This is a genomic window from Nonomuraea sp. NPDC049378 (assembly GCF_055586745.1).
Genome location: NZ_JBVJHP010000010.1, coordinates 288,524 through 371,528 on the forward strand (window position 1 = coordinate 288,524; position 83,005 = coordinate 371,528).

At 71.5% G+C, this 83,005-nt stretch carries 63 protein-coding genes, 1 other RNA gene and 1 pseudogene (1 of these 65 only partly in view); 23 read left to right on the plus strand and 42 right to left on the minus strand.

Features of this window, described 5'->3' with window-relative positions:
* Window positions 1–332: the end of a class I SAM-dependent methyltransferase gene (locus ACZ6SA_RS23335; protein ID WP_347643354.1), read on the plus strand. Its footprint begins 409 nt before the window's first position; 332 of the gene's 741 nt are visible here — the last part of the coding sequence; its start codon lies off the left edge, out of view; the stop codon is at window positions 330–332.
* Here the strand turns inward: ACZ6SA_RS23335 and pgfA are convergent.
* The 9 genes from pgfA to ACZ6SA_RS23380 form a co-directional block, all read right to left on the minus strand.
* Complete coding sequence (gene pgfA, locus ACZ6SA_RS23340; RefSeq protein ID WP_465830297.1) at window positions 273–1,241, minus strand: cell envelope lipid trafficking protein PgfA; 969 nt, start codon at window positions 1,239–1,241, stop codon at window positions 273–275. The genes ACZ6SA_RS23335 and pgfA overlap by 60 nt on opposite strands.
* A 5-nt stretch (window positions 1,242–1,246) precedes the next feature.
* On the minus strand, window positions 1,247–3,097 hold the full coding sequence (locus tag ACZ6SA_RS23345) for a hypothetical protein (protein WP_465830299.1): 1,851 nt from the start codon (window positions 3,095–3,097) through the stop codon (window positions 1,247–1,249).
* The gene (locus ACZ6SA_RS23350) at window positions 3,094–7,269 is read right to left on the minus strand and encodes an alpha-(1->3)-arabinofuranosyltransferase domain-containing protein (RefSeq protein ID WP_465830301.1); all 4,176 of its coding nucleotides are present in this window, start codon (window positions 7,267–7,269) and stop codon (window positions 3,094–3,096) included. The genes ACZ6SA_RS23345 and ACZ6SA_RS23350 overlap by 4 nt, the downstream gene beginning before the upstream one ends.
* Window positions 7,266–8,477, minus strand: coding sequence for a glycosyltransferase family 4 protein (locus ACZ6SA_RS23355; RefSeq protein WP_347643350.1), 1,212 nt, complete (start codon window positions 8,475–8,477; stop codon window positions 7,266–7,268). Before ACZ6SA_RS23355 ends, ACZ6SA_RS23350 begins: the two co-directional genes overlap by 4 nt.
* Window positions 8,478–8,580: 103 nt before the next feature.
* On the minus strand, window positions 8,581–8,712 hold the full coding sequence (locus ACZ6SA_RS23360) for a hypothetical protein (protein ID WP_281284010.1): 132 nt from the start codon (window positions 8,710–8,712) through the stop codon (window positions 8,581–8,583).
* Between the two features lie 124 nt (window positions 8,713–8,836).
* A complete protein-coding gene (locus ACZ6SA_RS23365; RefSeq protein WP_465830304.1) occupies window positions 8,837–10,366 on the minus strand; it encodes an MmpA family trehalose lipid delivery protein in 1,530 nt (509 codons plus the stop codon).
* 160 nt (window positions 10,367–10,526) lie between these two features.
* A complete protein-coding gene (locus tag ACZ6SA_RS23370; RefSeq protein WP_465830306.1) occupies window positions 10,527–11,699 on the minus strand; it encodes an acyl-CoA dehydrogenase family protein in 1,173 nt (390 codons plus the stop codon).
* A complete protein-coding gene (locus ACZ6SA_RS23375) occupies window positions 11,696–13,360 on the minus strand; it encodes a class I adenylate-forming enzyme family protein (protein WP_465830372.1) in 1,665 nt (554 codons plus the stop codon). The genes ACZ6SA_RS23370 and ACZ6SA_RS23375 overlap by 4 nt, the downstream gene beginning before the upstream one ends.
* Before the next feature lie 47 nt (window positions 13,361–13,407).
* Entirely contained in the window at window positions 13,408–14,727 is a 1,320-nt protein-coding gene (locus tag ACZ6SA_RS23380; protein ID WP_465830308.1) for an MFS transporter, read from the minus strand.
* 204 nt (window positions 14,728–14,931) lie between these two features.
* Between ACZ6SA_RS23380 and ACZ6SA_RS23385 the strand changes: the two genes are divergently transcribed.
* Together ACZ6SA_RS23385 and ACZ6SA_RS23390 are read left to right on the plus strand one after the other, a co-directional pair.
* Window positions 14,932–15,936 carry a hypothetical protein gene (locus tag ACZ6SA_RS23385; protein ID WP_465830310.1) on the plus strand — a complete coding sequence of 335 codons (1,005 nt, stop codon included), beginning with the start codon at window positions 14,932–14,934 and terminating at the stop codon, window positions 15,934–15,936.
* Window positions 15,933–17,033, plus strand: coding sequence for an alcohol dehydrogenase catalytic domain-containing protein (locus ACZ6SA_RS23390; protein ID WP_347643345.1), 1,101 nt, complete (start codon window positions 15,933–15,935; stop codon window positions 17,031–17,033). The genes ACZ6SA_RS23385 and ACZ6SA_RS23390 overlap by 4 nt, the downstream gene beginning before the upstream one ends.
* Before the next feature lie 2 nt (window positions 17,034–17,035).
* On the opposite strand, the gene ACZ6SA_RS23395 is transcribed toward ACZ6SA_RS23390, so the two are convergent.
* The gene (locus ACZ6SA_RS23395; protein WP_465830313.1) at window positions 17,036–17,869 is read right to left on the minus strand and encodes an IclR family transcriptional regulator; all 834 of its coding nucleotides are present in this window, start codon (window positions 17,867–17,869) and stop codon (window positions 17,036–17,038) included.
* A gap of 74 nt (window positions 17,870–17,943) precedes the next feature.
* On the opposite strand from ACZ6SA_RS23395, the gene ACZ6SA_RS23400 reads away from it, so the two are divergent.
* From ACZ6SA_RS23400 to ACZ6SA_RS23410, 3 genes are read left to right on the plus strand one after another with little or no spacing between them, the layout of a single operon-like run.
* Window positions 17,944–19,089 carry a hypothetical protein gene (locus tag ACZ6SA_RS23400; protein WP_347643343.1) on the plus strand — a complete coding sequence of 382 codons (1,146 nt, stop codon included), beginning with the start codon at window positions 17,944–17,946 and terminating at the stop codon, window positions 19,087–19,089.
* A gap of 34 nt (window positions 19,090–19,123) precedes the next feature.
* Window positions 19,124–20,335, plus strand: coding sequence for a CaiB/BaiF CoA transferase family protein (locus tag ACZ6SA_RS23405; protein ID WP_465830315.1), 1,212 nt, complete (start codon window positions 19,124–19,126; stop codon window positions 20,333–20,335).
* On the plus strand, window positions 20,332–21,096 hold the full coding sequence (locus ACZ6SA_RS23410; protein WP_347643341.1) for an enoyl-CoA hydratase/isomerase family protein: 765 nt from the start codon (window positions 20,332–20,334) through the stop codon (window positions 21,094–21,096). The genes ACZ6SA_RS23405 and ACZ6SA_RS23410 overlap by 4 nt, the downstream gene beginning before the upstream one ends.
* Window positions 21,097–21,142: 46 nt before the next feature.
* Here ACZ6SA_RS23410 and ACZ6SA_RS23415 read toward each other — a convergent pair whose 3' ends face one another.
* Window positions 21,143–23,392 carry an acyl-CoA dehydrogenase gene (locus ACZ6SA_RS23415; protein WP_465830318.1) on the minus strand — a complete coding sequence of 750 codons (2,250 nt, stop codon included), beginning with the start codon at window positions 23,390–23,392 and terminating at the stop codon, window positions 21,143–21,145.
* 62 nt (window positions 23,393–23,454) lie between these two features.
* On the minus strand, window positions 23,455–24,258 hold the full coding sequence (locus ACZ6SA_RS23420; protein WP_443155418.1) for a hypothetical protein: 804 nt from the start codon (window positions 24,256–24,258) through the stop codon (window positions 23,455–23,457).
* Window positions 24,259–24,920: 662 nt separating this feature from the next.
* Between ACZ6SA_RS23420 and ACZ6SA_RS23425 the strand changes: the two genes are divergently transcribed.
* Together ACZ6SA_RS23425 and ACZ6SA_RS23430 are read left to right on the plus strand one after the other, a co-directional pair.
* Window positions 24,921–26,351: an AMP-binding protein gene (locus ACZ6SA_RS23425; RefSeq protein WP_347643338.1), complete on the plus strand. Its 1,431-nt coding sequence runs from the start codon at window positions 24,921–24,923 to the stop codon at window positions 26,349–26,351.
* 19 nt (window positions 26,352–26,370) lie between these two features.
* Window positions 26,371–27,456: a S1C family serine protease gene (locus ACZ6SA_RS23430; protein WP_443155420.1), complete on the plus strand. Its 1,086-nt coding sequence runs from the start codon at window positions 26,371–26,373 to the stop codon at window positions 27,454–27,456.
* An 8-nt stretch (window positions 27,457–27,464) separates the two neighbouring features.
* Here ACZ6SA_RS23430 and ACZ6SA_RS23435 read toward each other — a convergent pair whose 3' ends face one another.
* From ACZ6SA_RS23435 to ACZ6SA_RS23470, 8 genes are all read right to left on the minus strand, one after another.
* A complete protein-coding gene (locus ACZ6SA_RS23435) occupies window positions 27,465–27,977 on the minus strand; it encodes an OmpA family protein (protein WP_465830321.1) in 513 nt (170 codons plus the stop codon).
* 7 nt (window positions 27,978–27,984) lie between these two features.
* On the minus strand, window positions 27,985–28,587 hold the full coding sequence (locus ACZ6SA_RS23440; RefSeq protein ID WP_465830323.1) for a hypothetical protein: 603 nt from the start codon (window positions 28,585–28,587) through the stop codon (window positions 27,985–27,987).
* A gap of 54 nt (window positions 28,588–28,641) precedes the next feature.
* Complete coding sequence (locus tag ACZ6SA_RS23445) at window positions 28,642–31,437, minus strand: AfsR/SARP family transcriptional regulator (protein ID WP_465830325.1); 2,796 nt, start codon at window positions 31,435–31,437, stop codon at window positions 28,642–28,644.
* A gap of 13 nt (window positions 31,438–31,450) precedes the next feature.
* Complete coding sequence (locus tag ACZ6SA_RS23450; RefSeq protein ID WP_465830327.1) at window positions 31,451–33,247, minus strand: serine/threonine-protein kinase; 1,797 nt, start codon at window positions 33,245–33,247, stop codon at window positions 31,451–31,453.
* A gap of 107 nt (window positions 33,248–33,354) precedes the next feature.
* Window positions 33,355–34,191 (minus strand): phosphatidylinositol-specific phospholipase C/glycerophosphodiester phosphodiesterase family protein, encoded by an 837-nt coding sequence (locus tag ACZ6SA_RS23455; protein WP_347643332.1) that lies wholly within the window; start codon window positions 34,189–34,191, stop codon window positions 33,355–33,357.
* A 134-nt stretch (window positions 34,192–34,325) separates the two neighbouring features.
* Window positions 34,326–35,501 carry a GEVED domain-containing protein gene (locus ACZ6SA_RS23460; protein WP_347643331.1) on the minus strand — a complete coding sequence of 392 codons (1,176 nt, stop codon included), beginning with the start codon at window positions 35,499–35,501 and terminating at the stop codon, window positions 34,326–34,328.
* 67 nt (window positions 35,502–35,568) lie between these two features.
* Window positions 35,569–36,801 (minus strand): FAD-dependent oxidoreductase, encoded by a 1,233-nt coding sequence (locus ACZ6SA_RS23465; protein WP_443155427.1) that lies wholly within the window; start codon window positions 36,799–36,801, stop codon window positions 35,569–35,571.
* A complete protein-coding gene (locus ACZ6SA_RS23470) occupies window positions 36,798–37,958 on the minus strand; it encodes a carboxylate--amine ligase (protein WP_465830330.1) in 1,161 nt (386 codons plus the stop codon). The genes ACZ6SA_RS23465 and ACZ6SA_RS23470 overlap by 4 nt, the downstream gene beginning before the upstream one ends.
* Window positions 37,959–38,561: 603 nt before the next feature.
* On the opposite strand from ACZ6SA_RS23470, the pseudogene ACZ6SA_RS23475 reads away from it, so the two are divergent.
* Window positions 38,562–38,762, plus strand: a pseudogene (locus ACZ6SA_RS23475) (glycosyl hydrolase); the annotation flags it as partial.
* Between the two features lie 218 nt (window positions 38,763–38,980).
* Here ACZ6SA_RS23475 and ACZ6SA_RS23480 read toward each other — a convergent pair.
* The 10 genes from ACZ6SA_RS23480 to ACZ6SA_RS23525 all read right to left on the minus strand — a co-directional run bounded on the left by ACZ6SA_RS23480 (window position 38,981) and on the right by ACZ6SA_RS23525 (window position 52,622).
* Window positions 38,981–40,180 carry a glycosyltransferase gene (locus ACZ6SA_RS23480; RefSeq protein WP_465830332.1) on the minus strand — a complete coding sequence of 400 codons (1,200 nt, stop codon included), beginning with the start codon at window positions 40,178–40,180 and terminating at the stop codon, window positions 38,981–38,983.
* Complete coding sequence (locus tag ACZ6SA_RS23485) at window positions 40,171–41,358, minus strand: GNAT family N-acetyltransferase (RefSeq protein WP_465830334.1); 1,188 nt, start codon at window positions 41,356–41,358, stop codon at window positions 40,171–40,173. Before ACZ6SA_RS23485 ends, ACZ6SA_RS23480 begins: the two co-directional genes overlap by 10 nt.
* A complete protein-coding gene (locus ACZ6SA_RS23490) occupies window positions 41,355–41,930 on the minus strand; it encodes a hypothetical protein (RefSeq protein ID WP_443155431.1) in 576 nt (191 codons plus the stop codon). The genes ACZ6SA_RS23485 and ACZ6SA_RS23490 overlap by 4 nt, the downstream gene beginning before the upstream one ends.
* The gene (locus ACZ6SA_RS23495; RefSeq protein ID WP_347643325.1) at window positions 41,927–43,027 is read right to left on the minus strand and encodes a glycosyltransferase; all 1,101 of its coding nucleotides are present in this window, start codon (window positions 43,025–43,027) and stop codon (window positions 41,927–41,929) included. Before ACZ6SA_RS23495 ends, ACZ6SA_RS23490 begins: the two co-directional genes overlap by 4 nt.
* Window positions 43,024–43,725 (minus strand): polysaccharide deacetylase family protein, encoded by a 702-nt coding sequence (locus tag ACZ6SA_RS23500; protein WP_347643324.1) that lies wholly within the window; start codon window positions 43,723–43,725, stop codon window positions 43,024–43,026. The genes ACZ6SA_RS23495 and ACZ6SA_RS23500 overlap by 4 nt, the downstream gene beginning before the upstream one ends.
* Window positions 43,722–45,227 carry a lipid II flippase MurJ gene (locus ACZ6SA_RS23505; protein ID WP_347643323.1) on the minus strand — a complete coding sequence of 502 codons (1,506 nt, stop codon included), beginning with the start codon at window positions 45,225–45,227 and terminating at the stop codon, window positions 43,722–43,724. The genes ACZ6SA_RS23500 and ACZ6SA_RS23505 overlap by 4 nt, the downstream gene beginning before the upstream one ends.
* Window positions 45,224–46,513 (minus strand): O-antigen ligase family protein, encoded by a 1,290-nt coding sequence (locus tag ACZ6SA_RS23510; protein WP_465830337.1) that lies wholly within the window; start codon window positions 46,511–46,513, stop codon window positions 45,224–45,226. The genes ACZ6SA_RS23505 and ACZ6SA_RS23510 overlap by 4 nt, the downstream gene beginning before the upstream one ends.
* 3 nt (window positions 46,514–46,516) lie before the next feature.
* Window positions 46,517–47,752, minus strand: coding sequence for a sugar transferase (locus ACZ6SA_RS23515; protein ID WP_347643321.1), 1,236 nt, complete (start codon window positions 47,750–47,752; stop codon window positions 46,517–46,519).
* 455 nt (window positions 47,753–48,207) lie between these two features.
* Window positions 48,208–49,452, minus strand: coding sequence for an MFS transporter (locus ACZ6SA_RS23520; RefSeq protein ID WP_347643320.1), 1,245 nt, complete (start codon window positions 49,450–49,452; stop codon window positions 48,208–48,210).
* A gap of 308 nt (window positions 49,453–49,760) precedes the next feature.
* A complete protein-coding gene (locus tag ACZ6SA_RS23525; protein ID WP_465830340.1) occupies window positions 49,761–52,622 on the minus strand; it encodes an AfsR/SARP family transcriptional regulator in 2,862 nt (953 codons plus the stop codon).
* A gap of 104 nt (window positions 52,623–52,726) precedes the next feature.
* Here ACZ6SA_RS23525 and ACZ6SA_RS23530 point away from each other — a divergent pair, with 104 nt between their 5' ends.
* The 8 genes from ACZ6SA_RS23530 to ACZ6SA_RS23565 all read left to right on the plus strand — a co-directional run bounded on the left by ACZ6SA_RS23530 (window position 52,727) and on the right by ACZ6SA_RS23565 (window position 58,872).
* On the plus strand, window positions 52,727–53,188 hold the full coding sequence (locus ACZ6SA_RS23530; protein WP_465830342.1) for a carboxymuconolactone decarboxylase family protein: 462 nt from the start codon (window positions 52,727–52,729) through the stop codon (window positions 53,186–53,188).
* Between the two features lie 26 nt (window positions 53,189–53,214).
* Window positions 53,215–53,562, plus strand: coding sequence for a DoxX family protein (locus tag ACZ6SA_RS23535; RefSeq protein ID WP_347643317.1), 348 nt, complete (start codon window positions 53,215–53,217; stop codon window positions 53,560–53,562).
* 258 nt (window positions 53,563–53,820) lie between these two features.
* The gene (locus ACZ6SA_RS23540; protein WP_347643316.1) at window positions 53,821–54,423 is read left to right on the plus strand and encodes a CDP-alcohol phosphatidyltransferase family protein; all 603 of its coding nucleotides are present in this window, start codon (window positions 53,821–53,823) and stop codon (window positions 54,421–54,423) included.
* On the plus strand, window positions 54,420–55,214 hold the full coding sequence (locus ACZ6SA_RS23545; protein WP_347643315.1) for a phosphatidate cytidylyltransferase: 795 nt from the start codon (window positions 54,420–54,422) through the stop codon (window positions 55,212–55,214). The genes ACZ6SA_RS23540 and ACZ6SA_RS23545 overlap by 4 nt, the downstream gene beginning before the upstream one ends.
* A complete protein-coding gene (locus ACZ6SA_RS23550; protein WP_347643314.1) occupies window positions 55,211–55,771 on the plus strand; it encodes a lysophospholipid acyltransferase family protein in 561 nt (186 codons plus the stop codon). Before ACZ6SA_RS23545 ends, ACZ6SA_RS23550 begins: the two co-directional genes overlap by 4 nt.
* Complete coding sequence (locus ACZ6SA_RS23555) at window positions 55,768–56,553, plus strand: class I SAM-dependent methyltransferase family protein (protein WP_347643313.1); 786 nt, start codon at window positions 55,768–55,770, stop codon at window positions 56,551–56,553. The genes ACZ6SA_RS23550 and ACZ6SA_RS23555 overlap by 4 nt, the downstream gene beginning before the upstream one ends.
* A 114-nt stretch (window positions 56,554–56,667) precedes the next feature.
* Complete coding sequence (locus tag ACZ6SA_RS23560) at window positions 56,668–57,270, plus strand: NADPH-dependent FMN reductase (RefSeq protein WP_465830346.1); 603 nt, start codon at window positions 56,668–56,670, stop codon at window positions 57,268–57,270.
* Between the two features lie 129 nt (window positions 57,271–57,399).
* A complete protein-coding gene (locus tag ACZ6SA_RS23565; RefSeq protein ID WP_465830374.1) occupies window positions 57,400–58,872 on the plus strand; it encodes an MFS transporter in 1,473 nt (490 codons plus the stop codon).
* Here ACZ6SA_RS23565 and ACZ6SA_RS23570 read toward each other — a convergent pair.
* From ACZ6SA_RS23570 to prfB, 7 genes are all read right to left on the minus strand, one after another.
* On the minus strand, window positions 58,805–62,125 hold the full coding sequence (locus ACZ6SA_RS23570) for a BTAD domain-containing putative transcriptional regulator (RefSeq protein WP_465830348.1): 3,321 nt from the start codon (window positions 62,123–62,125) through the stop codon (window positions 58,805–58,807). The genes ACZ6SA_RS23565 and ACZ6SA_RS23570 overlap by 68 nt on opposite strands.
* Window positions 62,126–62,277: 152 nt before the next feature.
* Window positions 62,278–62,661: a transfer-messenger RNA gene (gene ssrA / locus ACZ6SA_RS23575) on the minus strand.
* Window positions 62,662–63,023: 362 nt separating this feature from the next.
* Window positions 63,024–64,877, minus strand: coding sequence for a penicillin-binding transpeptidase domain-containing protein (locus ACZ6SA_RS23580; protein ID WP_347643309.1), 1,854 nt, complete (start codon window positions 64,875–64,877; stop codon window positions 63,024–63,026).
* Window positions 64,878–64,962: 85 nt separating this feature from the next.
* Window positions 64,963–65,430, minus strand: a complete 468-nt coding sequence (smpB, locus tag ACZ6SA_RS23585) for an SsrA-binding protein SmpB (RefSeq protein WP_132593604.1) — start codon at window positions 65,428–65,430, stop codon at window positions 64,963–64,965.
* Window positions 65,431–65,483: 53 nt separating this feature from the next.
* Window positions 65,484–66,392, minus strand: coding sequence for a permease-like cell division protein FtsX (ftsX, locus tag ACZ6SA_RS23590; protein WP_347643308.1), 909 nt, complete (start codon window positions 66,390–66,392; stop codon window positions 65,484–65,486).
* 20 nt (window positions 66,393–66,412) lie between these two features.
* A complete protein-coding gene (ftsE, locus tag ACZ6SA_RS23595; RefSeq protein ID WP_132333661.1) occupies window positions 66,413–67,102 on the minus strand; it encodes a cell division ATP-binding protein FtsE in 690 nt (229 codons plus the stop codon).
* 379 nt (window positions 67,103–67,481) lie between these two features.
* Complete coding sequence (gene prfB / locus ACZ6SA_RS23600; RefSeq protein WP_347643307.1) at window positions 67,482–68,597, minus strand: peptide chain release factor 2; 1,116 nt, start codon at window positions 68,595–68,597, stop codon at window positions 67,482–67,484.
* Between the two features lie 121 nt (window positions 68,598–68,718).
* Here prfB and ACZ6SA_RS23605 point away from each other — a divergent pair, with 121 nt between their 5' ends.
* A complete protein-coding gene (locus ACZ6SA_RS23605; protein WP_347643306.1) occupies window positions 68,719–69,741 on the plus strand; it encodes a DUF8094 domain-containing protein in 1,023 nt (340 codons plus the stop codon).
* A 211-nt stretch (window positions 69,742–69,952) separates the two neighbouring features.
* Here ACZ6SA_RS23605 and ACZ6SA_RS23610 read toward each other — a convergent pair whose 3' ends face one another.
* The 4 genes from ACZ6SA_RS23610 to ACZ6SA_RS23625 all read right to left on the minus strand — a co-directional run bounded on the left by ACZ6SA_RS23610 (window position 69,953) and on the right by ACZ6SA_RS23625 (window position 76,505).
* Window positions 69,953–74,827, minus strand: coding sequence for an NAD-glutamate dehydrogenase (locus ACZ6SA_RS23610; protein ID WP_465830353.1), 4,875 nt, complete (start codon window positions 74,825–74,827; stop codon window positions 69,953–69,955).
* A gap of 38 nt (window positions 74,828–74,865) precedes the next feature.
* Window positions 74,866–75,669 carry a tryptophan 2,3-dioxygenase gene (locus tag ACZ6SA_RS23615; RefSeq protein ID WP_347643304.1) on the minus strand — a complete coding sequence of 268 codons (804 nt, stop codon included), beginning with the start codon at window positions 75,667–75,669 and terminating at the stop codon, window positions 74,866–74,868.
* A gap of 84 nt (window positions 75,670–75,753) precedes the next feature.
* The gene (locus tag ACZ6SA_RS23620) at window positions 75,754–75,951 is read right to left on the minus strand and encodes a zf-HC2 domain-containing protein (RefSeq protein WP_347643303.1); all 198 of its coding nucleotides are present in this window, start codon (window positions 75,949–75,951) and stop codon (window positions 75,754–75,756) included.
* Window positions 75,951–76,505, minus strand: a complete 555-nt coding sequence (locus ACZ6SA_RS23625) for a sigma-70 family RNA polymerase sigma factor (RefSeq protein WP_201761090.1) — start codon at window positions 76,503–76,505, stop codon at window positions 75,951–75,953. Before ACZ6SA_RS23625 ends, ACZ6SA_RS23620 begins: the two co-directional genes overlap by 1 nt.
* 108 nt (window positions 76,506–76,613) lie before the next feature.
* On the opposite strand from ACZ6SA_RS23625, the gene ACZ6SA_RS23630 reads away from it, so the two are divergent.
* The 4 genes from ACZ6SA_RS23630 to ACZ6SA_RS23645 all read left to right on the plus strand — a co-directional run bounded on the left by ACZ6SA_RS23630 (window position 76,614) and on the right by ACZ6SA_RS23645 (window position 81,356).
* A complete protein-coding gene (locus ACZ6SA_RS23630) occupies window positions 76,614–77,258 on the plus strand; it encodes a DUF4142 domain-containing protein (protein ID WP_347643302.1) in 645 nt (214 codons plus the stop codon).
* Entirely contained in the window at window positions 77,255–78,769 is a 1,515-nt protein-coding gene (locus ACZ6SA_RS23635) for a DUF1996 domain-containing protein (RefSeq protein ID WP_465830356.1), read from the plus strand. Before ACZ6SA_RS23630 ends, ACZ6SA_RS23635 begins: the two co-directional genes overlap by 4 nt.
* A 66-nt stretch (window positions 78,770–78,835) precedes the next feature.
* Window positions 78,836–79,705, plus strand: a complete 870-nt coding sequence (locus ACZ6SA_RS23640; protein ID WP_465830358.1) for a ferric reductase-like transmembrane domain-containing protein — start codon at window positions 78,836–78,838, stop codon at window positions 79,703–79,705.
* Window positions 79,706–79,769: 64 nt separating this feature from the next.
* Window positions 79,770–81,356 (plus strand): NADH-ubiquinone oxidoreductase-F iron-sulfur binding region domain-containing protein, encoded by a 1,587-nt coding sequence (locus ACZ6SA_RS23645; RefSeq protein ID WP_347643299.1) that lies wholly within the window; start codon window positions 79,770–79,772, stop codon window positions 81,354–81,356.
* A 26-nt stretch (window positions 81,357–81,382) separates the two neighbouring features.
* Here the strand turns inward: ACZ6SA_RS23645 and ACZ6SA_RS23650 are convergent, their stop codons facing one another.
* A complete protein-coding gene (locus tag ACZ6SA_RS23650; protein ID WP_347643298.1) occupies window positions 81,383–82,036 on the minus strand; it encodes a L,D-transpeptidase family protein in 654 nt (217 codons plus the stop codon).
* 247 nt (window positions 82,037–82,283) lie between these two features.
* Here ACZ6SA_RS23650 and ACZ6SA_RS23655 point away from each other — a divergent pair, with 247 nt between their 5' ends.
* Window positions 82,284–82,919: a GNAT family N-acetyltransferase gene (locus ACZ6SA_RS23655; protein WP_347643297.1), complete on the plus strand. Its 636-nt coding sequence runs from the start codon at window positions 82,284–82,286 to the stop codon at window positions 82,917–82,919.
* Window positions 82,920–83,005: the final 86 nt, after the last annotated feature.

The following is an 83,005-nucleotide window of genomic DNA, read 5'->3' on the forward strand; positions in this document are numbered from 1 at the left end:
CCCGGCCCGGCGGGATCGTCTACCTGTCGTACACGGTGTGGCTCTCGCTGTGGGGCGGCCACGAGACCTCCCCCTGGCACTACCTGGGCGGCCACTACGCCGCCCGGCGGTACACGCGCAGGCACGGCAGGCGGCCGAAAAACGTCTACGGCGAGAGCATGTTCGCCGTCGGGGTGACCCGCCCGCTGGCCTGGGCCAGGCGCTGCCCCGACGCCGAGCTGCTGGACGCGGTCCCCCGCTACCATCCCCGCTGGGCCCGGCATGTCGTCCACCTACCTGGCGTCCGCGAGCTGGTCACCTGGAACCTGCTCCTCGTCCTGCGCCGCAGGTGAGCGCCGCCGCATGAGCAGGAGCGCGGCCACGAGGCAGCCCGCGCCCGCCACGCCGCCGCCCACCGGCGCGACCGTGCCCAGCAGCAGGATCCAGCGGCGGTAGGCCGCCGCCGTGTCCAGCGCCGCCACGACGTCGGCCTCGCTGGTGCGGAACGTCGCGTCCAGCGCGGTCAGCCGGCCCCGCTCGTCGGCCGTGACCAGCGTCTCCTTCACCTCTTCCACCGTCCTGACCGGCTGCCCGCTGACCGGCTCGACCCAGTACGTACGCCGGATCTCGGCGTAGCGGCCCAGCCCGACGTCGCCCTTGCCGGGCAGCCCGACCAGGCGGCGCGGCAGCGGCGCCGTCTCGCCCGGCACCAGCCGGCGCGGCGTGCGCTGGACGTAGCGGTAGGTCTCGACGCCGCCTATCCGCTCGACCCCGTCGAAGGCGGCCGTGACCGGCACGCGCAGCCGCAGGTCGAACAGCGTGTAGTCGCGGCGCTCGGCGTTGAAGGGCCAGCGGAACGCCTGGCCGGTTTGCCGGATCGTGGTGTCCTCGTCCAGGTACTCGCCGCAGCAGTTGACGATCGCGCCCGTGCGGCGGTCGAAGGCCAGGCGCCGCTCGTGGTAGTCGAGCCGCTCCTCCTCCCGCGTGGCCAGGGAGACCGACTCGCCCCACACCGCGCGGTCCTCGTCGCCGGCCAGCACGTCGCCGATCAGCCAGCGGGTCCGGACCAGCTCGCCCACCACCGGCCGCATCGTGGCCGGGTCGAGGTAGGTCGCCGACTCCGCCACCGACCGGGTCATGCTCTGCTGCTCCAGCGGCGCTTTGAGCACCTGGGCGGCCACGTACAGGCGGGTCAGGGGGATGAGGGTCAGCAGGAAGGCGCCCACGCCGGCCAGCACCAGCGCGAGGTTCCTGCGGCTCATGACGATCATGGTCGCGGCACCGCCTGTCCCGGTGTCACGTCGCCGATGCACACGCCCGGCGGCAGGTCGTCGATGACGATGCGGTCGGCGCCCGGCTCCGCGAGCACGAACACCCGGCCGAGGCCGGCCCGCAGCGCCACGTCCGTGGCGCGGTCGGCCATCCACAGGGTGACCCTCGTGTCCGCGCGGGCGGCGTACCCGAGCCTGACCAGGGTGCCCTCCGGGTGGCTGGCGCGGTTGTCCAGCGGCACCTGGACGGTTCCGCCGGTGACCGGCCAGCACCGGTCCCGGGTGCGCGGAGCGAGCGGGACGCCCCGCACGTCCACGGGCCGCAGGCGGCCCTGGTCGTCGAAGACCATGCCGTCGAGCGCCGCGGGCGGCGCCTGCATCGTGGCCCTGAGCCGCGGCGGGGCCAGCGCGCCCAGCACCTTCGACGTCAGGCTGTAGGCGCCGTAGCTGCTCGGCAGCACGTCGGGCGGCACGAGCCGGTCGTAGATCACCGTGCCGGGCGCGGCTCCGGCCAGCTCGGCGCGTGCCGTCTCGATGTAGCGGTGGCGCCGCTCCGCGCCCAGGTGCCCCGCGAAGGCCGAGACCGACACCAGCGACGCGCCCACGAACAGCCCGAGCGCCGCCCCGCAGACCCCGCTCACCCGTTCCCTGGCGGGCAGCGCCCGCCGGTACGGCTCCGCCTCGCCGGGGAGCGGCAGCAGCACGAGCCCGGCGACGAGAGCGACCAGCGGGACGGCGTCGGCGACGTAGCGCGTGTCCGTGCCGGCGAACGAGCCGAGCAGGTGGACCCGGCCCCAGAGCACCGGAAGGGCGTCGGCGACGAGCACGTAGCCGAGCAGCAGCGCCCACGCCAGGCCGGCGCGCCTGCGATAGTACGTGGTGACCGCCACCATGGCCGCGAGGGTCACAAGGGAGGCGATCACGACGGGGAGCGGCGGCGAGGCGACCCCCCAGTCGTTGCCGGCGAACCACCGCCACGGGCCGCCCAGCACGGTCGTGGCGAAGGTCCTGCCCAGCAGCTCCCACAGGAAGCCCGCCGCCTGATCGAAGATCGGCAGTGCCCCGGTGCCGGGCGCCGACGACGACCGGTGGACGTAGAGCGCGCCGAAGCCCGCCAGCACGACGAGCTGCATCGACCAGGCCGCCAGGTGCCCGCGCAGCGCGCGGCGGAGACCGCCGTGATAGATCGCCGTGAGGGCGAACAACACCAGCGGCAGCGCGAAACCCTTGACGAAGCCCAGCAGCCCGAACAACACCCACAGCGCGCCGGCAACGGCGTGCCGCAGCCGGCCGGTCCGCAGGTGGTGCCAGTGCGAGGCGACCGCCATGGGCAGGGCGATCTGCAGGAAGACGGTGTTGAGCCCCGCCGCCCACCACACGAGCACGGGCACGGTGACGGGTGCGGCGAGGAAGACGAGGAGCGGCGCGAGGATCGCGGGCCGCGCCCCGAACACGACGCGGAGCATGCGCAGCACGGCCAGGGCGGCGCAGGCGTGCAGCGCCAGGACCATGCCCGCCGCGTACCCCCAGCCGAAGGGCTCCAGCCTGGCCGACAGCCAGGCGAGCAGGAAACCGCCCGGCATGAACTGCCCGAAGTGCACCCGGGTCAGGTAGTCGAAGGAGAGATCGTTCTCCACCGCCCTGGCCACGAACTCGAAGTCGTCCTCCTTGAAGTAGGCGTGCTGGGCGATGGCCGCCTTCCACGCCATGGCCGCGCCGACGAGCACCAGCGCGGCCAGCAGCACCCCGTGCCGCCCGGCCCACCGGAACGCCGCCGCGGCGGCGCGCGCGATCGGTGTCGGGACGGTGATGACCATCCCGGTGCGCGGCTCGGCCGTCCGGCTCACGGAACGCTCGTCATGGCCGGGCCGCCCGCGGCGACGGGTACGGCACGTTCGGACGTCCGCGCGGCCCGCCTGGCGGGGATCTCGGCGAGCAACTGCGCGAGGAGGGGCAGGCAGAGGAGCTGCGGCCAGAACCCGCCGGCGCCGGCGGCCACCAGGACCGCGGCGGCCATGAAGAGGGCGACGCCGCCCGGCGGCCCGGTCAGCAGGCGCCGCCACCGCGGCACGCGCGCGTGTTCGGCCGTGCGCAGCGACCGCGACCACGCCCCCAGCGCGTAGGCGGCGCCCGCGACGCCCGCGCCCACCGGTCCGCCGGTCCAGAAGCCCAATGCGACGGCGAACGGCGCGAGGTGCGCGGCGCGCAGGCGTGCGGGTCGGACCAGAGCCCGGTGGCGCGCGGGCGGTGCCGTCCTGACCAGGGCCAGCAGCACGACCAGCAGCGCCAGAGCGCCGCCCGCGGCCAGCCCCGCGCGGTAGCGGGAGTCGGGCTCGTACGTGAGCGTGACCGCGCCCGCGACGTGCGACGGGAGGAACCACGCCTGCCGCCAGCCGTCGAGCCGGACCGGCTTGAGCTCGACGGCGCCCAGCCTGGCCCGCCAGCCGGGGTTGAAGTTCTCGTTGACGACCAGGTAGGAGTCCTTCGTGACACCGACCTGGACCACCCGCTCCCCGTCCGCCCACGACGTCACGGCCACCTCGCTCGTCTCCACGGGCGCGACCTCCTGGCCGCGGTCCTCGTGGCGGACGATCGCCGACTCGACGCGGTAGGCGTCGCCCGGCCGCAGGGACAACCGCGCCCGGCCGGCCTCCAGCCGCAGCGGCTCGCAACTCTCGAACGCGACGGGCCTGCCGGTGACCACGTCGTTCAGCGAGCCGTCGACGATCTTGGTGTGCACGGTCTCGCCACCGGCGGTGAACGTCGGCCCGAACCCGCAGGGCACGCGGAGCGGGAAGCCGGTCAGGGCGCCGAGCGGGCGAACCCCGGGGAAGGAGACGTCGGTGATCTCGACGGGACGGCCGCCCGACGCCCCGAACTCCAGCTCGACCTTCTTCGCCTCCATGGCGGGGAAGCGGATGATGCCGCCCTGGCCCACCCAGCTCTGCCTGACGCCGCCCTCGGCGCGGATCGTCACGCGTACAGGAGGCGCCCCGAGGTAGGAGTCGGGCGTGACGACGCGGATGCGCGACAACCGCGTCTTACGGGCCAGCTCGACGCTCAGCGTGGGCTTCGGGTCGAGCGGGTCGGCGAACCACGCGGTCTTCGGGTCTCCGTCGAACGCCCACCGGCCGGCCGCCGCGCCGTGCTCGACCGCCGTCGAGGACGCCCGCACCTTCACCGCGTCACCGGGCAGCGTGGTCAGCCGCTCGATGGCCGTGCGCTCGGTGAGCACCGTACGGCCGGAGAGCTCGTACGAGCCGTCCTTCCTGACGGTGAAGGAGCGGTCGAATCCGTGCCCGTCGTCGCCCAGGACCTCGTGGCCCTCGGCGCAACTCCAGGCGAGCGAGCCCCTGACGCAGCCGGGAACGTCACCCGTCCTGCTGAACGCGACCGCCGCGGGCTCCCCGGCACCCGTGCCCGTGCCCGTGCCCGGGTCCGGCACGGGCTGTTCCGTGCCCGGGTCCGGCACGATGATCGAGCGGGTGGGGTGCACCCCTGGAATGGTCAGCTCAGTGATCCCGACCCGGCCGCCGAGCCCGCGCTCCGGCTCGCCGGCGGTGGCCACCACCTTCAGGCGCAACCGGTCGGCCGGGCCCGCCGGCATTACCAGCTCCTGGGCGTCCGAGGTGGCCCGGACCTTCTGGCGCAGGGCGCCGGTGCCGGTCTCCACCACCACCTCGGCGGGCGCGGGGCTGATGGCCGAGTGCTCGAAGGAGACCTGGAACGTGGCGACGTCCAGCGGCTCGGTGAAGGCGACCTCGATCCACTCGCCGGCAGCGCCGTTCCAGCCGGTGGAGCGCCAGCTGGTGCGCCGGTCGCCGTCGAGCGCGGCGAACGGCTGGTGGCCGGGCTCCCTGCTGCGCGGCGCCGCCGTGACGTCCGCCTCGGAGCTGGACGCCGTGACGCCCGCGATCCCGGTGAACGTGGCCGTGGCGAGATACCGCTCCCATCCCGGGTCCAGGATGTCGTTCGACGGCGAGGCGCCGCGGAACGGCTCGGCCGCGGTGAGCGTGGCGCTGGCGTTGCCGCGCAGGTCGGGGTAGGCGAGCTCGCGCCGGCGCAGCGTGTCGGTCAGCACGGTGTCGCGCCCTGGCACCTCGACATGCCCGTCGTCGTCGTTGAGCAGCACGGGCCTGTCGTCGTCCAGGAGTCCCTGCTCGGCCAGGTCGAGCACGGCCTCGGGGGCTCCTCCGACGCGCAAGGGGCGGGTGGCGTCGACGGTGCCGACGAGCGGCGCGGCCCCTGGCACCCTGTAGATCTCGACCGCGGGGTAGGGCTGGTCCAGCCAGGCGGCGGCCTTGCCGTACTGGCCGATGCCCACGCCCGGGCCCATCCGGGCGGCGAGCTCGATGCCGGGCGAGTCCTCCAGCGCCTGGTGCACGCGGGCCGGCCAGGCCGTGCCGATGGTGGCGCGGTCCAGGTCGTTACGGACCACCAGGTACGTCACCCCCATGCGGCGCAGCGTGGCCGTGAGCCCCGCGGACCCCACGCCGGCGGACAGGCGCTCGTCGACGGCCGCCATCAGCCGGGAGATGCCGGCCGACCCCCACGGCACGATGGTGTGCGTGGCCCAGCGGACCTGCGAGAGCGCCTGCATCGGCTCGTCGAGCGGGCGCCCCCAGAGGTACTCGCCGCGTTTGGCCCCCGGCACGGCCAGCACCATCCCGTCGCCGGCGTTGCGGCCGACCCAGGAGATGGCCTGCTTCCAGTAGTCGGGGATCGTGGTGAAGCCGCCGGTCGGCGCGAGGCCGGCGTACAGGACGGGCAGGCCCGACAGCCCCACGAGCCCGGCCGTGACGGCGGTGAGGGGCACGCGCAGGCGCGGGCGCGCCGTGGCGAGGAGGCCGGCGACCCCGAGCGCGACGGGCAGCCTGATCAGCGCGTCGAACTTGTGCAGGTTGCGGAAGGCGGCGAGCGGGCCGTCCAGCAGCTGCACCATGAGCTCGTGGTGGGGGGTGCCGGGATGGCCGGTGGTGATGACGGCCACCCCGCACAGCAGGCTGATGAGGAGGAAGGGCCGCTCCGGCATCCTGCGGGAGGCGAGACCCGCCATGCCCGCCGCCGCCACGGCGGCGGTGACCACGATCAGCCACGGAACCGTGGACTGCTGGTGGGCGTCCGGCAGCCAGGTCTGCCCGTCCACGTTGAGGAAGCTGAGCCAGCTCGACGTCCCGCGCAACGTGTTGACCAGCGAGGTGACGCCTGTGGTCGCGCTGGCGGTCTCGATGTAGGGCAGGAAGGAGAAGATGTAGCCGCCGAGCGTCAGCAGCGGGGCGAGCCACCACATCGAGGCGAACACGATGAGCGGCAACCACCAGGCGACGAGCCGCCGTTTGTCCGGCCCGCCGCGCCGCGTCAGCAGGTAGAGCAGCGGCACGGCGAGCACGGCGTACTCGGCGACGGCGTTGACGCCTCCGCAGAAGAGGAAGGCGAGCGCCGACAACGCGGCCGCCCGGCGCGCCGGCAGCTCGCCTCTGGCGCCCTTGACCAGGGGGAGAACGATCCACGGCAGGACCGCGCTGGGCAGGAACTCCGAGGAGTTGATGCCGATGAGCGCCTGCGCGTGCGGCGCGAGCGCGTACACGAAGCCGGCGATCACGCGGGTGTACGGGCCGCCGATGCGCAGGGCGCGGGCGAGCTGCACCACTCCGAGGAAGGCGGTGCAGAGGACCAGGGACATCCACAACCGCTGGACCACCCAGGCGTCCATGCCCAGCTTGAGGCAGAGCGCGTAGAACGGTCCCATGGGAAAGAGGTAGCCGTAGGCCTGGTTCTGCAGGTGGCCGAAGTACGCGCCGTCCCACAGGTGCAGGGCCCGGCCGAGGAATCCCAGCGGATTGACCGCCATGTCGAGCTTGGTCTCGGGGATGATCTTCTCGGTCGCGGTGTTGAACGCGATGGCGCCGAGCAGGAGGCAGGAGGCGAGGAGCCGCAGCCTGTGCCTGACCCGGATCTCGTAGCTCTCGGCGGCGGCCTCCGCGAGCTCTTCGTGGAGGCCAGGCGAGGCTTGGGTCACTGATGGGCTCCGCCGCGATCTTGGAGTTTCGCCAGGATAAGTCCGGTTATGCTAGCCCCAGTTCGGGCCCACGTAAATTCGCGCGCCCACTCCCGGCAGGCGCCGGCCACCTCGGCCCTGCGACACGGGTCCGACAGTTCCTTCAGCGCCCGTTCGACCACGTCGGCCAGGCACTCGTCCTCGCTCACGAGCCATCCGGTGACGCCGTGTCGCACGGAGTCGCGCAGGCCCGCCACGTCATAGGCAACCGTCGGGACCCCGAGGGCGGCGGCCTCGATCACGGTCAGCCCCCAGCCTTCGAACTCCGAGGCCGTCACGTTGAGGCGCGCGGCGCCGAGCAGCGCGTTCTTGCGCGCCGCCGGCAGGTATCCGTGCAGCACGGCCCGCCCGTGGAGCCCGTGGTCCGCGATCCGCCGGGCCAGCGGGCCCTGTTCCGGGCCGCGCCCGATGACGTGCACGGTCAGCCCCGGCCACGACGCGTCGAGGTGGGCGGCCAGGTCGACGACCCGCTCGATGCGCTTGTGCCCGACGAGCCGCCCCGCGTAAACGATCGTGGGCTCGCCCTGTCCCGGCTCCGGCGCGCCCGTCTCGGGCTCGGCGCAGCCGTTGGGCACGACGGTGATCGGGGCGAGCCAGCGCAGCTTCCCGGCCAGCTCCCGCTTGGACGACTCCGAGACGGTGACGGTCAGGCAGCGGCGGTAGAGCAGCCGGGCGACCGGCCCTTCGACGAAGCAGCCGATCCTGGCCAGCCAGCGCGGGAGGAAGGCGTGGAACTGCCGGTCGTGGACGTGGTGGACGAGGCACAGCACGGGTGTGCGGCGGCGTACGACGAGGGGGGAGAAGAAGGGGATGCCGTTCATCGTGTCGATGACGGCGTCGACCCGGCGCCGGTGGAACAACAACCAGAGCGGCACCAGCACGTAGACCAGGTAGGGGTTGCCCATCCTGCGCAGCCGGACGCCGTCCAGGACCTCGGCGCGCCGCTGTCCCCGCTGCCGGCCGGTCACGAAGGTCACCACGGCGCCCTGGGCCAGCAGGAACCGGCTGACCTGCCAGGCGTACTCCTCGGCGCCGCCGGCGGTCGACTGCCGGGGCTCGCGGAAGTTGAGCATGGCCACGCGGATTCCCGCGAGCGGCCGCTCTCCCCCTTCGCCGCCGGCCCGCGGCGCGGGCGGGGCCGCCGCCTCCGGGTCACCGGTAAAGACCACCGTCACTCCTCACAGCGGGCGTGCGGGCATGGCGAAGCCAACCCTTGTGCTGTTGAGCTGGTACGACGCCATCAAGCAGGGACGACCCGTCGAGGGGCCAGGATCACCTGGTGCCGTAGTTGTAGAGCGGCTGGTTCGGCGGGGTCAGGGCGGGTGACGCCACGTTGACCACGGCGACGGAGGCTCCGACCGCCAGCAGAGCTCCGATGGCCAGGGCCACGAGAAGTCGCAACAACAGAGCACTCCTTCCTGTCAGTGGCGCAGTGTGCCGAGACTAGAACCTGTTCCGCCTTGAAGCCATAACATTGGTCAAACCGTGATAAAGCAAGTTACCCTCCGGTATATCACAAAACAGCCGGTCAACGCCGCAACAGGTGCAGCTCTTCGCCGCGGAAAACGGTCTTCCAGCCGGCCGGCTCAAGGGAGAACTCGTTCTGGCTCCCCGCCACCAGGACGTACCTGGCGGGCAGGCCCGCGTAGTCACCGGCGGCCAGCAGCCCGGCGACGCGCCGGTTGAGCGGGTCCTCCCCGCGCACCCGCAACCGGCCACCGCCCGGCAGGCCGACGACGAGGGTGTCGTCCGCGATCACCCGGCGCTCGAAGAGCTTGGTCGCCGGATCGAGCACGACCCGGCCGCCGTTCCAGGCGAAGGCCCGGTGCGCGCCCCAGGGCAACGACAGCAGCGCGCCGGGGGCCGGGTCGTCGTTGACGATCCGCTGCACGGCCCGCCACTCGGGCGGGTACGCGGCCACCGCCAGCCGCCCGAAGGCCCCGTACGCCAGCGTGGGCAGCACCAGCACCGGCGCCATGACCCCCACGAGCGCCGGCGCGCCCGACCGCAGGGCCGCGGCCAGGCCGACCGCCGCCACCAGGACGAGCGGCGCCAGGTAGACCTGGCCGTCGCGCAGCGGCCCGAACCCCGGCCACAGCGCGATGAGCCCTTTGAGCGCCTCCCGCCCCGCCGGGAACGCCCCCAGCGCGGCGACGCAGAACCCGGCCCCGGCCGCCACGGCGAGCCCGCCCCACCACGCGGGCCGCTCGGGGCGGGAGCGGAGCCGGGCGTACCCGAGGACGCCGGCCGCGACCAGGAGCAGGCGCGTGGTGGCGGACCACCACGACTCCTGGCCGGGCAGCCCCGCGTCGGCGCTCCAGATGCCGCCCAGCGAGAAGAGGCTGGCCAGCACGCCGAAGGGACCGTCGGCGCGGGCCGCGAACGCGTCCACCCCGGCGGGGTCCGTCACCGCGCCCGAGCCGAGCGCGGGCAGCGCCCACGGCAGGCTGTACACGGCCAGGATCCCGGCCACCACGGGCACTCTGCCGCGCGCGACGGCGATCGGCAGCAGCGTCAGCGCCGAGACCAGCATCGCCTGGAACCCGCCGATCGCGGCGGGGAGCAGCGCCGCCGCCAGGCGGGTCCAGCGCAGGCCCGTGGCCCGCACCGCCCACGGCAGCCCGGCCACGCCGAGCAGCAGCGCCCACTGGCCGAGCATGAGCCGCTGCGCCAGATAGATGTTCCAGGCGAAGCAGGCCGCGGCGACCAGCCGGGCCAGCCGGCGCTCCGGCGCCACCAGCGCCGCCGCGCCGGTCGCGGCCAGCACGAAGATCCCGGCCAGCAGCCCTTTCTGCACGATCTCCACGGGCAACACCCGGGACAGGAGCGCCACGACCAGGTCGCTGGGCACGGCGCGGGGGAAGCCGCCGCGGTCCGGCAGCAGCGGCGCGTCGGGCACGAAGAGCAGGTCGTACCGGAGCACCAGGCCCCAGCCCAGCGCGGGCCCCAGGGCCAGCGCCGCCAGGGCCGCGCCGAGCAGCGCGGGCGCCATCCGGGCGGGCGTCAGGCGCGCGCGGGCGGGCGCCGGGGGCACGGGCGACGACCGCTCGACGTCCACCGCGGCACCGCCTCTCCCCCGTCCTCGGACATTCCAGGCACAGGGGAGAGTAGCCGCCACAGACTCACATGCGTTACTTACCGGGCTCCGGGTCCCTCGGCAAGGCCCCTTCCCGCCTGCTCCACCGCCTTGCGTCGTCGCTCAGGCGTCAATGGGGCACTCACCAGCCGGCCATGAAGTCGCTGCCGTTGGCGTTGTAGGCGCGTACGAGCCGGCGGCCGACCATCGTCTCGTGGATCTCGCTGGTGCCGTCGAAGATCTGGGTCGCCTTGGCATCACGGTGGAGGCGCTCGACCCGGCTGCCGATCACCATTCCGGAGGCGCCGAAGAGTTGCATGGCCTGGTCGGTGTGTTGGCGGGCAAGGTCGCTCGCGGTCATTTTGGCCACCGAAATCAGATCTTGGTCGCCGCCCGGCCTCGCCATGTAGCTCTCGGTCGCTCGGAGCGTGAGCTCGCGCGCGGCCTGGTAGGCGGCCCGCATCCTGCCCAACTTGATCTGGATGCTGGGGAGGTCGCCGATCTTGCCCCCGAACGCCTCGCGATGCGCGGCCCGCGCGACGCTCTCCTCGAGGGCGGCGCGGAGCAGGCCGCAGGCGTAGGCGGCCGCGTCGATCCGCGCCATGTTGAGGCCGTCCATCATCCCGGCGAAGCCCTCGACCTCAAGGGCGTGGTCGGCGGGCACGCGTACGCCATCGAAAGTGAGGGTCCCGTTCGGCAGCCCGCGGTAGCCCGACAACCGTGGGCCCCACTCGCCGGACGCGCCCTCGGAGGCCATGTCGACGACCAGCGCCAGGGTCTTGGCGTCCCGGGCGTCGGTCTCGGCCTTGCACAACACGATCGCGTAGTCCGCCACCGGAGCGAAGCCGACCCAGCACTTACCCCCGTCAAGGACGTAGCGGTCACCGTCGCGGCGGGCCACGGTCGTCATACCTCGCAGGTCGGTGCCGGCCTCGGGCTCGGAGAGGGCAAAGGACCCGTAGGCCTTGCCGGCCACGGTCAGCGGCAGCCAGCGGTCCCGGACCGGAGCGGGTGCGAAGCGCGCCAGCAGGTAGGAGACCAGCCGCAGCACGCCGACCTCCATCGCGAGCGGCGCGCACGCCGCCGTGAGCCGTTCGCTCGTCTCGTGGGCCAGCGGCATCCGGGAAAGGTCGAGACGGAGGTCGTCATCGAAGATCAGCCGGACCAGCCCGAGGCCGGCCGCCTGGTCGAGCAGGTCCTTGTCGAACTCCCCCGTCGCATCCATCCGGGCGCCACGGTCGCGGACCGTGGTTTCGACGAACTCCTCGACCGCCTCGCGTGTCGCCGGGGCCGGCGCGATGGTCTGGTTGGTCATGCCTCTCCCTCTGGTTCCTTCTGGTCGTGGAGATCGCGGTCGGGCTTCGCCCGATCGCGGGGGCGGAACTGGTGGTCCCAGTACGGGGCGAGCTCCGGCGCCATCCGGTCCGCGAGCCGGGACCGCTGGATCTTGCCGACCGACGTGGTCGGCAGGTCCTCACCGAAGAACACGACCTTCGGGCTGGCGTCAAAACCGAGTCGCTCGATGCACCAGGCCCGGAGCTCCTCCTCGGTCACCGGCGCGTGGGGAATCACCGACGCCGCCACCTCCTCGCCGTACCAGCGGTTGGCGAAGCCGAACGCCGCCGCCCTGGTCACGGAGGGATGGGCGGCGAGCACCTCGTCGACGGCCTGCGGGAGAACGGTCGAGCCGCCTCGGGAGATCGAGTCGCTGAGCCGCCCCTCGAGGAAGAACCAGGGCAGCCCGTCCGGTCCGGTGGTGCGGTAGCCGCGGTCGCCGGTGTGGAACCAGCCCCGGGCAAACGCCGCCGCGGTCGCCTCCGGGTTGTGGGCGTAGCCGAGCATGAGCATGCTGCCGCGCGCCACGATCTCGCCGCGCTCCTCGTCCGCGCACTCCCGCCCCTCGGGGTCGACGACGCGGACGTCGGCATGCCGCACGGGCGTACCGATCGAGCCACGCATCCGGCCGGCCAGCGCACCGACGGGCAGTGAAGTCGTCGTCGTCAGCACCGACGTGGTCTCGGACAGTCCGTAGAGCTGCCGCACGGGAATGCCGAAGCGCTGCTCGAACTGTTCCGCAGCCTCCGGGCGCAGGGGGCCGCTGCCCGACACCACGTGGCGCAGCCCGTGCCCGGGCTCGGGCGTCGACGGGTCAGCGAGCAGGTACTCCAGCACTGTCGGTACGAGGCTGCAGGCGTTGGCGCCCGATCTGGCGACAGTCGACCAGAAGCGGTCGCTGCGGAAGCGGTCCATCAGTACCGTCGAGCCGCCCGCGAACCAGGGCAGGAACGAGCAGATGACCAGCCCGTTGGCATGGCTGATCGGCAGAACGTTGATCAGCCTGGTGTCCGGTGTCCAGTCGAGCGCGGCGCGCATCGCGTCGCAGTTGACGAACAGCCCGCGCATCGACAGCAGAATCGGCTTCGGCGTACCACTGGTGCCGCTGGTGTGGAGGCGAAGCGCCGGCGCGTCCAGGTCGGGCTCCGGCCCCTCGTCCTCGAGTACCACGGCCGGGGACGGCACCTCGGCCGAAGGCAGCACCTCGGCGGTCGGGAGCAGCCGACCGGGGCCGTCCGGGTCGTCGGTGACCAGCCACGGCTCCTCGCAGGCGGCGAGCAGGGCCGCGTGACGCTCCCGCCCGTCGCGCGGGTCGAGCGGGACGAAGCAGGCGCCGATCCACCAGGCGGCGAACGCGACCAGCAACGTCGCGGGGCGGTTGGTCGCGACCAGGGCGAGATCGTCGCCGGGGCGCACTCCCGAGGCGCGGAGCCGGGCGGCGACGGACCGCACGTCCGCGGTCCAAGCGGCACCGGTCCAGGTTCGTGACCCGGCACGGGAGGGGTCCTCGACCAGGTAGGTGGTGTGGTCGGCGCGGCGCTCGAGAAGGAGCCCGCGATACGACGTCCAAGGCGCGACGTGGTCGTCGACCGGCGCACGAGCCGCGTCCACGTCGCTCTCTCTGGCCGGCCGGGCTTTCATGGTGATCACCACTCCTCCGACGTGCTCATGCGACCTCCTCGGTCCGGTCAGCGCCCGACGTGCACGTGCCCGCGGGAGCGGGCTAGGTAGTAGAAGACGACGCTGACGAGCGCGACGACCCCGCCGTACACCGCGAACAGCCAGAAGTTGCCGTTGGAGCGCAACCAGACCAGCAAGTAGGACGAGGTGCCGCCGAAGATCGAGACTCCGAGGGCGTAGCCGAGCGCGACGCCGGTGGTGCGGATCTCGCGCGGCATCAGCGTGACCGCGACGTAGTTGTAGAGGCTCATGTTGAAGCCGACCACCACACCGCCGAGCACCATGACAAGCGCGAACATCGCAAGGTTCCGCTCGCTGTAGAGCAGCATGAAGAAGAACGTCGGCACCAGCGCCAGTCGCATCGCGGTGAACGCACGCGCGGTGCCGATCCGGTCTGCCAGGCCACCGATGATCGGCCCGGACACGATCCAGATGACTCCCATGATCGTGGTGAGCGCGAAGACCCACGTGCTGTTCTCGGAGTACGTCGAGTTCGCCAGGTTGGGGAGACCGGTGATCCAGGCGTAGTTCGCGATCTGGATGGACCCGATGACGAGCACGACCCCCACCAGCGCGAGACGGGCCCGCCACAGCGTCTTCCACAGCGAGGCCACGCCGCGCCGCTCGGGGGCGTCGTGACTGCGGCTGACCGCACGGGTGACCAGCGTCTCGGGCAGGGTCTTGCGCAGGTAGAGGACCGCGATGCCGGCCAGCCCGGCAATCGCGAACGGTACTCGCCAGGCCCAGTCCGCCATCGCGGCAGGCGAGACGATCGCGCTGACGACGAACGCCACCGCGCTGGCGCTGAAGATCCCGATCTGGATGAACGTCCCGCTGATCAGACCGAGATAGCGACCCTCCTCACCGCGAGGGGCGAGCTCCGCGCCGATGGCGTTGGCCACGCCGGCCTCGGCCCCGGTGACCAGTCCCTGGACCAGGCGCAGCACCAGGAGCATCACGCCGGCCCCGGCGCCCAGCGTCTGATAGGTGGGCATCACGGCCACGGCCAGCGAGGTAGCCGACATCGCCGCGACCGAGATCAGCATCACCCGCTTGTGGCTGATCAGGTCCGCGACCGGCCCGAGCAGCGCCGCTCCGATCGGCCGCGCGAAGAAGCCGGCCCCGAAGACGGCCAGCGCGCTCAGCAGGGCGGTGGCCGGATCCTCCGACGGGAAGAAGTGTGGCGCGAGGAAGGCGGCCATCAGGCCGTACATGTTCCAGTCGAACCACTCCAGCGCGACCCCGCCACCGAGACCCGCCGTCATCCGCCGGTCGGGCCGGGCCACGTTCGCGGGGGCCTCGGCGGGCGCCTGCTGCTCCGGGTGCATCGGTTCTCCGTTCGTGCGAGCCGTCTCAACATCATCTGAAATATTGGACGGTCTCCGATATTTGGAGCACGTTGACATACGACCTCGAGGTCGGTCAAGCCCTCGACCTCCAACCTGGCCGCGCCTTGACGCCACGAACACGGATGGGGTAGGCGTTTAACAGGACAGACGTTGTCCGAAATTTCAAACAGAAGGGTTGGGTTCATGGCCGATGGGACGGTCACCGGCTCGTCCGCGGTCCGGACGCTCGTGGAGGACGGCCTCCTCGGCGCCCCGCCGCCCGAGGTGCCCGCGTCGTCTGTCGCGTTCCCCGACGGCGGTTCGTGGCGGGTCGAGCTGCCCAGCGTGGAGGGGCCCGCCGCGGCACAAACCGCGCTGGAGGAGGCGGAGTCGCTCGGCGTACCCGTTCATCGGATCTCGCAGGGCTCAGGCGTGACGATGCTCAGCGACCGCGAGATCACTGACATGGTGCAGCTGTGCCGGGAGCGATCGGTGGAGCTGTGCCTGTTCGCCCGGCCCGGGGCGAACTGGGACGTCGGAGCCTCGCACCTCAGCCCTGCCGGCTCCCCCGGGACACGCGCGCGCGGCGTCAACCAGCTCCGAGCCGCCGTCGAGGAGATCATGCGGGCCGGCGACCTCGGCGTCACCTCGTTCCTCGTCGCGGACGAGGGAGTGCTGTGGGCGGCCCACCGGCTGCGCGCGACCGGCAAACTACCGGCCGGCACGCAGCTCAAGGTGTCGGTGATGGCCGCGCCCGCCAACCCGGTCGCCTTCGCCGTGCAGGCGGGCCTCGGCGCCGACACGATCAACCTTGCTTCGGACCTCTCACTGACCCAACTGGCCGAGATGCGCGGCGCCAGCGACGCCACGATCGACTTCTACGTCGAAGCCCCCGACAACATCGGCGGCTTCGTCCGGTACGGCGAGATCGGGGACATCGTGCGGGTCGCGGCCCCTGTCTACCTGAAGTTCGGGCTGCGCAACGCTCCGGACGTCTACCCGGCCGGCGCCCAGCTGGACAAGGTCACTCTCGCGTCGACCCGGGAGCGGGTACGCCGGGCGCGGCTCGGGCTCGACCAGCTCGCGCGCACCCCCGGCATACCCCCGATGTCACCGCTCGGCGAGCGCGACCAACCCGTACTGCCGCGTTTCGCAGCACCAGACATCTCCACGACCCAGACCGCCCATCGCGCAGGGAGCAACCTATGAGAGCAGCCGTCCTTCGCAAGCCGGGCTCACCACTGACGATCGAGGACGTTGACCTGGCCGCGCCGCAGCGCGGCGAGGTGCACGTCCGCGTGGAGGCCGCGGGCGTGTGCCACAGCGACCTGCACTACATGACCGGCGACCTCCAGGGGAGGCTGCCCGCCGTCCTCGGCCACGAAGGGGTCGGCGTCGTCGAGGGCGTCGGATCGGGAGTCACCCGCGTCGCCCCGGGCGACCGGGTGGTGATGACCTGGCGACCGCGCTGCGGCGAGTGCGAGTTCTGCACCAGCGGCCGTCCCGCCCTGTGCGTGCTCGGCCGCGTCCAGGGCACCACCGGAGGCCTGCCCGACGGCACCACCCGCCTGCGCGCCGGTGACGAAACCGTCCACCACCTCATGGGCGTCTCGTGCTTCGCCGAGCGCTGCGTGGTCTCCGACCGGTCCGTGGTCGCCATCCCCAAGGACGTTCCCGCCGAGGTCGCGGCGATCGTCGGCTGCGCGGTCGTGACCGGCGTCGGCGCCGTTCTCAACGTGATGTCCACGGCCACGGCCGACCCGGTCGTGGTGATCGGCGCCGGCGGTGTCGGGCTGAGCACGGTCATAGGCCTTGCCCTGGTCGGCGCCGGCCCGATCGTCGCGGTCGATACTGTGGACGCCCGGCTCCGGCTCGCTCGCGATCTCGGCGCCACGCACACGGTCAACGCGACGACCGACGACCTCGCCGCCGTCCTCGACGAGGTCGCTCCAGGCGGTGCGCGCTGGGCCGTGGACGCCGTCGGTGCGCCCGGCACGATGGAGCAGGCGTTCGCCAGCCTGAGCACGGCCGGCACGCTGGTGGCCCTCGGCTTGGGCCGGGCCGGAGCGGGGTTCACTGTGCCGGTGAACACGCTGGTGCAGCAGGAGCGGCGCGTGGTCGGCAGCCTCTACGGCTCATCGAACCCCGTCGTGCAGATCCCCCAGATCCTGGACCTTCACCAGCGTGGCCTGCTGCCGCTGGACAGGCTCGTCGGACGCCGGTTCGCCCTCGACGAGGTCAACGAGGCCTACTCGGCGCTGACGGCAGGCGCGACCGGGCGCTCCGTCATCGTGCCCGGCGCGTGAGTTCAGCCGTGCTCGCCGCTCGCACCCAGCTCTCGCGAAAGCGCCCTGGCGCCCTCGCGGACCAGGTCGAGGTCCCGCTCGCGCGCGCCCTCGTTCCAGCGAATGGTCGGCACAGTGATGCTCATGGCGGCGACACAGGTGCCGTGCGCGTCGAAGACCGGAGCCGCGACGCACGCCGCGTCGTCGTTGGACTCGCAGAACTCCTCGGACCAACCGCGCCGACGGATCTCGCCCAGCTCGGCGAGGAGCCGGGCCTTGGAGTCGATGCTCCGCCTCGTCATCGGCTCCACCGACTCGTCGTCCGGGTAGAGGGCGTCGAGCTCGTCGTCGTCGAGAGCGGAGAGCAACATCTTGCCGCCCGCGGTGCAGTGCGCGGCCAGGCGGCTGCCCACGGTCGAGACCAGGCGGACGGCGTGCCGGCTGTCGATGCGGACGACGTAAACCGCGAGCCGGCCGTCGCGCACGGCCACCTGGACGGTCTCGCCGCTTTCCGCGGCGACCGACTTGGCGATCTTGCGACCGAGCGCGGCCATGTCGAGAGCCCTCTCGTACGCGCCGCCGAGCTGGAGCACCTTCACTCCAAGGGTGTAGGAGCCCGGCTGGTCTCCGGCCGCCGTCAGGTAGCCACGGTCGACCAGCGCGCCCACGAGCTCGTGGACGCTCGCCCGCGGAAGCCCGAGACGGGCGGTGATCTCAGGCACCCGGAGGCCGTTGGAGGAGTCGAGGAACAGCTCGAGGATGTCAAGCCCTCGACGCAGCGCGGGCGCCGTCATCCGCCCGCCGTTCGGGGAGGTCGCTCGCGCCTGTGTCGACCGGTCGTTTACCATGACAGACATCGTCTGATATTTCGGAAAATATCGCAACTAACCCACGCGTCGGGTCCGCGGCACCTGCGCCCGGGAGGACTTCTATGACCACATCTCTAGCACTCGCGCGCGACCGGATGGTGGAGCGCGCCGTCCAGAGCCGCTCGGTGCTCTCGCGTGGCCTACCCCATTGGGCGTCGGGCGAGACCGGCGACTGGACGGTCACCCCCGACGGCGACTGGACGGGCGGCGCCTACGTCGGTGAGCTCTGGCTCGCCCACGCGCTCGATCCCGCCCGGGTCAGCGCCGCGGACGCCCGGGCGGCACTGGCCCTGATGCTGCCGCGGACGGATCACCGCACCGCCTTCAAGGGCTTCGGGTTCTACTTCGGCGCCGCGGCGGCCACCCGACTGGCCGACGACGCCGGCACCGACAAGATCGCGCTGAGGGCCGCACGGGTGCTCGTTGACATGTACGACGAGCGGCTCGGACTGATCCCGCTCGGGGAGGACGCGGAAGAGGCCACCTCCGTCGGCGCGGCCGAGAGCAGCATCGACTCCCTGCAGGCCGTCGCCCTGCTCTTCTGGGCGGCGGACCACACCGGCGACGAGACGTTCGATCGGATCGCCACGCGGCACCTGGAGCGGGTCCTGGGGATCCACGTGCGGGCGGATGGCTCGGTTGTCCAGTCCTCCACCCTCGACCCGACGAACGGCCGGGTGCTGCGCACCCACACCCACAAGGGCTACGACGACGAGAGCACGTGGGGTCGCGCGCAGGGCTGGGCAATGCTGTACGCCGCGCACGCAGCCGTCGTACGCCCCGGAGACCCGCGCTGGCAAGGCCTCGCCCGTCGCACCGTCGACTGGTGGATCACGCACGTCCCGGACGACCTGATCGCGTTCTGGGACTTCGACGACCCCGCGATCCCCGACACCGATCGCGATACCGCAGCGACCACGATGGCCATCGCGGCCGCGCTACGGCTCGCCCACGCGCTCGGCGAGGGCGGCGCGCCGTACCGCGACTTCGCAGAGCGCACGGCTCACGCCGTGGTCGACCGCTACCTGACGCCGACCGGCGACACCGACGGGCGACCGGTCGGCATGCTCACCGGCGGGTGCTTCACGCGTCGCGGCACCGTGCGTCAGCAGGACGCGGCGACGAACGTCGAGCTCGTCTTCGGCAGCTACTTCCTGCTCGAGTCGCTGATGATCTTGACCGGCGTGATCCCCGCCGGCCGGATCTGAGCCAGCCAGAACCCACCACCACAGGAGGAGTACCGTGAGTGACTCACGACCCCTGCCCCTGGCCGGAGTACGCGTCCTGGACCTCAGCCAGGTCCAGTTCGGCCCGCAGGCGACCCAGATCCTCGCCGACTTCGGCGCCGACGTGATCAAGGTCGAGCGACCGCGCACCGGCGACATCAGCCGGTCGATCGACACCAGGTCCGACGGCATAGAGGACAGCGCGTCATTCATCTCGCTCAACCGCAACAAGCGCTCGATCGTGCTTGACCTGAAGCAACCGGAGGCAGTGGACGTCGTGATGCGGCTGCTGGCCGACACCGACGTGCTGGTCTCCAACTACCGCGCCGGCGTGGCCGAGCGGATGGGACTCGGGTGGGAGGCCCTGCACGAGCGATTCCCGCGCCTGGTCTACGCCTACGGCACCGGGTTCGGCGACACCGGCCCATTGCGCGACCTCGGCGGCCAGGACATGGCACTGCAGTCGTTCGGCGGAGCCGCCTGGCACCACCGCGGCGACGACGGCCGCCCAAGCATCTATCCTGTCCCGTTCATCGACTTCGGCGCCGGCATGGCACTCGTGCAGGGCATCTTGATGGCGCTGCTCGAGCGGTCGACCTCGGGTCGGGGCCAGCGGGTGGACGTCTCACTGATCGACACCGCGGTGTTCCAGCAGATGCAGGAGATGACCGCATGGATGATGCGCCGCCACGAGATCCACTGGGAACGCGACAACTTCGTTGGAGCCTTCAGAACAGCCGACGGCTGGGTGACGATCGTGGGTCTGTTCCGACCCGAACCCCTGCGCGACGTGTGCACAGCGCTCGGGATCGACGACCTGACCCTGCGCAGCGAGTTCGCGACGGCCGAGCTGCAGCAGCAGAATCGGTCAGCGCTATGGAAGATCATGGACGGCGAGCTGGAGCGGTTCGGCACCGACGAGGTCCTCGAGCGTCTGGGCGAAGCGGGCATCCTCTGCGGCCCCGTCCTCGACTACGACGAGGTGCTCGCGCATCCGCAGGTGGTGCACAACGATGTCGTACGCACACTCGAACAGCCGCGGCTCGGAAAGGTGAAGGTGATCGACAACCCGATCCGGTTGTCAGCCGCGACCGACCGTCGCTACGACCCGGCACCGCTGCTCGGCCAGCACACCGACGAGGTGCTGCGAGCGGCCGGCTGCACGGAGGACGAGGTCGAGGACCTCGTCGCCCGCGGGATCGCCAGCCGCACGGCGGAGGACGCGTGACCGCCCCGGACACGGCCGCGACCGCGGTGCGAACCCGCCGCGACGGCGCCGTGCTCGTCGTGAGCTTCGACCGGCCGCACAAGCGCAACGCGATCGACCTGGCCACGGTGCGAGGTGTCCGGGCGGCGCTGCGGTCGGCGTCGCGGGCAGAGGAGGTGCGCGCGGTCGTGCTGACCGGCACGCCGGTGTTCAGCGCGGGGGCCGACATCGGCACCTACGCTGAGGGAGACCCCGCCGCGATCGCCACGTTGATGGACGAGGCGAACGCGATGTGCGACGAGATCGCCGATTCCCCGGCGCCGGTGGTCGCGGCGGTCGAGGGCGTCGCGCTGGGTGGCGGCTTCGAGTGCGTGCTCGCCTGCGATCTGGTCGTCGCCGCCGAGGACGCCCGCTTCGGACTGCCGGAGGTGGGCCTCGGGCTGCTGCCGGGGTGGGGCGGCACCCAACGGCTCACCGCCCAGATAGGTCCCCGCCGGGCTAAGGCCATCATTCTCCTCGGTGACCGGCTCGACGCTGCCACCGCGGCGGACCTCGGTCTGGTCACCACCGTCTGCGCGTCCGGTGACGCCCTCGCGGTGGCGACCACCATCGCGGAGCGGCTCGCCGCACTCCCCGCGCGCGCGGTCGCCGAGGCGTGCAGGGCAATCGACCTGGCACCGCACGGACGTCGAGAGGAGCGTGCGGCGCTGGACCGGCTCTTCGCCACCACCGAGGCAGCTGACGCGATCCGCGCGTTCGTGGAGAAGCGCAGCAGCCGCTGACCGCGCGCGCACCCCGTAGCACCCCAGTGCCACGGGGCGTGCGCGGTCACTTACCGGGCTCCGGGTCTCTCGGCAGGCCCAGCATGCGCTCGCCGATGATGTTGAGCTGCACCTCGGTGGTGCCGCCGTAGATGGTCATCGCGCGGGTGGCGAGCACCGCCCTGTTCCAGTAGCCTGCGTCGCCGAGCTTCATGTCGGCGGCCGTCACCGCCGCCGGGCCGAGCAGTTCCACGGCGGTCTCGGAGACGTGCTGGGCATGGGAGGTCGACAGCAGCTTGCGTACGGAGGCGTCCGCGCCCGGCTCGGAGCCGGCCAGTTGCTTGAGCGTGACCCGCAGCGACAGCGCGTTGATGGAGTGGCCCTCGCACACCACCCCGGCCACCCGCTGCGCCTCCACGGGCGACAGCTCGCGGCCCAGCCGCCCGGCCAGGCCGAGCAGGTCGGGCACGGAGGAGCCGGTGCCGCCCGAGCCGGACGACAACGAGACCCGCTCGTTGGACAGCGTGTTGCGGGCGACCTTCCAGCCCTCGCCGACCTCGCCCACGACCAGGTCGTCGGGGACGAACACGTCGTCGAGGAAGACCTCGTTGAACAGGTTCTCGCCGGTCATCTCCGTCAGCGGCCGGACCGTGACGCCCGGGGCCTTCATGTCGACCAGGAAGTACGTGATGCCGTCGTGCTTGGAGCCCTCGCTGGAGTTGCGGGCGATGCAGATGCCCCACTCGGCCACGTGGGCGACCGAGGTCCAGATCTTCTGGCCGTTGAGCCTCCAGCCGCCCTCGACCCGCTCCGCCTTCATCTGCAGCGAGGCCAGGTCGGATCCGGCGCCGGGCTCGGAGAACAGCTGGCACCAGATCATCTCGCCGCTGAGCGTCTTGGGCAGGAACCGTTCCTGCTGCTCCCGGGTGCCGTACGTGGCGATGGACGGCACCACCCAGGCACCGATGATCATCTGGGGCAGCCGGACCTTCGCGGCCCTGAGCTCCTGCGCGATCAGCACCTGCTCCAGCGGCCTGGCGTCGCGCCCCCACGGCCTGGGCAGATGGGGCATGACGAAGCCGCGCGAGGCGAGCGCCCGCTTCTGCTCCTTGCCCTCCAGCCCGCCCATCTCCGCGATCTCGGCGCGGATCGACTCGCGCAGCTCGCCCGCGCCCTCCGGCAGGTCGATCTCCATCGAGCGGGAGACGCCCTGCAGGGCGAGCGCGGCGACCGTGGCGGCCCACTCGGACGACGGGCCGAGCAGGGCCCGCAGGGTGAGCGCGCGGCGGTAGTAGAGGTGCGCGTCGTGCTCGAAGGTGTAGCCGATGCCGCCGAACGTCTGGATGGCGTCCTTCGCGCACTGGACGGCCGCGTCGGGCGCCATCACCCCGGCGACGGCCGCGGCGAGCTCCAGCTCCTTCGCCGCGCCCGCGGTCGCGCTCTCCGGAGCCTCCACCGGCTCCTCGGGACCGGCTTCCCGCTCCGCCGCCCTGGTGGCGTCCCAGACGGTGGCGCGGGCCTGCTCCAGCGCGACCAGCATGCGGGAGAGCTTGTGCTTGATGCCCTGGAACTGGCCGATCGGGCGGCCGAACTGCACGCGTACCTTGGCGTATTCGGCGGCGGCCGTGACGCACCACGAGGCCAGTCCCGCCGCCTCCGCGCCGAGCACGATGGCCGCCAGGTTGCGGACGTCGGCGACCTCGACACCGTCGAGCACCCGCTCCGCGGGCACGGCCGCGCCCGCGAGCTCGACCCTGGCCACCGGCCTGGTCAGGTCGAGGGAGGGGAGCGCGGTGACCGTGGCGGCGGAGGCGTCGACCACGACCCACTCCTCGCCCTCCGGCGTGGTCACCGGCAGCACCAGCACGTCCGCCAGGGAGCCGCCGAGCACGGGCTCGGCCGTGCCGGAGACGACCAGGGAGCCGTCGTCGTCACGGATGCCGGTAAGCGAGCCGGTAAGTGAGCCGGCCAGAGCGACGGCGCCGGTGAGCGTGCCGTCGGCGAGGCCCTCCAGCAGGTCGTGCCGCTTGGAGGCGTGGATCACCGCGCTCGCCAGCACGGTCGGCACGTACGGGCCCGGCGCCATCCGCTCGGCCAGCGCCTCCACGGCCACGGCGGTCTCCAGCAGCCCGTAGCCGGACCCGCCCGACTCCTCGGGCAGGTGCAGGCCGAGCAGCCCCTGCTCGGCGAGGCCCGGCCAGAACGGCGGGCGGCCGTCCACCTCGGCGCGCAGCAGCTCCGCCGGGATGTTGCGCTCCGCCCAGCCGCTCACCGACTCGCGGAGCGCCCCGTGCTCCTCGCTCAAACCGATCGCCATGCTCATCCTCCAGCCAGGTCCGGCGCCATGCCCAGAACCATATTCTAGAGGATGCTTCTGGCCTAGAGCGGGCGAACCCGCTTCACGATGGTGCTCAGGTCACGCCAGCGCTCCTTGTTCGTCTCGGGGATGGAGGCCATGAGCAGCGTCGGCTTCGTCCTGCCCACCTCGACCACCGTCACCATGGCCTGGGCGACCTGCTCCTTGCCGTCGAAGGTGTAGGTGACCTTGTAGCCGAGCGTCCACCCCTTGCCGACCGGGATCTTCTGCGAGGCCGTCCACGCGAGCGTGGCGCCCTTCGGATATTGCGTACGGATGGTCCAGCGGGCCGCCTCCGTGGCGATCGCGCGGTAGTCGGCGTTGGACGACGGCTTCTTGTCCGGCCCGTCAGCCGGGTATTTCGCCGAGGCGACCAGCGTGTGCGGGATGGCCACCTCGCCGATCCGCTGCGCGACCGAGAACGGCGGGAAGTCCCTGGCCTTCCACGGCGAGCCCAGGCGCGGATACTTGATCCCGGTGTTCTTGTCGGTGATGGTGCCGGTGACCTTGGCCGCCTTGCCGGACAGCGCCGGGAACTTCTTGCTCTCCGGCACCGGCGGCAACACGATCGGGCTCTCGCTGACGGTCGGGCTGGGCGTCGCCGACGGGGTGGCCGAGCTCGGCACGGGAGCGACGGCGACCACCTCCTCCTGCTGCCCCTGGTTGGCGGGCACGTCGCCGGAGAAGACCACGAAGACGAGCAGCACGGCGAGGACGGTCGCGAGGCTGGCGCCGGCCAGGTAGACGACCTTGATCGGGATGTCGCCGAGACCGCGGGACGCCGGCTTGGCCGTGCGCTCCGGCACCGGATGCGCCTGCGGCTGCATGAACGGCTGCGCGGGTGGCGGCTGGTTCGCGGGCGGACGCGGCGGCTGGTGCAGGGGGCGCGGCGGCTGCCGGCCGCCCGGGCCCCCCGGGCCACCCGGGCCCCCCGGGCCACCTGGGCCACCCTGAGGCGGGTTCCCAGCGCTCGGCGGCCGGCCCCCGCCACCCGGCGGCTGGTTCCCGGCGCCCGGCGGCTGACTCGCGGCGCCCGGGGACTGGTTCCCGGCACCCGGCGGCTGGTTGCCCGCGTTCGGCGGCTGGTTACCGGCGTTCGGCGGCTGGTTTCCCTCCCGGCCCGGCGGCTTGTTTCCGGCGCCTGGTGCCTGATTTCCAGGCCGGCCGGACGGCTGGCCCTGAGGCGGGTTGCCGGGCGGCGGGCCGCCGGGGCGGCTCTGGGACTGCTTCGCGGGCTGGCCGGCGGGTTTCACCGGGGTGGACGACCCCTGCGCCGACGGCCGGGTGATCTGGACCGTCTCCTCGGCGAGACGGCCGATCTGGACCGTCTCCTCGGCGGGCAGGACGATCTTGCGGAACGGGGTGGTGGGTGGATCATGTTCAGGTCTCTGGTCGCCGTCGTCCGCCATGGCCTTGAGATTACGTCACCTCGGCGAGGCATAAATCCTCTATTCCCTTTGCAGAATCTTATTCTGTAAGGTCGGCGAACATGAGGGGTTTCTACGAGATCGCGGCCAACGACCCTGAACGCCCCGCCCTGCTCGGCGACCAGGAGGTCACCTACGGAGCGCTGCTCGACCGGGTGAACCGAGCGTCCAACGGACTGACCGCGCGCGGAACCGGCCCTGGCGACTGCGTGGTCACCGTGCTGAAGAACGGGCTCGACGCCCTCACCATGATGCTGGCGACCTACCAGATCGGCGCGTACCTGGTGCCGGTCAACTGGCACTTCACGGCCGAGGAGATCGACTACATCGTGACCGACTGCGGCGCCACCGTGGTGATCGGCCCGGACGCGCTCACGGTCGGCGAGCTCGTGGCCGGCTCGCCCGCCGTCGCCCCCGAGCGCCGCAGGGCCGGATCGATGATGCTCTACACCTCGGGCACCACGGGCCGGCCCAAGGGGGTACGGCGGCGGCTGCTGGACCTGACGCCCGAGGAGCTGTACCCGATCCTCATGCGCAAGAGCTGGCGGCACTTCGGGCTGCCGGCGGGCGGCGTGCACCTGGTGTGCTCGCAGCTCTACCACTCGGCGCCGTACGGGCAGGCGATGATGGCGCTGCAGTTCGGGCACGCGGTCGTGGCGCCGGAGCGGTTCGAGGCGGCCGGCGCGCTACGGCTGATCGAGCGGCACCGGGTGACGAACGCCTTCATGGTGCCCACGATGTTCCACCGGCTGCTGGGGGTGCCCGATCGGGAGTCGTACGACCTGTCGTCGCTCACCCACCTCTACCACGGCGCCGCGCCGTGCCCGCCGGCCGTCAAGAAGGCGATGATCGACTGGCTGGGGCCGGTGTTGTGGGAGTACTACGGCTCCACCGAGGCGGCCGTGGTGACCATGGTGTCCTCGCAGGAGTGGCTGGCCAGGCCGGGCACGGTCGGCAGGGCGCTGGACGGCATGGCGTTCACGATCGTCGGCGAGGACGGCGGGGAGGTGCCGCCGGGCTCGCCGGGCCAGGTGTACGTCGACGGGATCAACCGGTTCGAGTACCACCGCGACCCCGGCAAGACGGCGGCGGCCATGCGCGGGCGGGCGTACACGCCGGGGGACATCGGCTATCTCGACGGCGACGGCTACCTGTTCCTGCTCGACCGCCGGACCGACCTGATCATCTCCGGCGGGGTCAACATCTATCCGGCCGAGATCGAGGCGGCGCTGCTGGAGCACCCGTCCGTGGCGGACGTCGCGGTGATCGGCGTGCCCGACTCCGAGTGGGGGCAGAAGGTCGTGGCGCTCGTGCAGCCCGCGGCGGGCGTCTCGGGTGGCGCGGAGCTCACCGCCGATCTGCTGCGCCACTGCGAGCCCCGGCTGGCCCGGATGAAGCACCCGCGGATGATCGAATACCGCGAGTCGTTGCCACGCACGCCGACAGGCAAGCTGAGCAGGCGCGACGTCCGCGAAGCGTATCTTTCGAGGTGAGCTGGGCACAGAACCCTGTATGAGGGAGTTCGTCGCAGGACTGGCGGCTGCCGCGGTGCTGCTCGCAGGCTGCGGGTCGGCCCCGCCGTCGCCGGGTGCCGCCACGCCGACAGGTACGGGCACCGCCTCGCCGGCGGAGACCGCTTCCCCGACCGCCTCCCCCACGGTGTCGCGGCTCCCGCTCGAGGCGGCGTACGAGCAGGTCATCACGAACGTCCTGCCGTCCATCGTGCAGATCACCACGAAGGTGGGCCTCGGATCCGGCGTCGTGTTCGACACGGCCGGGCACATCGTCACCAACGCGCACGTGGTCGGCCAGGCCCAGGAGATGGAGGTCACGCTCGCCAGCGGCGGCCCGCCGCGCCCGGCCAGGCTCGTCGAGTCGTTCCCCGCGGGAGACCTGGCGGTGATCAAGGTGGACCGGCCCGACGGCCTGCGCCCGGCGAAGTTCGGCGACTCGTCGAAGCTGCGGGTCGGGCAGATCGTCCTCGCCATGGGCAACCCGCTGGGGTTCTCGGGCAGCGTGACGAACGGCATCGTCTCGGCGCTCGGCCGTACCGTCTCGGAACCGCAGTCCGCCGGCTCGCCCGGCGCCACGATCGCCGGCGCGATCCAGACCTCCGCCGCGATCAACCCCGGCAACAGCGGCGGCGCGCTCGTGGACCTGTCGGGTCAGGTGATCGGCATCCCGACCCTCGCCGCCACGGACCCCGACCTCGGCGGGGGCGCCGCTCCCGGCATCGGCTTCGCGATCCCCAGCAACACCGCCACCGACATCGCCGCGCAGATCGTCAAGGACGGCAAGGTCACCAACACCCACCGGGCGGCGCTGGGCATCAGGGGCAGCACGGTCGTCGGCGAGGACGGGCAGCCCTCCGGCGTGGGCGTCGCCAGGGTCGAGCGCGGCGGGGGCGCGGAGAAGGCCGGCATCCGGGCGGGCGACGTGATCGTCTCGATCAACGACGAGGAGACGGCGACCATGGCCGAGCTCTCCGAGGCCATCACGGCGCTCCAACCCGGCGACAAGGTGCGCGTGGGGGTCATCCGCTCGGGCGGGAAGAGGGAGACGATCACCGTGACGCTGGGGCAGCTGCCGGGCGAGTGACCCCGGGATCACTGCTTGGCGGTGAAGACGATCTCGACGCGGCGGTTCTTGGCCCGGTTCTTCTCCATGGGCTTGCCGTCCACCAGGTTGGGCAGCTTGGGACGGCTCTCACCGTACCCCTTCGCCTGGAGCGTCACCCCCGAGCCGGTCAGCAACCCGCGCATGGCCGTCTGTACGGCCTGCGCCCGGCGCTGCGAGAGCGTGACGTTGTAGGAGTCGCTCCCCTGGTCGTCCGTGTGCCCCTCGATCTTGACGACGCCGCCCGCGCCCTCCGCGTCGATCTTCCCGGCCACCTGCTTGAGCCGCTGCTCGGCCTTGCCGGTCAGCTTCCACTTGTCCAGCCCGAACAGCACGTCGCTGGTGAGCGCGACCGTCACCTCGCGGCCCTGCCTGGTCTCGCTCTGCGTGCCGTCCAGCGACTCGACCTCGCCGATGACGTCCTCCACGGGCAGCACCAGGTCCTCGACCGCCCCGGTCGCGTCCGGAGGCGTGCTGGGCGCCGGCGACAGGACGAGGGACACCGCGAGGCTAAGAGATCGGAACATCGGTGAACACGCCGAACATCGGCATCTCGACGTTGATCTTCGTGACGTCGGCGGGCGGGGCGGCGAAGACCGCGTACAACGTGGACGAGTCGCCCTTCTCCAGGAACTGGCCCTGGGTGCCCGAGCACACGCACTCCGCGTCCTCGCCCGTGCCGTTGCGGGCCACGCGGTAACGCTTGGCGTTGACCGGGTCGATCAGGGAGACGCCCTCCACCGTGTAGTCGAGCGGAGCCCCGCTCATGCCGTTGTGCAGGTTGACCTTGCCGTCGAGCGCGGTGACCGTCCAGTTGAGGGTGATCGTCCTGCCCTGGCGCTTGAGCGCGGTGACGTCGACCTTGGCCCTGCCGTGCATGTCGCCGGCGCCGACGTTCGTCTCCTTGGTGGAGATCGCCTCCGTCTCCTGCGCGGGCGCGTTCCGCTGTCCCGCGGACGGGCTCTGCTGCTCCGCGGCGGGGGAGGACGCCGGCGCCTCCGGGGCACTGCTCTGCGGCTGCCTCTCCTCGCCCCCGCCGCCCGGCTGGCCGGGAAGCACGCCGCAGCCCGCCAGTGCGACGGCCGCGAGGGTCAGCGCGATCGTCTTACGCATACCGTGATCACCTTCGTCTTCGGGGATGTGACCCTCACCGTAGGAAAGCGACCTTCAGGATGTGCATAGTCCGCGTCGCCTGCGCGTTTCCCGTGCGAGCCGCTGAGCCTCGGCCTTGCCCGGTTCATCACCGAGGCCGTCAAACTCTCCCATAGCACTCACAAGGGCCTCAAGTGCCCCATCGAGATCGGCCAGGTCGAGCATCGCCCGGGCCAGGGCCAGCAGGGCCTGCGCGGCCCCCCTGCGGTCCCCGTACGAGGTGAAGGTCTTCAGCGCCGCCCGCGCCGAGGCCGCCGCCTCGGCGGGAACCCCCTCCCTCCTGGAGAGCTCGGCCAGCACGAGCAGCACCCCCGCCTCACCCAGCGGGTCACCCAGCTCCCGGTACGCGGCCAGGCTCGCCTCCAGCGGGCCCGCGTCCATGCGCAGCGCGCCGAGAGCACGTAAGGCGTCGGCCCTGCCGCGCCGGTCGCCCGCCTCGTCGAAGACCTGGAGCGCACGGGTGAAGGCCCGCTCGGCCTCGTCCGCGCGCGTCTGGACCAGGCCGAGCCGCAACGTGATCCTGGCCAGCTCCAGCCCTTCGACCAGCGGCTGCGCCGCCCGCAACGCCGCCGCGGCCGCCTCGGTGCGTCCCTCGGCCCTGTGCAGATCGGCCAGGCCGCGCAGCAGCAGCGCCTCGCCCTGCCGGTGACCCGCCGCCCTGGCCGCGTCGAGGCCGGTCGCCGTCGTGGCGTGCCAGTCGTCGTGGTGCGCACCCAGCTCGAACAGCGGGGTCAGGTAGAACGCCAGCCGCCAGGCGGCCTCGTACAGGCCGGCCCGGGAGAAGTCGTCGACGGTGGCCACGAGGAACCGGCGCTCGGCGCCCAGCCACCGCGCCTCACGCCGTGCCCACCCGGTCTCCAGCCCGGCCCCAGCCGGACCCGTCGGTGCCGAGCCGGTAGCCGAACCCGACAGGGCCGAACCCGATAGGGGCCAGCGGCTGAAGCCGGTGTCCCAGTCGGCCGCCTCAGGCGGGGCTCCCGTCCGGCCGGGCGGGTGGATCTCCGTGCGGCCGGTACCGGGCTCCGCGGGCAGGAGGGCGGCCCTGGCCTGCCTCGTCCGCTCCAGGACGGTCGCCGCCCTGGCCTCCAGGACCGTACGGGGGCCGCCGTCCTCCTCGATCAGGCGCTCGGCGGCGTAGAGCCGGGTCAGGTCGTGCCAGCCGTACCGTTCCTGGCCCGCCTCGTCCAGGCCGCGCGACTGCAGCAGGCCCGCCTCCACCAGCGGTTCCAGGTCCGCTCCCAGCACCCACGGCGCGAAGTCCGGCGCGGACAGGGCGCCCAGCTCGCGCAGCAGCCGCCGCTCCGGATCGGGGAGACCGCGGTAGCCGAGCGCGAGGCTGCCGCGTACGGCCAGGTCGCCGGCGCTGAGCTCGTCGAGCCTGCGCCGCTCGTCGCCCAGCCGTCCCGCGAGGTGATCGAGCGTCCAGCCCGGCTTCCTGGCCAGCCTCGACCCGGCGATGCGCAGGGCCAGGGGCAAGCCCCCGCAGAGCCGGACGATGCGCAGGGCCGCCTCCGGCTCCGCACGCACCCGGTCGTGCCCCGTCACCCCGCCGAGCATGGCCACGGCCTCGTCGTCGTCGAGCACCCCCAGCTCGTACGCCCGCGCCGCCTCCAGCCCGGCCAGCGGCGACCGGCTCGTCACCAGCGTGAGGCTGCCGGGACCCGTCGGCAGCAGCGGGCGCACCTGCGCCTCGTCGGCGGCGTCGTCCAGCAGCACGAGCAGCCGCCTGCCCGCCGTCATGCTGCGGTAGAGCCGGACCCGCTCGTCCAGCGCGGGCGGGACCGCGCCGTCGGGGCAGCCCAGCGAGCGCAGCAGGTCTTCGAGCACGGCACCCGGCGGCCGGGCGCCGAGCGCGGCGTAGAGCCGGCCGCCGGGACGCTCGATCCCGGCGGCGGCGTGCACGGCGACGGCCGACTTCCCGCAGCCGGGAGGGCCGTGCAGCACCAGGTGCACGGGCGCGGCAGCCTCCTCGCGGGCCGCCGCGCCGATCCAGTCGAGCACCTGCCGGCGCCCGGCGAAGTCGGACACGTCCGGCGGCAGCTCGTTGACCGGCGCCGCGTCCTCGCGGCTCCGGCGTTCGGCGGAGCCGGGCTGCTCGTCCGACAACACCCGCCGGTGCGCCTCGGCCAGCTCGGCGCCCGGCTCCAGCCCCAGCTCATCGACGAGCGTGCGCCGCGCGTCCTGGAAGGCGCCGAGCGCCTCGGAACGGCGGCCCGCCTGGTGCAGCGCCTCGATGAGGTGTACCCACGCCCGCTCGCGCAGCGGATGGGCGCCCACCAGCGCCCGCAGCTCCCCGACCACCTCGGCGCCCCTGCCCAGGCTCAGGTCCAGCCGCACCCGCTCCTCGATCGCCGTCAGGCGCAGCTCCTCCAGCGGCACGGCGTACGACCTGCGCAGCACGGACGACTCGACATCGGCCAGCGCCCGGCCTCGCCACAACCCCAGGGCCGCCCTGAACCCGTCTGCCGCCTCCGCGATCCGCCCCTCCTCGCGCCGCCGCCTCGCCTCGACGACGAGCCGCTCGAACCGGTGGCAGTCGACGTCGTCGGGCTCCACGTCCAGCAGGTAGCCGCCGGGCACCGTACGGATGCCGTCGACCAGCTTGCGCAGCGCGCTGACGTACACCCTGAGCACCGACTCCGCCGACGCGGGCGGCCGGTTGTCCCATACCACGGACATCAACCGCTCGACCGGCACCTGCTCGCGGGCGGCCAGCAGCAGCGCCGCCAGCAACGCCCGGTGCTTGGCCGGCCCCGGCGCCTGCTCGCCCTCGACCCGGAGCGGCCCGAGCACACCGAACCGCACGTTCACGTACCTTTCCGCATCACTCGCCCACGGGCCGGAGCGCGAAGGAGTCGAAGCGCACGCGGGCGGGCTCGGTGGCGCCGGAGGCCGCGTGCACGCCGGCCTCGTCGGGCCCGTAGGGGGCGTCGGCGTCGGACACCTGCGCGACCAGGCGTTCGTTGAGCCACATGCGCAGCGTCACCTTGCCCCCGCTCTGGCCGCACTCCGCCACGATGCGGTTGCCGGCCGCCTTCTCCGCATCCGCCGGGCCGAACAGGGTCTGGCCCCGGGTGCCCGTGCGGCGTTTGACGATCGTGACCCTGCCCGAACCGCTCACCGCGAACTCGTAACGGTCACCGGATCGGGCCGAGCCATGGCACCACACACCGTACTCCCCGGCGCCCTCCTCCAGAGTCGCCTTCGCGCTGACGATCACGCCGCCCTCCGGCTCCCGCCGGGGCGCCGACTTCCACAACCGCCAGGACGGTTTCACGGTCAGCTCGTACGCCGGGCCGGCCAGCCGGGCGTTCCCGCCCTCCGACGGGCCCACCGCCCAGGACTCCCCGAAGCCGGCCTCGTACGGCCAGCTCACCCGCAGGAGGCCGGGCACGGTCGCGGCGGCGGTGACGGCGGCCACGAGCACCGCCACACCCGCCGCCCACGGCCACCGCCGCTTCCCCCGCCGGACCGGCGGCGGCCCTTCACGGCCGTCTCCCGGCCCTTCCGGCGGCCGGGCAGGAGAGCGGCCCTCGCGGCCGTCCCCCGGCCAGACGGGCGGCTGCCCCTCACGGCCGTCCCCGGACCGGGCGGGAGACCGCCCCCCACGGTCATCGCCCGGCCAGGCAGGCAACGGGCCCCCATGGTCGTGCCCCAGCCGGGCGGGAGGCTGGTCCGCGTGGTGGTTCCCCGGCCGGAGGAGGGATCGGCCGTCGGAGGGCTGCGGCCCGGAGGGAGGTTCCAGGACCCGGGTGCCCGGCACGGGGGTGGGGCGGGGGCCGGTGGGGACCGTGCCCGTCCAGGTGCGTTCGACGACTTCGGTGGCGGCGGCCAGGCGGGTGCCCCCCACCAGCTCCGACAGCAGCGCCTGCGCGCCCGGCCGCAGGCGGGGGTCCTTGGCGAGGGCACGCTCGACGATCCCCCTGATGCCCTCCTCCAGCCCTTCCAGCCGGGGCCCGTCCTGCATGATCCGGTAGAGGACCTCCCCCGGAGCCCCGCCCCCGAACGGCAGCCGTCCCGTCCCCGCGAACGCGATCACCCCGCCCCAGGCGAACACGTCGGCGGCGGGTGTGAGCGGCTCCCCGCGCACCTGTTCCGGCGCCATGAAGGCGGGCGTTCCGAGGATCGCCTGGCTGGCCAGGCTGTCGTTGTCCACGAGCTGGGCGATGCCGAAGTCGATGACGCGGGGGCCGAGCGGCGACAGGAGCACGTTGGACGGTTTGAGGTCGCGGTGGATCACCCCGGCCCCGTGGATGGCGCTCAGCGCGGTCGCGATGCCCACCGCCAGCGCCTCGAGGTTGCCGCCCGACAGCGGTCCCTGGTCGTGTACGGCCTGCGCGAGGTCGGGCCCCTTGACGTACTCGGTGACGAGGTAGGCGACCTCGCCGTCGATGCCGGCGTCCAGGACGGGCGCGGTGCAGAACCTGGCCACCCGGCGGGCCGCCGCCACCTCCCGATCGAACCGCCGGCGGAAGGCCGGATCCCGGGCCAGCGCCGGGTGGATGAGCTTGACCGCGGCCAGGCCGCCGGTGGGCGTGGTCGCGAGGTGCACCTCGCCCATGCCGCCCCGGCCGAGGACGCGCCGCAGCGCGTACCCGCCTATGACCCGGTCACCGTCCATCGCAGACAGAGTAGCCAGATCCCGGCATTCACCACCCAGCCGACCACCCGGCCCGCCCGCCCGGCGCAGCCGGTCAGGCCGTCGCCGGGCGGTCATGAGCGTGAGGGCTATGCCGCGGCGCGCCGGCGGTCGTGTTCGCGCAGGAAGTCCCGCAGGCCCGCCAGGTCGTCGGTGTTGACGTGGTCCACGTCGGCCGCGACGAGCTCGCGCCAGAGCGCGTCCCGCGCGGGACCGGCCGTGTCGGGGGTGGCCCAGAACCGCACGCGCTGCCCGTCGCGGTGCGCGGTCGCCACGATCTCGCGCAGTTTGTCCCGTTCGGCGGCCGGCATCTCGCCCTCGCCCAGCCAGCTGAAGTGGTTGGTCCAGTTGTCGCTGATCAGCGGGATCAGGCCCGGGTCACCCTGCCCCAGGTCGTCCATGCGCCCGTCGTAGAAGGCGTAGCGCCGCTCCTGGCCGGCCATGAGCTCGCGCGGCCGTTCGCCGCTGACGACCACGGTCACGGCGCCGGGCCGCACCTTGCCCTTGTGGTAGGTGGTGAGCATCCTCTTGTACGCCTTGAGCACCCGGTCGAGCTCGGTGTACGTGGCCTCGCCGTTGTTCTTGATGTCCACGAGCAGCTGGAGCCGCTGCCGGGTGCCGGGGAAGACGCTGCCGTGGCGCACCCGGCGGATCAGCGGGTCGAGGTAGAGCGACTGCAGCGTGCGGCCGGGCCGCAGGTCCTCGGGGTCGTGCCCGACCCGCAGCTCGCCGTCCACCAGGTAGATGTCGGCCTCGACGCTGGTGAACCCGTGGTCGAGCGCGTCAAGGAGCGGCCGCTCGTGCTCGTAGTCGTTGTGCGCGTGGGCACGTGGCAGCGGCTCCGGCCGGCCGTCCGCCTGAGCGGGAGCGGCCGCCAGCAGCATGGTTCCTGCCGCGACCAGCACGCCGAGGGTTCGACGCAACATCGCATCTCCTTGACATGGGAGGTAAGGGATGCGTGACACGTTACGCGTGCAAGTTGTGACATGGGTGACATCTCGCCTAATTGTCGGCGGCCGGCACGCGGCTCACTCGACCAACCGGATGCTGCCGGCCCGGCTCACTCGACGAACTCGATCTGGTGGTCCTCGACCTCGCCGCTGTCGGCCCATCCCGTCGGCGAGTCCACGGGCTCCGCCCTGGCGACCATGCGCAGCCGCATCCAGACGGGGCCGGCGGGCAGCGACTCCGGAAGGGGCCAGGTGAGCTCGGCGTCCTCGGCGCCCTCGCCGACCAGCGTGCTGGCCCGCTCGTCGGCGTCGAAGCGGCCGTCACGGTCGAAGTCGATCCAGCCGGCGACCCTCGACGACGATCCGGCGGTCACGGGCACCGAGATCCTGCACCTCCGGCCGCTGAGCATGCTGCGCTCCTCCCCGGCCTCCATGGCGTCGTCGCCCGTGTCCAGAGGCAGGGCGCGCGGGGTCATGCTCACCGCGTCGGTGTGGTCGTCGCTCACGGACCATCCCAGATGGGAGTCGGTGATCGCGTGCGAGGCCACACCGTACGAGGCAGGCGCGTCCGAGACGTCCTCGGCCAGTGACAGCTTGAACGCCGCCCACAACTGCGACATGGACGCGCCACGCCCCTTGCGCACGTCATGCGCCTTCAGCTTGATCGTGAACGCCCTGACCGTGCCGTTCACCTTGGCCGTCCCGCAGGTGTAGACCACCCCGCAGGTCGTGGAGCGGGCGGGATAGACCCTTTCCGGGGTGATCGCGCCGCTCGTGACCCGGTACCCGGGAAACCCGGCCGCCCAGGAGAAGGTGGGCCTGGCAGGTACGCCGCCGACCAGCTCGACGGCGGGCCAGTAGTCGTCGCGGCGCTTCCTGGACTCGCCCGAGGAGCCGCCCGTGCCGAACACGTGCAGCCGCGGGTCGCGTACGGGCCTGGAGAAGGTGAACGTCAGCAGGGCGACGTCGCTCCACTCGCCGTCCTCGGCCTCGAAGTCCTCGTAGAGGTCGACGAAACCCGCGGACGTCTTGGTGTTGGCCGGGATCAGGTATTCGTCGTCGGGCGCCGCGGGGTTGGCGGACGACGACTCGGCCGACGTCACCCGCGCCGTCCCGATCATCTCCTTGCGCACCGTCACCGTCACACCGGACGGCGTGCGGCCCGAGGCCACCGTGGGCGAGTTGGTGAACGACGATGGCGCGCTGTCGGCACGCGCGACGGGAGCGACCCCCGAAACGCCGACGAACGCCGTGGCCGTGCAGGCCACCATCACGCGAAAAGCCATAATTGCTCCCCCGAAGCTGGTGATCCAGATCTACCGTCCTGCCCGACCCGCGGGCGGCGGGACACGGTCAAGACATCGGCAATTTCGCCGTACGACGCGATCTGCGCAGGTGGCTCACGAGCCCCCTGGTCACGCGGCGGGCGGCGAAGTCGCACCCGCACACGAACCGCATGGAAGGCCCGAACGTGGCCGCCGCCGCCAGCCCGACCAGGCGGAGCCCCGGGACGGACGTCTCGAAGGTGGCGCTGAGCCGCGGCGCGGGGCCCGACGACGCCACCGCGCGCCGCAGGTCCCCCCGGAGCATCGCGATCCTCTCGACGTCCACCCGGTAGCCGGTGGCCGCGATCACGTGCTCGGTGTCGAGCGTGGTGGCCGCTCCCGACAGGTCCCTCAGGTGCAGGCGGACGCCGTCGCCGTACTCGGCGCCGGTCAGCCGCGTGCCCGAGATCACCTTGACGGCCCCGTCGAAGCGGTCCCTCAGCCACCAGGAACCTGCGGGTCCGAGCGTGTTGCGCACGATGTGGTCGCGGGTCGCCGCCGGCAGATACCTGATCGCGCCCGGCAGCCGCGACCAGACCACGGAGGGCCAGCCACCGCCGAGCCTGGACCGCGGCGCCCGTACCCGGGCGAGGAGCGAGCGCCGCTCCTCGGGGACGTCGTTCCAGGCCAGCGTGTCCGCCCTCGCCACGATCCGCACGCTCGCCCCCGCCTCCGCCAGCAGCGTCGCGGTCTCCAGCGCCGACTGCCCCGCCCCCAGCACGGTCACGTCGCGGCCCGCGAAGCCGTCCAGATCGTGATGGTCGCAGGCGTGCGTGGCAGCCTCGGGCGGCAGCCCGTCCAGGGCGCCGGGCCGGTAGGCGAACGGCAGATGCCCCACGGCCAGCACCGCGGTCCTGGCCAGCACGGACGCCCCCGACGACAACGAGAGCGCGAACAGGTGCCCCTCCGCGCCGACGGCCGTCACCTCCGACTCGTCCAGGGCCTGGCCCACCGTCCGCGCGCGGAACCACTTGCCGTACGCGACGAACCGCTCCACGGGCACCGGCTCGCCGTACGCGTAGCGGTGGAACGCGTCGAGGCCGTAGCGCCGCTCCGGGTCGCCGAGATGCGACGCGGCGGCCTCCGACTTCAGCAGCATTCCGCGGGGCATGTGGAATTCCCACGCCCGCATCGGTTTTCCGAAAATCCGGACGTCGAGTCCCGCGCCCAGCGCGTGAGCCGCCACCGAAAGCCCGTACGGGCCCGCGCCCACGATCGCCACGTCAATCACTGGCGTACGCAAATTTCCCCCCATTGTCATTTCCGCGACCCGGCGAGCCGGGCGAAACCACGCTTTATCGTCTGTCCGGCCATTCCCACGAAAGGCCGGAGGTCGTCGGCCGACAACCAGGCATATTCATCGGCCGCGCACAGGGCACGCAGGCTTTTCGGGCCGGCCGTGAAGAGGTCGTAGTTCTCCACCACGTACGTCCGTCCGTGACCGGCCCGCCCCCGCGTCGTCCACCGGCCGGAGAGGTGCAGGTGGGCGGCGCGCACGAGGTCGAGTCCCTCGCGGTCGGTGAACAGGCGGAACTGGGCGCCGAGCCGGGGATTGAAGTCCAGCAGGTGGTAGGTGTCCGCCGCCGCGTCGTGGCGGAAGTCGATGTCGACGACCCCGCGGTATCCCAGCGTCACGGCCAGCTCGCGCGCCGTGCCCTCCACGACCGGGTTGGGCAGCCACCGGCCCCAGGTGGTGAGCCCTGCGCCTCTCGGGTAGGCGCGCTCCTTCCGTCCCGCGCCGCCGTACAGGCAGCGCGAGTTCTCGTCGAAATAGCCGTGGAAGAACCAGTCCGAGCCCGGCCCTCCAGGCACGAAGCGCTGGAACAGCAGCTCGCGCCCTTCCACGTGCTGGAGCAGTTGTTCCACCTGTTGACTCCGGCGCACCAGGCCGGTCCTGCGCAGCCCGATGCCCGGGGGCAGGAGCCACGGCTGGGCCCACTTGGCGACCAGCGGCAGCCCGAAGTCGGCGACCGCCGCCGCCGCGTCGCCGGCGCCGGTGATCAGGCGGGTCTCCGGCTGGACGACGCCGAGCGTGGAGCAGAGCTGGTGCAGCAGGCGCTTGTCCGCCAGCGTGCGCGGCAGGCCGGGCGTCTGGTCGGGCATGAGGTAGAAGGGACGCAGGTCGGCCGCGTGCTCGGCGACGGCGATGGCCCCCGCGTCGTCCAGCGTCAGGAGCACGGCCGGGCGTCCGATGCGGTCGGCGGCCCGCGTGAGCGCCTGGACGGTGTCCCCGCCGCGCGACCACGTGTGCATCCGCGCCAGATACCGGGAGCGGTACGTCGGCGCGTGCGTGCCCTCGACGAGCCCGTGCACCTCCACTCCGGCCCTGCCGAGCGAGCGAATGGCGCCGAGCGTCCCGTGATGAAAGACATTGGAGTCCAGTCGCAGCACGAGCGCCGGGACGGTGCAATCGAGCATGATTTACGTCCTCCTCCTTACGAAAAGCTATTGATCCGGCAAGTGGCAGGTTGAATATCCGATCGGCCGTTATTCGGGGTGTAGGGAATGAGGGAAAACTTCGACGGGGGACATGCGATGGTGATGAGAAAGGGCTATCTGCGCTGTTCGCTGGCGATCGTCACGATCGCGGCGGCGGTGTGGCTGGGCCTGGGCGCTTGGGGCGACGACCCGCCGGACGACCGGCAAGGTCACGGCGCGGCGCTGGGAGTCTTCCTGGGCTCCGACTCGCGCGGTCCCATGCACCTGGAACGCTTCGAGTCCTGGTTGAACAGCAGCGTGACGGTGGGACGCACGTACCTGCCCGGCGAGACCTGGCAGTCGATCGAGGGAGCCGAGTTCGTCCTCGGCCCCTGGACCCGCTGGCGAGCCGCCGAACCGGACCGGGTCCTGGCGCTGAACGTGCCGATGATCGCTCCGAACGAGTCCGGGATGCCGGACGCGGAAGTGGCGCAGCGGCTCGCCGAGGGCGCCCGCGGCGACCACGACCACCGTTTCGCGGAGCTCGGCAGGAAACTGGTCTCCGCCGGCGCCGGCGACACGATCATCGTGCTCGGCTGGGAGATGAACGGCACGACCTACTCCAGCCGCTGCGCGCCGAACCCGGAGGCGTGGAAGCAGTACTGGCGGCGCATCGTGGCGGCCATGCGCGCGGCGCCCGGCCAGCGGTTCCGCTTCGACTTCGCGCCCAGCCGCGGGCTCGACGCGATCCCCTGGACGGAGTGTTACCCGGGTGACGACGTGGTCGACATCATCGGCATGGACAGCTACGACCAGGGGCCGGGCGAGGACTTCTCCGACTACGTCAACCAGCCGTACGGGCTGCAGGCGCACGCCGACTTCGCCGCCCGGCACGGCAAGCCCATCTCGTTCCCCGAGTGGGGGTTGTTCCGCAACGGCGACCGGCCCGACTACGTCCGCCGGATGCTCGACTGGATCGACAGTCACAACGTGCTCTATCACTCGATCTCCGATTACTGTCCTCACGGCATCTGGCAGTGCTCGTCGAACCCGCGCTCGGCTGAGGTCTTCCGCGAGCGGCTGCACCGGCGCCCTTTTCCCGTGCCGACCCCGAGCAGCCCGAGCGTGGACGAGGCGAGCGCGTCCATCGACCGGCCCACGTCGAACCCGCCCGCCAGCTCCACGGCGGCCGCCCCCTCCGCGGCGGCGAGCGCGGGGCTCCCGAGCCTGCGCAGCAGCGCCTCCGCCAGCTCCCTCACGGCGCCGGGCGCGACGACCGCGCCGACTCCGCCGGACACCAGCTCGGAGATCCCCGGCACGCCGTAGGCGACGAGCGAACGTCCCGTGGCCAGCGCCTCCAGCGCCGTGAGCGGCAGCCCCTCCCAGCGTGAGGGCAGGACCACCACGTCGGCCGCGACATACCAGGGCCTGGCGTCGGCCACGTCGCCGGCGAAGTCAACGCGCGGCACGGCCCGCGCCCGCAGCGCGGGCAGCAGCGGGCCGTCGCCGACGACGACCAGCCGGGCCGCGCCGTCGCGCGCGGCCACCCGCTCCCACGCCGACAGCAGCAGGTCCTGGCCCTTCTGCCGGGTGACCCTGCCGACGCAGACCGCCAGCGGCGTCCCTTCCGGGATGCCGCGGGCCGCGCGGGCCGCCGCGCGCTCCCCCGGGCCGGCGGGCCGGAACCGGCGCAGGTCGACGCCGTTGCGCACCACCACGAGCTCGGCGGGCACGCCGTGCCGCCTGGCCAGCTCCGCTTCGCCCGTACCGACGCAGATCACCAGGTCGGCCCAGCGCGCGGCCAGCCGTTCCCAGCCCAGCGCCGCCGCGGCGAGCGCGCCGCGGGCCGCCAGCCACGACCAGCCGTGCGGCTGGAAGAGCGTGGGCACCCGTCCCCGCAGCGCGGCCCTGCCCGCCAGCCCGGCCTTGGACGAGTGCAGGTGCACCACGTCGGGGCCGAACTCCCTGACGATCCGCGCCAGCCGGGCCGCCTGCCCCACGTCGGCGAGCCCCGGCGCGCGGGTCGCCTCCCAGGCCAGGCAGGGCACGCCCAGACCGGCCAGGTCGCCGGCCAGCTCTCCGGCGACCTGGCCGGCCGGCGGGCAGGCGACCGCGACCCGCCAGCCCCGCCGCGCCTGGTCGGCGGCGGCCGTCGCCACGTAGGCGCCGACCCCGCCGTCCACCGGCTGCGTGACGTGCAGGACGCGCGGGGTCACCGCCATGCCGCGAACCTCTCCACCAGGCGCGGGCAGCGCCGCTTCAGCAGTTCCTGGCCCGCCGCGCGGGCGCCGGCGCTCGCGGCGTAGGCGGCGGACCGGACGCCGCGGCCGAGCATCACCCGCTGGTTGACGACCGCCTCGCAGCCGAACTTCGCCTTGTGCGGCTCGTCGCCGCGCAGCAGGCTCAGCACCGGCCTGCCGAGCCGGTGGGTCGTCTCCAGGTTGTCGCGCAGCAACATCGTGAGGACGTCGGCCTCGGCGCGCAGCTCCGGATCGGCGCCGTACAGGTAGCCGCCCACGAAGTCCTTGCCGACCACGGTCAGATCGCAGGCCCGCAGCCGCCCCCGCACCCTGAACTCCTTCAGCACCGCGCGGTCCTCCACCACCAGCGACCGCGTGGCCCGCGCCAGATGGTCCCTGAACCGCGGCTGCGTGTGCTGCACGTTGATCCCCCGGCTCTCCCACTGCAGGGTGTGCAGCCGCAGCAGCTCGGTCACCGACTGCTCGACCCGGTCCGGCTCGACCACATCCACCGACAGGTCCATCGCGTCGAGCTTGCGCAGCGCCGTCCGCAGCCGGCGCGCCCGCCGGCCGTTGAGCGCGGCCGCCACCTGCTCGATCGGCTGCCCCGGCAGCTGCAGGCAGGTGGACGCGGGCAGGGTCCAGGCCCGGGCGCCCCAGAGCCCGGCCAGCCGCAGGACGGCCGCGCCCGGCCGGGCCTCGGGCAGGTCGATCACGTCCCAGCCCGGCTGGGCGAGCAGCCCGGCGCGCAACTCGCGCATGCCCGCGTCGCCCTCGGCGTCGTCCACCATGATGTCCGTGAAGTCGGATTGCCCGCCGCCGACGGGCGTCAGCACCCGGCAGCCCAGCCGGTACTCCAGCCTGAGGGGCGCCGCCGCCACCAGCCGCCCGCCCCGGTAGGCCAGGAACACCCGCAGCCGCCCCGGAGTTCCGTAGGCCCGCCACCAGGAGCAGAGCCAGCTGTACGACTGGAACGGCGTGGCGGTCGAGCTGCGCTCGTGCAGGTCGGCCCAGTCCTCCGCCAGCCCCGAGAGCGCGTTGCGCGGCACGACCCGCAGCGTGAGCCGCGCAGCGTGCGCGGGTGACAGGGCTTGTGACGGGGCCGGCGACAGGGCGGGCGAGCCGTTCGACGTGGACGCGCCGGGCGTCGCGGCGCTCACGCCTCCGCCCCGCTCAGCACCGGCGCGGGCTCGCGCCGCGCCTGGCGCAGCGCCTGCGGCGCGGCCAGGCGGATCAGGCCCGCGACCAGGGCCGCCCCGAAAGCACCGACGGCCACGCTGGCCAGCGGCACCGGGGCCGAGGGGCGGGTCGGGATGGACGCGCTGGCGAAGGGCGCCAGCCGCACGCGGGTGTCGGTGGCGTGCCCGTTGGCGTACGTGATCAGCGCGGTGGCCGCCCGGTTGACGCGGTCCGCGGCCTCCCACCCGGTGGGCGCCACGGACGTCAGACGCACCAGAGGGGCGTCCGGCGAGGCCGCCACGCTCAGGCTGCCCCATTCGGTCACGTCGCCGGTGAGCAGGCCGGGGTGACCGGAGATCCGGGCGTAGGCGGAGGCGAAGTCGATCGCCTGCGCCGGGTCGCCGCCCGCCACCACCACGACGTAGGCGTCCGCGCTGTAGACGGCGTCCCTGGCCACGGCGTACGCGGCCCCGGCAGACGCCCCCAGCGCCAGGGACAGCGGCAGCCACCATCGCGCGAGCACGCCCATGATGCGGGCCCGGGTCCATGTCATCGTTGATCCTCCGTGGGTGCGGCGCCCAGCAGGCGCAGGTAGAGCGACTCCAGCCGGTCGGCCTGGCGGCGGATGTCGTAGAGGCGGACGGCGTCGGGCGGGGGCAGCCTCCCCGGCGGGCGCCCGGCGAGCGCGGCCAGTTCGGCGGCGATCCGGTCCGGAGGGACGCGCCTGGCCCCGGGCGCCGAGCCCGGCGGCAGGTCGTCGATGGCCGGGCAGGTGTCGTACAGGACCGGGAGGCCCGCGGCGAGCGCCTCGACGACCGCGAGGCCGAACGTCTCCTCCGCCGACGGCGCGGCCAGCACGTCCATCGCCGACAACATCGCCCGCACGTCCGTCGACTCACCGGCGAAGATCACCCTGTCTCCCGCGCCCACCGCGCCGGCCAGCTCCCGCAGGCGCGGCTCGCACGAACCCGAGCCGACCAGGAGCAGAACGGCGGTTTCGAGCGCGGGCAGCGCCTCGATCAGCGCGTCGAAACGTTTGCCCGGCTCCAGCCGGCCGACCCCGCCGATCAGGAAGGCGTGCGCCGGCACGCCCAGCCGCTGACGGGTGCGCCGGCGCAGCGCCGCGTCGAAGCCGAAGGCCCCGCCGTCCACGCCGTTGGGGATCACCACGATGCGCGAGCGCGGCACGCCCCAGCCGGCCAGCCGGTCGGCCACGGTCGGCGAGACGGCCACGGTCAGGTGCCCGAGCAACTCGCTGGCGAGGTACAGCGCTCTGACGGAGCGGGTGAGGCGGCGCCCCTCGATGTGCTCGCGGCCGATCGAGTGCTCGGTCGCCACGATCGCGGGGACGTTCGCCAGCCGCGCGGCCAGCCTGCCGTACACGCAGGCGCGGTAGAGGTGGGTGTGGACCACTTCGTAGCGGTGCCTGCGCATGAGCCGGGCCAGCCGCCCGACGGCCCGCAGGTCCCGGTTCCCGCGCATCCCGACCTGGTGGACGCGCACGCCGGTGCGCGCGATGGCGTCCGCGACCACGCCGGCGCCGGTGAGCACCGCGACGTCGCACCGGGCCCGCAGGTGCGGCAGCAGGAAGCGCAGCTGCTGCTCCGCGCCGCCCGCCGCCAGACCGGTGATGACATGCAGGACCTTCACCACCCCCACCGGACCTGGTGACGCACCCGCTTGGCGCGCAGCCGCAGCGCGCCGTCCCGCTCGCCGACGTAGGTCCGCGGCAACGCGTAGCGGCCGCTGAGCTCGGACTTCCAGATCGCGCAGCCGTAGCCGTAGCCGGCCCTGCGGACGGCGTCCACCTCGCGCGCGCCGGCGTGCCCGTACGGGTAGCAGTATCCGCTCACCGGCTCGCCGAGCAGGTTCTCCAGCGCCGCCTTGCCGGCCGTCACCTCGTGCCAGAGATCGTCCTCGCTCAGGCCGGTCAGCGAGCGGTGCCCCGCCGAGTGCGAGCCGACCTCCATGCCCTGCCGCGCGGCCCGGCGCACGCCGTCGGCGTCCATGAGGGGCTTGCGCGGCCCCTCGGCGTCCCAGGCGTTGTGCTCGCCGATCAGGTCGGACACCACGAAGACCGTGGCGGTGAACCCGCGTTCGAGCAGCGCGGGGACGACCTCACCGAGGAAGTCGGCGTACCCGTCGTCGAACGTGAGCCCGACCAGGCGCCCGGCCCTGCCCTCCGCGTGGGCGCGCAGCAGCTCGCGCATGGAGACGCCGGTCAGGCCGCACCGGGCCAGCCAGCGCAGCTGCCGCTCGAAACGGTCGGGCGAGACGGTGATCTGGAAGGGATCGCTGTCATATTTCTCGATGGAGTGGTACATGAGCACGTACGGCATGGCGGTCATCCGCGACCTCGCGTCCTGATCGAGCGGGTGATTTCGGTGAGCGTGGTCGCGGCCCCCGCGAGGGCCGCGACGGCGCAGAAGGCGGCGGCGATCGCGGCGCAGGTCAGGCCCAGGGAGACCGGCAGCGGCAGGTGCGCCAGCAGCGGCCGCGTGACCCAGCCCGCTCCCGCGCCGGCCGCGCCGGCCAGGAGCAGCGCGCCGACGGGCGTGGCGGCGTCGCGCAGCGGCAGGGCGATGACGCGCCTGCGCAGCCCGGCCAGCAGCACCACGCCGGTCAGCGTGATCCCGGCCGCGTTGGCCGCGGCCAGCCCTGTGACCCCCCACGCCGGCCGGGCCAGCACCGCTGTTGTGGCCAGCCCCGCGGCCATCGCGAGCGCCGGGTACCAGGAGGCGCGGGGCCCGCAGAAGTACGTGCGGCACACGACCCCGACCACCGCCTGGCCGAGCAGTCCCAGCGTGTACACCTGCATGATCCGCGCGGTCGCGGCGGTGTCCGCCTCGGTGAACGCGCCGTACCGCAGCAGGACGGCCACGACGTCGGGAGCGCAGACCAGCAGCGCCGCCGTGGCGGGCAGCACGATCGCCGAGGCGGCGACCAGGTCGCCGACCAGCCTCCTGCGCGCCTGCGCGCCGTCACCGGCGGCGACGGCGCGGGCCAGGTCGGGGAAGGTCACCGTCGCCACGATCAGGGACAACACCATCGGCACCTGCGCGATCTTCTGCGCGTAGTTGAGGTGCGAGATCGATCCCTCGGGCAGCGACGAACCGACGAACCTCTCGATGAAGACCTGGCTCTGGCGCGCGAGCGTGAAGATCGCGATCGGCAGGAACGCGGCCAGGGGCAGCGGCACCCCGCGCGTGGGGCGGCGGGGCGGGCCGAAGCGCCGGACGAACGCCGGGGCCTGGACGAGCACCATGCCCGCGCCGCCCACGGCCACGCCCACCGCGGCGCCGTACGCGCCCTGGTCGCGCAGCGACCACAGGCAGACGATGATGCCCAGGTTGTAGGCGACGTAGATGGCGGCAGGCGGCGCGAACGTCTGGTGCGAGCGGAGCGCCGCGCTGAGGTAACCGGCCAGCCCGAACGTCAGGATCGTGACCGAGGCGACACGCATGCAGTCGGCCGCGAGGTCGGCCCTCGGGATGCCGGGGGCGAGCAGGCCGACCAGCCACGGCGCGCCCGCGGCGGCGACCGCGCTCAGCGCCGCGAGCGCGAGACACAGGTACGGCAACGTCGACGACACCAGGACCCGCGGGTCGTCGCCCGCCTCCACCGCCCGGCTGAACAGCGGGACCAGCACGAAGGCCATCGCGCCCTCGATGAGCAGGGGGGCCGCGGTCTCAGGGATCGTCCAGGCGACGAGGAACGCGTCGGTGCCGGCGTCGGCCCCGAACGTCGTGCCCAGCAGCAGGTCGCGGACGAAGCCGAGCAGCGAGCCGAGCCCGATGAGCAGCGCGGTGACGCTGACGGCCCTGACCGCCGGCGAGGTGGCCGTCGTCATCGTGTCCCGCCCGGCCCTGACCGGGGCACGGCCAGGGCTCCGGTCACCGGCGGCGGCCCCGCGCGGCGGGTGACGCGCGCCAGGACCAGCCCCAGGACGACCGACATGACCAGCGTCGGAGGGCCGCCGATGTCACCGTAGACGAAGTCGGCCAGCTGCCAGGTCAGCAGCCCGGCCGCGATCACCGCGCCCCCTCGGACCGCCCACCACGCCATGGCCCCCAGGCAGAGGCCCAGGGCGGCCAGCCCGAGCAGGCCCTGTTCGCTGAGGGTCAGCAGGTACATGTTGTGCGGGGAGAGCAGCGGCTGCCGCTGGAATCCGTGCACCGGGTCGTCGGTGTCGCTGCCGGACGACAGCTCGATGGGCGCGTACGTGTCGCGCAGCTCCGCGAACCGGCGCGGTCCTACCCCGGTCAGCGGGTGGTCGAGCCACATGCCGGCGGCGGTGCGCCACAGGGTGTACCGGTCGCTCAGCGACTGGTCGGGCTGGGTCACGGCGGAGGCCATCGAGGCGACCCGCCGTCCCAGCACGTCCGATCCCGTGCCGAGGCCGGCGACCAGCACGGTCCCGGCGGCGGCGCCGGCGAGGAGCACCCGTGCGCCGAGCACCCGGCTGCGCATGAAGACCATGACCAGCGCCGCGCACAGCAGGGCGAGCCAGGCGCCCCTGCTGAGCGACAGGGCGAGGGGCACGCAGAGCAGGGCGGCACCCCCGAGCGCGGCGGCGCGCCGCCGGCCGCGTACGCCGAGGCCCACGCCCAGCAGGATGATCGCGCCGAAGCTGACCACGCTCGCCATGCCCATGACGTCGAGCGCGCCGAACGTGCCGACGGCCCGCACCCGCTCCCCTGCGTACGACGCCCCGGTGCCGGTGAACGCCTGAACGCATCCGACCACGCCCTGCACGGCCGCCGCGCCGACGACGGCCCCGCCGACGATCAGGCTGTCGGCACGGTCGCGCACCGTCACCATGACGGCCAGCGGGACGATCACGAACACCTGGACGTACCTGAGGTAGCCCGGCACGCTCGCCAGCACGTCGGGCGAGGCCAGCACCGCGATGGCGGCCGCGCCCGCGACGGGTGCGAGCACCAGCGCGCGGGCGGGCAGTTCGGCCGCGCGCGGGCTCGCGACCAGAAGGGCGAGCGCGACGGCGGCCAGCGCGACGGAGGCGATGTCGGCGGCCGTCACCCGCACCTGGGCGGTCAGGCCGTCGAGCCCCGCGGGCAGGCAGGTCAGGAGCACGGTCGCGGCCGCCACGAGGCTGGGTCGGGGAAGGGCGCCCAAGGGTCAGCTCCCGCCCAGCCGGAGCAGCGACCACACGGTCCGTACCATGATCTTGATGTCGGAGCCGAAGGACCACCCGTCGATGTAGTGGTTGTCGAAACGGGCGCGGTCCTCGATCGAGGTGTCGCCGCGCAGCCCGTGGACCTGGGCCCATCCGGTGATCCCGGCCGGCAGCCGGTGCCGCAGGCCGTATCCGGGAATGGTGCGGGAGAACTCGTCGACGAAGTGCGGGCGTTCCGGCCGGGGGCCGACGATGCTCATGTCTCCCTTGAGAACGTTCCAGAGCTGCGGGAGCTCGTCGACCGACGTCCTGCGCAGCAGCCTGCCCACCCGGCCGACCCGGCTGTCGTGGGCGATGCTCCACAGGGTCGCCGACTCGTGCGCGTCGGCGGGTTTCATCGTCCTGAGCTTGATCACCTCGATCGGCTCTCCCTGGCAGCCCACCCGCCGCTGCCGGAAGAGCGGGCTCTGGCCGACCTCCGCGCGAATGATCAGCGCGCAGAGCGCGAGAAGCGGCGCGGTCAGAAGGAGGCCGATCAGCGCGATCGTGATGTCGAGTGCCCGCTTCAGCGGCCAGAGCGCGCTGTGCTGCGCGGCGGGACGCATGCGGAGCAGCGGGAAGCCGCGTACGTGCTCGCGCAGCGTGACGAAGTCGACGATCAGTTCGCTCAGGTCGAGCGCGAGGTACACGTCGCAGCCCAGCGCCCTCGCCGTCCGCGCGAGCGGCTGCTGCCCTGCCCCCGCGAGGATCACCGCGCGCACCTCGTAGGCCTGGATGATGTGCGCGGCCTCGCTGGGCCGGCCGAGAACGGGCAGGTCGGAGGTGTCCCCGGCCGCCTCGTCCAGGAAGCCCAGGGGATACAGGCCGTGCTCCGGGTGGTCGAGCAGGCTCTCCGCCAGCCGGCGGCCGTACGGTCCCGCGCCGATCACCAGGGTGGGCGCCGACCGTCCGTACCGGTGCGCTCTGCGGGCCGCGAAGGCGAGCATGCTCCTGCCGCACACGGCGAGGAAGGTGTAGAGCACCGCGCACAGCACGATCGTGACGAACGACGCCGACTCCCGGAAGGCCACGCAGGCGGCCAAGAAGCCGGATCCGGCGATCCAGCCGCCACGGTCGAGACCGGAGGCCAGGACCTGCGGCGCGTACACCCGGCCGAGGCCGTTGAGCACGACGACCAGGACGGCCGCGACGGCGACGGGCGGAATGCCCCGGCCCGCCTGGGCGGCGGTGAAGGCCATGCACAAAAGGTCGACGCCGACCAGGACGAGTGGCTGCGCTGCTCGCCATGATCGTGAGCTCCGGCGCTCCGCCGGCCGCGCGGCCCGGCGATCGCCCCCAACGCTAACAGCCACTGCTTCTCCGGACATAGCTCGTTCGACCGGTCTGACCTTCGATCAGCCAATCCATCCACCCATGAAGCCCATAGTCACCTTTTCGGCAACCTGCCGCGGCATAGGGCGTTGAGCAGGGGCTTTCCTAGGCAATACGCGAACAATCCCGCAGCGAGCGATTTGATGGTAGCTCCACCAGCCGGAGAAAATCGAATACGTGAAGGGCGAAAGCACCGCGCCGCTCGGCAACATTTCCTTGGCCATTCTTTGAGCAGGCAAATGCAATTTCGACGTTTAGCTCCGGATTTATCACGCAAAACGGCGGCGCCCACGGGGACACCGCCGTTCTGGAGCCGACCGGCCTACCGCCGCAGGACCATCCTGGCCGGATTCACCAGCAGGAGGCCCGCGACGCCGAGCACGGGCAGGAGGGTGAGCTGCCAGAGGCCGGCGCCTTCCCAGCCGAGCGCGCCGACGAGACGGGCGAACAGCAGCCCCGAGAAGGCGGCGGCGACGTAGTACGTGAGGATGAACAGCCCCGCGCCCCGGCCGACGTGGTGCGGGCGGACGGCCCGCTGCATGGCGGTGGAGCAGTTGGTGAACAGGAAGCCGCTGGCGAAGGTGCCCATGAGGAAGGAGAGCAGATACTGCGCCGGAACCGCGGTCGCGACCTGGTACATGAGGTAGGCGGTGACCGACGTGGCGACCATGGCGAGCATCAGGAGGCGGGCCTGGTTGAACCGGTCGCCCAGCCAGCCCGCCGGCAGGGCCATCATGGCGCCCAGACCGCCCATGGACACCGCGAAGGCCGCCTGGTCCGCGGTGAAGCCGAGCCCTTCGCGGAGGAAGGTCGGGTAGAGCCCGAGATAGCCGTAGAAGACCAGGCCGGACACGGCGCAGGCGATGCCCACGCCGAGGGTGTTGCGGTTGTAGGGGGAGGCCGGCACGTGCTCGTACGCGGTGGCGTCGGCCTGCGAGGCCCCTCCGGTGACCGCCTCGGTCATCTTGCGCGACACCGTGAACGCGATGAGCAGGCTCATGGCGAGACCGGCGGCGGCGAACAGGAAGAACGGCGTGCGCCAGGTGCCGGAGCTCTCGGCGAGCCCCGTGCCGATGAGCGGGCCGAGGAAGACGCCCAGCCCGAACGCCACGCCCACGACGCCCGCGGCCAGCGCGCGCCGGTGGAAGAAGAACGCGCCGATCACCGCGTACAGGGCGGTGGCCTGCACGCCCTCGCCGATGCCCGAGACGAGGCGGTAGATGCTCATGTCGACGAACCCGACGGCGAGCGGGATGGCCAGCGTGCCGAGGGAGTAGACCAGCACGCTGATGACGATGATCGTCCTGCGGGAGAGCCGGTCGGCCAGGTAGCCGGCCGGGGGCCCGGCGAGCGCGAGCCCCAGCGTGAAGCCGGTGGCCAGCAGCCCGCCCTGCTCCAGGGAGAAGCCGAGCTCGGTCCGGATCTCGGGCAGGAGGGGGTAGAAGATCTGCCGGTCCATCGCGTTGAGCATGTACGACGCGCACAGGACCGCGAACCCGATCGCGACGGAGGCCTTCGTCACCTGCTGGGAGGCACCGCCCTGGGGGCGCTCTGTGGTGCTGCTCATCTGGCGCTCCTATGCGCTGGAGGGCACGAGACCACTGCCGGGCACGCGGCCGCGCGCTGAGCGGACATTCGTCCGTACAGTGGTCACCATGGGCTGGCCTCAGAATGATGTGCCCAGGGTCGCCTGTCAAGGGTCTGTTCCCACCCGGAAGGTCACCTCGGACAATTGTCCGCAGTATGGCTGTCCTCGTCCACCCACGCCGGTTCTCGCTCGTCCCGGCGCATCCACGGCTCAGCCGGGCTCCGTTCGGGAAGAGCGCCGATCAACGGCCCGCCGGGCTCCGTTCCAGGCGGGCGCCGATCGGCGGGTCAGACGAGCTCGGCCAGGAACTCCTCAACGGCCGCGGCTTCGGGCACGCCCAGGTCGGCGTAGAGGCGCCGGGACCGTTCCGCGTGGTCCCGCGCCGCGTCCACGCGGCCACGATCATGGTGGGTGCGCGCCAGTCCCTCGTGGGCGCGCGCCTCCTCGGCCCGGTTGCCCACCTCGCGCGCGACGGCGAGGGCGTCGCAGTGACGCGCGACGGCCTGGTCGTGGTCGCCGAGGCACCGGCCGGCCTCCCCCAGACCGTTGAGCGGCGCGGCCTCGTCACTCCGGCCGCCCAGCTCGCGATAGAGCTCCAGCGCGTGCCGGTGCTGGTCGCGGGCCTGCTCGTACCGCCCCTGCGCCAGGTAGTCCTGGCCGAGAAGGTCGAGCACGCCGGCCTCACCGCTCCGGTTCCCCAGCCGGCGGTGGAGCGCGAGGGCCCGGCGATGGTGGTCGAGCGCCGCGCGATGGCGTCCCTGCCGCTGGTGGCTGACGCCGAGACTGCTCAGCGTGTAGGCCTCCCCGACGGGGTTGCCGATCTCGCGGCTCAGGGCGAGAGCCTGCTCCAGATGGTGGTCCGCCCGCTCGTACGCGTGCCGTCGCAGGCACACGTTGCCGAGCGTGTTGTGCGCCCGCGACTCGCCGAGCCGGTCGCCGGCCGCGCGGCACAGGTCCAGGGCCGGCCCGCAGACCTCGTACGACTCCTCGTAACGGCCCTGCCGCCAGCGCACCCAGGCCAGATCGAGCCGGGCCAGCGCCTCGCCCGCCGTGTCGTCCCCGCGGCGGGCGGCCTCCAGCGCCTTCGTGTGCACGATGATCGCGTCGGCGTGGTGGGCGTGACCGTCGAGGTAGGGATGCACGACGGTCGCCAGCCGGCCCGCGTGCACCGGCCAGTCGCCGTCGGCCGCCCGGCTGCAGGCGGCGACGAGGTTGGCGCGCTCGCCGTCCAGCCACGCGCTCGCTTCGGCGCCGTCCACGAACGACACGGTCTCCGGCGCGGCGAGTGACGGCCTGCGGAGGCCGCCGAACGGGTAGAGAGCGGCGATCGCCGCGGCCGCCGTGCGCAGGTAGTGGTCGAGCAGGCGGGTCAGGGCGTCGTGCCGGGCCTCAACCGTCTCCTCGGCGGAGACGGTGGCGCGCGCGTGTTCGCGGAGCAGGTCGTGGAACGTGTATCTCCCAGGCTCGTACTGCGCCAGGACATGGGCGTCCAGCAGGTCCTCCAGCAACGTCTCCGCGTGGTCGGCGGGGACGCCGGCCAGCGCGGCGGCGGCGTGGACATCGACGTCGCGCCCGGGATGCAGGCCCAGCATCCGGAACATGCGCTGCCGCTCGGCATCCAGATGCCGGTACGACAGCGTGAACGCGGCCGCGACACCCCTGTCAGGGGTGGACAGCTCGGCCAGCCGGCGGCGCTCGTCACGCAGCCTGCCGGCGAGATAGCCGGCGGTCCAGCGAGGGCGATGGTGCAGCCGCGCGGCGGCGATCCGCACGGCCAGCGGCAGGAACCCGCACAGCTGCAGCACGTCGAGGACCGCGCTCGGTTCGGCCGTCGCCCGTACCCCCACGATCGAGGTGAACAGCCGCACGCCGTCCTTGGCCGGCAGCACGTCCATGGACAGCGTGCGGGCGCCGTCGAGATCGACCAGCCGGCGGCGGCTGGTGACCAGGACGAGGCTGTCGGAGGCGCCCGGCAGCAGGGGCTTGACGTGGTCGGTGTCGGCGGCGTTGTCCAGGACGATCACGACCCTGCGCTGGGCGAGCTCGGCCCGCCACAGCGCGGCCCGAGCGGCGACCGAGGAGGGGATGCGTTCGGCCGGCACCCCGAGCTGGCGCGACAGCGTCTCCAGCGCGGCGCCCGCCTCGATCGGCTCGTGCCCCGCCGTGTGCGCCTGCAGGTCGACGAAGAGCTGCCCGTCGGGGTACCGGCCGGCCAGCGCGTGCGCGGCGTGAATCGCCAGCGCGGTCTTCCCGATGCCCGCCATCCCGTCGATGGTCAAGATCGTCGAACCGGGCCCGAGCCCGGCGATCCGCTCCAGCTCGACGGTTCGGCCGGCGAAGTCGGGAATGTCGTACGGCAGGAAGTTCGCCCGCCGGGGCTCGCGTGCCGCGGCATTGTCCCGCGGCGGGAGCTGCTGATCCGCATCGCCCCGCAGCACGGCCTGCTCGATGGCCACGAACGCCCGGCCGGGATCCAGCCCTTGCTCTTCCACCAGCGACTCGCGGAACGCCCTGGCCACCGACAGCGCGTCGGCCTGCCGTCCCGCGCGATGCAGGGCCAGCATCAGCTGACCCGACAGCCGCTCGCGCAGCGGGTGCGCCGCCACGTGCGCGGACAGCTCGTCGATCAGGTCCTCGTGCCGGCCCAGCGACAGCTCGAGGTCGGCCAGGCGCTCGATCGCGGCCAGTCGCCGCTGCTCCAGCCGGCTTCGCGCGCTCTCGACGTAGTCGGCGTGCACGTCCGCCAGCGGCTGCCCCCGCCACAGCGCGAGCGCGTCGCGTACCTGGCGGGCGGCGCTGTCCGGATCGGCCTCCTTCTGGGCAGCCGCCATCCGGCGGGCGAAGTCCTCCACATCGAGCTGTTCCGGTTCGATGGCGTACCCGCCCGGGCGGGTCACGAGCAGCCGCGCCGCGCCCGCTTCGCGGAGCACCCGGCGGATGGCGGTGACGGCGGCCTGGATCTGCGCGCGGGCGGTGTCCGGCGGCGTCACGCCCCACACCGCGTCGCTCAGCTGATCGGCGCTGAGCACGGTGCGGGCGTGCAGCAGCAGGTACGCCAGCACCGCACGGTGACGTGGCGCCAGGCCGGTCAGCTCCCGGTCGCCTGCCATGACGTGTACGGGGCCGAGAACACCGAACCGCACGCCCACCCTCGCCTCCCCCCAATGACGCATAACCATCCATAGCGGACGCATCGCGAATGTATCAACCCGGCTTCCCATGATGAGTGCACAGGTGAGAGGAGATTTCGATCATGGAAGCCCGCATGAAGAACCCGGCGTTCGTGCTCCCCGAGACCATGAAGGGGATCCAGGCCGTCTACCAGGGCATCAACCAGGGCGGCGCGCCCGGTGAACTGCTGGAGATCGTCGCCCTGCGCACCAGCCAGATCAACGGCTGCGGCGCCTGCGTCCACGCCCACGTCCAGAACCTCAAGAAGTCCGGCGAGTCCGACGAGCGCGTGGGCAACGTGGCCGCCTGGCGCGAGGCGCCGTTCTACAGCGACGTCGAACGCGCCGCGCTGGCCCTCACGGAGTCCGTCACCCGGATCGCCGACCGGTCCGCGGACGCCGTGCCCGACGACCTCTGGGACGAGGTCGCCGACCACTTCGACGAGCGGCAGCTGTCCGCGATCATCCTGACGATCTCCATGACCAACTTCTTCAACCGCATCAACGTCACCGTCAAAGAGCCCACCGGCACGTCCTGGGCCTGACGAGATCAGGAAACGAGAACCATCCGATGTTCACTGCGTACGTCATCGTCGCCATTCTCACCGCCGCCTGGGTGGGCTTTTCGGCCGTCTCCGTCTTCATCCGCGCCTCCTGGGTGGTGGGTCCCCTGGCGGACTACGGGGTGCCCCGCACGTGGTGGCCCTGGCTCGGCGCCGCCAAGGCCGCGGGCGCCGCGGGCCTGCTCGTCGGGCTGTTCGTACCCGTCATCGGCGTCCTGGCCGGGATCGGCCTGGTGGCGTACTTCACCGGGGCCGTCATCACGGTGATCCGCGCCCGCTCGTACGCGCACATACCGTTCCCGCTGCTCTACCTGTCGCCGGTCGCCGCGTCCCTGGTGCTGGGGTTCATGACCTGAGCACGACCTGAGCATGCGAGACGCCCCTCCGCCCGCGCGGGCGGAGGGGCGTCCTGGGCATGCTCAGGTCGACAGACAGACTTGAAAGCCGATCCCCCGCCCTCCCCTGATCCGACAGGCCCGCGGACATATACGATCAGCGTGATGCCGAATCGTTCAAGGTCATGCTGCTGCCCTACGCGTGAGTAGCGCTACCTAGGGACAATTGCGCTGAACTCCCCATGTATCGGCCTGCCGTAGCGCGAGACATTGGCCGGCATGAACGGTCTCTACGCCCTCAAACCCTGGTACGCCGCCCGGCTCAGCGGAGTGCGGGCCTTCCTGGTCGCCCGCGGCGTCCGTCCTTCGGCCATCACCGTGTCAGGCATCGTGTTCGGGGCGGTGGCGGGAGCCGTACTCGCTCAGGGTGAGACGGGACCGTGGGTGGCGCTGGCCGTCGCAGCGGCCCTCGCCGGCCGCCTGGCCTGCGCGAACCTCGACGGCGGCGTCGCTCGCGACAGCGGCGGGAGCACCAGGTTCGGTGCCGTGGCCAACGAACTGGGTGACCGGCTCGCCGAGTACGCGGCGCTGGCCGGATGCCTGGCGCTGGCCGACCCCGCGCTCGTGGCCTGGGCCGCGCTGGCCGCCACCCTCCCCTCGTGGGCCGCACTCGCGGGCGCCGCCGCAGGGGCGCGGCGCCCGCAGGGCGGCCCCGCCGGCAAGACCGAGCGCTGCGTCCTGCTGGTGTTGTTCGCCCTCACGGGCTGGCCCGCCTGGCTGGTGGTGCTCGCCGCCGGCTCCCTGATCACAGCGGTCGTACGGCTCGCGCGCGTCCACCGCGAGCTGCGTAGCGCCCCCGCCCTTCAGGGGACCGGGTCATGATCCTCGACACCGCCCCCTACCTGGCCGGAGCCCTCGGAGTGAGCGGGCTGGCCGTGTGGTGGTCGAGGCAGCGGGAGCTGGTGCGCCGCTGGACCACCTGGGCCGTCGCCGCGCCGCTCGTGACAGGCAGCCTCCTGCTCGGCCCTCAGGGCGCCGCCGCGCTCGCGGTCGTGCTCGGCGTCGTCTGCGTCCTCGAATACTCCCGCCTGGTACGGCTGCGCGCCCCTGAACGCGCCATCCTGCTCGCCCACGCCACCCTGCTCCCCGTCGCCGCCCTGATGGGCGAGGTGTACGGGCCGGCGGCCGTGTGCTTACTGGCCGTGGTGCTGGCACCGGTCCTGTCCGGCGACGCGGAGGACGGATCCCGCAGGGCCGCCTTCGGGATGTTCGGGCTGCTGTGGTTCGCCCCGCTGGCCGGGCTCGTACTGCTCGGCCCCGCCCAGGCGTTCGCGCTCTGCCTGGCCGTCGCCATCGCCGACGTGGCGGCGTGGTGCGGCGGCAAGCTCGGCGGCGGCCCGCGGCTGTCACCGCTGTCACCGGGCAAGACCTGGAGCGGCGTGCTGGGCGGCGCGGCGGGCGGGCTCGGCGTGCTGGCCCTGCTCGGGTCGCTCACCCCCGCTCTGGCCGTCGCCGTCGCCGTCGGCGCGCCCCTCGGCGACCTGGTGGAGTCGATGGTCAAGCGCGGCGCGGGCGTCAAGGACGCGGGAGCGTGGCTGCCCGGCTTCGGCGGCCTGCTGGATCGTGTCGACTCCCTCCTGATCGCCCTGGCCCTGGCGGTGGTGCTGACGTGAACGGCGCTCTCCTGCGGAGATGGTTGTGGCGGACCGCCTTCACCTGCAACGGCGGGCTGCGGGTGGAAGGGACGGTTCCCGACGGGCCGTGCGTGGTCGTCGCCAACCACTCCTCGCACGCCGACACGGCCGCGCTGCTCGCCGCGTTGCCCGCGCGCAGGCGGCCCGTGGTGGCGGCCGCCGCCGACTACTGGTTCGCGGGCCCGCTGCGGTCACTCGTCTGCCGCTCCCTCGTCGCCGGCTTTCCCGTACGGCGGGGCGGAGGCGGCTCGGCCGACCTCGCGCGTGCCGTACAGCTCCTGGAACAGGGACGCATCGTCGTCGTCTTCCCCGAAGGCACGCGCTCGCGGGACGGCCGCGTCGGCGAGTTCCGCTCCGGGGCCGCGCGCATCGCCGCCAAGGCGGGCGTGCCGCTCCAGCCCGTCACCATCCGCGGCACCTCCGAGGTGCTGCCCGTACACGGGCGGGTGCGGCGGGGCCGGGTCCTCGTCCGCTTCCGCCGGCTGGTGCACGACCTGGAAACAGCACACAACCTCATCGAAGGAGATATTTCATGAAGTGGACCCTCATGCGGCTCCTGCTGCGCACGGTCGGGCAACTGAGCGAGGGCGTCCGCATCGGCTACCGTCACGGCTTCGACAGCGGCACGATGCTCGACTACGTCTACGCCGACGAACCCCACGGGCGTCTCGGCCTGGGCAAGCTCATCGACCGCGGCTACCTGAACGCCGTCGGATGGCGTGCCATCCGTGCCAGACGGGCCCTGCTGCACGACGTGCTCAGGGAGGAGGTCTCGGCGCGAGCCGGCCGGGCGCTGATCCTCGACGTGGCCTCAGGCCCCGGCCGCTACCTGCAGGACCTGGCCAAGGAACAGCCGGAGACCCAGGTGGTCTGCCGCGACCTGACGCCCGACGGGCTGGCGCTCGGCGAGAAGCAGGCGGCGGCGCGCGGCCTGACCAACATCGTGTACGAGCAGGGCGACGCCTTCGAACCCGCACCGCTCGACCGCCCTGCCGACATCATCGTGGTCTCCGGGCTGTACGAGCTGATCCTGGCCGAGGAGCAGATCAGCAAGTCGGTGGCCCGCCTGCGTGACCTGCTCGCGCCCGACGGTGTCCTGATCTTCACCACCCAGACCCGCCATCCACAACTGGAGTTCATCGCCAACGTGCTGCCCAACCGCGACGGCGCGCTGTGGGTCATGGAGTGCAGGTCGGTGCAGCAGGCGCACGGCTGGGCGCGGGAAGCAGGCTTCGAGGACGTCGTCAGCCGCATGGAGAAGGTGGGCCTCTTCGCGGTCACGACCGCGCAGAACGCCGGCGTCGCCAACAGCCGCTAGCTCGACCACCCGGCACCCCTCAGAGCAGACCGAAGGGATTCCGAAACCATCCCGAAGGGGGTACATCACACGATCGGTATCGACCCCAGCAAGAACGACGCGAAGGAGACCACCATGAAGCTTCTGACCATCTCCGGAAGCCTGCGCACCGGCTCCTTCAACACTCAACTGCTCACCCACGCCGAAGACCTCGCCCGCGACGCCGGGCATCAGGTGCACAGATTCAACCGCGTCAGCGAGATCCCGCCGTTCAACGAGGACCATGAACAACGGCCCGTCGGCGTGGTCGAGGATTTGCGAGCCGAGGTTCGTCACTCCGACGCCGTGCTGATCGCCACGCCGGAGTACAGCGGCAGCATTCCCGGCCAGCTGAAGAACCTGCTGGACTGGGCCGCCCGACCGGACGGCGCGTGCGTCTTCACCGACCTGCCCGTCGCCGTGATCAGCGCGAGTCCCGGCAAGTTCGGTGCCGCCTGGGCCCGGGAGGCGACCGAGCACATCCTCACCCAGATGGGAGCCACCGTCCTGTCCACCGGTTGGGGCCTGCCCCTGGTGCACGAACGGGCAGCCGGCAACACCGGCCTCATCGATGACGACGCCGAGAATCAGCTGCGCACGATCATCGGACGGCTGGCCGAAGCCCTCAACGGCCCCGGCGGCCAGGACGCCGAGCCCTCAGCGGCCAGGCACCGCACAGCCGCGGTTGCCGGCGCATGACTGACGCGCAACACGATGCGCATCACCGAAGGACATCTCCCTCAGAGGCCGTTACCGCACCGTATGGAGAGGACCATGTCGTCTCACGATCACTCCGCCAAGCACATGCAGGCCGAACAGCGGCGCAGCATGGCACCGCACCAGTCGCCGGACGGTGCCCCCTCGCCGGATGCCACGCGCACTCCAGCACACACCGACCCCGAGCAACGCAGGTGGTGGGCCTTGGGGTTCGTGCTGACCGGCAACCTCGCGGTCTTCGCCGCGGTGACCATGATGAACGTCGCCCTGCCCGCGGCCCAGCAGGCACTCGGCCTGACCGATGCCTCCCGGGCCGCGGTGGTGACGCTGTACTCGCTGTGTTTCGGCGCGTTCATGCTCCTGGGCGGGCGCCTGGCCGACGTTGTCGGGCTACGCCGGTGCCTGACCGCCGGTCTCGTCGGCTTCGCCGCGGCCTCCCTGCTCGGCGGCGTTTCCCCGAGTGCCGAGGTGCTCCTGGCCGCCCGGGCCTTACAGGGCATGACCGGTGCGCTGGTCGCGGCCACCGCGCTGGCGATGATCTCGGTGATGTTCACCCACGGGCGTGCACGAGCCCGCGCCTTCGCCCTGTTCGGGATGGTCATGGGGATGGGCACCGCCGCCTCGTTCACCCTCGCCGGTGCCCTGGTCGACGGTTTCTCCTGGCGGTGGGTGATGCTCATCACCACACCCGTGGCGCTGCTCGTCGCCCTGGGATTGGTCCGTACCGCACCACCCACACCGACTGCCGGACGCGCGCGGCTGGGACTTCCCAGTGCGCTGCTCGTGACCGTGGCGCTGGGCCTTCTGGTGTTCGGCTTCGATCGCGCCAGCACCCTGGGATGGGCTCATCCGGCCACCTGGACGTCGCTGGCCGGCGCGGTCGTCCTGCTCGGCCTGTTCGGCCTGGTGCTGCGCCGTTCGGCACACCCGCTGATCCCGCCACGGCTGCTCGCGGACCGGCTACGGCTGGCGGCATTCACGTCGGTCTTCGTCGTGGGGATCGGCATATTCGCCGGCATGTACATCCTGACCACGTTCCTGCAAGGTGTGCTCGGCTACAGCGCCTTGTTGACCGGTCTGGCGTTCCTGCCCTACGGCCTGTCCGCGATGGCGACCTCACAACTCCTGACCGTTGTCTCAGGGCGGGTGTCGGCCGTTGCGATGCTTGTCGTGGGGTTGTTCATCTCGGCTGCCGCGATCGCCTCGTTCATCCTGCTGGGGACCGACTCGACCTACGTCACCGGCATCCTGCCCGCCATGCTGCTTCTCGGCGCCGGCGGAACCATCGTGATGGTCACCGGCTCCGACGCCGCCACCCGTGGAGCCGGCGCCGACAGCGGCATCGCCAGCGCGTTGGTCAACTCCGGCCAGCAGATCGGCGCTGCCTTGGGAACCGCGCTGCTGACCGCCATCATGACCGCCACCACGCGCCGTCACCTCGCCGGGGCCGGTGAGCTGGACGCCACCTTGGCCGGCTATGCGCACGCCAGCGCCGTCGGTGCGGCCATCATCGCCCTCAGCGCGATCGGCGTGCTCGTCCTGGCCCGCGGGCCTGCCGGCCACCGTCATCGTGCCGTGGCATGACCGCCTTGGAAGACGCGACCGCTTGCAGGTGGTCGACGGGGTCGTGGGCGCCACCTCGGGCCATCGCAGCGGAGAACTCCCGATCGGACAGCGTCTCGGCGATGCGTTCGCTGACCCGTCGGATGTCCCGGCGCTCGGGCACCGACGGCTCAGCGCCTGCCCGGGTGCGGATCGCTTCGGCTGCCCCCAACGAATCGGCGGCCGCTCGGGGATCTGCGGCCAGCATGCGGATGGCCGCCGCCAGTTCGAGCATCCTTGCTGTCGTACGAGTGTCACCGCGCTGCGGAGTCAAGGAGACGAACGTCTCGAAGGCCGCGATCGCTGCGGCCAGGTCGTGTTCCTGGGCAGCCAGAAAACCCTGCTCGAACTCGGTCAGCAGCTCGGCGTTCGCTGCCTGGGTGAATCCTCGCCACCGGTCGAGCAGTGTGCGTGCCCCGGTCAGGTCGCCGCGGTGGCGCGCGATCATCGCCTCGGCGAAGTCCGCGTAGGCGAGGCCGTTGGCGAAACCGATCTCGGCCGAGATCGCCCGTGAATCCGTCAGATCCTTGACGGCATCGTCCAGGTTCCCGTCCCGAAGGGCAGCGATCGCTGACCCGGTGAGCCAGAGCGACGTCTCCGACTCGATGCCCAACTCTCTGCTCATGGCCAACGCCGCGGTGACGGCAGCCGCCGAGCGCCGGTGGTCGCCGACCAGTTCAGCGAAGCGGTGCTCGACCGCCAGCGCATACATGCTGCCGTAGCCGTCGTCCACTTCGCGGAGCACCTCGGACACTTCGCGACCGTCCGGAAGCCCGCGGGGGGCTTCACGCCACAGGGTGACGATCAACCAGTCACGTCGACACGCCGCCACCGCGAGATCCCAGTCCTCGCCGTGTCCGGCGAGGCTCGCAAGAGCCTGGTCGACGTGCCGTTCACCAGCCTCCCGCAGCCCAGCCGACAGGAGGGAAGCCCCGGCGAACCATTGCACGCGGGCCTTGGTCACCGTCTCAGCGCCGAACCCGTGCAGCGCTTCCTCGATGTGTCGTGCCCCTTCTTCTGTGTCGGCGCTCATGCAGGCTGCCAGGGTGGCCGCTGCCGCGTAGTCGTCACCGCCGACGCCGGGCAGGTTGAGCACCGTCTGCAGATCGCGGCCCAAGCGGGTGTGGTAGCCGTCGATCCATGGGCTGATCGAAAAACCGGGTACGCACACCTGATGCCAGAACGTGGCAAGCGTGAGTGCCGTGGCGCTGCGGCCGTCGCCTGTTCGTACGGCCTCGTCGAACGCGTGCCGCATCTGGGCACGTTCCGCGGAGAACCGAGCCAACCAGTGACGCTGCTGCCGAGTGCGTAGTCCGTCGTCGGCCTCACACGCGAAATCACCGTAGTAGCGCAAATGTCGTCGAGCGGTGGCCTGTCGTTCGGCGGAGGAGTCGAGCTTCTCACCCGCATAGGCGGCGATCGATTCCAGGAGGCCGTAGCGCACGCCGGCCGGGGTGGATGTCGTCGTGACCAAGCTGCGGTCGACCAGGCCGATGAGGACGTCGATGACTTCTGCGCGCTCCACTGCCGTCGTGCCGGGATCGTCGGGCTCGTCGGAGCAGATCGCCTCGGCTGCTTCCAGTCCCATGCTGCCGGGGTGGACCGCCAGCCGACGCAGCACTGCTCGTTCGGTGTCGTCGAGCAGCGACCAGCTCCAGTCGATCATCCCGCGCAGGGTCTGTTGCCGACGCGGCGCCGCATGTCCGGGACGGCGCAGGATGCTGAGCCGGTCGCTGAGCCGTTCGAGCAGGTCGGTCACCGAGAGCCCCCGGATGCGGGCTGCCGCCAGTTCCAGCGCCAAGGGCAGGCCGTCGAGACGCCGGCACAGTTGCTCGACGGCATCCACGTCGCCGTCATCGAGCCGGAAGGCGGGGTCGCTGCTCTGGGCCCGAGTGAGGAAGAACGATACCGCCTCACTCCGTCCGTCGCCCTCGGATGGTTCGGTGGTCAGGGTACTGACGTGATAGCGCTGTTCTTCGGGCAGTCCGAGAGGTTCGCGGCTGGTGGCCAGCACCCGCACGCCTCGGGCCTGGCGGAGGAGATCGGTGGTGAAGACGGCCGCCTCGGCGATGACATGCTCGCAGTTGTCCAGCACCAGCAGCACTGGTCTGGGTCCCAGCGCCTCGCTGAGTCGGTCGAGGGTGTTCGTCGTGGTGTCGTGCTCGGGCAGTCCGATGGTCATGGCCATCAGGGAAGCGATGCGCTCGCCCGATCCGAGTTGATCCTCTGGTGTCGCCGTCAACTCGGTCAGATCGGCAAACCAGGTGCCGCGCTCGAAATCTGATGCCTGTTCGCGGGCGACGTGCAGGGCGAGGCGGGTCTTGCCCACGCCGCCGATCCCGTTCAGCGTGACCAGGCGGGACCTGGCCAGGAGAGCCTTGATCTGCTCGCTCTCTTCGCGCCTGCCGATCAGCGGGCCGGTCTCGGCCGGGATGTTGGAGTGTCCGGTAAGGGAGTGCTGTGCGGGTCTGGCTGCAGAGCTGGAGGCCAGGATCGGGTCTTGACGGAGAATGTGGCTGTGCAGTTCGCGGATTCGAGGGGTCGGATCGACGCCGAGTTCCTCGGACAGGCGACGGCGTAGCCTCTCGAAGATCTCCAACGCCTCGTGTTGACGCCCGACCTGATAGAGCGCGGTCATCACCGAGCTCACCAGTCCCTCACGGGTGGCGTAGTCCTCGACGGCGCCGCTCGCCTGGCTGAGTGCCTGCTGCGGATCTCCCTGCTCCAGGAGTGTCTCGACAAGTGCTTCCACTGCATCCCCACGGACACCGTGCAACTCGGCGACAGCCGGCGCCAGCCAGACCTCCTCGGTCACATCACCGAAGGGATCGCCGCGCCACAGTGCCAGCGTCTCAACGAGCGACGCGGCCTTCTCCGGCGAGGACGACATCCGACGCGCGCGTTCCACGTTGCTCTTGAACAGGCCGGCATCGAGGGCATCCGGCTCCATGGCGAGTCGATATCCGGCGGGGGTGTGGGTCAGCAGTTCGCGGGCCCCAGGACGCGCTCTGTCCAGCGTGGCGCGCAGTCGGGAGAGCTTGGCTTGCAGGACCTTCTTCGGATCAGCGGGCAGGTCGCCGTCCCACAGGCGATCGATCATGGCATCGGCCGGTACAGGCCGGCCGTCGGCGGCGACCACTGAGGCCAGCAGCAAGCGCAGGTGGCGTTCAGCCACCTCTACCGCGATGCCCTCGTCGGTGCTGAGCCGAACCGGACCCAGTACCTCGATCCGCATGCTCACGAGTCTATGCCGGGCCGTCGCTGTGAGACTCGTCGAAGACCTTGGCGCGATTGCCGCCGTCACTGCCTGGTCGGCATGACACGCCCAGCAACAGAAAACCGCCCCTCACCCGTGGAGTTTCACAGGTAAGAGGCGGCCTGGTGTCACAGTGGAGGTGGCGGGAATCGAACCCGCGTCCTTCAACCCCAAGTCAGGGCTTCTCCGGGCGCAGCCCACTGTGCTTTTCTCAGCCCCGGCGATCACGCAGGCAAGTCGCCGACGGGCTCAGCCACTGTTGGATTTCCCGATCTCCCCCGTGGCCGGGTCGACCGGTTGAGCCTTCTAGCGATGCCAGACACCGGGCCGAAGGCACTCCCGGGCTGACAGTGGTTTCGCTGCTTAGGCAGCGAGGGCCAGGGAGTCCCTGGCCGCCACAGTGCTCTTGGAATTGGCACTTGTTGTTTGCGGTCACAGGATTAACGAGGTTATGTCCGCCGTCCTCGGCCCGCTTCACCTGGCTTGCAAGGCCAAAGTCGAAGCCAGTCACCCCCTGTGCAGTTGTCAACACATCTCTCGAAAGAGCTGCGCGACACGAATGTACATGGGACAACACCCTCCGCGCCAACTTAATTCCCTAACGGCGAAACCCCCGGGAGCGTGGCACGGTGGCACGCGCTCCCGGGGGCCGACCGGCAGGGTCGAGCCGGTCCGGACGGCAGGACTTCCCCCGAGATGAAGTCCTGATCTCATCACGGCGACTGGGTTCGCAACCCCCCGAGCGAGCCCAGTCATTCAGTAAGACGCAACCGGCCGCCCGAATGGTTGCTCACCGTAACGAAAAACTCACATCCGGTCGCCGACCGGCCTTCGCGGGTTCACCGGGCCGCCCTCACCGACGTCGCCAGGCCGGCCGTCACGGGTTGCGGAGGGCTGCGAAGAAGCTGCCCGCCACCGCGCCGGCGTCGTAGTTCTTCGCCAGCACCGCGATCGCCACGTCCCCCTGCCAGCCGACGAACCAGGTGTGCTGGTCGGCCGCCGGCGTCGTCACGCCGTAGACCTTCCCCCTGCCCGCCTGGGCGGGCGTGCCGACCGCGCCGGCCCGCATCATCGCCGTCAGCGCCACGCGGACCTTGGGATCGAGGGGCACCGGCGCGGGCTGGGCGGTGGGCACGATCTCGGCCGCGGGGTCGGGCGACTTGGGGTCGGTGACCAGCACGGGCGGACGCCAGGTGCCCGAGGCGACGGCCGCGGCCACGAGCGCCATGCTCAGCGGGCTCACCTCGACGTTCTGGCCCGCGATGGCCCTGGCCTTGTCGGCGTCGCCGGCCAGTTCGGGCAGGGCGCCGCTGAACGACTTGAGCGGCAGCCGCCACGGCTGCCCGATGCCGTAGGCCTTGGCGCTCTTGGCGAGGTCGCCGGCCGAAACCCGGCGGGCGAGCGAGGCCAGCGCGGTGACGCACCCCTTGGCGAAGTGTTCCTGGAACGTGGCCGACTGAGTCAGGCCGACGCTCCCGCCGGAGTTCGCGAACTTCGCGCCCCCGACGGTGCGCTCCTGCGGGCAGGCCAGCCGCTGTTTGGGGCTCACCCCGGCCTTGAGCAGCGCGTCCGCGGCCACGATCGAGAACGCCGTGCCGGCGGGGAACCTGCCGGCCAGCGCCTGCTTCTCCTGGTGCAGGTTCTTGGTGCCGACAGCGCGGATCTCGCCGGTGTTGCGGTCGACCGCCACCAGCGCGCTGGTGCCGGTGAGGGCCACCGCCCGCTCGGCCGCCGCCTGGACGGCGCGGTCGATCGTCGTCTTCACCGAGATGTTGCGCCGGCCCGGCCACTCCTTCAGCAGGGCGACCTGCTCCCCGGTCTTGGTGTCGAGGGTGATCACCTTGGTCTGCGTGGAGCCCGTCAGGTATTCCTGGTAGGCCTGCTGCAGGCCGCTCTTGCCGACCGAGTCGCCGGCCCGCTGAGGGCCGCCGAGCTTCTGCTCGCTCTCGGGCGTGAGCGCGCTGACGGTGCCGACGATCTGCCGGGGTGCGTCGGGGTTGACGGGCTGGTCCTGCGGTTCGATCTCGATCCCGGCGATGGCGTCGAGCTTCGGTTGCATCGTCTGGTAGCGCGAGCGCCCGAACGTGACCAGCTGCACGAACTTGTCAGGCGGTGACGACCTGATGCGGCTCAGCAGGCGGTCCTGGGCATATCCGGTGACCTCGGACAGCTTGGCCACGACCTCCTCCGCCTTGCCGCCCAGCTTGGCGGGATAGACGCCCGCGACGTAGAGAACGGTGTCGGTCTGCAGCGAGTCTCCCGACCTGTCGAGAACCGGCTGGCGGGGCGTCGGGTGGGTGTCGACGGCGAACCGCTGCCCCTCCTTGAGCTGCGGATGCAGCACGGAAGGCGACCAGCGAACCTTCCACACGCCGTCGACCAGGTGGAGCGGGAGCACGCCGTCGTATTCCCAGAGCGGGTTGTTCTCCCCGAGATCGACCTCGGCGTGGAAGCCGGCCTTGGACTCCTCGCCCGTCACGCTGACGTCTGTGATCTTGAAGCGGAAGGAGGCCGCGTCGAGCTCCAGCTTGGCGTCGGCCAGCGCCTTGCGCACCGTCGCCAGGTCGCCGTCGGCGCGGCCGGCCGCCAGCTCGTAGTCGCCCGACTGCCAGCCCACGAGGAAGTCGCGCACCGCGTCGTGCGGTGACGGCTCCTCGAAGCAGCCGGTCAGCATCGTGCTCGCGACCGCCAGCGTGAGGGTGGCGGTGACGGTGCGGCGGGCGCGTCTCATCGGTGCGCCGAGGGTGCGGCTGGCGCTCCCCATCGGTGCGGTGAGGGTGCGGCGGGCGCGTGTCATAGGTGCGGTGCCGCCACTCTCATCGGGTGCGGTGCCGCAGCGCCCGGGCCATCTCGCGCTTGGCCTGCTGCTCCGCCAGCGCGTGCCGCTTGTCCCAGTCTTTCTTGCCGCGCGCCAGGCCGATCTCGACCTTGGCCCGGCCGTCCTTGAAGTAGAGCACCAGCGGCACGATCGTGAGCCCGCCCTCCTTGGTCTTGGCGGCGAGCTTGTCGATCTCCTTGCGGTGCAGCAGCAGCTTGCGCTTGCGGCGGGCCGTGTGGTTGGTCCACGTGCCCTGCGAGTATTCGGGGATGTGGACGTTGAGCAGCCACGCTTCGCCGCCGTCGATGCTGGCGTAGCCGTCGGCGAGCGAGGCGCGGCCCTCGCGGAGCGACTTCACCTCGGTGCCCTGCAGCACGAGCCCGGCCTCGAAGGTCTCGTCGACGTGGTAGTCGTGCCGAGCACGTTTGTTCTGGGCGATGACCTTCCGCCCGGTCTCACGTGGCATGCTTCGACTTTACCGGCGGCCGGAGCGGCGGCGGCCCATCCGCGCGCGCACGGCTAGACCCTGAGGTAGCGGCGGAGCGTCACGAACGAGGCCAGCACACAGATCACGACGCCGATGAGCATGGTGATCGTGATCGTCTGAGCCACGTCGTTCCAGCCGAGCTGGGAGGTGGCGTCGCCGAAGAAACTGCCGAGCTCCTCGAACAGGAAGACCTTCGCCAGGATCAGAATGATCGCCGAGAACACGCCGCCGATCAGGCCGGCGATGACGCCTTCCATGACGAAGGGGAGCTGGATGTAGAGGTTGGACGCGCCGACCAGCCGCATGATGCCGGTCTCCCTGCGTCTGTTGAACGCCGACAGCCGGACCGTGTTGCCGATCAGCAGGGCGGCCGCCAGCACCAGGATGATCGCCACCGCCAGCGCGACGAAGGCGAGCCTGTCGAGCATGACGAAGAACGGTCCGATCAGCTCCTTCTGGTCGAGGACCTGCGCCACGCCCGGCTGGCCCTTCACCGCCTGGACGATCGGCTGGTAGTTGTCCGGGTCGACCAGCTTGATGCGGAACGACTGCGGCATGTCCTCGACCTTGGCGGCGTCGACGAGAGCCTTGTTGGCGGAGTAGGAGTCCTTGAAGTTCTTGTACGCCGCCGTCTGGTCCTCGAAGTACACCTCCTTGACCCCTGGGATGGCCTTGATGTGCGCTTCGAGGGCCGTGATCTGCTTGCTGGTGGCCTCCTTGCCGTTACACGCCGGCATGGCCGTGCCCTTGCCGCACAGGAAGACGGAGACCTCGACCTTGTCGTCCCAGTAGCCCTTCATCAGGCCGACTTGGGCGTTGATCATCAAGCCGACGCCCAGCATCGCCATACCGACCGCCACGGTGATGATCACCGCGATCGTCATGGTCAAGTTGCGACGGAGGCCGATCCAGACCTCGGAGAAGATGAAATTCGCCCGCATGTTCTGTCTGCAGCTCCCTGTCAGTACGCCTGGCCGTACACGCCACGCGACTGGTCACGGACGATCTTGCCGTCCTCCAGCTCCACGACACGCTTGCGCATGGAGTCGACGATGGCCGCGTCGTGCGTGGCCATGACGACCGTGGTGCCAGTCCTGTTGATGCGGTCGAGCACCTTCATGATGCCGATGCTCGTCGCGGGGTCGATGTTGCCCGTCGGCTCGTCGGCCAGCAGGATCATCGGCCGGTTGACGAACGCTCGGGCCATGGCGACGCGCTGCTGCTCGCCGCCGGACAGCTCGTCGGGCATGCGGTGGGCCTTGCCTTCCAGGCCGACCAGCTCGATGACCTCGGGCACCACCTTGCGGATGAACCGCCGGGGTTTGCCGATGACCTCGAGCGCGAACGCCACGTTCTCGTAGACGTTCTTGTTCGGGAGCAGTCTGAAGTCCTGGAACACGCAGCCGATGCGGCGGCGCAGGTGCGGCACCTTGAAGTTGGACAGACGCGACAGGTCTTTCCCGGCGACGTGGATCGCGCCGCCATTCGGCCGCTCCTCCTTCAGGATCAGACGCAGGAACGTGGACTTGCCTGATCCCGAAGGACCGACGAGGAACACGAACTCGCCCTTGTCCACGTCAACAGACACGTGGTCGAGAGCGGGCCGGTTCTGGTTCGCGTAGACCTTGATGACATTATCGAAATGGATCACGAGAGCATCACGGCATGCCAGTCTAGGGGTCAGGACGGAAGCGAGGGTGGCATATGCCCACTTCCCGCCACTGGCCGACCGGGGGCGTCTTCTTTACCGATGATCGACGTTCCGATTGGCCAGACGACAGTCTAGAGGGAAGACTGGCATGGAACGTCCATAACGGAAACAAAACGATTGTGCGGCTAGACTTGGGGCTGTCATGAGCTGTGAACACCTCGTATGCGCGCAATGCGCCCACCCCGTGATCGAGGGACGCTGCCCCGTCTGCCGCGCCAGCAGAGAACGTATGCACCAGCACGGCTTCGCCGGGCTGTCACCCGCCGTCGTCCTCGTGCTCCTCGTCGTGCTGCTCTTCGTGAGCCTCGTGCTCAACCACCTATTCGGCGTCTGACTCCTGGCGCCGCATCCAGCGGATCTCCGACTCGATGAACGTGTCGAGATCGCCGTCGAGCACCGCCGACGGGTTGCCCGCCTCGGTGTTGGTGCGCAGGTCCTTCACGATCTGGTAAGGGTGCAGCACGTAGTTGCGGATCTGCGTGCCCCATGACGTGGTGGACGCGCCGCGCAGCTCCGACATCTTCTCCGCCTCCTCCTGCCGCTTGCGCTCCAGCAGCTTGGCCTGGAGCACGTTCATGGCGGTGGCGCGGTTCTGCAGCTGCGAACGTTCGTTCTGGCAGGAGACGACGATGCCGGTCGGGATGTGGGTGATGCGCACCGCCGAGTCGGTCGTGTTGACGCCCTGGCCGCCCGGACCGCTCGAACGGTAGACGTCGACGCGGATCTCGTCCTCGTTGATGTCGATGTGGTCGGTCTGCTCGACCACCGGCACGACGTCGACCCCGGCGAACGACGTCTGCCTGCGCCCCTGGTTGTCGAACGGGCTGATGCGCACGAGGCGGTGGGTGCCGTGCTCGCCGCGCAGCGTGCCGTAGGCGTAGGGGGCCTTGACCGTGAACGTGGCCGACTTGATGCCGGCCTCCTCCGCGTAGGAGGTGTCGTAGACCTCCGTGGCATAACCCTTGCGCTCGGCCCAGCGCAGATACATCCGCAGCAGCATCTCGGCCCAGTCGGCGGCGTCGACGCCACCGGCCTGGGAGTTGATCGTGACGAGCGCCTCGCGGGCGTCGTACTCGCCCGACAGCAGCGTGCGGACCTCCATGGCGCCGACGTCGGACTTCAGCGTGTCGAGCTCCTTGTCGGCCTCGGCACGCGTGTCGTCGTCGCTCTCCTCGGCGGCCAGCTCGTAGAGGACCGTCAGGTCGTCGAGCCGCCGCGCCAGGCCCTCGACGCGGTTGAGCTCGCCCTGGAGATGGGAGAGCTTGCTGGTCACCTTCTGTGCCAGGTCGGGGTCGTCCCACAGGTCAGGGGCGGCAACCTGCTGCTCGAGCTCGTCGATCTGCTTGCGCATAGCGTCGAGGTCGAGCACGTCCTGGATGCTGCGGAGCGTGCCCGCGAGCTCGTTGATCTCTTCTGCCGGATCCATACCTGCCACGCCTCCCTACACTAGCCTCCTCCGGGGAGTTCACCTCCCAAGCGTCCCTGTCCGGCGCTGGTGGCCCGCTGATCGGTGTCGGGGTCCTCGCCGTGCCGCCGGCGCGAATACCATGGGCCAGGTGCGTGTACATGGTCGGCGGACAGCGCTGGCGCTCGCCGCAGGCCTGCTTGCCGTGGCGACCGCCTGCACGAGCGATGCCCAGCCACGATCGACCCCCACCAGCTCCGCCGCCGCCGCGTCCAGCTCTCCCTCGCCGTCTCCGGACGAGCCGGAGGTCACGCGGACGGAAGCGGCCGAGGTCTTCGACGAGGTCACCGTCTCCGACGACGTGCTGCGGGTGAAGAGCGACCTCCAGGGGCGCCTCGGGCTGGCCGTCGATCTCACGGCCGGCGGACAGACCCGCATCACCGTGGCCGACTACCTGTCCACCGACTACGCGCCGCGCCGCTACACGTGGGGGTCGCCGACCCTGTTCGTGCCCCGGTTCGAGCAGGGCGAGGAGTCACCGTGGTTCAGCGCGCTGACGACCCGCGACGGGCATCCGACGCTCCTGACGTTCACCAGGTCCGACCGCTGGCGCATCAGCTCCGCGGCCGAGCTCGTGCCCGGACAGGAGCTGCCGGAGATCGAACTCGACGCCGACGGCTACGCCGACGCGGTCGCCTCCGACGACAAGACCATCACGATCAGCCCGCAGTTCATGGGGCCGGTGCACGCGAGCGTGGCCGAGACGGGCACCGCCGGTGTCACCGCCGGGCTCGTCGCGGAGGGGCCGTACACGACGGAGGTGGCCGAGCAGATCGCCTCGCGCCGCGAGGACGCCAAGACCGAGGGCTTCAGCTACGACTCGATCTTCAGCGCCGACAACTACCCGGTTTACGCGCTGCGCACCAAGGACGGCGGGGCGCTCATCCAGTATTCGCTGTCGCGCACCACGACCACGACGACGCGCACGGCCGAGGACGACTACATCCCGGTGCCCAGGTCGGCCAGGTGGGCGATCAGCACGCCGGTGCTGCGCCGTACGCTGCGGCTGGTCGAAACACACCAGTACGCGACGGTCGTCCCTCCCCTCACCGCCCCCAAAGCCGCCCCCGTGATCGCCCACGACGGCGCGCTCACGCGCGCGTCCGGAACCTGATCTTCTCTTCTTACGGCACAGCCGACCGCCCCGCACGCGCCGTAGCCCCTTTCCGCCCGTCATGGCCGGTCGTGAGGGCTCACGGGCGGCTCGCCGTGACGAGCGCCTCCTTGGCCGTCTTCTTCGCCGAGTTCTTGACCCGTGAGGCCCGTCGCGGGCATGCCCTCGAGGCAGCGGTGGGGCGGGCGTCCTCTGGCGCCCGCCCCTTCCGTCAGGACTCCGTGTGGGGGAGGTTGCTGGCGGACACCAGGGTGCGGATGGCGCGCAGAGCGACCGAGAGGGTGGCCAGGTCGAAGGTGTCGCTCTCCCAGATCTCCGACAACGTCTGCCGGGCCCGGGAGACCGCCGCCGTGTTGGCCTCCGTCCACCTGGCCAGCCGCTCCTCCGGCGGCAGGCCCGGCGTGCTGTGGGCCAGCACGTCACGGGTCAGGGAGGCGTGCGCCGCGTAGAGGTCGTCGCGCAGGGCCGAGCGGGCCATCGAGTTCCACCGGTTGTCCCTGGGCAGCGCGATGATGCGCTCCCGGATGCGGGCCAGCTGCAGCCGGTCGGCCAGGTCGAAGTAGACCTCCGCCGCCTCGCTGACCGGACGGTCGGTCACGGAGGAGATCTCCACCATGTCCAGCATCGAGTACGCGGGCACCATGGCGGACACCCGCTCGGCCAGCTCCAGCGGCACGCCCCTGGCGAGGAACGAGTCGCGGCGCTCCTCGTACGCGGCCAGGTCGGGGCCGGTCAGCAGCTTGGGGATGTGGGAGACCACGCCGTTGACCGGCTTCATGAACAAGCCGACCGACCCGGCCAGGTCCAGCGGCGGCCGGCGGTTGACCAGCAGCCAGCGGGTGCCGCGCTCGACCAGCTTGCGGGCCTCCAGCAGCATGGCGATCTGGGTGGCCGTGTCGACCTGCTTGTCCAGCGACTCCACGTCCCGGTAGAACCCCGGCAGGTCGAACACCTCGCGCGCCACGAGGTAGGCCCGCACGATGTCGGGCGTCGAGGCGCCCGTCTCTTCGCCGAAGCGGTACATGAACGTGGTGCCCATGGAGTTGACGAGCTCGTTGACCACGCAGGTGGTGATGATCTCCCGGCGCAGCGGGTGGGCGTCCATGTACGTGCGGAACCGCTCACGCAGCGCCGACGGGAAGTACGACACCAGCCACGAGGCGAGGTAGGGGTCGTCGGGCAGGTCGGAGGCGAGCACCTCGGCGTCGACGGTCAGCTTGGTGTAGGCGAGCAGCACGGCGAACTCGGGGGCGGTCAGGCCGAGTCTGGCCTGCCGGCGTTCGGCGAGCTGCTTGTCGGAAGGCAGGAACTCCAGCTCCCGGTTGATCAGCCCCTCGCGTTCCAGCCGTCGCAGGTAGCGGGCGTGGATGTGGAGCATCTCGACGGCCTGGGCGCGGGCCGCGGCCAGGACCACGTTCTGGGCGTGGTTGTCGCGCAGCACCAGGCGGGCGACCTCGTCGGTCATCGAGGTGAAGACCTCGTTGCGCTGCTTGTCGGCCAGCTCGCCGTCGCGGACGACCTGGTCCAGCAGGATCTTGATGTTCACCTCGTGGTCGGAGGTGTCGACGCCGGCCGAGTTGTCGATGAAGTCAGTGTTGATCAGGCCGCCGTTCAGCGCGAACTCGATGCGGGCCAGCTGGGTGAACCCCAGGTTGCCCCCTTCGCCGACGACCTTGCAGCGCAGGTCGGCGGCGTCGATCCTGAGCGCGTCGTTGGCCTTGTCGCCCACGTCGGCGTGCGACTCGGAGCCCGCCTTGACGTAGGTGCCGATGCCGCCGTTCCACAGCAGGTCGACGGGGGCCCGCAGAATGGCGCTGATCAGGTCGTTGGGGGCCATGGAGGTGACGCCGGCGGGGATGCCGAGCGCCTCGCGCATCTGGGGCGTGATCGGGATCGACTTGGCGGTGCGCGAGAAGACGCCGCCTCCCGCCGAGATCAGCGTGGCGTCGTAGTCCTCCCAGGAGCTGCGTGGCAGCTCGAACAGGCGCTGCCGTTCGCCGAACGAGCGGGCCGCGTCGGGGGTGGGGTCGACGAAGATGTGCCGGTGGTCGAACGCGGCCACCAGCCGGATGTGCTGTGACAGCAGCATGCCGTTGCCGAACACGTCGCCGGACATGTCGCCCACGCCGGCCACCGTGAAGTCGGTGCTCTGCACGTCCACGCCCGTGGTGCGGAAGTGGTACTTGACCGACTCCCACGCGCCGCGGGCGGTGATGCCCATGGCCTTGTGGTCGTAGCCGATCGAGCCGCCGGAGGCGAAGGCGTCGCCCAGCCAGAAGCCGTACTCCTTGGCCACGGCGTTGGCGATGTCGGAGAACGTGGCGGTGCCCTTGTCGGCGGCCACGACGAGGTAGGTGTCGGTGCCGTCGTGCCTGACCACGTCGGGCGGCGGGACGACCTGGCCGTCCACGAGGTTGTCGGTGACGTCGAGCAGGCCGGAGATGAACATGCGGTAGCAGGCCACGCCTTCGGCCTGCACATCTTCCCGCTTACCGGACAAAGGCGGCCGTTTAACGACAAACCCACCCTTGGACCCGGTCGGCACAATAACGGTATTTTTCACCATCTGGGCCTTAACCAGGCCGAGAATTTCCGTACGGAAGTCCTCCATCCGGTCAGACCACCGCAATCCACCCCGCGCCACTTTCCCGAACCGGAGATGCACGCCCTCGACCCGCGGCGAGTACACGAATATCTCGAACTTGGGCCGCGGAAGGGGCAGGACGCTGATGGCCTGCGGGTCGAACTTGAGCGATATGTACTCTTTTCGGCGCCCATTCACCGTCTGGAAATAGTTGGTACGCAGCGTGGCCTGGATCATCTCCAGGTACGCCCGCAGCACGCGGTCCTCGTCCAGCGAGGCCACCTCGTCGAGCGCGCCCAGGATCTCCTCGTGGATCGCGTCGGCCAGCTCGGTTCGCACGTCGTCGGGCCGCCGCGGATCGTGCCGAGCCTCGAACAGGCTGACGAGCAACCGCGCCAGCCGCACGTTGCCCAGGAGCACCCGCTCCATGTACGCCTGCGAGAACGTGCTGCCCGCCTGGCGCAGGTATTTCGCGTAGGCCCGCAGGATCTCGGCCTGCTCCCAGGTCAACCCGGCGCTCAGGATGAGCGAGTTGAAGTCGTCGGCCTGCACCCGGCCCGTCCACAGGGCGGTGAGGCCGTCCTGGAAGAGCCGCTTGAAGTCCTCCCTGCCGACCTCGTCGGACGGCGTGTAGCGCAGCCCGAAGTCGTAGATCCAGGCGTTCTTGGTGGTGGGGTCGTTGTCGCGGTCGACTTCGTACGGCCGCTCGTCGACCACCTCGACGCCGAGCCGCTGGATGAGCGGCAGCACCTTCGACAGCGAGATGGGCGAGCCGACCTTGTAGATCTTGAGCCGCCGCTCCCCCTCGGCCGCGTCGTACGGCTCGTAGAGGTTGAGCTCGACCTGCCCGTCGTCGTCCGCGCCGACGAGCCGCTCCAGCCGCTGCAGGTCGACCACGGCGACCTTGGGCGGGAAGTCCGCTTTGTACCCCTCGGGGAACGCGGAGGCGTACCGGCGGATGAGCCCGGGCGCCTCCTCCTCCGACGTCAGCTCCACCAGCGCGGTGGCCAGGTCGTCCTCCCAGGAGCGGGTGATGGCCGCCAGCCGCGCCTCCAGCTCCTCCACGTCCACGCTCGGCGGCGGCAGCTGCTTGCCCCGCTCGCCCCGCACGACCACGTGCAGGCGGGCCAGCACCGACTCGCCGATCATGGCGCTGTAGTCGAGCGAGGTGCCCCCCAGGGCCTTGAGCAGCACCTCCTGCATCTGCAGCCGGACCTTGGTGGTGTAGCGGTCGCGCGGCAGGTAGATCAGGCAGGAGATGTAGCGGCCGTAGTCGTCGCGCCGCAGGAACAACTTGACCTGCTTGCGCTCGCGCAGCCGGAGCACGCCCAGCGCGATCGGAAGGAGCTCGTCGATCGAGGTCTGGAACAGCTCGTCGCGGGGGAACGTCTCGAGGATCTCGATGAGGTCCTTGCCGTCGTGGCTGTCGGGCGCCAGCCCGGCCTGGTGGAGGACGTCGGCCAGCTTCCGCCGGAGCACGGGGATCCGGGAGATCGACTCGTTGTAGGCCACGTGCGTGAACAGGCCGAGGAAACGCCGCTCGCCGATCACCTCGCCCTCGGGCGAGAACACCTTGACCCCGATGTAGTCGAGGTAGGTGGCGCGGTGCACGGTGGCCCGGGAGTTGGCCTTGGTGATGATCATGAGGTGCTTCTCGCGGGCCTTGGCCCGCAGCTCGGCGGGCAGCGCGGAGAAGCTGTCGGAGCTGACCTTGTCGTCACGCAGGATGCCCAGCGCCGCACCGGGCAGCGGGCGCAGCGTCTCGCCCTCGTCGGTGTGCTCGAGCCGGTATTCGCGGTAGCCGAGGAAGGTGAAGTGCCCGTCGGCGAGCCAGCGCAGCAGGTCGATGCTGTCCTCGACCTCCGCGGGCTCCAGCGGCGGCGGGTTCATGCCCAGGTCTTCCGCGGTCTGGACGGCCAGCGCCCGCATCTTCCTGAAGTCCTCGACCGCGTGCCGCACGTCGGCGAGCACCCGCAGCAGGTCGGTCTCGATTGTCTTGAGCGCGCGCGGGTCGGCCTGCCGGTCGATCTCGATGTGCATCCACGACTCGACCAGCATCTGGCCGGTGACGTCCTGCTGGTCAGGGCCGAGCATCCGGCCCGTCATGTCGCGGCGCACCCGCATCTGCGGGTGGACCAGCAGGTGCACGCCCAGGCCGTGCCGGTCGAGCTCCATCGTCACCGAGTCGACCAGGAACGGCATGTCGTCGGTGACCACCTCGACGACCGAGTGCCCGGGATCCCACCCGTTCTCGTCGACCGTCGGGGTGTAGGCCCGGACCACCGGCCTGCCCTGCGGGCGGACCTCGGCCAGCTGCCTCTGGGACATCGCGGGACCGTACACGTCAACGGGGTTGCGGTCGAGCAGGTCTTCCGGCGCGACGTGCCGGTAGTAGAGCCGGAGGAAGGACAGCGCCTCATCGGCGCTCATGTGCTCCGTGCTCGTCGCGCAGATCTCGGCGGCTCGCTGGAGCAGCTCATCCTTGGCCTCGTCGAGCGGCATTTCGCTCTCACTCCTTTGTGAGGGTTCGCCATGGCTGTTCATAGCCAGGCCCTTAGTTCCCACAGCAGCGGGAAGTAGTGCAGGCGCGTTCTACCGCGCAGATAGGGGGCGCCCGTCGAGCCGCCTGTGCCCGACTTGGTGCCGATCTGGCGTTCGACCATCTGGACATGACGCATTCGCCACAGCGCTGTGGTCTCGTCGTGGGTCAGCAGGTCTTCGGCCAGTTGCCACAGGTCGTCGTGGGACCTGCGGTCTCTCGCCACGGCCAGCAGCGAGTTCATGATCTCATCATCGGAGACCGGCAGGCCACGCAGCGACAGCGCGTCAAGATAGGCGTCCCACAGCGTGGGCTCCGACAGCCTGCCGCGCAGCCTGGCGAGATCGGCCTCCTCGGCGTGCCGGAAGCTGCCGAGGTAACGCTCGTCCTTCAGCCCGGACAGGAACTCCAGCTCCCGGAACTGCACGGACTGGAACCCGCTGGCGGGCTCCAGCATCGAGCGGAACTCGAGGAAGTCCTGAGGCGTCATCGTCTCCAGGACCTCGACCTGCTCGACCAGCACCCGCTCGACCGCGTGCACCCGCCGGAACAGGTGCCTGGCCCGCCACAGCTCGCCACGGGACATGGCCTCGCGAACCGACTCCAGCTCATGGAGCAGCAGCTTGAACCAGAGCTCGTAGACCTGGTGGATGGTGATGAAGAGCAGCTCGTCAGGAGCCTGCGACTGCGGCTGCTGCTGGGCGAGCAGCGCGGGCAGGCGGAGGTAGCCGCCGTACGACAGCCGGCCGCCTTCCTCGCCGAACCGCCGGCGCGGGGGACGGGGCACATCGTCGTCGATGCCCACCGAACACCTCCCCCCGACCACCCGGCACTTGCCGCCGGGCGCACGTCTCGCCGATACCGATACCACCCGAAAAGGGGATAGACGTCAACGTGACATCGACATCGGGGGATCGTCGTCGGAGGTCGAGGAGGCGTTCTTGAGCTCGTCGAGCTGGTCCGGCAGCTCGACGAGCTCCACCAGCTCCGCCTGGCATCGCTCGCACGAGTCGAGGTGGCGTTCGAAGGCCTCGTGCTCCTCTTCGTCGAGGACGCCGAGAGCGTAGGCGGCCACCCCGTCATGCATCAGCCGGCTACCCCCTTGTCCCGCAGCAGTTCGCGGAGAGCCCGGATCCCGTAGTAGAGCCGGGACTTCACCGTGCCCGGTGGGATCCCCAGAATCTCCGCCGCCTCACTTATCGTACGGTCTCGAAGGTAGGTCTGCTCAATGACTTCGCGGTGTTCCGCGGACAGGGACCGGAGGGCGTCCGCGACGACCATCGCCGACAGAGCCCGATCCGAACCGTCCGGCACCGCCATCATGTCGACTTCGGGCGGCTCGACCTCCTGCGGCCGAACGCTCTTCCGCCGACGACCATCAATGACTATGCGACGGGCCACGGTAAGCAGCCACGCCCATATAAGGCTTGGTTCCCATTGCAGTCTTGCCGAGTTCCGCCAGGCCCGGACGAGCGTCTCCTGTACAACGTCTTCGGCCCACTGAAGGTCGTTACCTGTGGATTTGCGGACGTGTCGCAGCAGAGGGCCGCCGAACTCCTGGTAAAGCACCGCAATGCGGTGCTCCGCCTCGGCATCCGCACTCTCGAACCTGCCGTCGAGGTGACCTAGCACGGGGCACATCTTTACACCTTCGTTATCCAAGCGGTAGCCACTCCGATAACTCCAGTCATTTCTAACTATCTCCGGCCATAGATGAACCAGGTGGGTGAAGCCCGCGTACCTCCCACCATGCACAGGCTTTTGCGCGGCGAGGTGTTCATGCTCGGCGGCTTCGTCGTGGCGGCCGCGGTGACGATCCTGCTGGTCATGCCACCGGTTATCGATCCCGCTGCCGCCCAGTGGGCGCAGACGTCCACGGGACCGCTCACGGCGGCCGACCGCGACCTGCTGGTCAAGGTACGGCAGGCCGGCCTGTGGGAAATGCCCGCAGGCGAGTACGCCAAGACCCGCGCCGAGTCCCAGCGTGTCAAGGAAGTCGGCAGGCTGATCATGGAAGATCACATGAAGCTGGACCTGCTGACCCGTCAGGTCGCGAAGAAACTGGGCGTGGCACTGCCGGACGAGCCCAGCCCGCAGCAGCAGAGCTGGATGGCCCAGCTCGCCGCGGAGAGCGGGCCCGCCTTCGACAGGGACTACGCGAACCTGCTGCGTGACTCACACGGCAAGGTCTTCACCGTCATCGCGGCGGTGCGGTCCGGCACACGCAACTCCGAGATCAGGAAGTTCTCCGAGGACTGCGTGAGGTTCGTCATGAGGCACATGGCGCTGCTGGAGTCCACCGGCCTGGTCGACCACAACGCCCTGCCGGAGCCTCCCACGCCCGCGCCAGCTCCACCCGTCGCGATGGCGGTCGATTCGAGGAGACACACATGAGGAGATCCAGACGCATGGCCGCGGCCATGTCCGCTTTGGCCGTGACGGCGAGCGGGCTGGTGTCCGCGGCCGTCATCGGCGTCGGCCCGGCACGCGCCGACATCTGCGACTCGGCCGAGTCCCCGTCGCAGCAGGAACAGCGGGATCGGAATCAGCGGCGAGACTTCGACCAGCGGAACAGGAACGGACGGAACCAGGGCCAGAACGGCGACGGGCAGTTCCCCGACAGGAACCAGGGACGCCAGAACCCGAACCAGCAGGCCCCCGACCAGCAGGACCCGAACCAGGACCAGCGGCAGGACCAGCAGGACCCCGACCAGCAGGCTCCCCAGGGAGGCGGCGCCGCGGTGGCCGACCCCGCCGGCTCGCCGGACGACACGGCACGCGCCCCCGAGCCCGAGGACAGCGCCACGGTGCAGTCGCGCCGCGGCCGGCCGGACCCCCGCCCGACGCGGACCCAGGACCCGAACGACGACCCCACCGGCAACCCGACCGGCAACCCGACCGACGACCCCACCGGCAACCCCACTGACGACCCCACCGGCAACCCGACGGACGACCCCACCGACGACCCGACGCAGAGCCCGCCCCCGCAGGGAACGGCGTCGCCCTCCCCCTCCCCCACCCAGAGCGGCGACGGGAACGACTGCGACCTCGGCCCGTTCACCGATGACTTCGTCAACATCCGCCAGGTCCAGCCGGTCAACGAGGTGCGGATCGGCAGGGACGGCTCCCGCGGCTCGTTCGTCTCCCGCTGCGGCACCAACCGCAACCGCCACCACAACCCCGACAACTTCATCGTCGCGCCCGGCGTGAGCAACGGGGCGCACCACCTGCACGACTACGTGGGCAACCTGTCGACGGACGCGTTCTCCACCGACGAGAGCCTGGCCGCCGCGGGCACCACCTGCCGGCTGGGCGACAAGTCCACGTACTTCTGGCCCGTGATCAGGGACCGCAGGTCGAACGAGAACGCCGGCGACCCCGACGGCAACGTCGGCCGGCTGCTGCTGCCCCGCGCCGCGACGCTCCAGTTCCGCGGCAACGCCACCGACGACGTCGTGGCGATGCCGAGGTTCATGCGGATCATCACCGGTGACGCGAAGGCGGGCACGAACGGCGGCGCCAACGCCAAGGCGGGCTGGAGCTGCTCGGGATTCCAAAATCGCATAAGTCCCGATAAATACACGCTTTGCCCGCGTGGCAGTCAGGTTCTTCGTATCCTGGATTTCCCTAGCTGCTGGGACGGCCAGAACACCGACAGCGCCAATCACCGGACGCACGTGGTCTTCCCCGACCAGAACGGTGCCTGCCCTCAGGGCACTCGGGCGATTCCCCAACTCCGCATGACCCTCGCGTACAACGTCCCACAAGGCCCGTCGTACGCCGTGGACGCCTTTCCCGAGCAGAAGCACAATCCGGTCACCGACCACGGCGACTTCGTCAATGTGATGCCCGATCGGCTGATGCAGACCGTCGTCTCATGCATCAACCGGGGCCGCCGTTGCTGATCTGACATGCCCTCACGGGCACCAGCCTTCCGAGTCGCACCCTCACCCGACCTTGGAGGGAAATAGATGCTCCACAGACGATCCCCCAGGCACGCCCCCACCAAGCTGGACACCAGAAGCGTCCGGCTGGGGGCGAGCGCCTCGATCATGGCCATCCTGCTGTCGGCGTTCGCGCTGACCAGGACGGAACGTGGCGTGGCGCTGCTCGGCCGAGGGGTGGGCTTCCTCGAGTTCTACGCCGGCGTGTTCGCGCTGGTGCTGCTGACCGCGACGGTCGCACTCGGCCTGCTCACCACCGAACGCGTCTTCCTGACACCGGCCAACCGGGTCAGGGCCCAGCTCGCGCACAGAGCCACCGCGTTCATCGGGCTGGCCTACCTGATCACGCACATCACCCTCATGATCAGTCTGGGGCACGTGCCGCTGGGGGCGGCGGTCGTCCCCGTCGCCGGGCTCTACGTGGGGTTCGGCGCGCTGGCCTTCGACCTGATGGTCCTGGCCGTGGTCACGGGAATGTTGAGGGGGCGCTTCGCCGTACGGACCAGGCCATGGATGTGGCGGATCCTCCACGCCGCCGCGTACGTGGCCTGGCCGGTCGGCATCATGCACGGGCTCACCGCCGGCCGTCCGCCGGCCGGCTGGGTGGCCTGGTCCTACGTGGCCTGCCTGGCGGCGGTCGGCTCCGCGCTCTGCGTGCGGGTGCTGGCCTCGCTGCGCCGGCCGTCGATCGTGCCCGAGAGGATCGAAGGGCCGGCGGTGACGTCGCCGGCCACCGCGGGCGTGCCGAACCAACGGCCGCAGAAGGTCGCCGTCCCGGCCGCCGCCGGGGCCGGGACCAGGACCGGCACCAGGGCCGGCACCGGGACTGGCGCGGTGAACGTCAACGCACCCGTGAGCCTGGCCGATGCCAGGCGCAGATACCGGGAGGCCGGATGAGCCTGCCCGCGACGACTGATCAGGAGCGACCGTGATTCCGGCCCGAGTTCCCCGGGTGTTACGCATGGGTCCGGCCCGGCTCACCGCCGGGCTCGACCACTGCCGCCGGCTCGACCTGCCCGCGCACCGCACGCTCCACGGGGTCGTGGAGCCGCGCGAGCTGGCCGAGCTCATCTCCCTTGCCAACGACGTGGACATGCGCGGGCGGGGCGGCGCGGCCTTCCCGTTCGCGCGCAAGCTGCGGGCGGTCGCCGACGCGGCGGGCACGGGCGAAAGCGTGGTGCTGGTCAACGGCGCCGAAGGCGAGCCGGCCAGTTCCAAGGACGCCATGCTGCTCACCCGCAACCCCCACCTGGTGCTGGACGGCGCGGTGCTGGCCGCCGAGGCGCTGGGCGCCCGCGAGGTGGTCGTCGCCACGGCCGGTGGCGAGGTCGCCGAGGCGTCCGTCGCCGCCGCCGTGGCCGAGCGCCGGGCCTCGAACGTGTCGGGCGGCGCGGAGAGCCGGGTCCCGATCCGGGTGGTCGGGATCAAGGAGAGGTTCATCTCCGGCGAGGGAGGCGCGCTCGTCAAGGCCGTGAACGGCGAGGAGGGCATCCCGCCCGGCCGCAAGAAGCGGGCCGCCACGAGCGGGGTGGACGGCCTGCCGACCCTGCTGTCCAACACGGAGACGTACGCGCAGTTCGCCCTGCTGGCGGAGTACGGCCCCGAGAAGTACGCCGAGGTCGGCACCAGCAAGGAGCCCGGCACGATCCTGCTCACCGTGAGCGGCGGCGCGGCCCAGGGTGCGGTCATCGAGGCGCCTGCGGGCACCTACCTGGCCGACGTGCTCGCGCTGACCGAATCCGAGATCGGCGACGGCGTGCTCATCGGCGGCTACCACGGCGCGTGGTTGTCCGCGGAGGTCGTCCAGACGGCCGTGCTCTCACGCGAGGGCATGAAGCAGGCAGGAGCGACTCTCGGGGCCGGGATCATCGTCCCGCTCGGCGAGTCCACCTGCGCGCTCGGCGAGGCCGCCAGGGTGTCGGCCTACCTGGCGGCCGAGTCGGCCGGCCAGTGCGGCCCGTGCCGCCTCGGCCTGCCGGACATCGCCAGGGCCATGTACGCGCTGGTCGAGGGCACGGGTTCGGTGGACGCCGTACGCCGATGCGTGCGCGGCGTCGAGCGGCGCGGGGCGTGCTTCCACCCCGACGGCACGGCGAAGTTCGTGTTGTCGGCGCTGGACGCGTTCGAGACCGAGATCGCGCAGCACCTGGAGCACGGCTCGTGCGGCCGGCCGATCCGCGGCGTGCTGCCGATGCCCGAGCGCGAGGCCGACCCCGAGTACCGGCTGGAGGTCGACTGGTCCCGCTGCCAGGGGCACGGGCTCTGCGCGCACCTGTTGCCGGAGTTCGTGGACCTCGACGACTACGGGTTCCCCTCGTTCAGGAACGTCCCCGGCCACCTCGCCAAGGAGGCGCGGCGGGCGGTCGACATGTGCCCGGCGCTGGCCTTGCGGCTCGCCCGGACCACCGGGGACGGCTCCACGCCCGCCGGCTCGCCCCTGCGGCTGGTCAAGGACGGCGTGCTCAGGAAGGCCGGGGCGAGCATGCCCCGGCTCACGCGCGTGAGCACCGGCCCGAACGTCTCGAGGGTCGGAGGTACGGCGGGGTGACGCGACATATCTGATTATTTCAGTAATTACCATTTCTGTCGGACATATACCGGCTCTCCCATGCCCGCCATTTGGTAGAGCCGCTTGGACGTTTCCATCGGCACGCGTACGCACCCGTGGGACGCCGGCCGGTTCGGGACTTTCGTGGAGCCGTGCAACGCGATGCCGCCGACGAAGTAGAGGGAGTTGTACATCGACCCGAGCGGCCCGGTCGTCCACCCGGGCGCTCGCCGGTTGACGCGGAAGTCGCCCACGGGAGTGACCGCGTCGCCGCAGCGCCCGTTGAGGCACCAGCGCCTCTGGGCGCCGCTGGAGATGTGCGAGATCAGCGCGGGACGGTGCCGGCGGTAGACGATCATCAGCTGCTCGCGGAGCCTGACCTCGACCCGGTTCGCCGGGCCGTCGGGCACCAGCGCACGGGTGCGAAGCGGCCGGTCGAGCGCCCGCCAGACGTCCGGCCCCACCGCGCCCCGCACCTGCATCTTGTGGCTCTTCTGCAGCGCCCAGACCGCGAACTTCGTCTGCTCGTCGTAGCGCCCGTTGATCTTGCCGAAGTAGTAGCGGCCCTGGCGCAGTCTCCGCTGGAGCAGCTCGATCTCCTTGCCGCGGTCGCCCGGCCGCAGGAGGGGTGTTTTGATCTCGGCCCGTTCCACCGGTGTCGGACGGTCTTTGTCCGCCATCGCAGGTATGCCCATCAGCAAGGGCGCCCCGCATCCAACGGCGAAAGCGCCGATTCTTCGAAGCTTTATGATCATAATTCGATGCCTACCCACATCGTCGAGAATTCACCTCATGCATGGGTTTTGTCCGGTAAAGGCGGCGAATTAACGAATCCCACTATAAACGGGCATTCCCCGTTTATTCGACTATCACTGCCGGCGAAAAACCGGTCGCGAACGGGCACGCCGACTGCCATCATGCGGTGGTATGCGGAACTGGCCCCTGTTCGACCTGTCCATCACCACGCCCCGCCTTGAACTGCGCCTCCCCACGCTCGACGAGCTCGACGAGCTCGCGGACCGCGCCGCCGAGGGCGTCCACGAGACGGGAATCATGCCGTTCCTCTTCCCCTGGACGGACGCCGAGCCCGCCGAGCGGGCCAGGAGCACGCTGCAGTACCACTTCCGCGCGTGGGGCTCGCTCGCCCCGGAGAAGTGGTCGATCGACTTCGTGGTCGTGTACGACGGTCAGATCGTCGGCACGCAGGGCGTCACGGCCACGTCCTTCGCGGTCACCCGCGAGGTCGGCACCGGCTCGTGGCTGGGGCAGCGCTTCCAGGGCGACGGCATCGGCACCGAGATGCGCGGCGCGGTGTTGCACCTCGCCTTCGCCGGGCTGGGGGCGCGCCACGCGACGACCGAGGCGTTCGAGGACAACCACGCCTCGCTGGCGGTGACGAGAAAGCTCGGCTACCAGGAGGACGGCATCACGGTCCACGACCGCCAGGGCAGGCCGGCCGTCACCCGGCGCTTCCGCCTGGCCAGGGAGGACTGGCAGGAGTCACCCGGTTTCGAGATCCACAACCTGCCCGCCTGCCTGCCCCTCCTCGGCCTTCCAGGATGACGGCGGGGGGGGGGGGGGGGGGGGGGGGGGGGGGGAGGGGGTGGGGGGGGGGGGGGGGGCGGGGCGGGGGGGGGGGGGGGTGGGGA

Excerpts from the sequence above, each read along its gene's own strand:
- smpB (WP_132593604.1), bottom strand. The coding sequence starts at position 65,430 with ATGCCACGTGAGACCGGGCGGAAGGTCATCGCCCAGAACAAACGTGCT.
- ACZ6SA_RS23385 (WP_465830310.1), top strand. The coding sequence starts at position 14,932 with ATGGCCGATGGGACGGTCACCGGCTCGTCCGCGGTCCGGACGCTCGTG.
- ACZ6SA_RS23470 (WP_465830330.1), bottom strand. The coding sequence starts at position 37,958 with ATGCTCGATTGCACCGTCCCGGCGCTCGTGCTGCGACTGGACTCCAAT.
- ACZ6SA_RS23620 (WP_347643303.1), bottom strand. The coding sequence starts at position 75,951 with ATGCATGACGGGGTGGCCGCCTACGCTCTCGGCGTCCTCGACGAAGAG.
- ACZ6SA_RS23465 (WP_443155427.1), bottom strand. The coding sequence starts at position 36,801 with ATGACAATGGGGGGAAATTTGCGTACGCCAGTGATTGACGTGGCGATC.
- ACZ6SA_RS23440 (WP_465830323.1), bottom strand. The coding sequence starts at position 28,587 with ATGCGTAAGACGATCGCGCTGACCCTCGCGGCCGTCGCACTGGCGGGC.
- ACZ6SA_RS23400 (WP_347643343.1), top strand. The coding sequence starts at position 17,944 with ATGACCACATCTCTAGCACTCGCGCGCGACCGGATGGTGGAGCGCGCC.
- ACZ6SA_RS23645 (WP_347643299.1), top strand. The coding sequence starts at position 79,770 with ATGGGTCCGGCCCGGCTCACCGCCGGGCTCGACCACTGCCGCCGGCTC.
- ACZ6SA_RS23460 (WP_347643331.1), bottom strand. The coding sequence starts at position 35,501 with ATGGCTTTTCGCGTGATGGTGGCCTGCACGGCCACGGCGTTCGTCGGC.
- ACZ6SA_RS23545 (WP_347643315.1), top strand. The coding sequence starts at position 54,420 with ATGATCCTCGACACCGCCCCCTACCTGGCCGGAGCCCTCGGAGTGAGC.
- ACZ6SA_RS23375 (WP_465830372.1), bottom strand. The coding sequence starts at position 13,360 with ATGAAAGCCCGGCCGGCCAGAGAGAGCGACGTGGACGCGGCTCGTGCG.
- ACZ6SA_RS23610 (WP_465830353.1), bottom strand. The coding sequence starts at position 74,827 with ATGCCGCTCGACGAGGCCAAGGATGAGCTGCTCCAGCGAGCCGCCGAG.
- ACZ6SA_RS23570 (WP_465830348.1), bottom strand. The coding sequence starts at position 62,125 with ATGCGGATCGAGGTACTGGGTCCGGTTCGGCTCAGCACCGACGAGGGC.
- ACZ6SA_RS23515 (WP_347643321.1), bottom strand. The coding sequence starts at position 47,752 with ATGGCCTTCACCGCCGCCCAGGCGGGCCGGGGCATTCCGCCCGTCGCC.
- ACZ6SA_RS23580 (WP_347643309.1), bottom strand. The coding sequence starts at position 64,877 with ATGAGACGCGCCCGCCGCACCGTCACCGCCACCCTCACGCTGGCGGTC.
- ACZ6SA_RS23565 (WP_465830374.1), top strand. The coding sequence starts at position 57,400 with ATGGCACCGCACCAGTCGCCGGACGGTGCCCCCTCGCCGGATGCCACG.
- ACZ6SA_RS23420 (WP_443155418.1), bottom strand. The coding sequence starts at position 24,258 with ATGCAGCCGCAGGCGCATCCGGTGCCGGAGCGCACGGCCAAGCCGGCG.
- ACZ6SA_RS23635 (WP_465830356.1), top strand. The coding sequence starts at position 77,255 with ATGAGGAGATCCAGACGCATGGCCGCGGCCATGTCCGCTTTGGCCGTG.
- ACZ6SA_RS23560 (WP_465830346.1), top strand. The coding sequence starts at position 56,668 with ATGAAGCTTCTGACCATCTCCGGAAGCCTGCGCACCGGCTCCTTCAAC.
- ACZ6SA_RS23505 (WP_347643323.1), bottom strand. The coding sequence starts at position 45,227 with ATGACGACGGCCACCTCGCCGGCGGTCAGGGCCGTCAGCGTCACCGCG.
- ACZ6SA_RS23380 (WP_465830308.1), bottom strand. The coding sequence starts at position 14,727 with ATGCACCCGGAGCAGCAGGCGCCCGCCGAGGCCCCCGCGAACGTGGCC.
- ACZ6SA_RS23395 (WP_465830313.1), bottom strand. The coding sequence starts at position 17,869 with ATGTCTGTCATGGTAAACGACCGGTCGACACAGGCGCGAGCGACCTCC.
- ACZ6SA_RS23370 (WP_465830306.1), bottom strand. The coding sequence starts at position 11,699 with ATGACCAACCAGACCATCGCGCCGGCCCCGGCGACACGCGAGGCGGTC.
- ACZ6SA_RS23455 (WP_347643332.1), bottom strand. The coding sequence starts at position 34,191 with ATGTTGCGTCGAACCCTCGGCGTGCTGGTCGCGGCAGGAACCATGCTG.
- ACZ6SA_RS23390 (WP_347643345.1), top strand. The coding sequence starts at position 15,933 with ATGAGAGCAGCCGTCCTTCGCAAGCCGGGCTCACCACTGACGATCGAG.
- ACZ6SA_RS23630 (WP_347643302.1), top strand. The coding sequence starts at position 76,614 with ATGCACAGGCTTTTGCGCGGCGAGGTGTTCATGCTCGGCGGCTTCGTC.
- ACZ6SA_RS23555 (WP_347643313.1), top strand. The coding sequence starts at position 55,768 with ATGAAGTGGACCCTCATGCGGCTCCTGCTGCGCACGGTCGGGCAACTG.
- ACZ6SA_RS23655 (WP_347643297.1), top strand. The coding sequence starts at position 82,284 with ATGCGGAACTGGCCCCTGTTCGACCTGTCCATCACCACGCCCCGCCTT.
- ACZ6SA_RS23640 (WP_465830358.1), top strand. The coding sequence starts at position 78,836 with ATGCTCCACAGACGATCCCCCAGGCACGCCCCCACCAAGCTGGACACC.
- ACZ6SA_RS23650 (WP_347643298.1), bottom strand. The coding sequence starts at position 82,036 with ATGGCGGACAAAGACCGTCCGACACCGGTGGAACGGGCCGAGATCAAA.
- ftsX (WP_347643308.1), bottom strand. The coding sequence starts at position 66,392 with ATGCGGGCGAATTTCATCTTCTCCGAGGTCTGGATCGGCCTCCGTCGC.
- ACZ6SA_RS23490 (WP_443155431.1), bottom strand. The coding sequence starts at position 41,930 with ATGACATGGACCCGGGCCCGCATCATGGGCGTGCTCGCGCGATGGTGG.
- pgfA (WP_465830297.1), bottom strand. The coding sequence starts at position 1,241 with ATGAGCCGCAGGAACCTCGCGCTGGTGCTGGCCGGCGTGGGCGCCTTC.
- ACZ6SA_RS23540 (WP_347643316.1), top strand. The coding sequence starts at position 53,821 with ATGAACGGTCTCTACGCCCTCAAACCCTGGTACGCCGCCCGGCTCAGC.
- ACZ6SA_RS23625 (WP_201761090.1), bottom strand. The coding sequence starts at position 76,505 with ATGTGCCCCGTGCTAGGTCACCTCGACGGCAGGTTCGAGAGTGCGGAT.
- ACZ6SA_RS23430 (WP_443155420.1), top strand. The coding sequence starts at position 26,371 with ATGAGGGAGTTCGTCGCAGGACTGGCGGCTGCCGCGGTGCTGCTCGCA.
- ACZ6SA_RS23520 (WP_347643320.1), bottom strand. The coding sequence starts at position 49,452 with ATGAGCAGCACCACAGAGCGCCCCCAGGGCGGTGCCTCCCAGCAGGTG.
- ACZ6SA_RS23450 (WP_465830327.1), bottom strand. The coding sequence starts at position 33,247 with ATGGACGGTGACCGGGTCATAGGCGGGTACGCGCTGCGGCGCGTCCTC.
- ACZ6SA_RS23480 (WP_465830332.1), bottom strand. The coding sequence starts at position 40,180 with ATGGCGGTGACCCCGCGCGTCCTGCACGTCACGCAGCCGGTGGACGGC.
- ACZ6SA_RS23425 (WP_347643338.1), top strand. The coding sequence starts at position 24,921 with ATGAGGGGTTTCTACGAGATCGCGGCCAACGACCCTGAACGCCCCGCC.
- ACZ6SA_RS23500 (WP_347643324.1), bottom strand. The coding sequence starts at position 43,725 with ATGACCGCCATGCCGTACGTGCTCATGTACCACTCCATCGAGAAATAT.
- ACZ6SA_RS23415 (WP_465830318.1), bottom strand. The coding sequence starts at position 23,392 with ATGGCGATCGGTTTGAGCGAGGAGCACGGGGCGCTCCGCGAGTCGGTG.
- ACZ6SA_RS23530 (WP_465830342.1), top strand. The coding sequence starts at position 52,727 with ATGGAAGCCCGCATGAAGAACCCGGCGTTCGTGCTCCCCGAGACCATG.
- ACZ6SA_RS23535 (WP_347643317.1), top strand. The coding sequence starts at position 53,215 with ATGTTCACTGCGTACGTCATCGTCGCCATTCTCACCGCCGCCTGGGTG.